At 66.8% G+C, this 115343-nt stretch carries 84 protein-coding genes and 2 pseudogenes (1 of these 86 running past the window's edge); 39 read left to right on the top strand and 47 right to left on the bottom strand.

Annotated elements, in window-relative coordinates; translation table 11 throughout:
• Positions 1-9365 carry the 3' portion of a non-ribosomal peptide synthetase gene (locus NA11_RS16200; RefSeq protein ID WP_069162717.1) on the top strand. 5827 nt of this gene lie to the left of the window's left edge, so only the last 9365 of its 15192 coding nucleotides appear in the window; the start codon falls outside the window, past its left edge; its stop codon occupies positions 9363-9365.
• Positions 9365-30175 (top strand): non-ribosomal peptide synthetase, encoded by a 20811-nt coding sequence (locus NA11_RS16195; protein ID WP_069162716.1) that lies wholly within the window; start codon positions 9365-9367, stop codon positions 30173-30175. The genes NA11_RS16200 and NA11_RS16195 overlap by 1 nt, the downstream gene beginning before the upstream one ends.
• Here the strand turns inward: NA11_RS16195 and NA11_RS16190 are convergent, their stop codons facing one another.
• Positions 30176-30736 (bottom strand): TIGR03086 family metal-binding protein, encoded by a 561-nt coding sequence (locus NA11_RS16190; protein WP_069162715.1) that lies wholly within the window; start codon positions 30734-30736, stop codon positions 30176-30178. It lies immediately after the preceding gene.
• A gap of 140 nt (positions 30737-30876) precedes the next feature.
• Between NA11_RS16190 and prcB the strand changes: the two genes are divergently transcribed.
• The gene (gene prcB / locus NA11_RS16185) at positions 30877-31683 is read left to right on the top strand and encodes a proteasome subunit beta (RefSeq protein WP_069162714.1); all 807 of its coding nucleotides are present in this window, start codon (positions 30877-30879) and stop codon (positions 31681-31683) included.
• Positions 31684-31690: 7 nt separating this feature from the next.
• On the opposite strand, the gene NA11_RS16180 is transcribed toward prcB, so the two are convergent.
• A complete protein-coding gene (locus NA11_RS16180; RefSeq protein ID WP_069162713.1) occupies positions 31691-31930 on the bottom strand; it encodes a helix-turn-helix domain-containing protein in 240 nt (79 codons plus the stop codon).
• A gap of 254 nt (positions 31931-32184) precedes the next feature.
• Here NA11_RS16180 and NA11_RS16175 point away from each other — a divergent pair, with 254 nt between their 5' ends.
• Entirely contained in the window at positions 32185-33444 is a 1260-nt protein-coding gene (locus NA11_RS16175; protein ID WP_141717610.1) for a sensor histidine kinase, read from the top strand.
• Positions 33422-34087 (top strand): response regulator, encoded by a 666-nt coding sequence (locus NA11_RS16170; protein WP_069162738.1) that lies wholly within the window; start codon positions 33422-33424, stop codon positions 34085-34087. The genes NA11_RS16175 and NA11_RS16170 overlap by 23 nt, the downstream gene beginning before the upstream one ends.
• Positions 34088-34203: 116 nt before the next feature.
• On the opposite strand, the gene NA11_RS16165 is transcribed toward NA11_RS16170, so the two are convergent.
• The 3 genes from NA11_RS16165 to NA11_RS16155 form a co-directional block, all read right to left on the bottom strand.
• Complete coding sequence (locus NA11_RS16165; protein ID WP_069162711.1) at positions 34204-34860, bottom strand: SRPBCC family protein; 657 nt, start codon at positions 34858-34860, stop codon at positions 34204-34206.
• A 225-nt stretch (positions 34861-35085) separates the two neighbouring features.
• Positions 35086-35736, bottom strand: a complete 651-nt coding sequence (locus NA11_RS16160) for a hypothetical protein (RefSeq protein WP_069162710.1) — start codon at positions 35734-35736, stop codon at positions 35086-35088.
• 91 nt (positions 35737-35827) lie between these two features.
• Positions 35828-36424, bottom strand: a complete 597-nt coding sequence (locus NA11_RS16155; RefSeq protein WP_069162709.1) for a TetR/AcrR family transcriptional regulator — start codon at positions 36422-36424, stop codon at positions 35828-35830.
• Positions 36425-36467: 43 nt separating this feature from the next.
• On the opposite strand from NA11_RS16155, the gene NA11_RS16150 reads away from it, so the two are divergent.
• Positions 36468-37055, top strand: a complete 588-nt coding sequence (locus tag NA11_RS16150) for a GNAT family N-acetyltransferase (RefSeq protein WP_218023320.1) — start codon at positions 36468-36470, stop codon at positions 37053-37055.
• A gap of 62 nt (positions 37056-37117) precedes the next feature.
• Here the strand turns inward: NA11_RS16150 and NA11_RS16145 are convergent, their stop codons facing one another.
• From NA11_RS16145 to NA11_RS16100, 11 genes are all read right to left on the bottom strand, one after another.
• Positions 37118-37855, bottom strand: a complete 738-nt coding sequence (locus NA11_RS16145; RefSeq protein ID WP_069162708.1) for an aspartate/glutamate racemase family protein — start codon at positions 37853-37855, stop codon at positions 37118-37120.
• Between the two features lie 6 nt (positions 37856-37861).
• Positions 37862-38788, bottom strand: a complete 927-nt coding sequence (locus NA11_RS16140; protein ID WP_218023319.1) for an NAD(P)/FAD-dependent oxidoreductase — start codon at positions 38786-38788, stop codon at positions 37862-37864.
• Between the two features lie 62 nt (positions 38789-38850).
• The gene (locus NA11_RS46315) at positions 38851-39141 is read right to left on the bottom strand and encodes an FAD-dependent oxidoreductase (protein WP_218023318.1); all 291 of its coding nucleotides are present in this window, start codon (positions 39139-39141) and stop codon (positions 38851-38853) included.
• A gap of 7 nt (positions 39142-39148) precedes the next feature.
• Positions 39149-40024, bottom strand: coding sequence for a family 3 encapsulin nanocompartment shell protein (locus tag NA11_RS16135; RefSeq protein WP_069162707.1), 876 nt, complete (start codon positions 40022-40024; stop codon positions 39149-39151).
• Between the two features lie 50 nt (positions 40025-40074).
• On the bottom strand, positions 40075-40890 hold the full coding sequence (locus tag NA11_RS16130) for an SDR family NAD(P)-dependent oxidoreductase (protein WP_069162706.1): 816 nt from the start codon (positions 40888-40890) through the stop codon (positions 40075-40077).
• Positions 40891-40894: 4 nt separating this feature from the next.
• Positions 40895-41902: a sulfotransferase gene (locus NA11_RS16125; RefSeq protein ID WP_084654660.1), complete on the bottom strand. Its 1008-nt coding sequence runs from the start codon at positions 41900-41902 to the stop codon at positions 40895-40897.
• Positions 41899-43068, bottom strand: a complete 1170-nt coding sequence (locus tag NA11_RS16120) for an MFS transporter (RefSeq protein ID WP_069162704.1) — start codon at positions 43066-43068, stop codon at positions 41899-41901. Before NA11_RS16120 ends, NA11_RS16125 begins: the two co-directional genes overlap by 4 nt.
• Positions 43065-44360 (bottom strand): DegT/DnrJ/EryC1/StrS family aminotransferase, encoded by a 1296-nt coding sequence (locus NA11_RS16115; protein WP_084654659.1) that lies wholly within the window; start codon positions 44358-44360, stop codon positions 43065-43067. Before NA11_RS16115 ends, NA11_RS16120 begins: the two co-directional genes overlap by 4 nt.
• Positions 44361-44600: 240 nt before the next feature.
• Positions 44601-45620: an SIS domain-containing protein gene (locus tag NA11_RS16110; RefSeq protein ID WP_218023322.1), complete on the bottom strand. Its 1020-nt coding sequence runs from the start codon at positions 45618-45620 to the stop codon at positions 44601-44603.
• Between the two features lie 75 nt (positions 45621-45695).
• A complete protein-coding gene (locus NA11_RS16105; RefSeq protein ID WP_069162702.1) occupies positions 45696-46598 on the bottom strand; it encodes an N-acetylglucosamine kinase in 903 nt (300 codons plus the stop codon).
• Positions 46595-48013, bottom strand: a complete 1419-nt coding sequence (locus NA11_RS16100; protein ID WP_069162701.1) for a sugar porter family MFS transporter — start codon at positions 48011-48013, stop codon at positions 46595-46597. The genes NA11_RS16105 and NA11_RS16100 overlap by 4 nt, the downstream gene beginning before the upstream one ends.
• 120 nt (positions 48014-48133) lie before the next feature.
• Here NA11_RS16100 and NA11_RS16095 point away from each other — a divergent pair, with 120 nt between their 5' ends.
• Positions 48134-48862, top strand: coding sequence for a GntR family transcriptional regulator (locus tag NA11_RS16095; protein WP_069162700.1), 729 nt, complete (start codon positions 48134-48136; stop codon positions 48860-48862).
• Positions 48863-48936: 74 nt separating this feature from the next.
• On the opposite strand, the gene NA11_RS16090 is transcribed toward NA11_RS16095, so the two are convergent.
• Positions 48937-49434 carry a DUF3237 domain-containing protein gene (locus NA11_RS16090; RefSeq protein ID WP_069162699.1) on the bottom strand — a complete coding sequence of 166 codons (498 nt, stop codon included), beginning with the start codon at positions 49432-49434 and terminating at the stop codon, positions 48937-48939.
• Positions 49431-49826, bottom strand: a complete 396-nt coding sequence (locus NA11_RS16085) for a nuclear transport factor 2 family protein (RefSeq protein ID WP_069162698.1) — start codon at positions 49824-49826, stop codon at positions 49431-49433. Before NA11_RS16085 ends, NA11_RS16090 begins: the two co-directional genes overlap by 4 nt.
• A 102-nt stretch (positions 49827-49928) precedes the next feature.
• Here NA11_RS16085 and NA11_RS16080 point away from each other — a divergent pair, with 102 nt between their 5' ends.
• Positions 49929-50510, top strand: coding sequence for a TetR/AcrR family transcriptional regulator (locus NA11_RS16080; protein WP_069162697.1), 582 nt, complete (start codon positions 49929-49931; stop codon positions 50508-50510).
• Here the strand turns inward: NA11_RS16080 and NA11_RS16075 are convergent.
• Together NA11_RS16075 and NA11_RS16070 are read right to left on the bottom strand one after the other, a co-directional pair.
• Entirely contained in the window at positions 50493-50774 is a 282-nt protein-coding gene (locus NA11_RS16075) for a hypothetical protein (protein WP_141717609.1), read from the bottom strand. The genes NA11_RS16080 and NA11_RS16075 overlap by 18 nt on opposite strands.
• A 35-nt stretch (positions 50775-50809) precedes the next feature.
• Positions 50810-51052, bottom strand: a complete 243-nt coding sequence (locus tag NA11_RS16070) for a hypothetical protein (RefSeq protein WP_141717608.1) — start codon at positions 51050-51052, stop codon at positions 50810-50812.
• 342 nt (positions 51053-51394) lie between these two features.
• On the opposite strand from NA11_RS16070, the gene NA11_RS16065 reads away from it, so the two are divergent.
• A complete protein-coding gene (locus NA11_RS16065) occupies positions 51395-52015 on the top strand; it encodes a DJ-1/PfpI family protein (protein WP_069162694.1) in 621 nt (206 codons plus the stop codon).
• A gap of 14 nt (positions 52016-52029) precedes the next feature.
• On the opposite strand, the gene NA11_RS16060 is transcribed toward NA11_RS16065, so the two are convergent.
• The gene (locus NA11_RS16060; protein WP_218023317.1) at positions 52030-52476 is read right to left on the bottom strand and encodes a hypothetical protein; all 447 of its coding nucleotides are present in this window, start codon (positions 52474-52476) and stop codon (positions 52030-52032) included.
• A gap of 312 nt (positions 52477-52788) precedes the next feature.
• On the opposite strand from NA11_RS16060, the gene NA11_RS16055 reads away from it, so the two are divergent.
• From NA11_RS16055 to NA11_RS16045, 3 genes are all read left to right on the top strand, one after another.
• Positions 52789-53673: an RNA polymerase sigma-70 factor gene (locus NA11_RS16055; protein WP_069162692.1), complete on the top strand. Its 885-nt coding sequence runs from the start codon at positions 52789-52791 to the stop codon at positions 53671-53673.
• A 121-nt stretch (positions 53674-53794) separates the two neighbouring features.
• Entirely contained in the window at positions 53795-54268 is a 474-nt protein-coding gene (locus NA11_RS16050; RefSeq protein WP_069162691.1) for a flavodoxin family protein, read from the top strand.
• A gap of 157 nt (positions 54269-54425) precedes the next feature.
• Positions 54426-55469, top strand: a complete 1044-nt coding sequence (locus NA11_RS16045) for a chitinase (RefSeq protein ID WP_069162690.1) — start codon at positions 54426-54428, stop codon at positions 55467-55469.
• Positions 55470-55495: 26 nt separating this feature from the next.
• Here NA11_RS16045 and NA11_RS16040 read toward each other — a convergent pair whose 3' ends face one another.
• Positions 55496-56077 (bottom strand): hypothetical protein, encoded by a 582-nt coding sequence (locus NA11_RS16040; protein ID WP_084654658.1) that lies wholly within the window; start codon positions 56075-56077, stop codon positions 55496-55498.
• Positions 56078-56242: 165 nt separating this feature from the next.
• On the opposite strand from NA11_RS16040, the gene NA11_RS16035 reads away from it, so the two are divergent.
• Both NA11_RS16035 and NA11_RS16030 read left to right on the top strand, forming a co-directional pair.
• The gene (locus NA11_RS16035; protein ID WP_069162734.1) at positions 56243-57472 is read left to right on the top strand and encodes a sensor histidine kinase; all 1230 of its coding nucleotides are present in this window, start codon (positions 56243-56245) and stop codon (positions 57470-57472) included.
• Positions 57465-58151: a response regulator gene (locus NA11_RS16030; RefSeq protein WP_069162689.1), complete on the top strand. Its 687-nt coding sequence runs from the start codon at positions 57465-57467 to the stop codon at positions 58149-58151. The genes NA11_RS16035 and NA11_RS16030 overlap by 8 nt, the downstream gene beginning before the upstream one ends.
• Before the next feature lie 3 nt (positions 58152-58154).
• Here the strand turns inward: NA11_RS16030 and NA11_RS16025 are convergent, their stop codons facing one another.
• From NA11_RS16025 to NA11_RS16005, 5 genes are all read right to left on the bottom strand, one after another.
• Positions 58155-59156 (bottom strand): M48 family metalloprotease, encoded by a 1002-nt coding sequence (locus NA11_RS16025; RefSeq protein WP_069162688.1) that lies wholly within the window; start codon positions 59154-59156, stop codon positions 58155-58157.
• 93 nt (positions 59157-59249) lie between these two features.
• Positions 59250-60215 (bottom strand): glycine betaine ABC transporter substrate-binding protein, encoded by a 966-nt coding sequence (locus NA11_RS16020; RefSeq protein WP_069162687.1) that lies wholly within the window; start codon positions 60213-60215, stop codon positions 59250-59252.
• Positions 60212-60949, bottom strand: coding sequence for an ABC transporter permease (locus NA11_RS16015; protein ID WP_141717607.1), 738 nt, complete (start codon positions 60947-60949; stop codon positions 60212-60214). The genes NA11_RS16020 and NA11_RS16015 overlap by 4 nt, the downstream gene beginning before the upstream one ends.
• The gene (locus NA11_RS16010) at positions 60946-62202 is read right to left on the bottom strand and encodes an ABC transporter ATP-binding protein (protein WP_069162686.1); all 1257 of its coding nucleotides are present in this window, start codon (positions 62200-62202) and stop codon (positions 60946-60948) included. Before NA11_RS16010 ends, NA11_RS16015 begins: the two co-directional genes overlap by 4 nt.
• Positions 62199-62843: an ABC transporter permease gene (locus NA11_RS16005; RefSeq protein ID WP_069162685.1), complete on the bottom strand. Its 645-nt coding sequence runs from the start codon at positions 62841-62843 to the stop codon at positions 62199-62201. The genes NA11_RS16010 and NA11_RS16005 overlap by 4 nt, the downstream gene beginning before the upstream one ends.
• A 225-nt stretch (positions 62844-63068) precedes the next feature.
• On the opposite strand from NA11_RS16005, the gene NA11_RS16000 reads away from it, so the two are divergent.
• Positions 63069-64331 carry a serine hydrolase domain-containing protein gene (locus NA11_RS16000; RefSeq protein ID WP_218023316.1) on the top strand — a complete coding sequence of 421 codons (1263 nt, stop codon included), beginning with the start codon at positions 63069-63071 and terminating at the stop codon, positions 64329-64331.
• 149 nt (positions 64332-64480) lie between these two features.
• Here NA11_RS16000 and NA11_RS15995 read toward each other — a convergent pair whose 3' ends face one another.
• The gene (locus tag NA11_RS15995; RefSeq protein ID WP_069162684.1) at positions 64481-64963 is read right to left on the bottom strand and encodes a CinA family protein; all 483 of its coding nucleotides are present in this window, start codon (positions 64961-64963) and stop codon (positions 64481-64483) included.
• Between the two features lie 51 nt (positions 64964-65014).
• Positions 65015-65902: an SDR family NAD(P)-dependent oxidoreductase gene (locus tag NA11_RS15990; protein WP_069162683.1), complete on the bottom strand. Its 888-nt coding sequence runs from the start codon at positions 65900-65902 to the stop codon at positions 65015-65017.
• A 154-nt stretch (positions 65903-66056) separates the two neighbouring features.
• Here NA11_RS15990 and NA11_RS15985 point away from each other — a divergent pair, with 154 nt between their 5' ends.
• Complete coding sequence (locus tag NA11_RS15985) at positions 66057-66683, top strand: TetR/AcrR family transcriptional regulator (protein ID WP_069162731.1); 627 nt, start codon at positions 66057-66059, stop codon at positions 66681-66683.
• An 80-nt stretch (positions 66684-66763) separates the two neighbouring features.
• On the opposite strand, the gene NA11_RS15980 is transcribed toward NA11_RS15985, so the two are convergent.
• Positions 66764-67996: an ROK family transcriptional regulator gene (locus tag NA11_RS15980; RefSeq protein WP_069162682.1), complete on the bottom strand. Its 1233-nt coding sequence runs from the start codon at positions 67994-67996 to the stop codon at positions 66764-66766.
• A 138-nt stretch (positions 67997-68134) separates the two neighbouring features.
• Between NA11_RS15980 and NA11_RS15975 the strand changes: the two genes are divergently transcribed.
• The 11 genes from NA11_RS15975 to NA11_RS15925 all read left to right on the top strand — a co-directional run bounded on the left by NA11_RS15975 (position 68135) and on the right by NA11_RS15925 (position 81983).
• Positions 68135-69184 (top strand): substrate-binding domain-containing protein, encoded by a 1050-nt coding sequence (locus NA11_RS15975; RefSeq protein WP_069162681.1) that lies wholly within the window; start codon positions 68135-68137, stop codon positions 69182-69184.
• Entirely contained in the window at positions 69175-70680 is a 1506-nt protein-coding gene (locus tag NA11_RS15970; protein WP_069162680.1) for a sugar ABC transporter ATP-binding protein, read from the top strand. Before NA11_RS15975 ends, NA11_RS15970 begins: the two co-directional genes overlap by 10 nt.
• A gap of 7 nt (positions 70681-70687) precedes the next feature.
• The gene (locus NA11_RS15965; protein ID WP_069162679.1) at positions 70688-71743 is read left to right on the top strand and encodes an ABC transporter permease; all 1056 of its coding nucleotides are present in this window, start codon (positions 70688-70690) and stop codon (positions 71741-71743) included.
• A 30-nt stretch (positions 71744-71773) separates the two neighbouring features.
• Positions 71774-72673: an SMP-30/gluconolactonase/LRE family protein gene (locus tag NA11_RS15960; protein WP_069162678.1), complete on the top strand. Its 900-nt coding sequence runs from the start codon at positions 71774-71776 to the stop codon at positions 72671-72673.
• Positions 72663-73268: a bifunctional 4-hydroxy-2-oxoglutarate aldolase/2-dehydro-3-deoxy-phosphogluconate aldolase gene (locus tag NA11_RS15955; protein WP_084654655.1), complete on the top strand. Its 606-nt coding sequence runs from the start codon at positions 72663-72665 to the stop codon at positions 73266-73268. Before NA11_RS15960 ends, NA11_RS15955 begins: the two co-directional genes overlap by 11 nt.
• Before the next feature lie 19 nt (positions 73269-73287).
• Positions 73288-74232: a sugar kinase gene (locus NA11_RS15950; RefSeq protein WP_069162677.1), complete on the top strand. Its 945-nt coding sequence runs from the start codon at positions 73288-73290 to the stop codon at positions 74230-74232.
• A gap of 17 nt (positions 74233-74249) precedes the next feature.
• Complete coding sequence (locus tag NA11_RS15945) at positions 74250-75005, top strand: SDR family NAD(P)-dependent oxidoreductase (RefSeq protein WP_218023314.1); 756 nt, start codon at positions 74250-74252, stop codon at positions 75003-75005.
• Positions 75002-76147, top strand: a complete 1146-nt coding sequence (gene dgoD / locus NA11_RS15940; protein WP_069162675.1) for a galactonate dehydratase — start codon at positions 75002-75004, stop codon at positions 76145-76147. The genes NA11_RS15945 and dgoD overlap by 4 nt, the downstream gene beginning before the upstream one ends.
• Positions 76148-76270: 123 nt before the next feature.
• The gene (gene car / locus NA11_RS15935) at positions 76271-79759 is read left to right on the top strand and encodes a carboxylic acid reductase (RefSeq protein ID WP_069162674.1); all 3489 of its coding nucleotides are present in this window, start codon (positions 76271-76273) and stop codon (positions 79757-79759) included.
• 137 nt (positions 79760-79896) lie between these two features.
• A complete protein-coding gene (locus tag NA11_RS15930) occupies positions 79897-80787 on the top strand; it encodes an alpha/beta fold hydrolase (RefSeq protein WP_069162729.1) in 891 nt (296 codons plus the stop codon).
• Between the two features lie 146 nt (positions 80788-80933).
• Complete coding sequence (locus NA11_RS15925; protein ID WP_069162728.1) at positions 80934-81983, top strand: fatty acid desaturase family protein; 1050 nt, start codon at positions 80934-80936, stop codon at positions 81981-81983.
• A gap of 230 nt (positions 81984-82213) precedes the next feature.
• On the opposite strand, the gene NA11_RS15920 is transcribed toward NA11_RS15925, so the two are convergent.
• A complete protein-coding gene (locus tag NA11_RS15920; RefSeq protein ID WP_069162673.1) occupies positions 82214-83758 on the bottom strand; it encodes a GMC oxidoreductase in 1545 nt (514 codons plus the stop codon).
• 8 nt (positions 83759-83766) lie between these two features.
• Positions 83767-84561 (bottom strand): acetoacetate decarboxylase family protein, encoded by a 795-nt coding sequence (locus tag NA11_RS15915; RefSeq protein ID WP_069162672.1) that lies wholly within the window; start codon positions 84559-84561, stop codon positions 83767-83769.
• Positions 84562-84918: 357 nt separating this feature from the next.
• On the opposite strand from NA11_RS15915, the gene NA11_RS15910 reads away from it, so the two are divergent.
• Positions 84919-86175: an alkane 1-monooxygenase gene (locus NA11_RS15910; protein ID WP_084654654.1), complete on the top strand. Its 1257-nt coding sequence runs from the start codon at positions 84919-84921 to the stop codon at positions 86173-86175.
• A gap of 48 nt (positions 86176-86223) precedes the next feature.
• Positions 86224-86665, top strand: a pseudogene (locus NA11_RS45645) (Clp protease N-terminal domain-containing protein); the annotation flags it as partial.
• Between the two features lie 577 nt (positions 86666-87242).
• On the opposite strand, the gene NA11_RS15900 reads toward NA11_RS45645, so the two are convergent.
• Both NA11_RS15900 and NA11_RS15895 read right to left on the bottom strand, forming a co-directional pair.
• Positions 87243-88277, bottom strand: a complete 1035-nt coding sequence (locus NA11_RS15900) for an alpha/beta fold hydrolase (protein WP_069162670.1) — start codon at positions 88275-88277, stop codon at positions 87243-87245.
• Between the two features lie 93 nt (positions 88278-88370).
• Complete coding sequence (locus tag NA11_RS15895) at positions 88371-88904, bottom strand: DUF4383 domain-containing protein (RefSeq protein WP_167837649.1); 534 nt, start codon at positions 88902-88904, stop codon at positions 88371-88373.
• A gap of 256 nt (positions 88905-89160) precedes the next feature.
• Between NA11_RS15895 and NA11_RS15890 the strand changes: the two genes are divergently transcribed.
• Positions 89161-89982, top strand: a complete 822-nt coding sequence (locus NA11_RS15890; RefSeq protein WP_069162668.1) for an adenylate/guanylate cyclase domain-containing protein — start codon at positions 89161-89163, stop codon at positions 89980-89982.
• Between the two features lie 40 nt (positions 89983-90022).
• Here the strand turns inward: NA11_RS15890 and NA11_RS15885 are convergent, their stop codons facing one another.
• Entirely contained in the window at positions 90023-90877 is an 855-nt protein-coding gene (locus NA11_RS15885) for a phytanoyl-CoA dioxygenase family protein (protein ID WP_069162667.1), read from the bottom strand.
• Positions 90878-90927: 50 nt separating this feature from the next.
• On the opposite strand from NA11_RS15885, the gene NA11_RS15880 reads away from it, so the two are divergent.
• Entirely contained in the window at positions 90928-91506 is a 579-nt protein-coding gene (locus NA11_RS15880; protein WP_069162666.1) for a TetR/AcrR family transcriptional regulator, read from the top strand.
• 45 nt (positions 91507-91551) lie between these two features.
• Here NA11_RS15880 and NA11_RS15875 read toward each other — a convergent pair whose 3' ends face one another.
• The 4 genes from NA11_RS15875 to lanKC all read right to left on the bottom strand — a co-directional run bounded on the left by NA11_RS15875 (position 91552) and on the right by lanKC (position 99576).
• A complete protein-coding gene (locus tag NA11_RS15875; RefSeq protein WP_069162665.1) occupies positions 91552-92631 on the bottom strand; it encodes a hypothetical protein in 1080 nt (359 codons plus the stop codon).
• An 87-nt stretch (positions 92632-92718) separates the two neighbouring features.
• Positions 92719-94737, bottom strand: coding sequence for a prolyl oligopeptidase family serine peptidase (locus NA11_RS15870; RefSeq protein WP_069162664.1), 2019 nt, complete (start codon positions 94735-94737; stop codon positions 92719-92721).
• Positions 94734-95996, bottom strand: a complete 1263-nt coding sequence (locus NA11_RS15865; protein WP_069162727.1) for an MFS transporter — start codon at positions 95994-95996, stop codon at positions 94734-94736. The genes NA11_RS15870 and NA11_RS15865 overlap by 4 nt, the downstream gene beginning before the upstream one ends.
• A 970-nt stretch (positions 95997-96966) precedes the next feature.
• Entirely contained in the window at positions 96967-99576 is a 2610-nt protein-coding gene (gene lanKC / locus NA11_RS15860; RefSeq protein WP_069162663.1) for a class III lanthionine synthetase LanKC, read from the bottom strand.
• Between the two features lie 175 nt (positions 99577-99751).
• On the opposite strand from lanKC, the gene NA11_RS15855 reads away from it, so the two are divergent.
• The 3 genes from NA11_RS15855 (at position 99752) to NA11_RS15845 (ending at position 102274) form a co-directional block, all read left to right on the top strand.
• Entirely contained in the window at positions 99752-100267 is a 516-nt protein-coding gene (locus NA11_RS15855) for a hypothetical protein (RefSeq protein WP_141717605.1), read from the top strand.
• Between the two features lie 94 nt (positions 100268-100361).
• Complete coding sequence (locus NA11_RS15850) at positions 100362-101627, top strand: sensor histidine kinase (protein ID WP_084654663.1); 1266 nt, start codon at positions 100362-100364, stop codon at positions 101625-101627.
• Positions 101624-102274 (top strand): response regulator, encoded by a 651-nt coding sequence (locus NA11_RS15845; protein ID WP_069162660.1) that lies wholly within the window; start codon positions 101624-101626, stop codon positions 102272-102274. Before NA11_RS15850 ends, NA11_RS15845 begins: the two co-directional genes overlap by 4 nt.
• On the opposite strand, the gene NA11_RS15840 is transcribed toward NA11_RS15845, so the two are convergent.
• Genes NA11_RS15840 through NA11_RS15830 form a run of 3 tightly spaced genes read right to left on the bottom strand, consistent with a single transcriptional unit; the run spans position 102275 to position 106043 of the window.
• On the bottom strand, positions 102275-103780 hold the full coding sequence (locus NA11_RS15840; RefSeq protein ID WP_069162659.1) for a flavin-containing monooxygenase: 1506 nt from the start codon (positions 103778-103780) through the stop codon (positions 102275-102277). It abuts the gene before it with no gap.
• A gap of 26 nt (positions 103781-103806) precedes the next feature.
• On the bottom strand, positions 103807-104607 hold the full coding sequence (locus NA11_RS15835) for an SDR family NAD(P)-dependent oxidoreductase (protein ID WP_069162658.1): 801 nt from the start codon (positions 104605-104607) through the stop codon (positions 103807-103809).
• Positions 104604-106043 (bottom strand): cytochrome P450, encoded by a 1440-nt coding sequence (locus NA11_RS15830; protein WP_069162726.1) that lies wholly within the window; start codon positions 106041-106043, stop codon positions 104604-104606. The genes NA11_RS15835 and NA11_RS15830 overlap by 4 nt, the downstream gene beginning before the upstream one ends.
• Positions 106044-106177: 134 nt before the next feature.
• Here NA11_RS15830 and NA11_RS15825 point away from each other — a divergent pair, with 134 nt between their 5' ends.
• From NA11_RS15825 to NA11_RS15815, 3 genes are all read left to right on the top strand, one after another.
• Complete coding sequence (locus NA11_RS15825) at positions 106178-106846, top strand: TetR/AcrR family transcriptional regulator (RefSeq protein ID WP_084654653.1); 669 nt, start codon at positions 106178-106180, stop codon at positions 106844-106846.
• Positions 106847-106971: 125 nt separating this feature from the next.
• Entirely contained in the window at positions 106972-107583 is a 612-nt protein-coding gene (locus NA11_RS15820; protein WP_069162657.1) for a TetR/AcrR family transcriptional regulator, read from the top strand.
• Between the two features lie 675 nt (positions 107584-108258).
• A complete protein-coding gene (locus tag NA11_RS15815; RefSeq protein ID WP_069162656.1) occupies positions 108259-108741 on the top strand; it encodes a hypothetical protein in 483 nt (160 codons plus the stop codon).
• 95 nt (positions 108742-108836) lie between these two features.
• On the opposite strand, the gene NA11_RS15810 is transcribed toward NA11_RS15815, so the two are convergent.
• The 3 genes from NA11_RS15810 to NA11_RS15800 form a co-directional block, all read right to left on the bottom strand.
• A complete protein-coding gene (locus NA11_RS15810) occupies positions 108837-109571 on the bottom strand; it encodes a class I SAM-dependent methyltransferase (RefSeq protein WP_069162655.1) in 735 nt (244 codons plus the stop codon).
• 46 nt (positions 109572-109617) lie between these two features.
• Entirely contained in the window at positions 109618-110037 is a 420-nt protein-coding gene (locus tag NA11_RS15805) for a hypothetical protein (protein ID WP_141717604.1), read from the bottom strand.
• Positions 110038-110280: 243 nt separating this feature from the next.
• Positions 110281-110562 carry a helix-turn-helix domain-containing protein gene (locus NA11_RS15800; RefSeq protein ID WP_069162724.1) on the bottom strand — a complete coding sequence of 94 codons (282 nt, stop codon included), beginning with the start codon at positions 110560-110562 and terminating at the stop codon, positions 110281-110283.
• A gap of 346 nt (positions 110563-110908) precedes the next feature.
• Here NA11_RS15800 and NA11_RS15795 point away from each other — a divergent pair, with 346 nt between their 5' ends.
• On the top strand, positions 110909-112513 hold the full coding sequence (locus NA11_RS15795) for an alkaline phosphatase D family protein (protein WP_069162653.1): 1605 nt from the start codon (positions 110909-110911) through the stop codon (positions 112511-112513).
• Between the two features lie 6 nt (positions 112514-112519).
• Here the strand turns inward: NA11_RS15795 and NA11_RS15790 are convergent, their stop codons facing one another.
• The gene (locus NA11_RS15790; protein ID WP_218023313.1) at positions 112520-113422 is read right to left on the bottom strand and encodes an SGNH/GDSL hydrolase family protein; all 903 of its coding nucleotides are present in this window, start codon (positions 113420-113422) and stop codon (positions 112520-112522) included.
• Between the two features lie 134 nt (positions 113423-113556).
• Here NA11_RS15790 and NA11_RS15785 point away from each other — a divergent pair, with 134 nt between their 5' ends.
• The gene (locus NA11_RS15785) at positions 113557-114237 is read left to right on the top strand and encodes a class II aldolase/adducin family protein (protein ID WP_218023312.1); all 681 of its coding nucleotides are present in this window, start codon (positions 113557-113559) and stop codon (positions 114235-114237) included.
• Positions 114238-114309: 72 nt separating this feature from the next.
• Here NA11_RS15785 and NA11_RS45640 read toward each other — a convergent pair.
• Positions 114310-115343: pseudogene (locus NA11_RS45640) on the bottom strand (ATPase); the annotation flags it as partial.

Raw genomic sequence — 115343 nt, 5'->3', positions numbered from 1 at the left:
CTTCGGTCGCCCAGTCGGTCGTGGTTGCGCGGGACACCGACGGCGGTAAGCAGCTGATCGGGTACGTGGTCGGCCATGATCTCGCTAGTGCGGACGTGCGCGCGTTCGCGGCCGAGCGGTTGCCGGAATTCATGGTGCCCGCGGCGATCACGGTGCTCGATGCCATGCCCATGACCGCGAACGGGAAGCTGGATCGCGGCGCGTTGCCCGATCCGGAGCTGGTGTCCTCGGTGCGCTACCGTGCGCCGAGCACCCGTCAGGAGCAGCAGCTTGCCGAGCTGTTCGGCGAGATCCTCGGACGCGATCAGGTCGGGGTGGACGACAGCTTCTTCGAGCTGGGCGGCCACTCATTGCTGGCCACTCGCTTGGCAAGTCGGATTCGGGTGGTGCTCGGCGTCGAAGTGCCGATTCGGTCGGTCTTCGACGCGCCGACGGTGGCGCAGCTGGCGACCAGACTGGATACCGGTGCCCAGGTCCGGCCCGCGTTGCTGGGTCGGCAACGGCCCGAGGTGGTTCCGTTGTCGTACGCGCAGCAGCGGCTGTGGTTCATCCATCGGCTGGAAGGGCCGTCGGCGACGTACAACATGGCGCTGGCGGTGCGGCTGCACGGGGTGGACGTGTCGGCGTTGCGTGCGGCGATCGTGGATGTCGTTGTCCGGCACGAAAGTTTGCGCACGATCTTCGTCGATGTCGACGGGGTGCCGTCGCAGCGGGTGCTCGATGCCGACGGGCTCGAGGTGCCGGTCACGGTGACCGAGGTCGCAGCGCCCGCAGCGCTGGACGCGGCGGTGACCGCAGCGGTGCGGTACGGGTTCGATCTCTCGTCGGAGATTCCGCTCCGCGCCAGCGTATTCCGCGGTGGCGGCGACGAATGCGTTGCCGTGCTGCTGATCCATCACATTGCCGGCGACGGCTGGTCGTTGACGCCGTTGCTGGCCGATCTGTCGACGGCGTACACGGCTCGGCTGGCGCACCGGGCGCCGGACTGGGCGCCGCTGCCGGTGCAATACGTGGACTACACATTGTGGCAGCGCGAACTGCTCGGCTCGTCCGACGACGCGGACAGTGTGCTGGCTCGGCAATTCGACTACTGGCGTAATGAACTCGACGGCCTGCCCGAGCAGTTGCGCCTGCCGATGGATCGGCCGCGGCCTCGGGTGGCCGGCTATCGCGGGGATGTGGTGCCGTTCGAGATCGATCCGGCGCTGCGTGCCGCAGTGGAACGGTTGGCCGCCCGCGAGGGCGCGACCGTTTCGATGGTGCTGCAGTCGGCGTTGGTCGTGCTGCTGTTCAAGCTCGGTGCGGGAGAAGACATTCCGATCGGTGCGCCGATCGCGGGCCGGACCGACGAGGCGCTCACCGATCTGGTCGGGTTCTTCGTCAACACCTGGGTGCTGCGCGCCGCCGTCGCTCCTGCGGCGCCGTTCACCGAGATCGTTGGCGGGGTCAGGGCGAAAGCGTTGGCCGCGTACGAGAATCAGGATGTTCCGTTCGAGTTGCTGGTGGAGTTGTTGAACCCGACTCGCTCGGCGGCGCATCATCCGCTGTTCCAGGTGACGCTGGCCTTCCAGAACAACACGTTGCCTGCGCTCGAGCTGTCGGGAGTGCGGATCGAGCCCTATCGCGCGGCTACCGCGACGGCACGGTTCGACTTGTTCTTCAACATCGCCGAGGCGGCCGCCGATGCGCCGTGGCCCGGGTTCGTCGAGTACGCGACCGAGTTGTTCGACCGGTCGACTGTCGAGGCGATGGCGCAGCGACTGGTTCGGCTGCTGCGGCGGGTGGTTGCGCGGCCGGACGCGCCGGTGGGGTCGATCGATGTGCTCGGCGACGACGAACGTGCGCTGGTGTTGCAGCGCTGGAACGACACCGCGAGCGTTGTCCTCGACAACACCGTGGTCGGGTTGTTCGCGGCGCAGGTTGCCACCGTGCCCGATGCGTTCGCGGTCGTCTGCGATGACGTCGAGTTGACCTATCGGGATCTCGACAGTCGGGCCGACCAGGTCGCCAAGATTCTGGCCGCCCAGGGTGTCGGTCCGGACAGCATTGTGGCGGTGGCGTTGCCGCGCTCGGCCGACTTGATCGTCGGGTTGCTCGGTGTGCTCAAGGCAGGCGGTGCGTATCTGCCGATCGATCCGGCGTACTCCTCGGACCGGTTGACGTTCGTCCTCGCCGATGCCGCTCCGGTGCTCGTTCTCACCGATCACCACACGGCACAGCGCCTGCCCCACAACGGAACACCCCACCTCTACATCGACACGATCGAGGAAACGCCCACCGTCGACGGGCCTGTCCGGTTCGGTGTGGACTGGGCGTCGGCGATCACGGCGCAGAATCTGGCCTACGTGATCTACACGTCCGGCTCGACAGGCGTGCCGAAAGGTGTTGGTATCACGCACCGTAACGTCGTCAACCTGGTGGCCCAGGCTTGGCGGGCCGGTGTCGAGGATCGGGTGTTGGTGCACTCTTCGATCGCGTTCGATGCCTCCACCTACGAGATCTGGCCTGCGCTGTGCGGTGGCGCCACTTTGGTGATCGCCGCCGCAGAGCGTTCGGATCTGGTCGAGATCACCCGGTTGGTCGCGACCAGGTCGGTGACGAAGATGTTCGCGACGCCACCGCTGCTGTCGGCGCTGGTCGATCTCGTCGCGTCGTTGCCTGGCAATGCGTTCCGGAGCCTGAACCAGGTGAGCACCGGTGCGGACACGCTGTCGCCAGGACTGGTTCAGGCGCTGCAGGCCACGTGCGGCGACGTCCGAATCGACAACCTCTACGGTCCGACCGAGGCGACCGTCGATGTGACGGCCTATCGCGTGCCCGACGACGCGAGGGACGCCGTGGTGCCGATCGGTGCGCCGGTGGCCAATACTCGGGTGTACGTGCTGGATTCGTGGTTGACGCCGGTGCCGGTCGGCGTCGCCGGTGAGTTGTACGTCGCCAGTGCGCAATTGGCGCGCGGCTATCACGGCAGGGCTGGGCTGACCGCGACGCGATTCGTTGCTGATCCGTTCGATGTGACGGGCGAGCGGTTGTATCGCACCGGCGATGTGGTGCGCTGGAACAGCTTCGGGCAGTTGGAGTTCGCGGGTCGCGCCGACGATCAGGTGAAGATCCGTGGCTTCCGTGTCGAACCAGGAGAGGTCGAAACGGTGCTGGCGCAGCATCCCTCGGTCGCCCAAGCGGTGGTGGTGGCTCGTGATACCGGGCTTGCCGGTGGGAAGCAGTTGGTCGGCTACGTGGTCGCCGACCCGTTGGGGCCGACAGTCGGCGAAGACGAGCTGGTCGGCCACTGGCGCCGGGTGTACGACGATCTGTACGCCGAGGCCGACGCTGCGCAACTCGTCACAGGCAGCGATTTCGGGTCCGACTTCGGTGGCTGGAACAGCAGCTATACCGGGGAACCGATTCCGCTGGCACAGATGCGGGAGTGGCGGTCGGCGACGGTCGATCGGATCCGTGCGTTGCGTCCGCGGCGGGTGCTCGAGATCGGTGTGGGGTCCGGCTTGCTGATGTCGCAGTTGGCGCCGCATTGCGCCGAGTACATGGCGACGGACTTCTCGGCGGAGACCATCGCGACACTGCGCGCGCAGTTGGCTGGGCTCGGCGCGGAGTGGGTCGATCGCGTCGCGTTGCGCGTCCGTGCCGCGGACGACGGGGCCGGATTGCCGGAAAGTCATTTCGACACAGTGGTATTGAACTCGGTGGCCCAGTACTTCCCCGGTGAACGGTATTTCCGTCGCGTCCTCGAGCAAGTGCTGCGGGTGCTGGCACCGGGCGGCGCGGTGTTCGTCGGCGATGTGCGCAATCTGGCTCTGCTGGAAGAGTTCACGACCGCGGTGCAGATCGCCCGCAACGGCGGCGACGACCCGGCCGCGGTCAGGGACCGGGTACGCCGAGACATCGCCGCCGAGCAGGAGCTGCTCTTGGCGCCGGAGTACTTCCTGGCCATGAGCCGCGTCCTCGACATCGATGCCGTCGACATCGAACTCAAACGCGGCTCCTCGGTGAACGAGCTGACGCGCTACCGATACGACGTGATCATGCGCAAAGCGCCGGTCACCCCGGTAGCGGTCGCCGACGTCCCGAAAGTCGAATTCCGCGACCATGATTGGCTGAGGTCACTGCTGCGGAATCGACACGGTGACGGCATCCGGGTCACCGGCATCCCGCATGCCGGGCTCACCGGCGAAATCGAAGCGGCACACCGGATCCGGACGGGCCACGCAGGCGCCGACGGACCGAACGTCGGCTACGAGGCGATGCTCGCCGAGGCCGCCGCGCGGACGGGCAGCGGCTTGCTGCCCGAGGACCTGCACGTGCTCGGCGGGCAACTGGGATACGCCACCGCGGTCACCTGGTCGGGCGAACCGGGTCGGATGGAAGCGGTCTTCCTCGACGCCGCGGCGACCGCAGGACGACCGCTGACAGGCGTGTACGTGCCGACGGCGGTGGGCGATCCGGCAGGCCATGCCAACAATCCGCAGGCGGGCCTGCTGGCCGCCGAGGTGCGGCGGTGGGCGGTCGACCGGTTGCCCGAGTTCATGGTGCCCGCGACGGTGCTGGTGATCGATTCGGTGCCGGTGACCGCGAGCGGCAAGCTCGATCGGGCGGCGTTGCCGGATCCGGAGTTCGCCGCCAGCGGCGAGTATCGGGCGCCGCACAACGAGCAGGAGCGCGCACTTGCCGAGTTGTTCGCCGAGATCCTCGGACTCGATCGCGTCGGCATCGACGACAGCTTCTTCGCGTTGGGCGGGCACTCCCTGTTGGCCACCCGCTTGGCGAGCCGGATTCGGGTGGTGCTCGGCGTCGAGGTGCCGATCCGGACGGTGTTCGACGCGCCGACGGTGGCGCAGTTGGCGACTCGGCTCGACGCCGATGTGCAGGTGCGTCCCATGCTGTACGCCCGGCAACGGCCGGACGTGATTCCGGTGTCGTTCGCGCAGCGACGGCTGTGGTTCATTCATCGGCTGGAGGGGCCGTCGGCCACCTACAACATGGCGTACGCGGTGCGGTTGCACGGGGCGGACGTCGCGGTGCTCGGTGCGGCGATCGGCGATGTGGCGGCCAGGCACGAGAGTCTGCGCACGGTCTTCGTCGACGCCGACGGCGTCCCGTCCCAGCGGGTGCTCGACGACATCCGTGTGCCGGTGCTCGACACCGAGGTCGCCCCCGCCGACCTGGCTGCGGCGGTGACCGCGGCGGTGCGGTACGGATTCGATCTGGCCACCGAAATTCCGCTGCGCACCAGTGTGTTTCGGTGTGGCCACGACGAGTGTGTCGCGGTGCTGTTGATCCATCACATCGCCGGTGACGGTTGGTCGATGACACCGTTGCTGCGGGATCTGTCGGAGGCGTACGCGGCGCGCAGGGAAGGGCGCGCGCCGCGGTGGACGTCGCTGCCGGTGCAGTACGTGGATTACACGCTGTGGCAACGAGAACTCCTCGGTGCGTCGACCGAGCCGGACAGCGTGCTGTCGCGCCAGTTCGAGTACTGGCGGCAGGAGCTCGATGGGCTCCCGGAACAGCTGCGCTTGCCGACGGATCGGCCGCGGCCGCGGGTGGCCAGCTATCGCGGGGACATGGTGCTGTTCGAGATCGACCCACTGCTCCGCGGTGCGGTGGAAAGGGTGGCCGCTCGCGAGGGTGTGACCGTATCGATGGTCTTGCAGTCGGCGTTGGCGGTGCTGCTGTGCAAACTCGGTGCGGGAGAAGATATTCCGATCGGATCGCCGATCGCGGGCCGGACCGATGACGCCTTGGCCGACCTGGTCGGCCTCTTCGTCAACACGTGGGTACTGCGGACCAGGGTTCCAGCGGCAGCCGCGTTCACCGAGATCCTCGGTCAGGTCAGGACAAAGGCGTTGGCCGCCTACGAGAATCAGGATGCGCCGTTCGAGCTGCTTGTCGAGTTGCTCAACCCGGCCCGTTCGGCCGCCCATCATCCGCTGTTCCAGGTGTCGCTGGCGTTCCAGAACAACACCATGGCGACGATGGAACTGCCTGGGGTGCGGCTCGAGCCGTACGTCGCCACCACCGCGACCTCGCGGTTCGACCTGTTCTTCAACATCACCGACGCTCCGGCCGGGCACCCGTGGAGTGGATTGGTCGAATACGCGACCGAGCTGTTCGACCGGTCGACGGTCGAGGCGATGGTGGACCGGCTCATGCGGGTACTGCGGCAGATCGTGGCGGATCCGGGTGCCGCGGTGGGCGCGATCGATGTGATCGGCGCCGAGGAACGCGAGTCGATCTTGCGCTCGTGGAACGGTGCGACCGCCGAGGTTCCTGATTGCACGCTGATCGGGTTGTTCGAGGCACAGGTGGCTCGGACGCCGGAGGCGATCGGGGTCGTGTGCGGTGATATCGAAGTCTCGTACGGCGAACTCGGTGCCCGTGCCGGCCAATTGGCGCGCTCCTTGATTTCGGCCGGGGTGGGTCCCGATGCCGTTGTCGCGGTCGCGTTGCCGAAGTCGGTGGACCTGATCGTGGCGTTGCTCGGTGTGCTGAAAGCGGGCGGAGCGTACTTGCCGATCGACCCGGCGTATCCCTCGGATCGGTTGGCATTCGTTCTCGGCGATGCGGATCCGGTTGTCGTGGTGACGGATTCGGCGACTGCGCGGCTGCTGCCCGACACCGCGGCACCGCGGCTGTGTGTCGACTCGTTTGACGAGGGGACGGGACAGTCCAGTGTGGATCGAGTTCCCGATCCACAGAATTTGGCGTATGTGATCTACACGTCTGGCTCGACGGGTGTACCGAAAGGTGTTGGTATCACGCACCGTAACGTCGTCAACCTGGTTGCGCAGGCGTGGTCTGTCGGTACTGAGGATCGGGTGTTGGTGCATTCCTCGATCGCGTTCGATGCCTCTACCTATGAAATCTGGCCTGCACTGTGTGGCGGTGCGACGTTGGTGGTTGCGGGGGAGCAGCGCTCGGATCTGGTAGAGATCACAAGCCTGATCGAGCGTCGGTCGGTGACGAAGATGTTCGCCACACCACCGTTGCTGTCAGCGTTGGTCGATCATGTGGAGTCCTTGCCCGGCCTTCCGTTGACGTCGTTGCGTCGGGTGATTGTTGGTGGTGCTGAGCTGACAGCCGGTGTGGTCGGCAGGCTGAATGCGAAGTACGCCGACGTTCAGGTGATGAATGGCTATGGGCCTACCGAGACGACGGCGTGTGTGACCGACTACGACGCCGAGAGCGGTGTCGAGGGTGCGGTGCCGATCGGGCGTCCGGTGGCCAATACCCGGGTGTTCGTGTTGGATTCATGGCTTCGGCCGGTCCCGGTCGGCGTTGCCGGCGAGTTGTATGTGGCGGGCGCACAGTTGGCCAGAGGCTATCGCGGGAGGCCGGGGTTGACGGCGGCGCGGTTCGTGGCCGATCCGTTCGATCCGGTCGGTGGGCGGCTGTATCGCACCGGAGACGTGGTGCGCTGGACAAGCGCCGGACAGTTGGAGTTCGCGGGGCGTGTCGATGATCAAGTCAAGATCCGTGGATTCCGTGTCGAGCCCGGTGAGGTCGAAACCGCACTCGCGCAGCATCCCTCGGTGTCGCAAGCGGTCGTGGTTGCGCGGGAAGCCGAGGCGGGCGGAAAGCAACTCGTCGGGTATGTGGTCGCCGATCGGACCGGGCCGACCGCTGGTGAAGACGAACTCGTCGGCCAGTGGCGCCGGGTGTACGACGACCTCTATTCCGGCGCGGCAAAGCTCGGCAACGGCAACGGCAACGGCAACGGCAACGGCAACGGCAACGGCGGTGCGGCCAAAACCGGTTTCGTCGCCGACTTCGGCGGCTGGAACAGCAGCTACACCAATGCGCCGATTCCGCTGGCGCAGATGCGGGAGTGGCGGTCGGCGACGGTCGATCGGATCCGCGGGCTGAACCCGGGCCGGATGCTCGAGATCGGTGTCGGGTCGGGATTGTTGTTGTCGCAGTTGGCTCCGGACAGCTCCGAGTACTGGGCAACGGATTTGTCGGCAGCGACAATCGACACGCTCCGAACGCGATTGGCAACATCCGACCCGTGGTGGGCCGATCGCGTCGTCCTGAGTGCGCAGGCGGCGGACGACATCGGTGGCTTGCCGGAGAACTACTTCGACACAGTGGTTTTGAACTCCGTCATCCAGTACTTCCCCGGTGAACGGTATCTCCGTCAAGTACTCGACCAAGTGCTGCGCCTGTTGGCGCCCGGCGGCGCGGTGTTCCTCGGTGATGTGCGCAATCTCGCTCTGCTGGCAGAGTTCACGACCGCGGTGCAGGTCACCCGCAACGGTGGCGACGACCCCACGGCGGTCCTGGATCGCGTGCACCGCGACGTCGCCGCCGAGCAGGAGCTGCTGCTGGCACCGGAGTACTTCCTGGCCATGGCGCGCGGTGCGAACGGGTTCGACGCGGTCGATATACAACTCAAACGCGGGATCTCGGTGAACGAGCTGACCAGGTATCGCTACGACGTCATCCTGCACAAGGCTCCTGCGCAATGCCTGTCGGTTGCTCAGGCACCGAAAGCGACGTTCCGCGACCGTGATTGGCTGCACACTCTGCTGCGGAGTCGACACGCCAACGGCATTCGGGTCACCGGTATTCCGCATGCCGGGTTGACCGGCCAGCTCGCCGCCACCACCCGGATACGGACCGGTCACCGGGTGCCCGATGTCGAGCGAACCGACCCGCTCGCACCAGGTTTCGAAGGAAAGCTGAACACGGCCGAGTATGGGGACGCAGGCTTGCTGCCCGAGGATCTGTACCTGCTCGGCAGGCAGCGCGGATACGCCGCCGCGGTCACCTGGTCGGCGGAACCGGGCCGGATGGACGCGGTCTTCCTCGACGCAAGGACGGCACAGGGACGACCACTGACCGACGTGTACCTGCCCTCGGATGCCCTCGGGGACCAAGCAACCTACGCCAATAACCCCCAGGACACCCTGCTGCCCGCCGCGGTGCGCGCTTTCGTGGCCGAGCGACTGCCCGATTTCATGGTGCCCACCGCGGTGCTGGTGATCGACTCGGTGCCGCTCACGACCAACGGCAAGCTCGATCGTGCGGCACTGCCCGACCCAGAGTTCGTGTCCGCCAACGAATATCGGGCGCCGCGTACCGAGCAGGAACGCACGCTCACCGAGCTGTTCACCGAAGTACTCGGCGTCGGACGGGTCGGCATCGATGACAGCTTCTTCGCACTGGGCGGTCACTCCCTCTTGGCGACCCGCCTGGCCAGCCGGATCCGGGCGGTGCTTGGTGTCGAGGTGCCGATCCGGGTGATGTTCGAGGCCGCCACCGTCGCCCAACTCACGGACCGATGGGATCAGCTGGCCCCCTCGCGCCGACCAGCACTGCGCAGGATGAATCGAGAGGTGGGTCTGTGATGATTCCGTTGTCGTATGCGCAGCGGCGGTTGTGGTTCATCCACCGCCTCGAAGGGCCCTCCGCCACCTACAACATGCCGTTGACGGTCCGGTTGACGGGCGTGTTCGATGCGCAGGCCTTCGCGGCGGCGGTCGGCGACGTGGTCGGCAGGCACGAGAGCCTGCGGACGATCTTTGTCGAGGTCGATGGCGTGCCCGGCCAACAGGTACTGGCGGTCGACGACGTCGAGGCGCCGGTGATCGTCACGGAGATCGATCCCGCCGATGTCGGTGCGGCGGTGACCGCTGCGATCGGGCACGAATTCGATCTGTCGTGCGAAATTCCGCTCCGCGCCACGGTGTTCCGGTGCGGCCCCGAGGACTGCGTTGTGGTGCTGCTGATCCATCACATCGCCGGTGACGGCTGGTCGATGACGCCGCTGCTGCGAGATTTGTCGGAGGCGTATGCCGCGCGGCGGCAGGGGACGGCGCCCGTGTGGGAGGCGCTGCCGGTGCAGTACGTGGATTACACGCTGTGGCAGCAGGAATTGCTCGGGTCGCCGACCGACCCGGGCAGTGTGCTGTCCCAGCAGTTCGCGTACTGGCGTGATGAACTCGACGGCCTGCCCGAGCAGGTGCCGTTGCCGACGGATCGGCCCCGGCCTCGGGTGGCGAGTCATCGCGGGGACGTGGTGGTCGTCGGGATCGATGCCGAGGTCCGTGCCCAGGTGGAACGGTTCACCGCGCGCGAGGGCGCGACGGTGTCCATGGTGTGGCAGTCGGCGCTTGCGGTGCTGCTCGGCAAACTCGGTGCCGGCGAGGATATTCCGATCGGTGCGCCGATCGCCGGTCGTACCGACGACGCGCTGACCGATCTGGTCGGGTTCTTCGTCAACACCTGGGTGCTGCGCGCCGCCGTTGCGCCTGCGGCGTCGTTCGCCGAGGTCCTGGGCCAGGTGAAGGCGAAAGCGTTGGCCGCCTACGAGAATCAGGATATTCCGTTCGAGTTGCTGGTCGAGTTGTTGAACCCGGCCCGCTCGGCAGCGCACCATCCGTTGTTCCAGGTCCTGCTGAGCGTGCAGAACAACACGGCGCCCACCCTGTCCTTGTCCGGGGTGGCGTTCGAACCGTATGCCTTGGCGGCGAACATATCTCGATTCGATCTGACCTACACCATCGCCGATGCCGCGGGCGCCGGGTGGGATCTGCACGTCGAATACGCCACCGATCTGTTCGATCGGACCACGGTCGAGACAATCGCGGACCGGTTGGTGCGGACACTGCGCGCGGCGGTGTCGGCCCCGAATGCCCCGGTGGGGTCGATCGATGTGCTCGAGGCCGAGGAACGCGACGTGGTGCTGCGTCGATGGAACGACACTCGAGTCGAAGTCCAGGACGCTACCGTCGTGCAGCTCTTCAGCGCGCAGGCCGCTCGCACACCGGACGCTGTCGCGGTGGTCTGTGGCGATACCCAGATCTCCTATCGAGACCTCGGGACTCGCGCCGATCAGCTTGCGGCCGTATTGCTTTCGCACGGCGTGGACCCGGACAGCATTGTCGCAGTGGCATTGCCGCGATCAGCTGAGCTGATAGTGGCGTTGCTGGCAGTCCTGAAGGCGGGCGGTGGGTATCTGCCGATCGATCCGGGATACCCCTCGGATCGGCTGGGGTTCGTCCTTGCCGACGCGTCTCCGGTTGTCGTGGTAACCGATTCGGTGACAGTAAACCTGTTGCCGCACACGGCCGTACCGTGCGTGCTTGTCGATACAGAAGACCTCACGGAGATCTCCGTCGCCTCGCCTGCACGGCTCCGTCCGGAGAACTTGGCGTACGTGATCTACACGTCCGGCTCGACCGGAGTGCCGAAAGGCGTTGGTATCACGCACCGCAACATCGTCAGCCTGGTTGCGCAGGCTTGGTCTGTCGACCCCGGTGATCGGGTGCTCGCGCATTCTTCCATCGCGTTCGACGCCTCGACCTACGAGATCTGGCCCGCGCTGTGCGGTGGCGCCGCGGTGGTGGTCGCCACCGAGCCACGCTCTGATCTGGCGGAGATCACGAGGTTGGTGGCGAGCCGGTCGGTGACGAAGATGTTCGCGACGCCGGTGTTGTTGTCGGCGTTGGCCGAGTATGTCGAGCCGTTGCCCGGCACGCCGTTGGCGAGCCTTGTTCAGGTGAATACCGGGGCGGACGTGGTCCCCTCGGGACTGGTTGCGGCGCTGCGCAGCCGCTGCGAGGGAGTTCGAGTCGACAACCTCTACGGTCCGACCGAGGCGACCGTCGACGTGACGTCCTATCGCGTGCCGGACGGTGCGGTGGACGCGGTGGTGCCGATCGGTAAGCCGGTGGCCAATGCCCTGGTATACGTGCTGGATTCGTGGTTGATGCCGGTGCCGGTCGGTGTCGCCGGTGAGTTGTATGTGGCCAGTCCACAGTTGGCGCGCGGCTATCACGGTCGGCCCGGATCGACGGCGGCGCGGTTCGTGGCCGATCCGATCGATGCGGCGGGCGGCCGGTTGTATCGCACCGGTGATGTGGTGCGCTGGAACGGCTCCGGGCAGCTGGAATTCGTCGGCCGTGCCGATGACCAGGTCAAGATCCGTGGGTTCCGTGTCGAACCGGGTGAGGTCGAAAGGGCGCTGGCGCAACATCCTTCGGTGTCGCAAGCGGCGGTGGTCGCGTTCGACACCGACACCGGTGGCAAGCAACTGGTCGGGTATGTGGTGGCCGACCGAACCCGTGCTGTCGGCGGCAACGGGGTTGCTGCCGATCTCGACGGTGCGGCGGTGCGCCGATTCGTCAGCGAACGGTTGCCGGACTTCCTGGTGCCGACCGCCGTGATGGTGATCGACGCGGTGCCACTGACCGCGAACGGGAAGCTGAATCGCCGGGCGTTGCCGGTCCCCGAGCTGAGGTCCGCGGTGCGGTACCGCGCACCGGGCACCGAGCGGGAACAGCGGCTGGCCGAGTTGTTCGCCGAGATCCTCGGACGTGACCGAGTAGGCATCGACGACAGCTTCTTCGAGCTCGGCGGCCACTCGCTGCTTGCCACCCGACTGGCCAGCCGGATCAGGGCAGTGCTGGGGATCGAGGTCGCGATCCGGGTGATCTTCGAGGCACAGACCGTGGCGCAGTTGGTGACTCGGCTCGATGAGGGGGCGCGCCTGCGTCCGGCGTTGCTGGTGCGGGAGCGCCCCGAGCTGGTTCCGCTGTCGTTCGCGCAGCGGCGGTTGTGGTTCGTCCACCGCCTGGAGGGACCGTCGGCCACCTTCAACATCCCGTTGGCGGTGCGGCTGCACGGGGTGGATGTCGCCGTATTGACTGCTGCGATCGGTGACGTGGTCGCCCGGCACGAGAGCCTGCGCACGGTGTTCGTCGAAGCCGACGGCGTGCCTGCCCAGCGTGTGATCGATGCGGACAGCGTCGAGGTGCCGGTAGTGGTCTCCGACGTGGATCCCGCCGCGTTGGATGCGGCGGTGACCGACGCGGTGCGGTACGGGTTTGATCTGTTGTCGGAAATACCGCTCCGCGCCACCGTTTTCCGGTGCGGCGCCGACGACTGTGTTGTGGTGTTGCTGCTGCATCACATCGCCGGTGACGGCTGGTCGATGACGCCGTTGCTGCGGGATCTGTCGACCGCGTATGCGGCCAGGGTGGAACATCGTGCGCCGGAATGGGAACCGCTGCCGGTGCAGTACGTGGACTACACGCTGTGGCAGCGGGAACTGCTGGGTTCGGCGACCGAGCCCGACAGTGTGCTTTCCCGGCAGCACGACTACTGGCGCCGTGAGCTCGAGGGACTTCCGGAACAGGTGCCGCTGCCGACGGATCGGCCGCGGCCGCGGGCCGCGAGCTACCGGGGTGATGTGGTGACGTTCGGCATCGATCCCGAGATCCGCACGGCGGTCGAACGATTGGCTGCCCGCGAAGGCGCAACGGTGTCGATGGTGTTGCAGTCGGCGCTGGCGGTGCTGCTTGGCAAACTCGGTGCGGGCGAAGACATTCCGATCGGGTCACCGATCGCGGGGCGTACCGATGACGCGCTGACCGATCTGGTCGGGTTCTTCGTCAACACCTGGGTGCTGCGCACCCGTATCTCGCAGGCGGCATCGTTCGCTGAGCTCTTGGGACAGGTCAGGGCGAAAGCCTTGGCCGCGTATGAGAATCAGGACGTTCCGTTCGAGCTGCTCGTCGAGTTGCTGAATCCGGTTCGCTCGGCCGCCCATCATCCGTTGTTCCAGGTGTCGATGGCCTTCCAGAACAACACCATGCCAACCTTGGCGCTGCCTGGCGCACGGTTCGAGCCGTACCCGGTGTCGCTTGCGGCCGCACGGTTCGACTTGTTCTTCACCATCGCCGACGCTCCGGCCGGTCAGGAGTGGCGTGGGCTGGTGGAGTACGCGACCGAGCTGTTCGACCGGTCGACGGTCGAGACGATGGTGGCGCGGCTGGTGCGGTTGCTGCGGCAGGTGGCGGCGCGACCGGAACTGCCGGTGGGCTCGATCGATGTCCTCGACTCCGGCGAACGCGACATGGTGGTGCATCGATGGAACGAAACGACCGCGGTGGAATCCGACTGCACGCTGGTCGGGTTGTTCGAGGCGCAGGTCGCTCGGACGCCGCACGCGGTCGCCGTCGTGTGCGCTGACGTGGCGCTGACTTACCGAGAGCTCGATGCCCGGGCGGACCGGCTCGCACAGATCCTGGTGGCGCGCGGGGTCGGCCCGGATGGTGTGGTGGCAGTGGCATTGCCGAGGTCAGCAGATCTGATCGTGGCCCTGCTCGGTGTGCTGAAGGCGGGCGGGGCGTACCTGCCGATCGATCCGGCGTACCCCTCGGATCGGCTGGCGTTCGTGCTCACCGACGCTGCTCCGGTGGTCGTTGTGACCGACTCTGAGACGGCGCCGTTGCTGCCGCGCCCGGCGGCGCCGCGCCTCTGCCTCGACGCACACGACACGGCAGAGGCCACCGGTGTGGGAGCCCACGATCTGCCACGTTCGCAGAATTTGGCGTATGTGATTTACACGTCTGGGTCTACAGGCGTGCCGAAAGGTGTTGGTATCACGCACCGTAACGTCGTCAACCTGGTTGCTCAGGCCTGGTCGGTGAGTGCTGAGGATCGGGTGTTGGTGCATTCCTCGATCGCTTTTGATGCCTCTACCTATGAGATTTGGCCTGCGTTGTGTGGTGGTGCGGCGTTGGTGGTCGCGGGGGAGCAGCGTTCGGATCTGGTGGAGATCACACAGCTGATAGAGCGCAGGTCGGTGACGAAGATGTTCGCCACACCACCGTTGTTGTCAGCGTTGGTCGATCATGTGGAGTCCTTGCCCGGCAGCCCTTTGCGGTCTCTCCGTCGCGTCATTGTCGGCGGGGCCGAGCTGACCGCGGGCGTTGTCCGCAAGTTGAATACGAGCTACGCCGCTGCTCAGGTGATGAACGGGTATGGGCCGACCGAGACGACGGCCTGTGTGACCGACTACGACGCCGAGGCCGGTATCGAGGGTGCGGTGCCGATCGGACGTCCGGTGACCAATACCCGGGTGTTCGTACTGGATTCATGGCTTCGCCCGGTCCCGATCGGCGTCCCCGGCGAGTTGTATGTGGCCGGAACGCAGTTGGCGCGCGGATATCAGGGGCGGGCGGGATTGACGGCGGCGCGGTTCGTCGCCGATCCGTTCGATCCGGTCGGTGGGCGGCTGTATCGCACCGGTGACGTGGTGCGCTGGACGTCGGCAGGCGTGCTGGAGTTCGCGGGCCGGGTCGACGACCAGGTCAAGATCCGCGGCTTCCGGATCGAACCCGGCGAGGTCGAAACCGCACTGGCACAGCATCCTTCGGTATCGCAGGCGGCTGTCGTGGCACGGGACACCGATGCGGGCAAACAGCTCGTCGCGTATGTCGTCGCCAATGGCTCGGACGTCGACGGCGGGGAAGTGCGCGGTTTCGTCGCCGAGCGGCTCCCGGAGTACATGGTGCCCGCGGTGGTTACGGTGCTCGAGTCGCTTCCGTTGACGACAAACGGAAAGCTCGATCGTGCTGCCCTGCCGGATCCCGAGTTCACCTCATCGGCACGATATCGGGCACCGCAGACCGTCGAGGAATGTGCCTTGACCACGGTGTTCGCTGAGGTGCTCGGGTTGGAGCGTGTAGGGGTCGATGACAGTTTCTTCGAGTTGGGTGGCGACAGTATCCGTTCGATTCAAGTCGTCTCTCGGGCGCGGGAATTGGGTGTGGAGATCAGTCCTAGGGAGGTTTTCGAGCATCGGACGGCGGCTGCGTTGGCGGCGGTGGCGCTGACTCGTGAGGTGGCCGATCCGGTGTTGGCGGAGTTGGCCGGTGGCGGTGTTGGTTGGCTGCCGTTGTTGCCGGTGGCGCGGTTCGTACGTGACCTTGGCGCGGGTTTCGATAGTTTCACGCAGTCGTTGCTGTTGGATCTGCCGGTGGGTATTGATCGGGCCGGGTTGGTGGCCACGTTGACTGCGGTGGTTGATCGGCATGATGTGTTGCGGTCGTGGCTGGTCGATGACGAGCGCGGGGCGGGCCTTCTGGTGGCACCGGTCGGTGCCGTGGATGCCGATGACCTGCTGCATCGCGTGAATGTGGCCGCGTACCAGCAACATTCCGCAGACACCAACGGCGCGCAGTCCGGCGCGCGGGCCGCGATGATCGCTGCCGAGGTCCGTGCTGCGGTCGCCCGGTTGGCGCCTGCGGACGGTGTGATGGTGCAGTTCGTGTGGTTCGATGCGGGTCCCGGGCGGCCTGGTTGGTTGTCGTTCGTGGCGCATCACCTGGTGGTCGACGGTGTGTCGTGGCGAATACTGTTGCCCGACTTGGCCTCGGCCTGGCAGGCGGTGTCGGCCGGGGTCACGCCGGCACTGGCGGAGACCGGCACCTCGATGCGGCGCTGGGCGCACGGATTGGCCGAGCAGTCCACTGCCGCGCGCCTGGTGGACCAGCTGCCTTGGTGGCGTTCGGTTCTCGAAGGCGAAGACCCGACACTGGGCACCCGGCCGCTGGATCCTGCCGTCGACGTCATGGCGACGGTGGATCGTGTGCACGTCGAGATTCCGGCAGCGCTCACCGAGACGCTGTTGACCACCCTGCCCGCGGCGTTCCATGGGAGCGTCGAGGACGGATTGCTGGCGGCATTGACGGTCGCGGTGCACCGTTGGCGTCACACCCGAGGGCGGTGCGCGGGCCACGCCGACGACTCGTGCCAGGATGACGTGCTGATCCGGTTGGAAGGCCATGGCCGCGAAGAGGACGCTGTTGCCGGTGCCGAGTTGTCGCGCACCGTCGGTTGGTTCACGAGCATGTTCCCGGTGCGGTTGTGCGCGAACGGCGTTGAGTGGGATCAGTTGTGTGCGGGTGGTCCGGCCGCTGGTGAGTTGTTCAAGTCGGTGAAGGAGCAGTTGCGCGCGGTGCCGGACAAGGGCATCGGCTACGGGATGCTTCGGTACCTCAATCCCGACACTGCCGCTGTGCTGCACCAGCATTCGACCGGCCAGATCGGCTTCAACTACCTGGGCCGCCTCACCTCGACGGACCTGCTGCCTCAGCGTCTGCGGGGGACCGGCTGGGCCCCAACCGAAGACGGTGCAGGCGCTATCGCGGCCCCGGATCCGGCGATGCCTGCGCTGTCGGTGCTCGATGTGACCACGATGGTCGTCGACACGCACGAAGGTCCGGTCGTGCAAGCCGTCTTCGCGGCACCCTCCGGCGTACTGGGGCACGCCGAGACGGCCGAGCTGGCCGACCTCTGGCGCAGCGCCGCTCTCGGCCTGGCTGCGCATGCCGAGGCAGTAGGCGTCGGCGGTTTGACACCGTCGGACTTGCCGTTGGTCGAGGTGAACCAGTCCGAGATCGAGGTGTTGGAGGCCGAGTATCCGGGGCTCGTCGACGTGTGGCCGCTGACGTCGATGCAGTCCGGGTTGTTGTTTCACCAGGTGATGGCCGGGTCCGGTTTCGACGCCTATCACATGCAGGTGGTGTTCGGGTTGGCCGGGCGCGTGGATCCGGCGCGGATGCGGGCGGCCGGTCAAGGCCTGCTGGACAGATATCCGAATCTGCGAGTGGGGTTCGCGACGGGCTCCCGCGGCGACTCGGTGCAGGTCGTCGTCGACGACGTCGAGTTGCCTTGGCGGATAGTGGATCTCCGTGAACTGAAGGAGAGTGTCCGGACCGCGACCTTGGCGCGGTTGCTCATCGAGGATCGCAACGCCCACTTCGATCTGGCCGTACCGCCTTTGCTGCGCCTGACGCTGGTGTTGATGACCGACGAACGCTCGGAGCTCCTGTTCACCACCCACCATGTGCTGATGGACGGTTGGTCGCTGCCGCTCCTGATCCGGGATCTGTTGCGGCTCTACGGTTCCGGCGACGCGGGTGCGGCATTGCCGCAGGCGCCTGCCTACCGGGATTTCTTGACGTGGCTGTCCCAGCAGGACTCCCAGCACGGCGTAAGGGCCTGGGTCGACGAATTGCACGGCCTGCGGGAACCCACGTTGCTCGCAGGACAGACCGGCGGTAACGGTGCTGTTGGAGTGGAACGGGTCGACGTCGCACTGGCCGCTGCGACGGCTTCGGCACTCAACCGGCGCGCAGGCGAGCTCGCGATCACGGTGAACACCGTCGTGCAGGCCGCGTGGGGGATTCTGCTGGCCAAAGCGACCGGGCGCGACGATGTGGTCGCGGGCGCGACCGTATCGGGTCGCCCACCGGCGATCGCCGAAGTCGATGCGATGGTCGGCCTGTTCATCAACACCGTCCCGGTGCGGGTGCGGTTCGGTCCCGGCGACACGCTCGCGGAGGTGCTGCGCAGCGTGCAGGCGCATCAAATCGCGCTGCTCGACCATCATCACGTCGGATTGATCGACATCCATCAGGCGATCGGCCTGAATGTCTTGTTCGACACGCTGATCGGCTTCGAGTCCTATCCCGTCGACTACACCGGCATCGGCGCGGCGGCCACCGCCAGCGGCATCACCATCGCCGATCTGCGCCCCGACGCGCCATCGCATTATCCGTTGACCCTGGTCGCGGGTGCGGCCCCGGCTCTGCAGCTCCGACTGGAGTATCGGACCGATGCGTTCGATCGATCCGCGGTCGAGGCGATGGCGGCGCGACTGGTGCGGATTCTGGAGCAGGTGGTGTCGGACGCGGACATTCCGGTGCGGTCGATGGATCTGCTCGGCGCCGAGGAACGCGAGGCGGTGCTGCATCGCTGGAACGAGACCGCCGTAGCGGTGCCGGACGGCACCATGGTCGAGCTGTTCGAGGCCCAAGTGGCGCGGACACCGGATGCGGTCGCCGTCATTTGCGGTGACCTCGAGGTGTCCTATCGGATGCTCGATGCGCGAGCCGAGCGGCTCGCCCGGGTCTTGATCTCGCGTGGCGTAGGCCCGGATGGTGTTGTCGCGGTGGCATTGCCGAGGTCGGCGGAGCTGGTCGTTGCGCTGCTCGGTGTGTGGAAGGCGGGCGGCGGGTATCTGCCGATCGATCCGGCGTACTCCTCGGACCGAGTGGAGTTCGTCCTTGCCGACGCCGCTCCGGTCGTTGTCGTGACGGATTCGGCGACTGCGCGCCTGCTGCCCAATGTCTCGACGTCGTCGCTGTATCTGGACTCACCCGACGTGATCGAGGCGCTCGGCAGCGCTGGCGGGCAGGACGATATCGGCCGGAAACGACTTGTCGCGCCGCAGCAGGTGGCCTACGTGATCTACACCTCCGGTTCGACCGGCGTGCCCAAAGGCGTTGCCATCACCCACCGCAACGTGGCGAACCTGGTCGCGCAGGCCTGGGTGGCCAGTCCCGAGGACCGGGTGCTCGTCCATTCCTCGATCGCCTTCGACGCCTCCACCTACGAGATCTGGCCCGCGTTGTGCGGCGGCGCGACCTTGGTGCTTGCGCGCGAACCACGGTCGGATCTGGCCGAGATCGCCGAGCTGGTGGAGAGCTGCTCGGTGACGAAGATGTTCGCCACCCCACCGTTGCTGTCGGCGCTGGTGGCGTACGTCGAGTCGTTGCCGGGGAAGCCTTTCCGGAGCCTGACGCAGGTGAACACCGGGGCGGACAGTCTCACCGCAGGGTTGGTACGCGCCTTGCAAGACAGCTGCGGCGGTGTCCGGGTCGATAACCTCTACGGGCCGACCGAAGCGACGGTCGATGTGACGTCCTTCGCGGTGCCGGGTGGGGCGACCGGCCCGGTGGTGCCGATCGGTGCACCGGTCGCCAATACTCGTGCCTACGTGTTGGATCCGTGGCTGACACCGGTGCCGGTGGGGCTGGCCGGCGAGTTGTATGTGGCCAGTAGGCAATTGGCGCGTGGCTATCGCGGAAGGCCTGGCTTGACCGCGGCCCGTTTCGTGGCCGATCCGTTCGACGCGGCCGGTGGCCGGTTGTATCGCACCGGTGACGTGGTGCGCTGGAACGGTTCTGGGCAGCTGGAATTCGTCGGACGCGTCGACGACCAGGTGAAGATCCGCGGCTTCCGGGTCGAGCCCGGTGAGGTCGAAACCGTCCTGGCACAGCATCCTTCGGTCGCACAGGCGGTCGTGGTGGCCCATGAGACCGGGAGTGCGGGCAAGCAGCTGGTCGGGTATGTGGTCATCGACGGCACTGACGTGCGGCAGGTCGACGGGGGAGACGTGCGCCGATTCGCGGCGGAGCGGTTGCCCGACTTCATGGTGCCCGCGGTGGTGATGGTGATCGACTCGGTGCCGCTGACCGCGAGCGGAAAGCTCGATCGTCGCGGGTTGCCGGAGCCGGAGTTGAGCTCGTCGATGGAATACCGGGCGCCGCGCACGGACCAAGAGCAGGTGTTGGCGGGGGTGTTCGCCGAGGTGCTTGGGTTGGACCGGGTAGGGGTCGACGACAGTTTCTTCGAGTTGGGTGGCGACAGTATCCGTTCGATTCAAGTCGTCTCGCGGGCACGGGAATTGGGTGTGGAGATCAGTCCTCGTGAGGTGTTCGAGTATCGGACGGCGGCTGCGTTGGCGGCGGTGGCGCTGACTCGTGAGGTAGCGGATCCGGTGTTGGCAGAGTTGCCCGGTGGCGGCGTCGGTTGGCTGCCGTTGCTGCCGGTGGCGCAGTTCGTACGTGACCTTGGCGCTGGTTTCGATAGTTTCACGCAGTCGTTGTTGTTGGATCTGCCGGTGGGTATCGATCGGGCCGGGTTGGTGGCCACGTTGACTGCGGTCGTTGATCGGCATGATGTGCTGCGATCGCGGCTCGTCGACGACGAGCGCGGGGCTGGGCTCGAGGTAGCGCCGCCGGGCGCGTTGGACGTGGACGCATTGCTGCACCGCGTCGACATCGCCGCCTTCGAGCCGCATCCAGCGGACCGTGCCGAGGTGATCGTTTCGCAGGTAGGTGCTGCGGTCGGCCGGATGGTCCCGGCCGCCGGCGTGATGGTGCAGTTCGTGTGGTTCGATGCCGGTCCCGGGCGGCCTGGTTGGTTGTCGTTCGTGGCGCATCATCTGGTGGTCGACGGTGTGTCGTGGCGAATCCTGTTGCCCGACTTGGCCTCCGCCTGGCAAGGCGTGGCTGCGGGTGTGTCACCGGTGTTCCCGGCGGCAGGCACCTCGATGCGGCGCTGGGCCCACGGATTGGTCGAACAAGCGGCGCGTCCGGAGCGGGCCGCGGAGTTGTCGTGGTGGCGATCGGTCCTCGACGGCCCCGATCCGATCCTCGGTGGCCGAGCGTTGGATCCGGCGGTCGACGTGATGGCCACCGTTGCCCATGTCCAAGTGCAGATTCCGGTGCAGCTCACCGAGGCGCTGCTGACCACGCTGCCCGCGGTGTTCCGCGGTGGTGTCGAAGACGGGTTGCTTGCCGCCTTGGCGGCCGCCGTGACCCGCCGTCGCCGCGACCATGGTCTGGCCGAGGACTCGGTGCTGATCCGGTTGGAAGGCCATGGCCGCGAGGAAGACACGGTGCCCGGTGCGGACTTGTCCAGTACGGTCGGCTGGTTCACGAGCATGTTCCCGGTGCGGTTGTGCGCGAACGGCGTTGAGTGGGACCAGTTGTGTGCGGGTGGTCCGGTCGCTGGTGTGCTGTTCAAGTCGGTGAAGGAGCAGTTGCGCGGGGTGCCGGACAAGGGCATCGGGTACGGGTTGCTCCGCTACCTCAATCCGGACACGTCCGCTGTGCTGGAACGGTTTTCGGCGGGGCAGATCGGCTTCAACTACCTCGGCAGGTTCACCTCGACCGACCTGCTGCCGCAACGGCTGCGTGGCGCAGGCTGGACGCCTGCGGTCGATGCCGAGCAGTTGATCACGCCGCTGGATCCGGCCATGGCGGAGCGGCCTGCGATCGCCGTGCTCGACGTGAACACGATGGTGATCGACACCGGCGCGGGTCCCGTGCTGCAGGCGGTGTTCGCCGCGCCTGCGGGAGTGTTGGCGGAGCACGAGATACAAGAGTTGGCCGACCTGTGGCGTGCCGCGGCGGTCGGCTTGGCCACGCATGCCGTGACAGCGGACGCCGGCGGTCTGACGCCGTCGGACTTGCCGTTGGTTGCGGTGGAACAGGCCGAGATCGAGGCGTTGGAGGCGAGATATCCGGGGCTGGCCGACGTGTGGCCGTTGACGTCGATGCAGTCCGGGTTGTTGTTCCATCAGGCGATGGCGGCCTCGGGTTTCGACGCCTATCACATGCAGGTCGTGTTCGGCTTGGCCGGAGACGTGGATCCGGTGCGCATGCGCGCGGCCGGTCAAGGCTTGCTCGATCGGTATGCGAATCTGCGGGCAGGCTTTGCGGTCAGCGCCCGAGGTGATTCCGTCCAGGTAGTTGTCGACAGCGTCGAATTGCCATGGCGGGTAGCGGATCTGCGTGGCTCGAGCGAGGTGGACCGTGACGTTGCCTTGGCGCGGTTGCTCGTCGAGGACAAGAGCACGCACTTCGACATGGCGGTTCCGCCATTGCTGCGGTTGACGCTGGTGCCGATGACCGAACACAGCGCCAAGTTGGTGCTGACCGCCCACCACATAGTGATGGACGGCTGGTCGCTGCCGTTGCTGATCCGGGACCTGTTCTCGCTCTACAGTTCTGGTGGTCGGCCTGCGGAGTTGCCGCAACCGCCTGCCTACCAGGATTTCCTGAAGTGGTGGTCCCGCCAGGATTCGCACGCCGCGATCCAGGCGTGGGCACGAGAGCTCGAAGGCATCGTCGAACCGACCCTGCTCGCCGGAAACACCGGCACTGCCGCCGCCGAGACGGCAGGGATCGAGCGCGTCACGGTGCCGCTGCCACCGGAAACCGCGTCGGCGCTGAGCGCACGAGCCGCGGCGCTCGGCATCACCACGAACACTGTGGTGCAAGGCAGTTGGGGAATCCTGCTCGCCGCATCGACCGGCCGTGGCGACGTGATCGCCGGCGCCACCGTGTCGGGGCGACCGCCTGGGATACCTGGCGTGGATGCGATGGTCGGCTTGTTCATCAACACCGTCCCGGTGCGGGTGCGGTTCGGGCCGAGCGACACCCTCGCCGATGTCTTGCGCGGCGTGCAAGCGCACCAGGTCGCGCTGCTGGACTACCACCACATCGGGTTGACCGATATCCATCAGGCGCTCGGCCTGAATGCGTTGTTCGACACCCTGATCGGGTTCGAGTCCTATCCCGTGGACCAGACGGGTATCGGCGCGGCCGCCACCACGAGCGGCCTCGCCATCACCGACCTGCATCCCGATACGCCCTCGCACTATCCCCTGACGGTGGTCGCCAATGCCACTCCCGCGTTGACGCTGCACCTCGAATACCGGACCGATGCCTTCGAACGGTCCGCGGTCGAGGCGATGGCGGCACGGCTGGTACGGATACTGCAGCAGGTGGTATCCGACGCGGATGTTCTGGTGCGGTCGTTCGATCTGCTCGGTGACGAACGCGAGACGGTGCTGCGCCGGTGGCAGGGCGCCACGGTGCAGGTGCCCGATGCCACCATCATTGAGCAGTTCCGAACCCGAGTCGTCGCGACTCCGGATGCGGTGGCGGTCGTCTGCGCGGACGCGGAGCTCACCTACCGGGATCTCGACGGGCGGGCCAATCATCTTGCGCACGTGCTGGTCTCGTATGGCGTCGGCCCGGACACGGTTGTCGCCGTTGCGTTGCCGAGGTCCGCCGAGCTCGTCACGGCTCTGCTTGCGGTGTTGCAGGCCGGTGGCGCGTATCTGCCGATCGATCCGACGTATCCCTCGGAGCGGTTGACGCTGATCCTGACCGATGCCGCGCCGGTCGTCATCGTGACCGAGCGGACCATCGTGGAGTCCTTGCCGCAGAACGCAATACGTCATCTCTACCTGGACGCGCTCGGCACCAGCGAAGGCCACGACGGGGTCGACGTCGATCGGCTCGCCACTGTGCGCCCGCAGAACTTGGCGTACGTGATCTACACGTCCGGCTCCACCGGCGTGCCCAAAGGTGTTGCGGTCAGCCATCGCAACGTGGTGGCGTTTGCCGCCCAGCCTGCGTGGCGCGATGGCGGGCACGGCGCGGTCTTGATGCATTCCTCGGTCGCCTTCGATGCCTCCACGTACGAGATCTGGGTTCCGCTGCTCGGCGGGGGGCGAGTAGTCGTTGCCCCGCAGGAGCGTGCCGACATCGCGGCGCTCGGCCGGTTGATGGCGCACGACGTCACCGCGGCATTCCTGACCACTCGGTTGTTCGAGCTGTTCATCGAGCAGTGCCCGGAAGCCATCGCCGGGCTTCGTCAGGTGTGGTTCGGCGGTGAGGAGTTGCCGCCGGAGGCACTCGATCGTGCCCGGCGCGCCTGCCCCGGCATCCGCATGGTGAACGTCTACGGGCCAACCGAGACAACAACGTTCGCGACCCGTCGCCCGTTCGAGGTGGGCGAAGCATTCGACGGCGACGTGGTGCCGATCGGGTCGGCGTTGGCGAATATGCGGGTGTTCGTGCTGGATGCATGGTTGCGTCCGGTGCCTGTCGGAGTGGCCGGTGAGCTGTATTTGGCAGGTCCGCAGTTGGCCCGCGGCTATCACGGTCGGGCCGGGTTGACCGCGGCGCGGTTCGTGGCCGATCCGTTCGATCCGGCCGGCGGTCGGCTGTATCGCACCGGTGATGTGGTGCGCTGGAACGGCTCCGGGGACGTGGAGTTCGTCGGCCGCGTCGATGATCAGGTGAAGATCCGTGGCTTCCGGATCGAGCTCGGTGAGGTGGAAGCGGTACTGGCCAAACATCCTTCGGTGACCCAGGCCGTCGTGGTGGCGCGGGCGACCGCGGTCGGCGGCAAGCAACTGATCGGGTATGTGGTCGCCGACCGCACCGGCGCTGCCGAGCTCGATGGCGCACAGGTCAGGGACTTCGCCGCTGAGCGCCTGCCCGAGTTCATGGTGCCGACGGTGGTGATGGTGATCCCAGGCGTGCCATTGACCACGAACGGCAAGCTCGACCGTGCCGCCCTTCCGGTACCGGAGCTGGTGTCGTCGGCGCGGTATCGGGCACCGGGCACGGCTCGGGAGCGGGTCATCGCCGAGCTGTTCGGGGAAGTCCTCGGCCACGAGCGGGTGGGTGTCGACGACAGCTTCTTCGAGTTGGGCGGCCATTCGTTGTTGGCGACGCGCCTGATCAGCCGGATCCGGGTCGAGCTCGGTGTCGAGGTGCCGATTCGCACGGTCTTCGACGCGCCGACGGTGGCGCAGTTGGTGACCCGCCTCGACGCCGACGTGCAGGTGCGGCCCGCGCTGCTGAATCGGCAACGGCCGGACGTGGTGCCGCTGTCGTACGCGCAGCGCCGGTTGTGGTTCATCCATCGCCTGGAAGGGCCTTCTGCCACCTACAACATCCCGTTGGCGGTGCGGCTGCACGGGGCCGACGTTGCGGCCTTGAGTGCGGCGATCGGCGATGTCGTTGCCAGGCACGAGAGTTTGCGCACCGTCTTCGTCGAAGTCGACGGCGTACCTGCACAGCAGGTCGTCGATGCCGCGAATGTCGAAGTGCCGGTGCATATCACCGACGTTGCGCCTGCGGCGGTGGACGCGGCGGTCACCGCGGCGGTGCGCTACAGCTTCGACCTGTCGACGCAGATCCCGATTCGGGTCACGATGGTGCGCAGCAGCGCGGACGACTGCGTGCTGGTCTTGCTGATGCACCACATTGCCGGGGACGGCTGGTCGATGACGCCGTTGCTGCGAGATCTGGCCATCGCCTACACAGCCCGCGTCGCACACCGCGAGCCTGCGTGGGCGCCGCTCCCGGTGCAGTACGTGGACTACACGCTGTGGCAGCAGGATCTGCTCGGCGCACAGAGCGACCCTGACAGCGCGTTGTCCCGCCAATTCGACTACTGGCGTGCCGAACTCGACGGCCTCCCCGAACAGCTGCGGCTGCCGACCGATCGGCAACGGCCGCGGGTGGCCAGCTATCGCGGGGACATGGTGCTGTTCGTCATCGATGCCGAGACCCGTGCTGCGGTGGAACAGCTGGCGGGCCGCGCGGGCGCGACGGTGTCGATGGTGCTGCAGTCGGCGCTGGCCGTGCTGCTCTGCAAACTCGGTGCGGGGGAGGATATTCCAATCGGAGCGCCGATCGCCGGCCGCACCGACGAGGCACTGACCGACCTGATCGGGTTCTTCGTCAACACCTGGGTGCTGCGCGCGGCGGTGTCGCCTGCGGCGTCGTTCGCGGACCTCGTCGGTCAGGTCAGGTCGAAAGCGTTGGCCGCGTACGAGAATCAGGACGCGCCGTTCGAGTTGCTGGTCGAGCTGCTCAACCCGGTCCGCTCGGCGGCACACCATCCGCTGTTCCAGGTGACGCTCGCCTTCCAGAACAATCCACTGCCGACGCTGGAGTTCTCGGGAGTCGGGTTCGAGCCGTACCACACGACGACCGCGACCGCGCGGTTCGACTTGTTCTTCAATGTCGCCGATACGCCCGTAGGTCATCCGTGGAGTGCGTTCATCGAATACGCGACCGATCTGTTCGATCGGTCCACCGTCGAGGCGATGGCCGACCGGTTGGTGCGCATACTGCGCCAGGTGGTGGCGCAGCCGGGTGCGCCGGTCGGATCGATCGATGTGCTCGGCAGCGACGAACGCGATGTGGTGTTGCAGCGGTGGAATGCGACCACGATCGCGGTCGAACCGGACGTCACGCTGGTCGGGCTGCTGAGCGACCGGGTCGACGCGACACCGGACGCGGTCGCCGTTGTCTGCGGTGATGCCGAGATGTCTTACGGGGAACTCGGCGCCCGCGCCGAACGGCTTGCGCGCGTACTGGTTTCGCGTGGGGTCGGCCCAGACAGCATAGTGGCGGTGGCGTTGCCGCGGTCGGCAGAGTTGATCGTGGCATTGCTGGCGGTTGTGCGGGCCGGTGGTGCGTATCTGCCGATCGATCCGAGCTATCCCTCGGATCGGTTGACCTTTGTCCTCAGCGATGCCGCTCCTGTGGTCCTCGTGACCGACTCCGCCACCGCGCACCTGCTGCCGGATTCGGCGACACCGCATCTCTACCTCGACGCGCTCGAGTCCGTAGACGTCGCCCGGACCGCAGGTCGCCTGCCACGGTCGGCGAATCTGGCGTACATGATCTACACGTCTGGTTCCACCGGTGTGCCCAAAGGTGTTGGTATCACGCATCGTAACGTGGTGAACCTGGTCGTGCAGGCATGGTCGACCAGTCCCGCGGATCGAGTGCTCGTGCATTCGTCGATCGCCTTCGATGCCTCCACCTACGAGGTCTGGCCCGCGCTGTGTGGCGGCGCCACCTTGGTCATGGCAGGGGAGCAGCGGTCGGATCCGGCCGAGATCACCCGGCTGGTCGAGAGTCGACAGGTCACAAAGATGTTCGCGACACCACCCTTGCTTGCGGCGTTGGTCGAGTACCTGGAGCCGTTGCCCGGCACTCCGTTCCAGAGTCTGACGCAGGTGAATACCGGCGCGGACTCGCTCTCCGCGGGACTGGCCGAGGCGGTGCGCGCCAGCTGTCGCGGCGTGCGGATCGACAACCTCTACGGGCCGACCGAGGCGACGGTCGATGTCACGGCGTTCGTCGTGCCCGACGAGATCGCGGGAACCGTGGTGCCGATCGGTGCGCCGGTCGCCAATACCCGTGCCTACGTGTTGGATTCGTGGCTGAAGCCGGTTCCGGTAGGGGCCGCCGGTGAGTTGTACGTGGCCGGTGCGCAGTTGGCCCGCGGTTATCACGGCCGGTCGGGTTTGACCGCGGCGCGGTTCGTCGCCGATCCGTTCGATCCCGCCTGCGGCAGGTTGTATCGCACGGGCGACGTGGTGCGCTGGACATCGGCAGGGGTACTGGAGTTCGCCGGTCGAGTCGATGATCAGGTGAAGATCCGCGGATTCCGGGTCGAGCCGGGTGAGGTCGAAACGGTTCTTGCACAGCATCCTTCGGTCGCGCAGGCGGTGGTGCTTGCCCGCGACACCGGCAGCGGTGGCAAGCAGCTCGTCGGATACGTCGTTGCCGACCGGTCCGGGCCTGCCGTCGGTGAGGACGAACTGGTCGGGCAGTGGCAGCGGATCTACGACGACTTGTATTCCGGGGCAGGGAAAGACGATAGCGGCGTGGACAGGGCGGCGGGCCCGGTCGAGCTGGTCAGTGATTTCGGTGGCTGGAACAGCAGCTACACCGGCGCGCCGATCCCGCTCGAGCAGATGCGCGAGTGGCGCTCGGCCACTGTCGATCGGATCCGCGGGTTGCGCCCGCAGCGGGTGCTCGAGATCGGCGTCGGGTCGGGCTTGCTGATGTCGCAGTTGGTCTCCGACTGCGCCGAGTACTGGGCGACGGACCTCTCGCCGGAGACCATAGCCAAACTCAGGCGGCAGGTCGCGGACCTCGATGCAAGCTGGGCCGACCGCGTGTTCTTGCGTGCCCAGTCGGCCGACGACGCTGACGGATTGCCCGAATGTCATTTCGACACAGTGGTGTTGAACTCGGTGATCCAGTACTTCCCCAGCCAGACCTATCTGCGCAAGGTCCTCGACAAGGTCCTGCGGGTGCTGGCCCCCGGCGGTGCGGTGTTCCTCGGCGATGTGCGCAATCTTGCTCTGCTGGAAGAGTTCACGACCGCAGTGCAAGTCACCCGCAACGGTGGCGACGATCCCGCGGCGGTGCGGGAGCGCGTGCGGCGCGACATGTCGGCGGAGCAGGAGCTGCTGCTTGCGCCGGAATACTTCGTCGCGGTGGCCGGGGAGTGTGGGTTCGATGCGGTGGACATCGAGCTCAAACGCGGGCGCTCGGTCGACGAGTTGACCCGGTACCGATACGACGTGGTCCTGTACAAGGCTCCGACGACGCCGCTGTCGGTCGCCGATACGCCGAAAGTCGACTTCCACAGCCGTGATTGGTTGCGCTTGCTCTTGCGGGACCGTCATCCCGACGGGGTGCGGGTCGCTGGCATCCCGCACGCCGGATTGACCGGCGAGATCGCTGCGGCACAGCGGATCAGCAGCGGTCAGCCTGCCGGGCTCGAAGGCGGCTTGCTGGCAGCGGGTTTCGAGGGAGTGCTCGACGCGGAGACCCCTGCGGGTATCGGTCTACTGCCGGAGGATCTGCACATGCTCGGCGCGGGACTGGGATACCGGACTGCGGTCACTTGGTCGTCGCAACCCGGACATATGGAGGCGGTCTTCCTCGATGCCGCAGCCAGCGACGGACGGCCACTGACCGACGTGTACGCCACCACCGCGGCCGACGAACCCGCGGCCTACGCCAACAACCCGCAAGCCGGCGTGCTGGCCGCCGAGGTGCGCCGGTGGGCGGCCGACCGGCTGCCCGAATTCATGGTGCCCGCGACGGTGCTCGTGATCGATGCGGTGCCGCTGACCGCGAACGGGAAACTCGATCGTGCCGCATTGCCGGATCCAGAGCTGGTGTCCACCAAGGAATACCGGGCCCCGCGGACGGACCGGGAAAAGGCCATGGCTGATCTGTTCGCCGAAATACTCGGGGTCGGCCGCGTCGGTATCGATGACGACTTCTTCGCCCTCGGCGGCCACTCTTTGCTGGCCACCCGCCTCACCAGCAGGATCCGGGCGACCCTCGGGGTCGAGGTCCCGGTCCGGCTGGTGTTCGACGCGCCGACAGTCGCCCAGTTGGTGCCGCGCCTCGACGAAGGCGCCACTGCCGGTACGGATTTCGACCCGGTGCTGGCACTGAAGAGTTCCGGCTCGAAGCAGCCACTGTGGTGCCTGCACCCCGGCGGCGGTCTCGGCTGGTTCTATCAGCAGCTCGGCCCGCACCTGCCCGACCGCCCGGTCTTCGCCATCCAGTCCCGCGGATTGGACGGCGGCCCGGTGGCCGAATCCTTCGACGAGATGGTGACGGACTACCTCGACCGCATCCGCACCGTCCAGGGCGATGGCCCGTACTTCCTGCTCGGCTGGTCCTACGGTGGCATTGTCGCGCACGCGATGGCCTGCGAACTCGCCAGGCAGGGAGAGGAAGTCGCCTTCCTCGGCATCATGGACAGCAAGCCACCGGTGGCGGCGGCCGACGAACCCGACATCTCCGAAGAGCAGGCGATGGCAGGCATCCGGGACTGGGCCGCAAGCAGATTCGGCGAGCAACTCGAGTCACCGGTCATCCAGAACCTGGTGCAGCAGGCGACGAAGGTGCTCATCAACAACAGCACGCTCCTCGACGGCTATACCTCCCCGTTTTACGACGGCGACGCGACCCTCTTCGCCGCCGCCGTGGACGAGGACGGCAACCGAACGCCCGACGCCAAGGACGATCTGGTGCAGGCCTGGCGCCCGCACATCACCGGACGCATCGACGTGCTCGAGGTCGACTGCTCCCACGGCGATTTCGACCGGCCGGAAATGATGCACCGGATAGGGCGGTTCCTGAGCAGTCTCCTGTGATCAGTTCGCTCGACCGAGATAGGCCAGCATCCTGGTCTGCTCGTCGGCGCCCTCCGGTGCGTCGAGTTCCGGCCCGCAGACGCCGGGCATGCGGAGCGAGTCGCCCAGCGAATGAGCGACTTGCACCGCCCACGTGAGCTCGTCCGCCGGAATATGGGTGTCGGTTCCCGTCGCGGCGGCCAGATCCCAGCCGTGCACGACGAGATCGAAGCAGTAGAAGCGGTCGATAGTCGCGGCCAGCGTCGTGCGACCGAAATGTCCGTCGTACTCGCGAGTGGCCAGGGCGTGGTCGTCCAGAATGCGCTGCATGGAGCTGCGGACTGCCGCCCATGCCGCGGCCGGATCGTCGTCGACCGACGGCCCCGGATCCAATTCGAGCCCGACCACCTCGACCATCTTGCGTTCGGTGTCGATGACATGGCGCACCACATCGCGCGCGGTCCACCCGGCACAGGGCGAGTCGGCGTCCCAGCGGCCCGCGGGCACCGCGCTGACCTTGCCGGTGAAGGTCGCCGACAGCGCACGGTAGCGGTCGGCGGGAGAGATAGTCGTTTCAGCCATGCGGCAAATTCTTCGCCACCGGTGGGCCGGTCGTCTTGGATATTCGCGCCACCCATGCCGGTGGCGGGCGGCGACACCCTGATCGAACGGGTACTGTCGACTACCAGTTTGGTGATCATGGGCGTGGAAGTAGGGCTGCGATGGTGGATGAATTCGATGAGGGATACTCGTCGTCCTCCTTCTCCGAATACCTGCGCAGGCACGCGCCCGAACTGTTGCCGCCGACCGATTTCGGTGTCGGGACCGCGCACGGGGACATCGCGCCGCACGGGACCACGATTGTCGCCCTCACGTATCGCGGCGGCGTCCTGCTCGTCGGCGACCGCCGCGGCACCATGGGCCATCTGGTCGCCAGCCGCGACATGGAGAAGGTCTTCATCACCGACTCCTATTCGGCGGCCGGTTTCGCGGGCACGGTGGGCATGGCGGTCGAGCTGCTCAACCTGTTCGCGGTCGAACTCGAGCATTACGAGAAGATCGAGGGCGTGACGCTGACCTTCGAGGGCAAGGCCAACAAGCTGTCGAAGATGGTGCGCGACAATCTCCCCGCCGCCATGCAGGACATGGCGGTCGTCCCACTGCTGGTCGGCTACGACGTCGACGCCATCGATCCGGACAAAGCGGGCCGGATTCTCTCCTATGATGTTGTCGGCGGTCGCAGCGAGGAACGATTCGGCTACGCCGCCGTCGGCTCCGGCTCCCTCTTCGCGAAATCATCGCTGAAGAAGACCCACACCCGCGGCATCGACGAGGACACGGCGCTGCGCATCGCCGTCGAGGCACTGTTCGACGCCGCCGACGACGACACCGCGACCGGCGGCCCCGACGTGCTGCGCGGCATCTACCCGACCGGCATCCTCATCAACGCCGAAGGCGCGCAGCAGGTTTCCGAGGATCGTTTCGTCGAGATCACCCGTGCCCTGCTCGCCGACCGTGCCGGGCACTGAGCACGGGTCATGAGGTGGCCGCTTCGTCGACGGCGGAGTTCTTGTCCCGCATCATGATCAGGGCGACGTGCAGGCGGGACGGGCAGTCGAGTTTCACCATCACCTGACGGAGATGGTTGACCACCGTCCATTCCGAGAGCTCGAGCTGCTTGGCGACCATGCGGTTCGTCAGTCCGGTCGCGACCAGCTCGGCGACCTGGCGCTGGCGTTCGGTGAGCGTGTCCAGTGGGTACAGCTGTGTGTGCACTGCGGCCTCTCATTCGGTGCTTGACTCGCCCGGCATCGAGTCGTCCTCGTGGGCAGCTCTCGGCGGTTGCCAGGGTGTTCGGCACCGCCGTACCCCTCTGAAATTACGAGGAAGGCTGATTCGGTACATCGGGTGAGAGTTGTCTTTCCTGGCGACCTGTACGGCGGTGCCGGTACTCGGGGTCAACCCTGGTAGTAGGCAAAGGTGTACCGCGAGTGGATGACTGCTCGTGCGTGCCGGAATATGGTGGGCGAGTGGGGACGGTGGTCGGGTTGGCGCAGCGCTGGAGTGTGGCGCTACCGCATATCCGGGACATCGGCGGGCCGTTCGTCATCACCGGTGCCGCGTTGCTCGCCGCGCACAGCAACTACGCCTCGGGGGTCAAGCAGCTCGACCTCTTCGGCGCCGCGTTGATCGTGCTGTCCAATCTGCCGGTGATATTCCGGAACCGCGCGCCCATCCCGGTTTTCGTGGTGTGCTGCACCGGGATGGCCGCCTTTGCCGCGGCCGGATATTGGGAAGCGTTGAACGGCGCAGGCGTGCTCCTTGCGTTGTATACGGTTGCCGCCCGCTGTCCGCCGAGCCGGTCGGTGCCTGCCGCGGTGACACACACGCTCGCGCAGATCTTCGCCGCGCAGGTGACCGGCGAGATGGCACTGTGGATGATCCTGGTGTTGGCGCCGCAGTTCAGTCTCACGGCATGGATGCTCGGCAACGTCCGGCGGTTGTTGGTGGCGCGCAACGAAAGACTGGCCGAGCTGACCGAGCAGCTCGATCGGGACCGGATCGCGCGAGCGCGGCGCGCGGTCGTCGAGGAGCGGGTCCGGTTGGCGCGCGAGTTGCATGATGTTGTCGCCCATCACATGTCGGCGATCTCGATTCAGGCAGGCCTGGCTCGCTATGTCTTCCATACCGATCCGACCACCGCATACTCGGCGGTGCAGGCCATCAGCGATGCCAGTGGTAAGGCGCTCGAAGACATGCGGCGGCTGCTGACCCTGCTCCGCGTTGATCCCGACCGCCCGCAGGCTGTGCCGCTCGTGGAGCCGGATCTGGGTGTCGATCGGCTCGACGAGCTGGTGGACAACGTCACCGCGGCGGGGGTGCCGGTCACCAAGAACGTCACCGGCACCGTCCGCCGGTTGGCGCCCGGTCCCGAGCTGTGCATCTATCGAATCGTCCAGGAATCGCTCACCAACGTGCTCAAACATGCTGGTAGCGCCCATGTTAGGGTGACCATCGCCTACCGGGTCGACGACGTGGTCGTCGAGGTGGTCGACAACGGGTCGGGTGCCGCACCTGGCGCCGGTTCGGCGGCCGGCGGACAAGGGTTGATCGGGATGCGTGAGCGGGCCAAACTGTACGGGGGTACGCTGACCGCAGGTGCCTTGCCGCAGAAGGGATTTCGGGTCATGCTGACATTGCCGATGTCGACTGCTGATGAACCGCCCGCGGATCGGCAGCCTCGACCAGTCGGCGATGGACGGCTCGATGATCAGCGTCCTGGTAGTTGACGATCAACCCCTCGTCCGCGGCGGCCTCGCCGCGCTGATCCGCAGCAGCCCGCAGCTCGACGTGGCGGGCGAGGCGGGCACCGGCGACGAAGCGGTCGCACTTGTTGCGCGCCAACGGCCGGACGTGGTCCTGATGGACATTCGCATGCCAGGCATGGACGGCATCACCGCCACCGAGCGCATCCTCGCCACCCACGCGCCGCACCCGCCGCGGGTGCTCATCCTGACCACCTACGACCTCGACGAGTACGTCTACACCGCACTCCGCCTCGGTGCCTCCGGCTTTCTCCTGAAAGACGCCTCGCCCGAACAGGTCTTGGCCGCCATCCACGCCGTCGCCACCGGCGACATGCTCATCGCACCCACCATCACCCGCCGCCTCATCGAGGAATACGCCGACCGGACCGTCGCGCGCGAGAAGCCGCACCCCGACCTCAGCACCCTCACCGCCCGCGAAGTCGAAGTACTCCGCCTGGTCGGCACCGGCATCTCCAACACCGAAATCGCCGCCCACCTCTGCCTGAGCAACGGCACCGTCAAGACCCACCTCTACCGCGTGATGCACAAACTCGACCTCACCAGTCGCGCCCAAGCAGTGGTGGTCGCCTACGAAACCGGCTTGGTGGTCCCCGGTCGCTCCTAGGGATGCCCCGCAGCGGGATTGCCGCGGCACGCGTTCCGGGATTGCGGCGGCACGCGTTCAACGACGCGCACCACGGGAGTCGGCGCCAATGCTGTTGGTGGGCTGGGGGATCGGCTTCAACGCTTGGCTTCGGCGGTGGCCTTCAGGTCCTTCAGCCAGGCTTCGAGGCCTGCGCCGAGGAAGGCGGTTGAGGTGGGGACGTCGGCTTCGACCTGGGTGCCGTTCCAGTTCTCTTCGGTGCGCACCAGGACGCCGCCGTCGACCTTGGTGAAGGTCCAGACGTGGATGCCGCCTTCGATGTGCAGGCCGTCGCCGACCGCTGGCCCGCTCCAACGGATGCACGAGTTGTGCGCCAGCTGTTGGACGGTGGAGGTGATCGTCAGGGTGGTGGCGGGGGTGGTGGCCGTTGCGGGGGCGGGGGTGGTCCACTGGAAGGGTGAACCTGCTTGCAGCGGACCGGAATCCAGGCGTTTGTTGGTGAGAACGGGCTGCTGCCAGGACGGCCAGCGTTCCACGTCGGTCTGCAGGTTCCAGATGGTGTCCAGGGGTGCGTTGATCACCGTTTCGGTGCGGTAGTGGATGGGGGCCTTGGCGTCGATGCCTTGCCCTCCGCAGGTGAGTCCGGCCGGGGATGTTTGCGCGGCGGGCATTGGGTGACTCGGCTCGGTCGCACTGGTGTCGCTGCCGCATGCGGTGACGGTGGTCAGCGCGGCCGTGGCGGCCAGCGTGATCAGGACCTGGGTGGTGCGGTGGCGGAGTGGCGAGTTCGGCATGGCTGCTCTCCTCATCGGAGTAGGTTTCGATTCGAGTTAGCGTCTCTCGACTTAGTTAGAACCTATAACTAGGGGATGTGAGTGTCAATAGCGCGAGTTAGGCCTTCTAACTCGCGTTGTGGCGCAGCTTGTTTGGGTCGGATCGAGTGGGAGGGTAGGTCGAATCCTCGATCGTTGCCGAGGGGCCGGCTCACTGCGGTGAACCAGCTGAGGTGTCGATCGACGTTACTTCGCCGGTGAGGTGGTGACGGTGGTCGGCGCCGGACTCGGCGACGTGGTCACCGTGGACGTCGGGGTCGGCGTCACCGTGACGGTGGGCCGGATCGGCTCGGGGCAGCTGCCGGTCTGCTCGCCGATGGTGTTGATCTCCGCGTTCGACCGTGGGTCGCCCGCATAGTTGATCTTATCGGTGCATTTCACGTAACCGTCTGTGGGACCGGGCTTTCCGCGGGACACCGGGCCGCACTGGTCCGTAGGTCCTTCGCCGCACTGGCCGGGGCCGCAGTTGTCGGTACCGCCGGGTGGGATGCCGCATTGTCCGGGGCCGCAGTTGTCGGTGCCGCCTGGAGTTATGCCGCACTGGTCACCGCAGTTGTCGGTACCGCCGGGTGCCGGCGGCGGCTGAGCGGCGGGCTGGGCAGGCTCGATCGGTTTCGGCCTGCCGACCTCCGCGGCTTGGGGAGTTCCTGGATTGCTTTGCGGTGCTTTCGAACTCGTCGGGCTGACGGTGGTCGGCACCGCACTCGGGATCGGCGTGCGTGTCGCCGCCGCGGTGGGACCGGACTCCTTGGTGCATGCCGTCAGCACAAGCATCAGTGCGACGACCCCGAGTAGTACGCCGAGCACCGCGCGTAGCGGGCGACCCTTGCCCATCATCCGCACTCTTCCTCCTCCAACGACCACAGCAGCGCACCACGGCCGAACTGAGCCTAAATGTCAGTGCCGCAGCGTGTGTCGACCAGTCCACCTACCGGTCCAGTGGGGCGTTCAATGCGTCGAGGTAGTCGTCGAGAAGTTCGACCAGGCGGTGGGGCGGAAACGCGGTGGGGGAGAACAGGGCCTGCACGATCAGGCCGGTCGTGAAGGCGATGGCGCCTGCGGCGACGCGCGCCGGATCGCGGTCAGGGAACTCGCCGAGCTCTTGTGCGGCGACGATCAGCTCACGCATGTTCTCGCGGGTCTGCGCGTACTTGGTCTCGTAATCGGCGCTGATGGCTGGATCGGCCAGGGCGGTGTCCCAGGAGGAGACCCAGATCCTGTTGATGTCCCTCGCCTCGTCGGTCAGCGGGAGCCGGTGCAGCAGGACGTTGCGCACCGCGGCCATGCCTGGACCGGTTTCGCGGCGCGGACGAGCGATGGTCCGTTCGGTGAGCAGGGCGAGCGCGTACGCGACCAAGTCACGTTTGCTGGGGAAATAGTGGGTGAGCAACCCGGTCGTCGCGCCGAGCTCGGCGGCGATGGCGCGCAGCGTCAAACCGCCGAATCCCCGTGTGGTCAACACTTTCCAGACCGCCTCGGAGACGTCGCGACGGCGAGCTTCGTGATCTCCCTTGGGGCGCGGCATGCTGCTAGGGTAATAGAAATAACAAGCGTTATGTGAATGAGAGGTGATCGTGTTCTCCCTCCCGCTAAGGGATTCCGCGCAGCTCCGCCCGCTGGAGACCTGGCACGCCGAGGAGTTCGCCGCGCATCTGGACCGGGCGCGCGAGCACATCCGCCCGTTCGTCGGACCCGCCTTCGTCACCGACGACCTCGACGGCGCCCGAGCCACGCTGCGGTGGTACGGCGAACGCCAAGCCGCGGACGGTCAACGCCTGTACGGCATTTGGCTCCACGACCTCCTGGTGGGCGGCGTGATGTTCGTCGACTTCACCCCCGCCACCGGAGTCTGCGAAATCGGCTGCTGGCTGGAGCCGGCCGCCGAAGGCCAGGGTCTGATCACCGCGTCTTGCCGCACCCTGTTGGACTGGGCCTTCGGCACTCGGGGAATGCACAGGGCCGAATGGCATTGCCGCGCAGACAACAACCGCAGCTCCGCGGTCGCCGAACGCTTGGGCATGACCCTCGAAGGAGTGCGGCGCGCGGCATGGCCCTACGACGGCACGCGCTACGACAAACAGGTCTGGGCGATCCTCGCCGCCGAATGGCAAACCGGTAAACGCGTGAAAACCCTTGCGAGCGCCGTGGATAGCTGAGGCTGCGCAGACAGACGTGGCCCTATTCGGAGGGGAACTAGGGCCGCCGAGAACCGCACCCCTCAGCCATCCCGGCGTTGATGGTGCCTGTGGCTGAAGGGGGTGTGGGACAAGGTTTTGTGCAGCATGGTGGTGAGGGTGACGATGTCGAAAATGGGGATGCCTAGGCGTTGTTGGATTGCGTGTCCGTAGGGGACCAGGTCGGTGCATTCGATGATGAGCGCGCCCATGTCGGGGTTGGCCGCGGCCAGCTGATCGATTTCGTCGAGCACCTCGGCGCCGAGACGGTCGGCGTCGAGCTCGGTGCGGCGACCTTCCAGGATGACCTCGCGGAATTCCTGGTGCGTTTCCATTCCGGCGACGCAGAGGGATATTGATTCGCCGCCGATCGCCCGGAGGTGACGCGCGGTGAGGGAGTTCTTGCTGGCCACCAGCAGACCTACGGTGCGGTCCGCAGCGAGCATGCGGTGCACCATCGGCAGCTGGATGAGGCTGGAGCTGTACAGCGGGATGCGCACAGCCTCGGCAAGCTGCTGTTGGAACAGGACGAGAAAACCGCATCCGCTGGTGATGGCCGCGACACCGCGGGCTTCGAGTTCCTTGGCGGCGATGATGAACGGCTCGAGCAGCGTCGGATCGGCCTCGGTCACCATGCGCTGCGGTGTCGCGCCATGGACCACCTGATAGACCACCGGGAAATCGAAGGTCGTCGGATTGCGAATGTGACCGGGGATCTTGGTGAATTGGGTATCGAGACAGAGCACACCGATGGTGATGTCGCCGGGGAAATCTTGTTGCACTTCTGGTTATCGCTTCAGGGGTGTGCGGCCGAAACGGTCCGGCCGCAAGGGGATCGGATCCAGCACCGGCTGTGTGCCGGCAAGGAGATGGGCGACAAGTTCGCCCGCGGCGGGGGCGAGGCCCATGCCGATGTGGCCGTAACCGGCCGCGACCAACAGATTTCGCGGTCCGGCTCGGCCGATCAGCGGTAGTCCGTCAGGTGTGGCAGGCCGAAGCCCGCTCCACGTCTCGTGGATCGGTGTTTCCGCCCAGTCGGGCAGGTAGTCGCGGACGGTGCGCAGCATGCCGTCCAGCCGGCGTGCGGAGACGGTGGTGTGCATGCCGGTCAGCTCGAGCGTGCCGCCGATGCGCAGCCGATCACCGAGCGGAACCAGCGCTATTCGCCCTTCGCTGAGCAACACCGGCCGGCCGGGGCCGCCGGGCGGCATGTCCACGGTGACGCTGTAGCCCTTGATCGGCTGGAGCAGCAGCTCGATCCCGGCCATCCGCGCGCACTCGGTGGACCACGCGCCCGCGGCGAGCACCACGTCTCGCCCGCGAAACTCCCCGCTGGTCGTGTGTAGCCTGCGGATCGTGCCCGCGCCGACCTCGAAGTCGGTGACGGCGGTGTGCTCGCGGATGTCGACGCCGAGAGCCCTTAGCATGCGGGCGAATTCGTGGATGAACTCCGGCACGCGTAGATAGGCGCCTTCCGCGTTGTACAACGCACCGGCGATGTCGAACCGAGTCTTCGGCTCCAGTTCGTCGAGTTCCCCGGCGTCGAGCACACGCAGCGGGACACCGCCCGCGACGGCGCGCGCCACGGATCGTCCCGCCTCCGCGAATCCGCGTGCGGTCTTGTACGTCAGGATGATGCCTGGCGACTCGAAGGTGGCCGCGATGTCTGCTGATTCGCAGAGTTCGACCAGTAGGTCGAGGCTGCGCTTCTTCATCCCGACCAGCGTCCGGAAGCCCGCGGCCGCGGCCGCAGGCGTGCAAGCCCGCCCGAAATGCCTCAGCCAGCGCAATATTCGCGGTCAGCGCGCAGGTGGACGTAGAAGGGCGCGTCCGGATGCAGCATGCCGAGCGCACGCATCGAGCCCATCCACGGCTCGGCCAGCGGTGCGGCGCCGTGCGTGCCGACGAAACCCGTGTTCCCGGTGGAACACGACTGCGGCCCGCCGAGCGCGCCGCGCTCGAGCACGGTGACCGTGGCACCGCTGCGCCGGAGGTGGTACGCGCAGAACAGACCGGCGACCCCGCCGCCGATGACCACCACATCGGGGTCGGCGTCCTTACTTGTCACATCCGGCCTACACGGTGACGAGGAAGAAGTTGGTCGGCAGATTGACGACGACGCGCTCGTAGATCTCTGCCATGATCGCCGGACCAGGCTCGGCGAACGTGCCTGGCGGCGGCTCGGCGAACTGGATCACCGACCGTCCCGCATCGAAAAGCTGTGCGCCGTGGCCGAAGTCGCCGACGATGGCACTGCCCGGTTCGACGAGACGGGTGCGGACGATGAACACGCCGTTCTGTTCGAGGTCGGTCATCAGCGTGCCGGAGCCCATGGCCCGGTAGTAGTCGACCGGGTTGAGGATCAGGCCGTCGGCGGTGCCGCCCATCTGCTCGACCTCGTTGCACGCGCGCAGGATGGTCGAGGCGAAGGGCCCCGGGTCGGTCATGCGGGCGATCCCGGGCATGTTCAGCAGGCCGCCCTCGCCGCTGAGGATCGTGTGGTTCTCGGCGGTGCACAGCCGGACGATCAGGCGATAGTTGATGAAGGACTCGAAGGTTTCGGGATCCTCCCACAGCCCGGGCGGCACCTGCACCCACGCCGTGGTGGTGAGCAGTTCGGGGATGGGCGACTTGTGGAATCGGCTGGCCAGTTCCCTGCGCACGTCGGCGCCGTCGATCGGAGCGTCGCCCGGCTCGGGCGGGCTTTCGTGCCAATAGAATTGGCGCGGATCACGAGACAGGTCGATGGCCTTGAAGATGTTTCGGGCGGGGTAACGGGATTTGCGCCGGGAGCTGGTCAGCGTATCGGTGATGGTGACCTCGTACTCGACGGAGGCGTCCAGTCCCTTGTTCGTGCAGCACTCGACGAACATCCGCCCCGGCGACAACTCCTGCTTGCGGTCCGAGACCACCTGCGCGAGCGTCTCTTTGATGCCATCTGTCTTCAGCATGTTCCCTCCTGGGAAGCGGTGTTGCGCGCTCGTTCGATACCGAGCGCTGTTCACTCCGATGGGGTGGCGCGATGCGACCACGTCGGGCCGAGCACGCTCGCCCCGCCGTCGACCAGCTGGACCGTGCCGGTGATGTAGGAGGCCCGGGTACTCACCAGAAAGGCGGCAACGGCGGCCAATTCGTCGGGGCGGGCGATCCGTCCCACGGCGGTGTGCGTGCCCATGGCCGTCAACTGGTCGTCGATCCGGCCGTCGGTAGCGCGTTGCGCCGCAACGCGTTCGAGCAGGGGAGTGTGCGTCGCACTCGGCGCGAGCACGTTGACGGTGACGCCGTCCTTGCCGACCTCCGCGGCGAGGGACTGGGCGAACCGGACGATGGCGGCGCGGGTCACGCCGGACAGCGCCAGCCCGCTGCTCGGGACGCTCGCTGTCTCCGACGCGACGAAGAGCAGCCGGCCCCAGCCCGCGCTCCGAAGATGTGGCAGCGCCGAAAGTGCCACGTCGACAGCGGGTATCAGTACGCCGTCGACAGCTGTCCGGTAGTCCGCTACTGCGAAATCCGCCGCGTTGCCGGTCGGCGGGGTGCCGCCGCTGACGACGACGACGTGCAACGCGCCGAACTCGGCGACGACCTCGTCGATCCACCGGCGGGTGGCCGTGCTGTCGGTGATGTCGACGCTGGTGGCGTGCACCCTGGCGCGCGCCACCTCTTTGATGGCACGCTCCGCCGTCGCGAGCCGACCGGGATCGCGTGCGCCGATGGCGACGTGTGCCCCTTCGGCGGCGAGCTCGCTGGCGATCGCCAAGCCGATGCCGCTCGACCCGCCTGCCACCAGGGCGACCTTGTTCTGGAGACCCAATTCCACTCGGCTAGCCCCTTTCCTTCGACTTCGTGGCATCGCGGGCGGGTACGCCCGCGGTGCCGTACCCGTACCGGCGCGCGAGCGGCCACGACAGTGCCGCAACGGTTCTCAGCGCCGACTTGGACAGCCCGGTGCGCCACCCGTCGTCGGTCGGACGAATGACGGTGGCGCCGGTGTGGAATCGGTCCGGATTCCCGGTGACCGTGTGATTGGTGTGCAACTGCACCGTCCGATCGGTCATCGGATTCGCTTCGATCGTGCTGTCGCACAACCGAAGCAGCCGGTCGATGGTGCCCGCCGGATCGGCGATGAAGTCCTCGTATCGCAGGAACATCGAGCGCTGTGGGTACCGCTTGGTGATCGCGCGCGCGGCGAGATTGAATCCGGTCCAGTAGCCGGTGCTCTTGCCCGGCCCCATCGCGTAGACGTATTCCTTTGGCTTGCTCCATGATTGGGCCACCGCCCGCGGATCGCGGACCAGGTGGACGTAGTACGGGACGATCCCGTCGAGATGCTCGAGCAGCGCCGATTCGCCGGGGATCTTCGTGGTGTCGACGATCACCCGTGCGCTTCGGCGCGCCGCGATGGCGTGGTAGACGTCGGTCATGAGTGTGGCGTGCGCACGAATCTGCTCGTTGTGCAGACCGCGTCCGAGCACCTGCCAGGTATGCCGGGTCCGCACACTGCCGAGTTGACGTCGGATGACTGCGTCGGCGTGCTCGACCAGCGTGCTTCCCTGTGGCTGTCCGATCGGCAGGATGGTCGACCACACCGGGCATTCGACCAGCTTCAGCCCGCAGCCGCACGCCTCGTTGACGCCGCGGCCCGCCGCGTTCTTCCAGAGGAAATGCAGCTCACCGACGTGGAAGAAGTCCGGAATCTCGTTGAGGATGTTGCCGATGATGGTGCTGCCGTTGCGGCACCAGCCGGTGATACACAGCACCTTGAGCGGTGTCCGGCCGCCCACCCCGTCGGCTCCCGTGCCTCTGCCGTTGCTCGATGGGGTATTCGTCATGCGTCGACCGCCTTCTCCGTGCGCACCGTTTGCGGGATCGTCATGGCCAGCAACGACGCCGCGAGGGCGCACCCCGCTGCGACCACGAAGACGGCCGGGTAACCGAACCCGGCCGCGATCGCGCCGGTGGCCGGGCCCCAGACGAACAGGCCGAGGTCCCAGAACGAGGTGTAGGCGCCGATCGCCGCACCCTGCTTCGCGCTTTCGGTGTTGTTCATGACCATCAACGCCAATGACGGGTGCAGCAGCGAGAATCCGACACCCATGACGACGGCGCCGAGCACCGCCACCGGTAGGTTCGGCGCCACCGCGATGATCAGGAGTCCCGCGGCTTCGCCTGCGCCGCACCAGGATGCGACCCGCCGCGGCCCGAGCTTGTCCGGCAGGTGTCCGATCACCAGGCGGGTGCCCGCGTAGACGGCGCTGAACGTGCTCAAAACGATGACGCCCGAGTCGATTCCGCGCAGCTCCAGGTCGCGGATGACGAACGCGGCCAGGCCGACATAGCCTGCGGCCCCGAGTGCCAGGCCGAGGCCGGGCAGCACCGCGGGGCGAAGGAGCAACCCGCGTCCGCCCTTGGACGGTTGGGCGTGTGGCTGCGGCGGGACGATGCTGATCAGGATCAGACCGACGAGCGGCGCGGCCGCGCAAAAGGCCCACACGGCTTCTATGCCGAGCGGCCGGATGGCAGCGCCGAGTGCGGTGCCCAGCGAGATACCGCCCCACATCGCGACCCCGTAGAGCCCGATCATCTGGCCGCGCCGGTGGTGCGGTGCGAGTGTGACGGTCCAGACCGCGCCGGCGGTGAACAGCGCGGCCTCGCCGATGCCCGCCAGCAGGCGCGCCGCGAGCAGGCCGACCAGGCCGAGCGGTAGGAAGTAGAGGAGCCCGCCCGCCGCGACGGCGACGGCGCCGAACCGCATGACCGAGCGATGTCCGTACCGGTCGGCCAGCCCGCCGAAGATCGGGCGGGTGAGCAGCGCGGTCAGCGCGGTGGACGTGACCGCGAGCCCCACCGCGAGATCGCCTGCGCCGAACTGGTCCCGAACGTGGGCGGGCAGTACCGGGATCGCCGCGGACAGGCCGAGGTATCCGCAGAACAGCCCGCCGAAGACGCCGGCCAGCGCCAGGCGGGGGATGGTTCCGGTTTCGGAGGGCGCCGTCATGGCTGACCGGCCGCAGCCTCGGCAACCTTGCGCACCGCCGCGATCAGATGGTCGCAATCCGCCTGGGTCAGCGTCGAGGACAGCGGAATATCCACGGCCTCTTGCAGATACCGGGTCGCGTTCGGCAGCAGGTCCTGCACGGCCGCGGTCGCCATCCCGGTGAACAGGAACCGCCAATTCCAGAACGCCCTGATGTTGGTGTCGGCGTCGGAACCAAGATTGCGTGCCTCGATACCCTCGTGGCACAGCGCTCGTGCGAACCACTGCGCGCGTCCAGGCACGCGAAAGATGAACGCCTCGCCCAAATAAGCGCCGGGCGCAACGGGCCTGCGAATCTGGATATTGCGCACGTCGGCCAGTGCCGAGGCGACGTAGTCGTAGTTGGTTCGGAAGGCGGCCAAGCGAATTGGGAGCCGTTCGAGTTCGGAACGCAGCAATGCCGCGCGGATCTCATCCATCCGGAAGCTGAGCAGCGGCAGGTCGAGATCGGTGGGGATCGGCGGTTCACCGTCCGGGAAGTGGCGGCGCAGGCGTCCTTCGTACGCGCCGGAAAGCACTGTGGCGCGGGCGAACAGCGCGCTGTCATCGGTGACGAGGAAGCCGCCCTCGCCGCTGTTGAGCGACTTGTCCGACTGTGTGCTGAACGCGCCTGCCAAACCGAACGTGCCGAGTTTGCGGCCGCCCAATTCCGCGCCGAGTGCGGGGACTGCGTCCTCGAAGACCGGCACGCCCATGTCGTCGGCGAAATCGAGCAGCGCGGCCATGTCCCCGGCGAAGCCGCGCATGTGCACGACCATGATTCCCTTGATCTCCGAGGTCCACCGCTTGCGCAGATCGGCGACATCCAGGTGCAGGTCCTCGTCCACATCGACCAGGAACGGAGTGCATCCGGCCAGCATGATGGCGCTCGGTGTCGCCGCGAAAGTGAAACCGGGGCAGGCGATCAGGCTCCCCGGTGCGATGCCCGCCGCCATGATGGCCAGTGCCAGCGCGGTGGTGCCGCTCGAGGTGGCCAGCGCGTGCTTGCAGCCGAAGTAGCGGCACAGCTCGGCCTCGAACCTGCCGCATTCGGTTTCGTGCGCGGGGCGGTAGTCATAGCGGAAGTAGAGGTGGCTGCGGATCGCGCGCAGTGCCGCTTCCTCGTCCTCCGGATAAACGCACACCGCGCCGCGATCGTAGGTCGGCCACGGTGATTGCCGGACGGGACTTCCGCCGTCGAGTGCCAGTCGCGAATCGATGGCTACCGGCACCGGCCGGATCGATGCCGAATTGTCGATCTCATTGTCCGCCATCGCATTTCCTACCCAACAATCGAACGCAGGCGAGCTGCCACTACCCGCCCCGCCGGCATCGGGTGTCATGGAAACTCGATGCGGCGTCGAGGCGAACGCTACACCGAGCTCTCATTCTGGGTATTCGAAATCGATTGTTCGGCAATGATATTGAATGTTAAGACTTCACTAAGATTGTTTTCCTGACGCCGTGTACTGGGCCGTGTCGCTGCTGCGCCACGGCGCGCGAACGGTCGTCGATCAGAGCGTCTCGGTGACCTTCATCAGTCCACGCGGCCGGTCGGGATCGCCGCCGCGCGCGATCGCCAGATGCAGCGCGAGCTGTTGCAGGGGAAGGATTTCCACCAGCGGCGACAGCGGCTCGGGAATGCCGGTCGGCAATGCGACGCCCGCCGACAGTCCCGCGATCGCGTCGGCGGCGCCGACGCCGAACACGTCGGCACGCAGCTCCGCGAGCCGCGCCAGCACCGGAGCCATCGCCCGCCCGCCCGCACCGTCGGGGACGATCGCCAGCACCGGGACCGAGGGGTCGACGGTGGCCAGCGGTCCGTGCAGCAGATCCGCGCCGGAGAACGCCTGCGCCGAAAGGTACGACGTCTCCATGAGTTTCAGCGCCGCCTCGCGCGCGGTCGGATACGAGTAGCCGCGCGCGGAGGTGATCAGGCGCTGCGCGAACCGGTACCGCTCGGCGGTGGCGGCCAGCGTTGCACCGGACTCGAGCACCTCAGCGCCGAGCGCGGGCAGTTCGGCCGTGCCCGCGCCGTCCCCGCCCCGTGCGTAGTCGAGCAGGAGATACAGCGCGAGCAGTTCTGCGGTGTACGACTTGGTCGCCGCGACCGCGCGCTCCGGACCGGCCAGGACGTCGACGTGGATCTCGGCGGCGGCCGCAAGCGCGGAGTCCGGGTTGTTGGTGAGCGCGACGGTCAACGCCCCCTGGCGGCGCGCCACCTCGACCGACTGCACCAGGTCGGGCGAGCCACCGGACTGACTCACCGCGATGAACAGCACGTCGCGCAGATCCGGTGCGCTGTTGTAGATCGTCATGGTCGACGGCGAGACCAGCCCTGCGGGCAGCGCATGGTGGATCTCCACGAGATACTTGCCGTACAGCGCCGCGTGGTCGCTGGTGCCGCGCGCGACGAACAGCACGAATCGCGGTTGGTACGCGGCGATTCGCGCGGCGGCGGCGCGGATCGCGTCGGTGCCCTCGGTGAGCAGTCGCTGCCAGGCCGCGGGTTGTTCGGCGATCTCGCTCGCCATGAGCACGCCGGGGTTGTCTTGCTCCGTCATTCCACTCCTCGATGTCAAAGTCTTATCCAGCCCCGCGAAGGCGGCCTATCCGGACAGTGCGACCGCGTCACGGTCCAGGAGTTGCGCCGCCAACCGCAGCGCGCCATGGACCGGGTCGGCATCAAGCACTCGCATATCGTCGATACCGCGCGCGGCGAGCGTCCTGCGCAGCTCGTTGTGCACCAGCGGCTGGTTCACCGCCATCCCACCTGCGACGATCACCGGTCCGCGGCACGACAGCCGGTCGGCGACCGTACCGACGAGGTCGGCCAGATCGGCGACGGCTTCCTCGACGATCGCGCGGCCGGCCGAATCGCCCGCCTCGGCCAATTCGACGACAACGCTGGCGCGGCGCGCCCAATACCTGCGGTCGGTGTGGTTGTAGAAATGGTCGAGCAGTTGTTCCGTGGAGCGTAGCCCGCACTCGGCGGCCATCGCCCGACCGAGCCGGTCCGCGGGTTCGCCGCGGTCGACGGCGGCCAGCGCACGGCACACGGCCGCGCGGGCCATCGCGTAACCGCTGCCTTGGTCACCGAGCAGATATCCCCAGCCACCGGCCCGCGCGGTCCGGCCGTCGTGCCTGCCCCAGGCGACCGAACCGGTGCCCGAGATGAGCGCGACACCGTCATCGACGCCTGCCGCCGCGAGCACGAGTTCGCTGTCGTGCACCACGCGAATCATCGCATCGGGCAGCCGTTCCGCGAGCAGATCCCGCAGTCGGGCACAGCCTTCCGGAGTATCGGCGCCCGCCGCGCCCGCGCACACGGCCTTGACGCCGTAGGCGCCGACTCGTTCGAGAATGGCATCGAGTTGGCGGCCTGCCTCGTGCACGCCGACCGAGGCCACGTTGGCGCTGCCTGCCCGCGCCTCGGCGACGGCGACGCCGCCCTCGGCGCGCACCGCCATCGTCTTGGACCCGCCGATGTCCAGGCCGAGCGTGGTGGTCACGAGCGCACCTCCTGGGTGGCCGCTGCGGTGCTCGGCGCTTCCGGCCAGCGTCCACCGTTGCCCCAGTAGTGCTGGATCTCCTCGAGCTGACGCCCCTTGGTCTCCGGCGCCAATTTGTAGACGAACGCGAATCCCGCCACCGCGAGCACGCCGAAGACCATGAATGTGCCTGCACCGCCGAGGGATTCGAGCATCGTCAAGAACGCGCCCGCCACAATGGCATTCGCGACGAGGTCCGAGGTGAGCATCGCGCTCGAGCCCGTCGAACGCAGCCGCGCCGGGAAGCTCTCGCCTGCGTAAACCCAGACCAGCGCACCGAATCCGAAGGTGAAGCCGACGGTGAACAGCAGCACCCCGAGGAACCCGAGCACGGTCAGCACACCACCGAAATCGGAGCCGGCCAGGAATACCGCGATGAGCAGCACGTTGGCCGCGATCATCATGCCGATGCCGGACAACAGAATCGGTCTGCGCCCGACCCGGTCGACCAGCACCAGCGCAACCAGCACCGCAGCCAACGCCGCGACCTGAACCAGCGCGGGCAGCACGAGGAGCGCGAAATGGCCACGGAAGCCCATCGCCTCGAATAGTCGCGGGCTGTAGTAGACGATCGCGTTGATGCCGGTGATCTGGATGAAGAAGCCGAGTCCGACGACGAACACGGTTGCCCGCAGGTACGGCTTGCGCAGCATCTCCCGCAGCGCGGCGCCGCCGGATTCCTCGCGCAGGCCGCGTTGGATTTCCGCGAGTTGGACGTCGGTGTCGAGCTCGGGTTCCACGCGGCGCAGCACGCGGCGCGCCTCGTCGATGCGGCCCTTCATCACATACCAGCGCGCACTGTCGGGCAGGCGCAACAACAGCACGGTCGTGAGCACGGCGGGGACGGCGGCCAGCCCGAGCATCCACCGCCAGCTCTGCGAACCGGCGAGCAGGTACGCGGCGAGATAGCCGATGATGATGCCGATCACCGTCGCCATCTGATACGCAACCAGCAACGCGCCGCGGACCCTGGTCGGCGCGGACTCCGCGACGAACACCGGCACAACGACCACCGAGATGCCGATCGTGATGCCGAGCGCGAAGCGGGCAGCCACCAGCATCGGCAGCGCCGTCGACAACGCACCGAGCAGTGCGAACGCACCGTAGGTCGCCGCGACGAGCACCATCGACTTCTTGCGGCCGATCCGGTTCGCGAGCACACCGCCGCCGATCGCGCCCGCGATCTCGCCGATCACCACCGCGGTGGTGAGCAGCTCCTGCTGCCGGGTGGTCAGGCCGAATTCTTCGGTGATGAACAGCAGCGCGCCTGCGATGTTGGACAGGTCGTAGCCGTAGATCACCCCGACGCTGGCGGCCGCGACACCGACCAGCACCCCCAACCGGGACGACGCCCGTAGCTCGGCCACGAACTGCATGTTTCTTCGCCTCTCACCGTTGATCAGGGAAGTAATTGGTGTACACCAATTTGCCGGTGACGAGATTGGCATACGCCAATTCCGGCGTCAACTCGGAGGCGGAGCGGTAGGTTCTGCGGCATGGTTAACGCCGCCGGGATCGCTCCGGAAGTCATGCAGCCGCATCCGCGGTATTACGACACCAAACTGGCCTTGCGCAGGCTCATCGGCACGATGGAATCGTCCGCCGCGCTGCCGCCGGAGCGCGTGCTCGCCGACCAGCTCGCGACCTCGCGCACCACGCTGCGCAAAGCGCTCGCCGAACTCGCCGCCGAGGGTCTGCTGCGGCGTGTCCAGGGCAGCGGCACCTTCGTCGCGCCGCCGAAAGTCGTGCACCTGCAGCAGTTGACGTCGCTCACCGACGATCTCAATGATCAAGGGCTGCAGGTGAGTTCACGCATCCTCGCGCTGACCAAGGTGCCCGCGGACGAGATCGTCGCCGAGCAGCTCGCCATCATGCCGGGCCACCGGATCCACCGCCTCGAGCGACTCCGCTCGGTCGACGGCGAACCGTTGGCCATCGAGATCGCCCACCTCGCCGATCGGCTGCCGAACCTCGCCCGCCGCCTCGCGGAACACGGCTCGCTGTACGCGACCCTGCGCGACTGCTACGGCATCGAAGTCGCGGCCGTCGAGGACACTGTCGAAACCGCCCTCACCACCCCCGACGAAGCGAACCTGCTCGGCGTCGCGGTCGGATCCCCGACCCTGCTCATCCAGCGTCGCGCCGCCGACCCCACCGGCCGTGCCATCGAATGGACCCGATCCGTCTATCGCGGCGATCGCTTCCGGTTCGTCGCGCGCACGTGAGAAATCCGATCCCTTGATCGGGCGAGACCGACCGCGGTGCCGGACGCGCTCGCGACGGCACCGCGGTCGAGTGTTCAGTAGACCCGGTACATGCGGTGATCGAAGTGGCCCTTGGAGAGTTCCGCGTATCCGAGGATGACAAGCCCGTTGACCCAGGTGTAGTTGGGGTCGGCCGTCTCGAACTTCGGCGTCATGCGAATGTAGCTTTCCTCGAACGGAATTCGTTCGCCGTCGGCCAGCCGTTTGCGGCCGTCGGGCGGGAAGACGGCAACGCCGCGCGATTCGTAGTGGATGAAAGCGCCGTCGTCCGTGCGGAGGGTCGCGTGCACGTCCAGGCGGCCGATGCCGTCGCTGCCGACGGTCGCCCAATCGCCGCCGCCGGGGAGCAGGCTCCCCTGTAAGCGGGGACCGGTGAATCGGCCACCCTTCACGATGTAGGTGAAGCGCGTACCCACCGGCGTGCCGATGATCTGCGTCGGCTCCAGATCGATGCTGAGATCGCAGAGGTGATCGACGGGCGCCGCGTCGATGAGCGCGCGTTCGAACAACGGTGCGCCGACGTCGGTGGTCATGCCTGGCCGCCGAATGCTGCTCGCGCCTGGGCGAAGTCGAAGTAGGTGTCCTTGCGGGAGACGAGGCCCTCGGACACCTCCACCACGTCCAGGCATTGGAAGCCGCGGCGCTGCCCATCGGCGGCGTCGAAAGTCAGCGTCCAGTCGAGTACCCAGTGCGCCGGTCCGAACAGCAGCCGGTGCGTGTCGCAGCCCAAGTTCGGATAGAGGTCCAGAATCCCGGCGAAGGTCTGCCGCAAGGCATCTCGTCCGGTGATGACGTCGGTGCGTCCGTGCGTCTGAAAGCGTGCGTCGGCGGTGTGCATGGCAACGATGGCATCGACGTCGTGCGACGTCCAGGCTTCGAGGTACTGCGCAGCGAGCGCGGTGAGGTCGAGAGTTCTTGCTGTCATGGCGAATCCTTCGGTGCTGATGCGGTGCTACGCATACGACCGTATTAGATACGGTCGTATGCGTCAATACGGTCGGTCGTATGTTCCGATACGATCGGACGTATGTCTCGATCAGGTGATGCCCGTCGTTCGTTGGTCCTGGACCGTGCCGTGCACGTCGCGTCCAGCACTGGGCTGGAGGGCCTCTCGCTCGGTGGTTTGGCCGAGGCGCTGCAGACCAGCAAGAGCGGAATCCAAACGCTGTTCGGCACCAAGCAGGACCTTCAGCTCGCGATCGTCGAGGCGGCGGTGGGAGTCTTCGATCGGCACGTCCGGCAACCTGCACAGTCGGCGACCGACGGGCTGCCACGGCTGCGTGCGCTGCTCTCGGGCTGGTTCGACTACCTCGAAATCTTCGAGGGCGGTTGCCTTTTCGTTGCGGCCGCCAGCGAGCTGGACGGACGGACCGGGCCGGTGCGCGATGCCATCGCCCGTGCCGTCGAGAACGGCTACGCGCTGCTGCGGCGAGAGGCCGAACTCGCAAGACGGTTGGGTGAACTACCGCCCGACACCGATATCGAGCAGCTTGTTTTCGAGTTGCACGCGCTGCTGTTGCAGGCCAACCACGATCGCCAATTGTTCGGCCGCGGCGACGCGATCACTCGCGGATGTCGCGCCGCCGAACGTCTACTCGATCGGCAGTGATCGTCCGTTGCCGTGCTTGACTGCCGCCGCGTAGCCGGGAGCGGGTGCGGCGAAGGCTGCGGCACCGGCCAAGAGCAGCAACGGGATTCGCCCGTCGTGGCTGGTGCCTTGCCTCGGCTCGATGCCGCCGGTGTTTGGTGCGACCGGGGCCAACGGTGCGCTGCACGGCCAGCCGGGGTGCAGCTGCTGCCATTCCGCGCAGGGGTCGGCGGCGGCGGTCGGTGTGGCGAGGGCGGCGAAGCCGAGGCCGACGCCCGCAGTCACGGTCGCCAGGATGGCTACGACTGACCGGGTGACGCTCATCGGCCGGGGCGGCCGGTCTTCATGCGCGCGTAGAGGATATCGACGCCCCACCAGGTCAGGCGGCCGGCGAGGGACATGTAGAGGAAGAAGGCCAGGTAGACCAGAATCGCGCCGTAGTCGTCGGCCCATCCTGGCACCCGATCCAGGTGCGCGAAGGCCGCGAGCAGCATGAAGAAGCCGACGGCGCAGGCAACCGGTGCGAGTGCGACGTCGCCGGACGCGGTCTCGGTTCTGGCCATCTGGTTCATCCTCGTCGTGTCGAGTCGGTATGGAACTCGGCTCTTGTGATGTCTCGTGCTCTAAGGAGAACCGTACAGCTAACTTTTGGCAAACGGTAGGTTGTCTGCGGGCCGGTCGCGGTCGTTCGTGCACCGCCCTGACACCGAATACCTGCAGTTCGGAGGCGGTATTCGAGGATTCGGGGGCGCATCTGTGGTGTGCGTCACTCGGGATTCATTGCCCGGCGCGATCGGTTTCCGCAGTCAATGGAACGCGTCGTCGTCGACTACTTGCCGCACTCTCTCGAGTGCCTGGCGGGTGATGGTCTTAGGCTGCGTCTATCAGGCTGAAAGGACACCGCCATGCACATCGCGATCCTGACCTTCGAGGGATACAACGAGCTCGATTCGCTGATCGCCCTCGGCGTTCTCAACCGAGTGCGGCTGCCCGGCTGGCAAGTATCGATCGCCAGCCCGACGCGCACTGTCCGGTCCATGAACGGTGTGGTGATCGAGTCCATGGTCGACCTCGAAACAGCCTGTGCCGCAGATGCTGTCATCGTCGGTAGTGGCGCCAAGACCCGCGAGGTCGTCGAGACCCCCGCCATCATGGACGTGCTGGGAAACCTGGATCCTGCCCGCCAGTTGATCGCCGCCCAATGCTCCGGTGCGCTCGTCCTCGCCAAGCTCGGCCTGCTCGACGGCATCCCCGCCTGTACTGACCTCACGACCAAGCCATGGGTGGTCGCGGCCGGAGTCGAGGTCCTCAACCAGCCCTTCTACGCAGAGAACACCATCGCCACCGCAGGCGGCTGCCTCGCCTCGCACTACCTGGCCGCCTGGATCATCGCCCGCTTGGTCGGCCGCGAAGCCGCCGAAGACGCGATCCGCTACGTCGCGCCGGTCGGCGAAAAAGAAGACTACGTCGCCCGGGCGATGAACAACGTAACTCCCTATCTTCAAACCACTTTCACCACCGTTTAGCGGCGAGACACCGCCTAGCTGCAATCGGTGGCAAGGGCCCACTTGCGGTGTCCGGCGACCTCGTCTCCGGAGAGTTTGAAGCCGGTCTTGGTGAATTCCCAAGTGAGCAAAGCGCCTTCGAAGTTGCCCGCCGGCCCCCGCAGGTTGATCCGGCGGCCGCGGCTGGCGAACACGACCGTCGTGCCGTCGGTGGCGACGCCGTCGATCTGCGGTCCGTCCCCGGTCCAGCCGCATCGAGTCAGGATGAAGGTGTTGCCTGCGCCGTCCACATTGCTGACGGCCATGCCATGGTCCGACAGCAGGATCGGATTCGCGGCGGCTTCCGTCGTCGGCGCCGGGTTCACGGCGGCAATCGGCACCGCTGTCGTTCCGGACGGAGTGGACGGCGTGGTGGAATCACAACCTGAACAGCCAACCAGCACCAGCGAAACGGTGGCCGCGGCGGCGGCGTTCTTCATCACGAGCTCTTCTCCGTCCGGCGACCAGGGCGCGAGCTCGCAATGACAACTCCGTCGAGGGCCGAGCCGAACCGGTGACAGCGGCAGCCTACCGCTCCGTACCCGTCGATGTGCGAATCACGTTGATCTGCTCGCTATTTCGCGGATTGCCGAAGTCTGGCGAGGTTGGGCCCGCCAGGTCGAGCCTGGTGGAGCGTTCGGTGCACTGCATGCAGGTGCGGGTGCCGACGATACGTTGGTAGGCGTGGTCAGAGAACAGATGCTCCGCTGTGTCGTCGCCGCTGTCCGGTCCGGCTCGGGGACGGCGGCGGGCCGATGAGTGAGTCTGAGGCGTTCGACCGGCTGCGGCCGCTGCTGTTCACGATCGCGTACGAGATCCTCGGTAGTGCGGCTGACGCCGAGGATGTGTTGCAGGACAGCTATCTTCGGTGGCGTGATGTGCACCCGGACGAGGTAGCGCACCCGCGGGCATACCTGGTGCGGGTTGTTACGCGGCAGGCGCTGAATCAGTTGCGGTCGGTGCGGCGCCGTCGCGAAGATTATGTCGGCACCTGGTTGCCGGAGCCGATCCGGACCGAACATGACGCCAGTCACGATGTGGTGCTTGCCGAATCGGTGTCGATGGCGATGCTGCTCGTGCTGGAAACGCTCGGTCCGACCGAGCGGGCCGTGTTCGTGCTGTCGGAGGTGTTCGGCCACAGTCTTGTCGAGATTGCCGACATGATCGGCAAGACGGACAGCACGGTGCGCCAGATTGCGCACCGTGCCAGACAACACGTGCAGGCCAGGCGTAAGCGCTACGAGCCGGACGCGGAAACCAGCCGGGCGGTGATCGACCAGTTCCTGCGGGCGGCCCGCAACGGTGATGTGCAAACCCTGATGGATGTGCTCGCGCCCGACGTGGTGCAGCTCTCCGATGGTGGCGGCAAGGCCACCGTGGCAGGCCGTCCGGTTGTCGGTGCCGAGCGCGTCGCCAAGTACCTCATCGCGCTCGCCCAGAACGGCATGGCGGGCATGGATGTCGAGTTCGGCAGTTTCAACGCGCTACCCGCCCTGTTGGTCCGTTCCGGCGGACAGCTCGATTCCGTCCTGCTGATCGAACTGTCGGGAGATCGGATCACCCGGCTGTACGCGGTGCGCAATCCGGACAAGCTTGGTGGTGCGGAGGTGCTGCGCACCCTCGACCGAAGCGATACCTGAGGGCACACAACGCCTTACGCGTGGCGGGACACGTGATGGAGACCACACGACCGGATGTCACGGTCTCGGAGGGAGCGGTGTCTCAGAGGACGTCCGCATCAACACCCGAAGGAGCATCGTCATGAACGCCTTAATCGTGTGCACCTCTGTGTCGCATGGCAACACGAAGCGAGTCGCCGACATCATGGGCGAGATTCTGCACGCCCGCGTCGTCGAGCCGGAGCGCGTCGACCCCGCCGAGCTTGCCGACTACGACCTGGTGGGATTCGGCTCGGGGATCTTCAACATGTCCTTCCACCCGCGGCTGCGCCAGTTCGTTCAGTCGCTGCCGCCGGGTACGCGCGGCAAGGCGTTCGTGTACGCCACCAGCGGCCTTCCGCAGCCGCCGGTCAAGCCGTACCTGCGTCAAATGGCCGGGTTGCTCGAGCGGAAGGGCTTCGAGGTGGTCGACACGTTCTCGTGCCGCGGGCTCGACACCTGGCTGCCGTTCAAGATTGTCGGCGGGGTCAGCAAGGGGCATCCCGATGTCGCCGATTTCGCGGCGGCACGCGCGTTCGCGGTCGGGTTGCGAGCACGCATCAGCGCGGTTTCCTGAGTTTCTGAAATATAAATCCCTGCACGAACATTGAGTGTCGTGAAATGCCGGGCGCGCCGCCCGGCAGCAAGGGTCGGCAAATGCCGAAATCGCGATCCGCATCGAATGTTCAAGTGGGAAAATAGACTTCGATCTTCACCGTTGCTTCAATCCTGATATGTCGCGTCTGCTCGGAACAGCACTGGCCATCGCGCTCATCGGGCTGATCGGTCCGGCGCCGGTCGCATCGGCGAATGCGCCCGCCGAAACCTGCGCGGTGCAATCGAAACCGTCCGGCAAAGTGCTGCAAGGATATTGGGAGAACTGGGACGGCGCGTCGAACGGCGTCCATCCGCCGTTCGGCTGGACGCCGATCACCGACCCGCGCATGGCCCAGCACGGCTACAACGTGATCAACGCGGCGTTCCCGGTCATTCGTTCCGACGGTACCGCGCTGTGGGAGGACGGGATGGACCGGACCGTGAAGGTCGCGACCCCGGCCGAGATGTGCCGGGCCAAGGCGGCGGGCGCGACCATCCTGATGTCGATCGGCGGCGCGACGGCGGGCATCGACCTCAGCTCGCGCGTGGTCGCCGACCGGTTCATCGCGACCATCGTGCCGATTCTGCAGACCTACAATTTCGACGGCATCGATATCGATCTCGAAACCGGGCTCACCAGCGACGGAAACATCAACAAATTGTCGACCTCGCAGGCCAACCTCATTCACATCATCGACGGGATCCTGGCCCGAATGCCCGCGAATTTCGGCCTGACGATGGCGCCCGAAACCGCCTATGTCACCGGTGGCAGCGTGGCATACGGTTCGATCTGGGGCGCCTATCTGCCGATCATCAAGAAATATGCCGACAACGGCCGCCTGTGGTGGCTGAACATGCAGTACTACAACGGCAGCATGTACGGCTGCTCCGGCGATTCCTACTCTGCGGGCACGGTCGCAGGCTTCAAGGCGCAAACGACTTGCCTCGACAAGGGTTTGGTCATCCAGGGCACGACGATCAAAGTCCCCCTGGCCAAACAGGTTCCAGGCCTGCCCGCCCAACCAGGCGCGGGCGGCGGCTACATGGCGCCGGCGCTGGTCGCCGAGTCGTGGAACGCCTTCGGCGGCGCGTTGAAGGGCCTGATGACCTGGTCGATCAACTGGGACGGTTCGAAGAACTGGACCTTCGGCAACAACGTCAAGGCATTGCAGGGCCGCTGATCACCGAAAGGCGCGGTGCGCCAATACTATCGGCGCGTCCCGTGCGCGGCGGGCAGCAGCAGTTTGTTCAAGAGTGCGGCCGCGGCGGCCATCAGTAGCACGGCATCCAGGTAGTGGCAGGCCATCGCGCCCAGATAGGTCGGCCCACCCCAGGCGTTGACGGTGAAGTTCGGGTCGAGCCCGCCGAGTATCTGCACGCCGACCCGGAACGGGCCGAACACCAGCATGGCCAGGGGGAGCACCCCGAGCAGCAGGCGAAGCAGGGCAGTCGGGTGCCGCAGGATCGACGCGACGGTGTTGGCCAGTCGCCGCGCTGCCGTGGGGCCGAGGGGAGCGAGCAGCATGAGTAGCACGGCATCGGCGCCGCGCCGACGCACCATGACGGTGACACCGACGGCGGTGAGCAGGAGCAACGCGATATGCGGGGCCCACGCGGCGGTTCCGCCGACATACGGCGCGCGCTGCGGCGACCGGTCGAGGTAGGCCAGCCCGCCGACCACGATGCCCGCGCTGAGCGAGGTCGCGGCAATGGTGACCAGCGGCCAGGAAAGGAGGGAGTCGGATTGTGCGCCAAGCGATCTCGGCTTGGTTCGCGCAGCTGTGTTCATGTCCACCACTGTGGTCCGCCGACCAGGGCGCTGTCGTCATCCCGAGGCCGCGAGATCGCCGACCGCCACGGACGGACACGGCCGGCGCCGTCCGACTTGCGGATGACGTGAACCAGCGACCTCAGCGCGATGTTTCCGCAGGCCCGGTTGGTTACCGTCGGCATCATGGCGATCACTACCAAGCCGGAGACCACCCGAACGACACCGTGGTATCAGCGACGCATCGCACGTCTGCACGGGGAAGGCCTCGGGCCGGACGGCGTAGATATCGGCATCGCCGCCGCTTGCTTCGTGGCGTTCACGGTGCCCGAGTTGTTCAGCGGGACGACCGGACACGGATCGCTGCCCGCGATGGCGTTGTTCGGCGCCGCCGCGGTCCTGCCGCTGCTGGTCCGGCGCCGCTGGCCGGTCGCGGCCGTGGTCGCGGTGACAGTCGTGTTGGGCCTGGCGACGATCGCCGGGGTTCGCTTCACCCCGTGGGTGAGCAACACCGGGCCGGCCTTGGGTGTCGCGATCCTCACGCTGGCCAACCAGCGATCCCGGCGGGACTCCTTGCTGGTCACCGGTGCAGCGCTCATCGCCCTTTACGTCTGCGGTCTGCTCGGCACGCCTCTGCACCCGAATCAGGACCAGGACTTCGTGCAACTGCCGATCGCCGCCGTGGGCTGGCTTGCGGGCGATATGCTCCGAACCCGCCGCGACTACCGGGAAAGCCTTGCCGCGCAACAGCTTCGCCGAGCCGCGGCGGAGGAGCAGCGGATCAGGGCCGAAGAGCGGTTACGTGTCTCGCGAGACGTGCACGACCTGATCTCGCACACGCTGAGCATGGTCGCCGTCCGTTCCGGGGTGGCGCGCCTGCTGATCGACGAGCAACCGGGTGAGGCGCGGGAAGCGCTGAGCACGATCGAAACGGCCAGCCGCTCGGCGCTGCGGGAACTGCGGCAGGTCCTTGCCCAGATCAGGGAGCCCGGTCAGCCGGATGAATCCGATGAACCCGGTCTCGCCGAGATCGATGCCCTTGTCGCAGGCCTGCGCCACGACGGTCTGTCCGTGGAGTATCGCGTCGTCGGTGCGCCCGCCGACTACCCGGCGCTGTTGCAGACCACGGCCTACCGCATCGTGCAGGAGGCGCTGACCAACGTCGTCAAGCATGCGAACACCGATCGGGCGCAGGTCGAGATCCGGCATGCCGCGCACGAGCTGACGGTGTTCATCGCCGATGATGGACCGGTGCGGCACCACGACGGACCCGAGAGCAGCGGCTCCGGCCTCGGACTTGTCGGGATGCGGGAACGCGCGTCGCTGTTCGGCGGGCGGCTCGATGCCGGACCGCGACCCGAGGGCGGCTTCGCCGTCACCGCGTACTTTCCGCTCGATGAGGATCACCATGACTGACAGCCCCGACGAGAACCGGATCCGGGTTCTGATCGCCGACGACGAAGCCCTCGTGCGCGCCGGGTTCCGCGTGCTCGTCGATTCCGCGGCGGATCTCACCGTGCTCGGAGAGGCAGGCAACGGCGGCGAAGCGGTCCGGCTCACCCGCCAACTGCGACCCGATGTCGTCCTGATGGACATCAGGATGCCGATCATGGACGGCCTCGAGGCGATGCGGCACATCGCGGCCGGAGGAGCCGACGGCCCGAATGTCCTGATAGTCACAACCTTCGACCAGGACGAGCACGTCTTCCAGGCGCTGCGCAGCGGTGCGAGCGGCTTCATCCTGAAAGACTCACCGCCGGAAGAACTTCTGCACGCGATCCGGGTCGTCGCCAAGGGTGACGCTCTGCTCACCCCGAGCATCACCCGTCGGATGATCAGCGCGTTCGCCCGCCAGCCGACCGCACCCGCCACGCCGCCGGACCTGCTTGCCGCGCTGACCGATCGCGAGCGGGAAGTCCTGGAACATGTTGCGGCAGGCCGATCCAACGCGGAGATCGCGGAAACGCTCCATCTGAGCGTCGCCACGGTCAAGACACACGTCGGACGGCTGCTCACCAAGCTCGCGGTCCGCGACCGCGCCCAACTCGTCGTCCTCGCCTACGAAACCGGGATCGTGATTCCCGGCGCCAACTGAGCGTTACCGCATCGGCGAGTTCCAGCGCCGCGCCAGCTCGTCGAGGCGATCGCGGATTCGTCGAATCCGGTTGTCGGGCGTGGCTTTCGAGGAGAACAGGGAGACCGAGAGCAGGCTCAGTGGTGTTTGGGTCGGTGGGACCGGGGCGTGGCGGAGTACGCCCCCGAGCTCTGCGCCGTATCCCAAATCGACTGCCATGCGGTCGGATCGGTATTCGAAGCGGTCGGCGATCGGTCGCAGCGCGAGCGCCACGACTTCGGGCACCAGCCGGAGTAGCACCGCGGGCGCCAGGCCGATGGTCACCGTGGCCGCCGCGACCGCAGGGAACGCGACGAGGATCCGGCTGAACACGGCCCAGCCGAGGATGAAGACGCGAGATCCCCGCTGGGGCAATCTGCGCGCGACCGCCTCGCCGACGGCGACCAGTCCGAGACCGGACATCAACGCGTGCTCGACCCAGACCACGGGGAGGTTGTAGTGCCGAAAGAGCAACTGCCAGAACACTGCTCGCCCCTGCACCCGTTGCGCTAGCTGATGGACGAGCACGGCTTCCAGCTCCCGAGGGCTGAGCCGCAATGATTCGGGAAATACGGTGAGCATTCGATCCGGCACGACGAATCGCCGGTCCGCTTCTTGCATCCACAGCGTGTAGTCCGCGGCGGGCACGTCCGCCTTGCGTGCGACGTTCTGCCACGCCACCCCTAGGGTGAGTGCTTCCTCGTCGGTCGGCCGCCGTAGCCGAAAGACGCGCGGCAGGCGCTGCGCGCCCCGGAAACACACCACGCTCCACACCGCGCACACCAGAAACCAGATGACCGGCAGCGCGACGGGAGCTTCGCCGCCGATGGTGCGTCCGAGTCCATAGAGCAGCACCGTGATCAAGCCCGCGGACGGTAGCGCACACATCAGCAACACGATCCACGCCCGCACCCGGTCGGTGCCCGACCTTCGGGTAACGGCAGTTCCGCCTGGGTAGGTCGCCTTGGCGATCACTTCGGAGGTCATGCCCGACGGTACAGCGAATTTCGGTCATCCCGCGAAACCGGCGGTGCGCCTTCAGCGGCCGCGAGTGTCGGATTAAGTTGCGCTGAACATGGCCTACTCGACCAGCTTCTCGCTCTTCAACCAGTCGTAGGCGACGTCGGCCGGATCCTCGCCGTCGATGTCGACGCGACCGTTGAGTTCTTGCATCAATTCGTCGTTGAGGTGCTCGGATACGGTCCCGAGCAGCGGTCGCAGTTCCGGATATCGATCGATGACGGCGCCGCGCACGACCGCGGTGCCGCTGTAGGGCAGGAAGAACTTCTTGTCGTCGTCGAGGACGACCAGATCGAGGTTCTTGACCCGGCCGTCTGTGGTGTAGACCATACCGAAGTGGCAGGGTGCGCCCTTGGCCGTTGCGGTGTAGACGACGCCGGCGTCCATCCGAGTGACGTTGCCGGACGGCACACCGTTGGGATCGTTGTAGGGGATCCCGTACTGCTGCAGCATCGGAATGAAACCGTCTGAGCGGCTGAAGAATTCGTCGTCGACACAAAAGGTCCGGTCGGGCACCGGGAGTGCTGCCACATCGGACAGCGACTTCACTTGCAGCCGTTGCGCATTCGGCGTCGACGTGCCGAATGCGTAGGTGTCGTTGAAGTTCGCGGGCGGCAGCCATTCGAGGTCGTGATCGCGCCGCTCGACGTCGTGCACGCGCTGCCACAGCTGCGTCGGGTCGGCGATGATCTCGGTCTGGTTGTGATAGTTGACCCATCCGGTGCCGGTGTACTCCCAGAGGATGTCGGCGTCGCCGTTGAGCTGGGCCTGGCGTGACGAGGCCGAACCAGGCGCTCCGGTCAGGTCTTTGACGTCGGCGCCCGCCGCGGCGAGGTAGGTCGCGGTGATCTTGCCGAGCAGCACACCCTCGGTGAAGCTCTTCGAGGTGACGACCAGCTTCGCGCCAGCCAACGGGCGTTCGCCACCGGGCAGCCGCGCGTCGTGGAATGTTCCGGACGAGCTCACCAGGCCGCAGCCGGTGAGCATCGACGCCGTCACCAGGAGGGCGGCAACCGCGCGTTTCATGCGACACCTCGCGGGGTCGCGGCCAGCTCGACGAGCCTGCCGAGCCAGTCGATGATCAGCGCGAGCAGCCCGACCAGGATCGCGCCGGAGATGAGCAACTTGGGCAAGAAGAGCGTGACACCGGTCGTGATCAGCGTGCCGAGGCTGGTCGCGCCGATGAACGTGCTCAGCGTCGCCGTGCCGACCAGAATGACGAGCGCGGTGCGTACCCCGTTCAGGATCACCGGCACCGCGAGCGGCAGCTCGACCTGGAACAGTGTGCGGGCGCCGGAGAAACCGATGCCGCGCGACGCCTCGATGGTGCGTTGATCCACCTGCCGCAGCCCGACGATCGTGTTCTGCAGGATCGGCAGGATCGCGTACACCACGAGACCGACGATCGCCGTGCGGAATCCGGTGCCGAGCCAGAAGGTGAACAGGACGAGCAGGCCGACCGCGGGCGCGGCCTGGCCGATGTTGGCGACGTTCACCGCGAACGGTTCCAGCCGCCGCAGCGCGGGGCGGGTCAGCGCGATGCCGAGTGGTATCGCGAGGACGACGACGATGAGCGTGGCCACCACGGTCAATTTGATGTGCGCGAGGATCGTGGTCTGCAGGTTGTCCCAGCCAAGTGCCGCTTTCTCCGTCGGCGTGAAGGTCGTCGATCGATACCAGAGGGCGTAGCCGATCCCGAGGATGCCGATGATGATCGGCTCGAACCAGACGTCGAGCGGAACGCGACGGAACCGGTTCATGACTGCTCGTCCGATCCGGGTTCCCCCTCGGCGGCCACCACCGGCGTCGGCGCCGGATCGGTGCCGTCGACGTACGTCTCGTAGGACAGGTCCGCCTCCGCGGAGCGCACGTCGGCGAGCTTGGCCTGGATCGTTTCGGTCACCGTGCCGATGCTGAGCGAGCCGACCACCGCACCGCGACCATCGGTGACCAGCGCGGCGCCCTGGCTGGCGGCCAGCATGGCGTCGAGCGCGTCGTTGAGGGTCGAGGAGCGTGCGACGACGGGCAGCCGCCGATCGAGGAAGTCGGAGACCTCCGGTTTGGTCGCCAGTTCCGCGAGCGACGGCCACGAGCGTGGGCGTCCGTGCTCGTCGACGACAACGACCCAGGTGTGCCCGGCGGCCATCGCGCGGTCCATCACGGCCTGCGCAGGCTCGCCGACGCGGGCGGTGATCACCGTGGCATAGTCGACGTCGCGCACCCGGGACACGGTGAGATAGGCCAGCTTCGCGCCGGACCCGACGAACTCCTCGACGAACGGCGTTGCCGGGTCGGTGAGGATTTCCTCCGGCCGCGCGTACTGCTCGACGTGTCCGCCTTCGGACAGGATGAGCACCTTGTCGCCGAGCTTGGTGGCCTCCTCGAAGTCGTGCGTGACGATCACGATCGTCTTGCCCAGCTCGTGCTGGATCGCGATCAGACTGTCCTGCAAGCGAACCCGGGTGATCGGGTCGACCGCACCGAACGGCTCGTCCATCAGGAGCACCGGCGGGTCGGCGGCGAGCGCGCGGGCAACGCCGACGCGCTGCTGCTGACCACCGGACATGTCCTTGGGCAGCCGGTCGGCGAACGTGCCAGGGTCGAGGCCGACCAGATCGAGCAGGTACTCGGTGCGTTCGGCGATCCGCTTCTTGTCCCAGCCGAGCACGCGGGGGATGGCGCCGACATTCTTGGCGACCGACCAGTGCGGAAACAGGCCGCCGGACTGGATGACATAGCCGATCGACTGCCGAAGCTTGTCCGGGTCTTCGCGGGTGACGTCACGGCCGCCGATGAAGATGCGCCCCTCGGTCGGCTCGATCAGCCGGTTGATCATCTTGAGCGTCGTGGTCTTGCCGCACCCGGACGGGCCGACGAATGCGACGATCGTGCCTGCCTCGATCTCGAGATCGAGGCGCTCGACCGCCGGCTTGTCTTGGCCCCGATAGTGTTTGACGACCGAGTCCAGATTGATGGACGCACCGGTCACCTTGCGGATTGCCGTATCGGTCATTCGAGTCCTTTCGCGATCGTGAGGCGTCCGAGCAGGACGAGCAGCGCGTCGAACGTCAACGCGATGAGCACGATGAGAACGGTGCCGGTCAGCGCCATTTCGAGCGCGTTCGCGCCGCCCAGCCTTGACAGGCCGTTGAAGATCAGCGAGCCGAGACCGGGTCCGAGGACATAGGCGACGATCGCGGCGACGCCGACGATCATCTGGGTGGACACCCTGATGCCGGTGAGGATCACCGGCCAGGCGATCGGCAATTCGACGGTCAACAGGATGCGCCAGCGCGAAAAGCCGATGCCGCGGGCGGATTCGATGACCGAGGCGGGCACCGCGCGCAGGCCGACGATCGCGTTGCCGATCACCGGGAGCGCGGCGAAGAACGCGAGCATGACGAAGGACGGCACGACACCGAGGCCGAACGGCACCAGCAGGAGCGCGAGCAATGCCAGCGAAGGAATGGTCAGCGCGACACGGCTGGAGGTCAGCGAGAGCGCGGCCAACAGCGGGAGCCGATACACCGCAACGGCGATCAGGACCGCGACCACCGTGCCGACCAGGACCGTCTGAAACGCCAGGGAGGCATGCTGGTACGTCAGGAACGCCAGGAAATCTCCCCGGCCTCGGAGGTAGCTCCACAAATTCACGCGGTTCCTCTCGTCGGCGAAGACCAGTCGGTTTGTGCCGGGCGTGAGCCGTCAAAGAGTAATCGACAGCGCACGGTCGATCGGGGAGGGCACGCGGCGGGCGAATCGTCGGATTTGCCCGCTACCAGGCGCGATCGCCATTTCGGTCACGCTGATCCGAACGACACCGATGACTTCGCGGTCGCCGCCCCGTCAGAGGAAGTAGTCGATCGAAGGAGATTTCTGGTGACCGTGTTGTCGAAGCCGCTCGACCGCCGCGATGCGTTCCGGATCCTGGGCGCCGCCGCGCTCGTCGCCGCGGCGGGGTGTAGCGATCGTGGCTCGCCCGCACCGGCATTGGCGGAGCGAGGGCTGCGGGAATTCCGCGACGTGGCAGCGCGCGGCGTCGGGCCGACCACCGTGCCAGGACTCGTCGCGCTGGTCGCCCGCGGCGATGAGGCCCACGTGGCGTCCGCAGGCACGCTGGCCGTCGAATGTCGTCCGGTGCACCGCGACTCGGTATTCCGGATCGCGTCGATGACGAAGCCGATCACCGCGGTGGCGACCCTCGCCGCCGCCGAAGCCGGGCTCTTCCGGCTCGATGAGCCCGTCGATCGATTGCTGCCGGAACTGGCCGACCGCCGAGTGCTCCGCAGGCCCGACGGTCCACTCGACGACACGGTGCCCGCCGACCGGCAGCCGACCATCCGCGACCTGCTTGCCTTCACCTGCGGATACGGAATGTCCGCCGAATTGCTCACCGCCACAACGCCATGGCCGGTGATCGCGGCGGCCGATGCCGCGCGTCTCGGCACGTTCGGTCCACCGGCGCCGCAGGAACAGCCCGATCCCGACGCCTGGATCGCCGCGCTCGGCCGCCTCCCGCTGCTTGCCCAGCCCGGCGCCCGCTGGCTCTACAACACCGGCTCGTCGATCCTCGGCGTCCTCTTGTCTCGCGCGCACCACGAACCCTTCGCCGACGTCCTGCGCCACCGGATCTTCGAACCACTCGGCATGCGCGACACCGCCTTCTGGGCATCCGACACCAGCAGGCTCGCCACCGCGTACCTGCCGACACCGAACGGACTGACCGTGATGGACACCCCGGACGGCGCCTGGTCGAAACCGCCCGCCTTCGGTGACGGTGCGGCCGGACTGGTTTCGACCGTCGACGACATGTTCGCGTTCTCCCGCATGCTCTTACGCGGCGGCGCTCCCATCCTGTCCGCGGCATCGGTGCGCGCCATGACCACCGGCCAGCTCACCCCCGAGCAGCGCGCCGCAGGCGGCCTGGACCCGGACTTCTTCACCGAAAACTCCTGGGGCTATGGTGTTTCGGTCAACCGAGACGGCGCCTACGGCTGGTTCGGCGGCTTCGGCACCTCCTGGCTCGCCGACCCACGCCACGACCTCACCGTCCTCGTTCTCACCCAGCGGGCCCTCGACGGTCCGGGAACGCCCCAACTGCACAAGGACTTTCAGGCGGCAGCCTATGCGGCAGTGCAGTAAGCGTCGGTCCGCAGCCGGTGCGGCAGTGCAGTCTGTGCCAGAAATCCCGGTGTGGAGCCGCGAGCGGGTTGGATCGGCGGTCACTCGAACCACCGCCTCGTTTCGGCAATGACAGCACCGGCCGGTCGGCGCGGCCTGCACCGTGGCCGCTATGGCCCGGCTAGCCGCACCAGGCCTTCGAAGGCGACACGCACGGTCTGCCGACGGACCTCGTCGCGGTCGCCGGGGAACTGTCGTTGCTCGGTCACCACCTCATCGCCTGCACACCAGGCAAACCACACCGTGCCCACCGGCTTTTCCGGAGACCCGCCGTCCGGACCGGCGATGCCGCTGACCGCAACGGTGAACTGGGCGTCTGTCGCGGCCTTGGCGCCGCGGGCCATCGCCTCGACGACCTCGCGGCTGACCGCGCCGACCTGATCGAACAGTGCGGCGGGCACGCCGAGCTGCCGGGTCTTCTGCCGATTGGAGTAGGTGACGAAGCCTGCTTCGAACCACCGCGAGCTGCCGGGGATCCTGGTTATCGCCTCGGCGATGCCGCCTCCGGTGCACGACTCGGCGGTGGCGACCTGTGCGCGCAGTGGCCGCAGTCGGGCACCGAGTTCGGCGGCCAGTGCGGTGATCTCATCCATCCGCAACGATGGTACTCATCGGGTCGCCGGAGCTGAGCACAACAGTGGGTATCAGAGGCCGACGAGTTCGGCGGAGCGATCCCAGACTTGTTGCTGGAGGGCCGTATTCGTACGGGCGCGCACGGTGGGCAGGAAGCGGAGGCCGGGGGTCGAGGTGAAGAAGCGGCCGGTGGTGTCGGCCAGGTCGGCATCGAGGACCAGGCGAATGCCCATGCGGGCACCTTGGTCGGGTCGCCGGATCAAGGGGCTGGCGGATGCGGTGCGCGCGGCGGCGGTGAGCAGGCGACTGTCGCGCACCAGACCGCTGGATACCGCGCCGGGACAGAAGGCGTTCACCGTGACCTGTGTTCCGGCAAGACGTTTCGCCAATTCCTGGGTGAACAGGATGTTCATCAGCTTCGACCGTGCGTAGACCGGAACGGAGCCGACGGTGCCGTGCGTCAGCGGGTCGGACAGGCGGTCGACATCGACGCCGAGCGCGCCGCGGTGCGCCTCGGAGGCGGTGACGACGATGCGGGACGGCGCAGCCGAGTGCATCTGGGCGAGCAGCAGATTGGTGAGCAGGAACGGGCCGAGATGATTGGTGCCCATCATCAGCTCATAGCCGTCGGCGGTGCGGTCGGCGGCGAAGGCGTGAATGCCCGCGTTGTTGATCAGGGTGTCGATCTTCGGGTGGCACGCCGAGATCTCGGCGGCGGCTGCGCGTACCGAGGTGAGGTCGGCCAGGTCGCCGCGAACGTAGGCCAGCGTGCCGGTGGCGCCGTCCTGGTCGGACAGCTCGCGAATCACCTGCGCCGCCTTGGTTTCGTTGCGGGCCAGGATGGTGATATCCGCGCCGCGGCGGGCCAGCGCTCTGGCGATCTCCTTGCCGATGCCGTTGGTGGCTCCGGTGATGACGATCTGCTTTCCTGCGATCGAGCGTTCCGGATAGCTGGACATGTGCCCTCCTCGCGACGAAAGACGAAGTTCCCCAGGCGAATACCGGTCTGGACCCCGACTCGTTCGCATCGATCAAATGTCAGCGGCATCCAAATGTCAATGGCATCTGGATGCCGCTGGCGCGCCGCTCGGCGTGTCCCGCTATGGTCGAGCGATGCGGAAGCGGTTGAGCCGTGCCGAATCTCAAGCTCGGACGCGGGCCGACCTGATCGCGTCCGCCACCGGGCTGTTCTTGGCGAACGGATACGTCGCAACCTCGAACAACCAGGTCGCCGAGGCCGCCGGATACAGCCGAGGGGCGGTGTACTCGAACTTCGCCAGCAAAGAAGAACTGGCATTGGCTGTGCTGGACCGGCACACGGCCGAGGAGTTCGACGCCGTCCGGGCGGCGCTCGGCAGCGGATCGATCGAGGACCGATTCGACGCCTTCGAGAGTTGGCTGGTCACCGCAGCCGGTGATCCGCGTTGGGCCCTGCTCAAATCGGAGATGGCGCTCGCCGCCCGCACCAGCCCGACACTGCGGGCCCAGCTGGCCGCGCACGATGCCGCCGCCCGCGACACGGTCAGCGGACTGATCACGCAGCTGATCGATGACAGCGGCCTTGCCGTCCCGATCGAGCCGCACACGCTCGCCAGACTCGTCCTCGCTCTCGGCAAAGGCGTTGCGATCGAAGGGATTATCGAACCGGACCAGCCGATGCAATGGTTGCGCGACCTGCTCGCGACGCTGCGTCCATGGGTGCGCATTCTGGTCGAGTTTCCGCCGGACACCCGCGCGTGAACTCGGCTTGCCACCGCGCGGCGTAGCGTTCCGTGTGCCGAACGGCCTCGTCATCCAGATTTCGGAATGGCTCTGATCGATCAGGTGGCGGAGGTCCGCATGGCGCGGCGGGCGGCGACCGAACCGAAGGTTTCCCGGTCGGCGAGAAAGCCTTCCAGCGCGAAGGTGGCGGCGCCGAGGCTGGCCGGGTTGTGCGGCAACGTCGAAAGTTGCAGTGCCACTGCGTCGAACGGGTCGGTCATGGCGTGGCGGGCCGCGACCCGGCGGGTTACCTCCAGCAGTGGCTCGCCGAGCTGGTCTGCGATCAGGTCGCCGAACACCATGGTTCTCGGGTTGAACAGGTTGACCAGGTTGGCGACGGCGACGCCGAGGTAGTGCCCGGTCTTGTCGATCACCTGCAGCGCGGTGCTGTTGCCCTGCGCGGCGGCCTCGGCGATCGCCACGATGGTGGCCGCGTCGTCGGCGCCGAGCAACGGGCTGGACGGCGCGAGCTCGCGCAACGTGCGCACGATGCCGGGTGCGCCGACGTACGCCTCGACGCAACCCATTCGCCCGCAACGGCATTCGCGGCCATCGAGGACCAGGTTGGTGTGGCCCCACTCGCCTGCGCTGTTGGTGACACCGCGATAGAGCGTTCCTTCGACCACCACGCCGATGCCGACGCCGGCCCGGAGCGTGACGACGATCAGATCGTCTACGTCACGCCCCGCGCCGAACCACAGATGCGCCGCGGTACTGGCTTTCAGCGGATTGTCGAGATAGAGCGGGTGGGGGAGGTGCTGTTCGAGCAACGCCCGCAGCGGCACGTCGTGCCAGTGCCAATACGGCGAGAACACCGAAACGCCGCCCTCGGGTTCGACGAGACCAGGCACGCTCAAGCCGACGCCGAGCACCTTGTCGGCATCGCCCGCGGTGACCTCGCGGATCCCGCGGATGATCAGCGCCGCGACATCGTCGGGCTCGGTGGCCGCCGCATCGACGGGGATCTCGACTGAACGCAGCACCGTCATCGCCAGGTCGAAAAGGTCGAAATGGATGGCGGTTTCGGCGATGTCGACACCGACCAGCATGCCGCGCTCGGGATTGATGGCCAGCTGCGCGCGCGGTCTGCCGATGCCCGGCGCGTCGTACCCGAGTTCGGCGAGCACGCCGACGTCGAGCAGTTCGGCGATCATGTTGCCGACCGTGGCGAACGACAGCCCGGTCGCCCGCGCGATCTCTTGCCTGCTGATGTGCCCGTCGGCGGCGTACACCGCCTGCAGTACGCCGAACCTGTTGCGCCGTCGGATGTCGCGCGCGGTCAGCTGATACACGGTCGGGCTCCTCCCTGAGTGGTCGCCACCATACCGAACGATTTCGGCCAACAGTATTTACAACAGTTAGCGGAAGTCTTACTGTAACCCACATCACTTTGCGACGCGAGTATGCGTCAGATCACCTAGGAGTGCCCCATGTCCTGGACCCATCGACGACGTTGGACCAGTGCCGTTTTGTGCGGAGTGTCGCTCGCGCTGGTCGCGACCGCCTGCTCGTCGGGCAAGGAAAGCGACTCGGCGGCCACCGGCCCGCAGCACCAGACGGGTCCGATCAGCCTGGTCTACGCCCAGAAACAGGGTGACCAGGAGTACTTCATCGGCGAGGCCGACGGCGCCAAGGCCAAGGCCAAGGAACTCGGGATCGATCTGAAGGTCGTCAACCTGGGCAACGACGCGAACAAGGCGGTCACCGAGGTCAACAACGCGATCAACCAGAAGGCCAGCGGCGTCATCGTGGTGGTGCCGGATCCGTCGGTCGGCCCGCAGGTCGCCCAGCTCACCAAGACCGGTGGCGTTGCCCTGCTCACCTCCGACGACCAGGTCTGCACGACCGGACCAGATCCGGCGAAATGCGCCAAGGACCAACTGGTTCCGCGCGTCGGGTTCAGCGGAACGCAGATGGGCACCGAGGTCGGCCGCCGCGCGGGCGAGGACTTCAAGAAGGCGGGCTGGAAGCCGGAGGAGACCGCGATCGTCGATGCGTGGAAGCAGGACGTGACGGTCTGCACCGACCGCGTCGAGGCGAACAAGAAAGCCTTCCGCGCGGCCGCGGGCGTCGACGTGCGGGTGATCGACGTCGGCACCGACAACACACCGTCGGACGCGCAGAACAAGATCTCCGCGACCGTCGCGGGCAATCGGTCGGTGAAGAACTGGATTGTCATGGGCTGCAACGACGAGAACGTCAGCGGTGGCGTCGCGGCCATCCAGAACTCCGGATACGCCGCGGAGAACGTGCTCGGCGTCGGCCTCGGCGCCTACCTGGCCTGCAAGGAATGGCGCGGCGGCAAGCCGACCGGATTCAAAGCGGCACTGTTCATCAACGGCAAGGACGTCGGCGCGCTGGCGGTGCAGACGATCTACGACTACTTGAAGAACGGGAAGGCCATGCCGCCGGAGGCTTTCGCGCCGACGACGATGGTCGACGCGAGCACGTGGCAGCAGGTCGGCGTCCCATGCAGCTGACCGGCTTGCGTGCCACCGGCCTCAGCAAGAATTTCGCAGGCGTGCCCGCGCTGCGCGAGGTGAGCCTCGACTTTCCCGCGGGCGCGGTGACCGCGCTGATGGGCGAGAACGGTGCGGGGAAGTCGACGCTGATCCGGATCCTCGGCGGCGATCACCGACCGGACGGCGGCCGCCTCGAACTCGACGGTGTGCTGCTCGATCAGGCCACCCCGGCCGCCGCACGGGCGGCCGGGATCCGGGTGATCGGCCAGGAACCGGAGATCGTGCCGCACGTGTCGGTCGCCGAGAACGTCTATCTCGGCGCGCTGCCGCGGCGGGCGGGCCGGATGCTCGACCGCGCGGCACTGCACGAGCGGATGCGCACCGACCTGGCCAGGCTCGGCTTCGACCGGGATCTCGATCCGACCACCATGGGTTCGAAACTCACTGCGGCGCAACGGCAGCTGGTCGAGATCATGCGGGCCTTGACCACCGACGCGAAGGTGATCGCCTTCGACGAGCCGACCTCGTCGCTGTCGGATCACGAGACCGAATCGCTGTTCGCGTTGATCGGGCGGTTGCGCGAGCGCGGGCTCGCGGTGATCTATGTGTCGCACCGGATGCGGGAGATCTTCCGGCTCGCCGATCGGGTCGCGGTGCTGCGGGACGGTGCGCTGGTCGGCGTCAAGGCGATCGCGGAGACCGACGACCAGGAGATCGTCCGGATGATGGTCGGACGCGACCTGTCCACCTTGTTCACCCGCAGGGCGAGCACGCCGGGCCGGGTCGTGCTCGAGGTGGACGCGGTGACCACCGACGACGTGCACGAGGTGAGCCTGCAGGTGCGCGCGGGTGAGGTGGTCGCGCTGGCCGGGTTGGTCGGCGCCGGCCGCTCCGAACTGGCGGGCGCGTTGGCTGGTGATCTACCGATTCGCTCCGGCGCCGTGCGGATCGACGGTAAGGAGTTGCGGCTGCGGCAGCCGAGGGACGCGGTGCGGGCCGGCGTCGGATACGCACCGGAGGAGCGCAAGGCGCAGGCCTTGCTCTTGCATCGTGGTGTGCGCGACAACATTTCGCTCGCCGTGCTCGACCGGTTGCGGCGGCTGCGGTTCATCCGGGTGGGGGAGGAGCGTCGGCTGGCCGAGCGCTATGTCGAATCCTTGCGGGTGCGTACGCCTTCGATCGAGCAGGAGGTGCGCAAGCTCTCCGGCGGCAACCAGCAGAAGGTGGTGCTGGCCCGCTGGCTGGCCCGCAAGCCGAAGGTGCTGATCCTGGACGAGCCGACCCGCGGTGTCGACGTCGGCGCGAAGGTCGAGATCTACCGCGTCATCGAGGAATTGGCCGAGGCCGGGGTCGCGGTGCTGGTGATCTCCTCGGAACTGCCCGAAGTGCTCGGCCTTGCCGATCGGATCGTCGTCATGCAGCAGGGCCGGGTCACCGGCGAACTCGACCGCAGCGCCGCCGACGAGGAGTCCATTCTCGCGCTGGCGATGGCCGCGGATCTCTCACATCTCTAGGAAACCAATGACCGAGCAGCAACTCGAAGTACAGCCTGCGGCAGTCACTGTCGCGCCATCGCCCCCGCCGAACCGCTTCGCGGCACTGACCCCGCGACGGGTGCTCCACGCGATCGGACCCGGAAATCTCAGCCTGATCGGCGCACTCGCGGTCATCGTCGCGATCTTCGGCTCGCTCAACGACGGCTATCTCGATCCCAAGAACCTGGCCGGAATCGGCGACGCGGTCACGGTATTCGGCCTGCTCGCCGTGGTGCAGACGGTGGTGATCATCTGCGGGGCGCTCGATATCTCGGTCGGTTCGCAGGCCGGGGTCGCCTCGGTGATCAGCGCGATGGCGTTCACCGCGACCTCGGGCAACGCGGTGCTCGGCGTCCTCGCCGCGATCGGCGTCGGCGTGCTGCTCGGCGCGGTGAACGGGCTGATCATCGTGTACGGCCGGGTGAATCCGGTGATCGCGACGTTGGCCACGCTGGCCGCGTACAAGGGTCTGGCCCAACTGATCTCGGGCGGCAAGGCGCAGGGTTTCGTGCTGGACAACGATGTGTTCATCTTCCTGGCGCGCGGCAAGATCGCCGGACTTCCGGTGCCGGTGCTGATCCTCGCGATCGTCGCATTGAGCGTGCACGTGCTGCTGAAGTACACCGATATCGGGCGCAACATCTACGCCATCGGCGGGAACGACACTGCCGCACGGCTTTCCGGCATCAACATCAACAAGTATCTGATCGCGGTGTTCGTGCTCGCCGGTGTGGTCGCCGCGATCGCGGGGATCATCCTGACCGCGCGGACCGGATCGGGACAGCCGGTGTCGGGTAGTGAGGGTCTGGAGTTGAAGGCGATCACCGCGGCGGCGCTCGGCGGGTGTGCGCTCAAGGGCGGCAAGGGGACGGTCGGCGGCACGTTGCTTGCCGTCGTGCTGCTCGGTGCGCTGGACAACGGGCTGAATGTGGTTGGTGTGAACACGTTCTGGCAGAACGTGGCACAGGGTGCGTTGCTGGTGGCCGCGGTGGTGATTCAGCAGCGACGCAGTGGTGAGCGGGCGGTCGGGTTGCCGACCTAGCCCCGTCTGGCCGATATCTCAGGAGGAACGATGATCACAATGCGGGCGCGGCCGTGTGCGCCGCCGCCGGGGCAACTGTGCGAGAGCCCGGTGTGGGACGGCAATGAACTGCGGTGGGTGGATATCCGGCGCGGGCATATTCATCGTGCAGCGCTCGATCGGGCGGGCCTCGACCTCGTTCATCGCGCGACGATCAGCTTGGCGCCGCCGGTCAGTGCGGTGGTGTCGTGCGAGTCCGGCGCGCTGGTTGCGACATTGGGCGACGAGGTCGTGCGGCTCGACGAGGATGGCGAGGTCACCACGGTCGCGGCAATACCGTTGCCGGACGACGGGATTCGGCGTCGGATGAACGACGCGAAGGTCGATCCTCGCGGCCGTCTGCTGGCGGGAACGATGTCCGAGGACGGCGTCCAGGGCAGCGCCGCCCTCTACCGGATCGATGGTGACGGCGCACTGGCCATGGTGCGAGCCGGTGTCACCATTTCCAACGGTCTCGGCTGGAGTCCGGACGGCGCCACCCTCTACTACGCGGACAGTCCGACGAAACGGATCGACGCCTTCGAATACGACCTTGCCACCGGCACTTTGGGCGCGGGACGGCCGTTCGTGCGGTTCGAAACGGGCGAGCCGGACGGCTTGACCGTGGATGCCCAGGGTTGGGTGTGGGTGGCGATCTGGGGTGCGGGACAGGTGCACGCCTTTGACCCGGCCGGGCAGCGCCGCGCGGTGATCGACGTCGGCCCGTCCCAGGTTTCCAGTTGCGTGTTCGCCGGGCCGGACTTGGACGTCTTGGTGATCACCACCGCCAAGGAGGGCGTGGCGGCCGACGAGCCCGACGCCGGGCGGTTGTTCGCCTGCATCCCCGGTGTTGTCGGCGTGCCCGGCATGCGTTACGCCGACGCGGGGTTGGTGGGTAGCGATGGCCGATGATCTGTTGCAGCTGAAGACGCCGGTCATCGCGATCTTGCGGGCGCCGACGGCGAATCGGTTCGCCGAAGTGGCCGCGGTACTGCACGAATGCGGCATCACCGCAGTGGAATTCACGCTCACCAGTGCCGGTGCGTTGGATGCGCTCCGGGACTACCCGGGGCATTCGATCGGCGTCGGTACGGTGCTGACCGCCGCCGATGCGGGCCGTGCGGTCGCTGCCGGTGCCGCATATTTGATCACGCCGATCGTCAGCGAGGAAGTGATCGCGGAGGGCAGGCGACTGGGTGTCCCGGTGATCTCAGGTGCGTTGACCCCCACCGAGATTCATCGGGCCTGGACCGCAGGCAGCACCATGGTGAAGGTCTTCCCTGCCTCGGTAGGCGGACCCGAGTACGTGAAAGCCATCCGTGCCCCGCTGCCGGATATTCCCTTGGTGCCCACCGGCGGAGTGGCCCTGGACGAGGCCATGGCCTACCTCGACGCGGGCGCGACAGCACTCGGCATCGGCTCGCCACTGTTAGGCGACGCCTGCACCGGTGGCGATCTCGACGCACTCCGCGACCGTGCGTCCGTCCTGCGCGAGCAGCTGTGCTGAGCGATCGGAGCGGAATGTCATGAGGGGCAGTCTGATCACGCTCGGCGAGGCCGTCGGTGTTGTCGCGGCGACCGCGCCGGGACCTTTGGCACCCGGCGCCGCGATGCGGATGGATTTCGCGGGCGCCGAAGCGACCGTCGCCATCGGCGTCCGTCGGTTGGGGCACGAGAGCGCGTGGATCGGCAGCGTCGGCGACGACGCGGTCGGCACCATGGTGCTGGACCGGCTGCGGGCCGAACGCGTCGACGTGTCCCGCTGCCGGATCGACCCGGAGCTGCCGAGCGGTTTGATGTTGCGGGAACGCCGCACCGCGGACCGGATCCGGGTCACCTATTACCGGCGTGGTTTGGCGGGCTCCCGGCTGTCGGCGGCCGAGATCGATCCGGAACAGGTTGCCGCGGCAGGCATCTTGCACCTGACCGGCATCACACCGGCATTGAGTGCGTCTGCTCGCGACGCGGTGCACACCGCGCTCGACGCGGCGCTCGGCGCGGGCGTTCCGGTGTCGCTGGACGTCAACTACCGCAGTGCGCTGTGGTCCAGATCGGCGGCGGCCGCCGAGCTTTCGGTGCTGGTGTCGCGCGCCGACATCGTCTTCGCCGGGCTCGACGAGGCCGCGCTCCTTGTGCCAACCGCGAGTCCGGCCGCGATGGCCGAAGCCCTTGCCGCATTTGGCCCGTCGGAGGTTGTGCTCAAGCTCGGCGCGGCGGGTGCGCTCGCCCTGCACGGCGGCAGGCAGTTCCGGCAGCCCGCGGTCCCGGTGACGATGGTCGATCCGGTCGGGGCCGGTGACGCGTTCGTGGCCGGGTATCTCGCAGGGTTCCTCGACGACGTCTCGGTCCGGCAGCGCCTGCGGTTGGCCGCCACCTGCGGCGCGTTCGCGGTGTCCGTGCAGGGCGACTGGGCGGGTTTGCCGCTGCGCCGCGAGCTCGACCTGCTCGCAGGCGCCGACATTCAACGATGACCACGAAGGGAAAACCATTGAGTCGTCTGGCAGATCGGGTCGCGGTCGTCACCGGCGCGGCATCGGGTATCGGCGCCGCCACCGCGCAGCGGCTCGCGGCCGAGGGTGCTTCGGTCGTCGTCGCCGATATCGCCGAAGCCGCTGGCGAGGAGGTCGCGGCAAAGATTCGCGCGGCAGGCCAGCGTGCCGAGTTCGTCTGGTGCGATGTGTCGGACGAAGAGTCGTGGGCGCGGCTGCGCGACCGGGTCAACGAGCTGTTCGGCCCGCTGGATGCGTTGTGCAGCAACGCATCCATGCAGCAGACCATCCCCGCGCACGAGCTGACCAGGCGCCAATGGGACGAGGGATTGGCGATCAATCTGACGCCGCTGTTCCTCGGCGTGCGCGCCTTCATCGACGACCTGCGCACGCGCACCGGCAACGTGGTCGCGATCTCGAGCGTGCACGCGCAGTTCGGGCTGCCCGGCTATCCGGTGTATGCCGCGGCGAAAGGCGGTCTGACCGCGCTGGTTCGGCAGCTCGCCGTCGAATACGGCTCCGCCCGAGTGCGATTCAACGCCATCCTGCCCGGCCCGGTGCTCACGCCCGTGTGGGATGACGTCGACGAAGAGGGGCGAAGGCTGTCCGCGCGCGCCACCGTGCTCGACCGTCTCGGGGCGCCGGAGGAGGTCGCCGCCGCGGTGGCCTTCCTCGCCTCCGACGACGCGTCCTTCATCACCGGAGCCAACCTGGTCGTCGACGGCGGCTGGAGCGTACGAAAGGAGTCTCGGTGAAGATCACCGCACTGACCACGTATCTGGTCGCGCCGCGCTGGTGCTTCCTGCGCATCGATACCGACGAGGGCATCACCGGCTGGGGCGAACCGGTGATCGAGGGCCGCGCGCACACCGTCGCCGCCGCCGTCGACGAGCTCGCCGACTACCTCGTCGGCAAGGATCCGATGAGCATCGAAGCGCACTGGCAGGTGCTCACCAAAGGCGGCTTCTATCGGGGCGGTCCGATCCTGTCGAGTGCGGTGGCAGGCATCGACCAGGCCCTGTGGGACATCACCGGCAAGGCGCTCGGTGTCCCGGTCTGGCAGCTGCTCGGCGGCGCGGTCCGCGATCGGATCCGGGTGTACAGCTGGATCGGCGGCGACCGGCCCGACGATGTCGCGCAGGCCGCGCTCGAACGACAAGAGCAGGGCTTCACCGCGATCAAGATGAACGCTTCCGCCGAACTGGACCCGATCGACACCCCGCGCGCGACCACCGGCATCGTCGACCGGGTCGCCGCCGTCCGGGCGGCCACCGGCGACGACTTCGATATCGCGGTCGACTTCCACGGCAGGCTGTCCGTCGCGATGGCGCGGCGGGTGCTGCCGCTGCTCGAGCCGTATCTGCCGTTCTTCGTCGAAGAGCCGCTGGTGCCCGAGGTCAGCGATCGGATCGGCGAAATCACCAGCGCGACAAGCATTCCCATCGCCACCGGGGAGAGGTTGTTCTCCCGCTGGGACTTCCGCACCGTGCTCGATCGCGGCGTGGCCGTTGTGCAACCGGATCTGTCGCACGCGGGCGGCATCTCCGAGGTCCGCCGCATCGCCGCGCTCGCCGAGAGCCGCGACGTTGCGCTCGCGCCGCATTGCCCGCTCGGCCCGATCGCGCTGGCGGCCAGCCTGCAGGTCGGCTTCGCCACGCCGAATCTGCTGATCCAGGAGCAGAGCCTCGGCATCCACTACAACACCGGATCGGACCTGCTCGACTACCTGGTCGATCGCACCGTGTTCGCGTACCGCGACGGTTATGTCGACCTGCTCCGCAGGCCGGGGCTCGGCATCGACATCGACGAGAACGCGGTCGCCCGTGCCGCCGAGCGAGGTCACCGGTGGCGCAACCCGATCTGGCAGCGCAAGGACGGTTCGTTCGCTGAATGGTAGCCAGTACGCGATAGTGGGCAAGGTCTTTCAAGGCCATCGAGTGGGGAGTACGCTTCGCTCTTAGATAGTTAGCAGAACTAAGAGCATGGCTGTTCCAACCCGCTGGTCAGGAAGAGACACGTGATGACAGATGTAGAGGTAGCTCGACGAATCAATGACCTGTCCGTCTCGGACAAGGAGTTCGCGGAGGCGCAACCCGACCCCGTGATCACCGCCCGGATTCAGAATCCCGCCGGAAGCCTGGCGGATCTGCTCCGGATCGTCTTCGCCGAGTACGGGGACCGCCCGGCCGTCGCCGCGCGCGCCACACATGCGTTCACCGATCCGGCCTCCGGCCGAACATCGCTGCATACGCTGCCGGCATACGAGCAGACCACTTATGCCGAACTCGGCAAGCGAGTCGCGGCCGTCGCGGCCGGACTGTCCGGTGCCGGATCCGGGCGCCGCTGGGTTCGACCTGGCGATCCGGTGGCGACGCTCGGCTTCACCAGCGTCGAGTACACCGTGCTCGACCTGGCGATCACGCTGCTCGGCGCGATCGCCGTCCCGTTGCAGTCCAGTTCGCCCGCGGAGCGCCTGCTGCCCATCGTTGCCGAGTCGCGGCCGCGGGTGCTCGCCGCGAGCATCGACCACCTCGCGGCGGCCGTGGAACTCGCGGCTGCCGAGCATCGGCCGGAGCTGATCGTGGTCTTCGACTATCGGCCAGACATCGACGCACAGCGCGAGGCATACGAGGCCGCGGCCGAGCGGCTCGCCAGCTCCGATGTCGCGCTGGAAAGCCTTGCGGGACTGGCCGAACAAGGCGCCACAGGCGCGGTTCCCACGGACGATGCGCCGGACGACGAGCGGCTCGCGCTGCTGATCTACACCTCGGGAAGCACAGGAACGCCCAAGGGCGCGATGTACTCGGAGCGCCTGGTCGGGAATCTGTGGCGCTCCGGATTCGGCTTCGGGGAGACCGAACACGCGCCAGGCCCATGGATCACGCTGAACTTCATGCCGATGAGCCATCTCATGGGCCGGGTCACCCTCTACGGCACCCTGTCCCGCGGCGGCGTCGCCTATTTCACTGCCAGCAGCGATCTTTCGACCTTCCTGGAGGATCTGACGCTGGCTCGGCCGACCCAGCTGCAGTTCGTGCCGCGCGTGTGGGATCTGCTGTATCAGGAATATCAGCGGGCACTCGACGGCATCGACCCGGCCGAGCGGACCGCGCGCACCCCTGGCCTGCTGGCGGAGCTGCGCCGAGATCTGCTCGGCGGCCGGGTACTCGGCGCGGTGAGCGGCTCGGCGCCGATCTCCGGCGAGGTGCGCGAGTTCACCGACGCACTGCTCGGCTTCCACCTGCCGGACGGTTACGGCTCCACCGAGGCGGGCGGCATCTTCGTCGACGGCCGGGTGATGCGCCCGCCGGTGCTGGACTACAAGCTCGTCGATGTGCCGGAACTGGGCTACTTCCGCACCGACCGGCCGCACCCGCGCGGCGAGCTATTGGTGAAGACCCAGAACATCTTTCCTGGCTACTATCGGCGACCCGAAGTCACCGCGGCGGTGTTCGACGCGGACGGTTACTACCGGACCGGTGACGTGGTCGCCGAACTCGGGCCCGACGAGCTCCGCTACGTGGATCGCCGCAACAATGTGCTCAAGCTGTCGCAGGGTGAGTTCGTGACGGTGTCGAAGCTGGAAGCCGCCTACTCGGCGAGTCCGGTGATTCACCAGATCTACGTCTACGGAAACAGCTCCCGCTCCTATCTGTTGGCGGTGGTTGTCCCCGAAGCGGATGTGCTGGAACGGGATTCCGGTGATATCGGTCCGCTCATCACCGAGTCGCTGCGCGCGGTCGCCGCCGATGCCGGATTGCAGTCCTACGAGGTCCCGCGCGACTTCCTCGTCGAGACAACGCCGTTCACCGTCGAGAACGGTCTGCTCACCGGCATCCGCAAACTGGCACGACCGGCGCTGCGGCAGCGCTACAGCGACCAGCTCGAGGACCTCTACCAGCGGCTGGCCGCCGGACAGGCGGCGGAATTGCGCGCGCTGCGTGCCGGGGCCGCCGACCGGCCGGTGCTGGAAACCGTGTGCAGGGCGGCGGCCGCGCTGCTCGACATCGGCGTCGACGAGGTGCGCCCTGACGCACGTTTCACCGACCTCGGCGGTGATTCGCTGTCCGCGTTGACCTTCGGCAGCACGCTGCACGAGATCCTCGGCGTCGAGGTGCCCGTCGGCGTGATCGTCAGTCCGGCAACGGATCTGCGCGCCCTCGCCGCCTACTTGGCGCGGGAATCCGGCGAGCGGCCGACCTTCGCCGGCGTGCACGGCGCCGGTGCGACCGAGATCCGCGCCGAGGACCTGACACTGGCGAAATTCCTCGACCGCGCGACCCTCGACGCCGCGACAGCGCTTCCCGCACCGAACTTTTCGGTGCGCACCGTGCTGCTCACCGGCGCCACCGGATTCCTCGGCCGCTTCCTCGCGCTGTCCTTGCTCGAGCGGCTCGACACGGTCGACGGCACGCTGATCTGCCTGGTCCGCGCGACCGACGACGTCGCGGCCCGCGCCAGGCTCGACGAGGTGTTCGACAGCGGGGACCCGCGGCTACTCGAGCACTACCGGCGATTGGCCGATCGGCATCTGCAGGTGGTGGCTGGCGACAAAGGCGAGGCCGACCTCGGTCTCGACGCGGCGACCTGGCAGCGCCTGGCCGACAGCGTCGACCTCATCGTCGACTGCGCCGCATTGGTCAACCACGTGCTGCCGTACAGCCAGCTGTTCGGGCCCAACGTGGTCGGCACAGCCGAGCTCATCCGGCTGGCACTGACTGGACGGCGCAAGATCTTCGACTACATCTCGACCGTCGGCGTCGGCGACCAAATCGAGCAGGGCCGGTTCGTCGAGGACGCCGACATCCGGACGATCAGCGCGACCCGTGCGATCAACGACAGTTACGCCAACGGCTACGGCAACAGCAAGTGGGCGGGGGAGGTGCTGTTGCGGGAGGCGAACGAGCGGTACGACCTGCCGGTCAGCGTCTTTCGCTGCGACATGATCCTCGTCGACGGCGCCTACGTCGGCCAGCTGAATGTCCCCGACATGTTCACCAGGCTGCTACTCAGTTTGGCCGCCACCGGCATAGCACCTTTCTCGTTCTACCAAACCGATGCGGCAAGCCTGCGCCAACCCGCGCACTTCGACGGGCTGCCCGTCGACTTCATCGCCGAAGCGGTCGCGGAACTCGGTCTGCGCGACGGATTCTCCACCTACCACGTCATGAACCCGCACCACGACGACATCGGTCTCGACACGTTCGTCGACTGGCTCATCGAGGCGGGCAGCCCGATCACTCGTATCGCCGAGTACGACGTGTGGTTGAACCAGTTCGGTACGAAACTTCGGGCCCTCCCCGAACGGCAACGCAAACACTCCCTCCTTCCCCTCCTGCACAACTACGCCAACCCGCAACCCCCGACCGTCGGCAGTTTCGCCCCGGCCGATGTTTTCCGTGCCGCCGTTCAGGAGGCGAACATCGGCCCTGACAAGGACATCCCGCACATCACCGAACCGTCGATCCGGAAATACCTCACCAATCTGGCGCACCTCGGCCTGCTTTGAGTGACAGCCGCCTGCGCCGCACGCCGGCGCAGGCGGCGGTTCCCGCCACCGTGGCGTTCGCGACAGATGGGAAAACTTCGGGAATGATGTCAACTATGGGGAACAACATAGTGCGTGATTCGGGCTCGAACTCGCTCGTGGATCCGGGCCTGCGGGACTGGTACTCGCGCGGACGTTTCCTCACGTTCGCCGGACACGAGGTGTTCTACGTCGACGAGGGCAGTGGCCCCGCACTGCTGCTGATCCACGGATACCCGTTCAGCTCATGGGACTGGATACAGATCTGGGACCACCTCACCGCGCGCTTCCGTGTCATCGCGCCGGACATGCTCGGCATGGGCTTCTCGGCGAAGCCGGTCGACTATGCGTATCGCGTTGCCGCACATGCCGATATGCACACCGCGCTGCTTGCCGAGCTCGGCGTCGGCAGCTGCCACGTGATGGCGCACGACATCGGAGTGAGCGTCGCGCAGGAATTGCTCACGCGACAATCCGAGGGCACGACGACCACCGACATCGCCTCGATCGCCTTCCTCAACGGCGGCCTCTTTCACGAGGTCTATCGGCCTCGACTCGTGCAGACACTGCTCTCGGACACCATCGCAGGCTCGATCGTCGGCCGGTTCCCGTTCCTCATGACCGACCGGCTCACCGACCTCGCCCTCGACGAGATGTTCGGTCCCGAGACCAAGCCGTCGAAAGAACTGCTACGCCAATGGCACGAGATCATGGCGTACCACCACGGCAAACGCGTGACCCACCTGGTCGGGAGATTCATCCACGATCGCAAGCAGGAACGCGATCGCTGGGTGACGGCGATGCAGCGCACGCCCGTGCCGATGCGGTTCATCGACGGACCCTGCGACCCGAATTCGGGCGCACACATGGCCGCTCGCTATCGCGAGATCATCCCGAATCCCGACGTCGTCAGCCTCGGCGACGACATCGGCCACTGGCCGCAGCTCGAGGATCCGGCAGGGGTGATCCGGCATTTCGACGAGTTCATCGATCGGCTCCCGCCCGGCTGACGAAATGGCGGATGAACAATGCGCGGCGCGCTGGCGCCCGGGTTCGCGAATCTCGTTGAAAACTGCGAAGCTTGCGAGGTGGAGGTCAATCCAAGTACGGCGCTGCGCCGCCCCGCCGGTTTGCCAGTTCGCGTGCGGTGGAACGGGTGACCTACCTCGAGCTAGACAACGTCGCAAGCGGCGACACAGCCAAGCGATCGCAGCGCGGTAGCGAATACTCGGAGCTGATTCGCCAGGTACGGCAAGCGGGCCTGCTGGACCGGGGGCTGCGGTATTACGCGGTGCGCATCGTGATCACCTTGGGTGCACTCGTGGGTGGCTGGGCGGCGTTCGTGCTCATCGGCGACTCGTGGTGGCAGCTGGGCACCGCGGTGTTCCTCGGCGCGGTCTTCGCGCAACTCGCCTTCCTCGGACACGATGCCGGGCACCAGCAGGTGTTCCGCACCAAGCAGGCCAATCACCTGCTCGGCATGATCTGCGGGAACCTCGGGATCGGGGTGAGCATCGGCTGGTGGACCGGCAACCACAACCGCCACCACGCCAACCCCAACACCGAAGGCGCGGACCCCGATGCCATGGGCGTGCTGGCGTTTTCCGGCGAACGGGCCACGACTGGCCGCGGTCTCCGACGTTTCATCTTCCGCTACCAGGCGTGGTTGTTCTTCCCGCTGCTGTTGCTGGAAGGCGGCAGCCTGCACAACAAGAGCGTGCGGGCAGTCGGGCAGCGGGCGACGCCGCACTGGGGTCGGGAAGCGGTGCTGCTCGCCGTGCACGTGATCGGGTACCTGGCGCTGGTCTTCCTCGTCCTCTCGCCGGGTAAAGCTTTGGCGTTCATCGCGGTTCAGCAGGGACTGTTCGGGTTCTACATGGGCTGCACCTTCGCGCCCAACCACAAGGGCATGGAAGTCCTGCACACCCCAGGGGCTCTCGACTTCCTGCGCAGGCAAGTACTGACCTCGCGCAATGTTCGCGGCGGCTGGTTCGTCGATGTCGCCCTGGGCGGCTTGAACTACCAGATCGAACACCACCTCTTCCCCTCCATGCCGCGCCCGAACCTGCGCCACGCCCGGCCGATCGTGATCGCCTATTGCGCCAAAATCGGCGTTCCCTATTGCGAGACAGGCCTTTTCGAGTCCTACGCCCAGGCGCTCCGCCACCTGAACACCGTCGGCAAATCCCTCGCCGCCCCCAGCTAGCGCGCTCCGACCCAGGTGATGGTGCTGCTTCGCTCAGGGGGTGACGCCGACCGGGAAGACGTAGGCGCCGGGGTGGGTGGCGCCGCCGTCGTAGCTGAGATCGGCGTAGGGCTAGCGGATGGTCGCCGACGTGGTCTCGTCGGGCGGGTGACCTGGAACCGACGGTCGAAACTCGTTGCCAGCGTACGGGACAGGGATCGGGGTTCCTGGGACGCCCGTGACGGGGACACCTAACGGACGATGTCTCCGAGCACACGATCCAACACGCGTTCCGCGATCCCGGCGATGGTGAGCGAGGGATTTGCGCCCGCGCAGTTTCCCGGGACGAGTGCGCCGTCGACGACGTACAGATTCGGGTAGCCGATCACGCGTCCGTCGATATCGGTCGCGCTACCGATCGGGACACCGCCGAGCGGATGCGCGGTGAACGAGATGCCCGGCGCGAAAGGGAATCCGCCTGCCTGGGAGAGTGCGTCTGCTGATCGGCCGACACGTTCGTGAATTCGGAGCGCGGCCTTCAGCGAATCCTGCCAGGTCGCCGGGTTGAACTCGAGTACCGGCTCCGAACCGTCGATTGTCCAGGAAGTCCGGTTCTCCCAGTCCGCCGTGGTTGTCAAATTCGCGAGAATGGGTGGCTGGCCTGAGGGGCCGGGCAGGCTCACCGACTCGACCCGGACCGGGGGAACGTCGGATTCGTCGTCGACGATGGCCGAGGAGACGATCGCGCTGGCCTGCGGGCCGGAGAATTCCGGCGAATCGGCGAAGCGCCAGGTCATTTGGTCGCCGTTGTCGCCGACCATGGTGCCGACATGCTCGTTCAGATCGGGGAGACCGTGCCGTGCCCTCGACTGCAGGAGGAGACGGGTGGTGCCGACGGCGCCTGCCGCGAGAAACAGATGGTCGCAGGTGTAGGTTTCGGTGCCGCCTGCCTCGGTCTGCACCGCGACATCGATGACGTACTTACCGTTTTCGTGGGCGATGTGCCGCACATCCCGCAGCGGCTGCAGGTCCCAGTTGGGGAATTCGGTGGCCCAGCGGAGATAGCTGCGGGTCACAGATTTCTTGGCGGAGTTCCTGTTCCACGGCAACGCAGTGCTTACCGCAGCCCGCGATCCGCCGGCGTGGTCGAATACCCTTCGCACGATGTCCCAGTCGAAGGTGGATTGCACCGGCGTGGTTGCCATTCCCGCACGCGCCATTTGGGCGTCTGACCACCGTACGTGTGCGAAAGGTGCACTGGCGAAAAGGTCTTCGGGGACCGGCGCGGCAGCCAGCCTTGCGGTGACGCGCGGCCAATACACCGATTCCAGCTCGTCGTAACTCAGATCCTTGGGGAAGATCTTGTCGAAGTACCGACGCACCGGCGGCACCGTCGCGCCCGCATAGACGATGGACCCGCCACCGATACACGCCGCGGTGGCGATATTGACCGAGCCGGCAATGTACGGCTGCACCAGCCCGGCCGTGTGGGACACCGTCGGCTCCCAAACCCATTGCGGGTCACGGTAGTCCAGGGCGGAGTCGAAGACGATCGCGTCGTCGCTCTGGGTCCATGCGCGGCCACGCTCGAGGGTGAGGACGTCGACGCCCGCCGCCGCCAGCCGATACGACGCGATCGCCCCACCGAACCCGGTGCCGATGACGATCGCTTGCCGGTGTGTCCGCGTCTCCGCCCGCGCCCGCGCCGGGAGCAGCAGTGGTGCACTGAATGCGCCCGCGGCAATCGCCGCGCCATGCGCCAACAGGGCGCGTCGGTTCAATGACGATTGCCGCATCGGACGATCTAGTTCATACCCGGCATGTCGAAGCCGAGATTGTCGAAGGTGGCGTACTGCCCGGGGTAAATGCCGTTCGGCATCATCGCGCGAAGTTCTTCGCTGCCTTCGGATTTCACCGTGACCAGCGCAGGCTTCATCTTGGCCGACAATCCGCCGAGACGGAGACTGTGCATCTTCTTCGTGCCGCAGGCAGGTGAGGGCTGTTCGAACGACAGCTGGTCCGGCGTCTGGATGTAGCCGAGGAAGTTAGGCAGGGTGATCGGCACGTCGAAGAGCAGCGGCTGGGACGACACCGACACCTTCCAGCCGGGGCCGCTCGCGGTGAGCGTTTCGCCGATGCGGGGCGTTCCAGTGAAGTCGGCCAGCGACTTCGGGTATCCCCAGTTGTTCCGTCCATTCTTGGCGGTCTCCGGACTGTCCACCACCATGAATGGCGAGTGCGCGTACATCCCGGGGTTCTGCGCCCTTGCATACGTGAGCATGCCGGTGATCTCGTTGTACTGACCGACCGGAGTGTTGGTGTACCGGGTTGCGAAGCCGTAATTCGCGAATGGCAGCACGGATCCGGAGAGCTCCTTCGGAAGGAGCGAAGGGCCGCCGAGCCTCGGTGGCATCACCCAGAGCAGGAAGCCGTCCGCCGAGGTCAGATCCCACGGCGACGGGACATCCGGGCCCTTGCGAATCTTCTGCCGCATCGAATCGGTCAGCCTGGCTTCGGGGATGGTCGAGCTGATCGACTCCCAGGCATTGGTGTCGCACTGATGCGGTGCGGCGACCGCAGCCGGAACGGCTGTGGTCATTGTTACTCCGGCAAGCGCCACTGCCGCCAGAATATGTCCGATCCCACGATTACGCCGCGATAGACGCCGACGACCCCACGAATTCACTGGCCGGTAACCGAACACCGAATCTCCTTTTCCTTGGCGAACGGACCGTACCAGGTCGGAAAGGGTTGTGCAGTGCAGAGTTACAATTTTTCGAGCGCTCGGGTAGCGGCGCTTATTTCGAGTTAAGCTCGGGTTTATGAAATGCGATCAGTGCAATTGATTTTACCAGGTATTAAGGCCGACTAAACCGTCCTGGCGAGCATTACGGACAGTCTCACCCTATGCTTCGCGCATTCAAATCGAAGCTTCGAGAGGCATCTGAGGGCAAACATGCGCATGCTGGGCAAACGTGTGGGATCACCTGATCTCAAGCGTCACCTGTGGCTTTTAGGTTTCGTCGCGCCTGGGACCGCGTTGCTCCCCTCCCAGGTGGTGCTGCGAACGGGCTCACCGGTGTTCTGGTGGAGCGGACCGATCATCGTGTTCGTCGTTATCCCGGTACTGGATTGGCTGGTGGGGGAGGACGGCAACAATCTGCGGGACGAGGAATACGAGGAGCTGTCGAACGACCGGTACTACCGGTGGTGCACGTTCCTGTTCCTGCCGGTTCAGCTGATCGGCCTGCTCGTCGCCTGCGCGATGTGGTCCGGGCACGAGTTGACGGTGGTCGACAAACTGGGTCTGGCGGTGACGGTGGGCTTTGTGACGTTCATCGGTATCAACGCCGCCCACGAGTTGGGCCATCGGGTCGAGAAGCTGGAGCGGTGGCTGTCGAAAATCGCACTGGCACAGTCGGGTTACGGCCACTTCACCGTCGAGCACAATCGCGGACATCACGTCTGGGTAGCCACGCCCCGCGATCACTCGAGCGCGCGGTACGGCGAATCGCTCTGGGAGTTCCTGCCGCGCTATCTGGTCACCGGCTTCCGCTCTGCGATCAAACTGGAGGGGGCGCGGCTACGCCGAAAAGGTCTGGGCTGGTGGAGTATGCACAACCAGATCGTGCAGTCGTGGGCGATGACCGTGCTGCTGTTCGGTGGACTGCTCGCCGTATTCGGCTGGGGCATTTTGCCGTACCTGCTATTGCAGGCGGTGCTCGGCATGGCGCTGCTCAAGACGATCGGCTACATCGAGCACTACGGACTGCTCCGTGAGCGGAAGCCCAACGGCAAATGGGCCCGCTTCTCGCCCCAGGACAGCTGGGACTGCGACTGGCTGGTCACCAATGTCTTCATCTTCAATGTGCAGCGGCACAGCGACCATCACATCAACACCGGACGTCGGTACCAGACTCTGCGCTGCTCCGATGAGGCGCCACGGCTTCCGGCCGGATACATCACGATGGTCATGTGCGCGATGATTCCGCCGCTGTGGCGGCACGTGATGGACCCGCGGGTGCTCGCGCACTACGGCGGCGACATCACCAAAGCCAACATCCAGCCCCGTAAACGCGCCAAAATCCTGGCGGCCCATGGACGCAACGAACTGGACGGCGAAAAATTGCCAGGGAGCCAGGTGTTGGCGCCTGCCAGGATTGTCGATCGCATTTCGTCGAAGCTGTCCGCCGGGTATGGCATCGTTGAGTAGGGCTTCGGCCGCGAGGTGGGAGGCCTACGCACACTGGAGGGGAGAGCAATGTTCGAGAGGTTCACCGACCGTGCCCGTCGTGCCGTGGTCCTGGCCCAAGAAGAGGCCAGGACGCTCAACCACGGCTACATCGGCACCGAGCACATCCTGCTCGGTCTGATCCATGAGGGCGAGGGTGTAGCGGCGATATCGCTGGCGGCGTTGGGGGTGCGTCTCGACCAGGTGCGCAGCCAGATCGAGGCGATCATCGGCACGGGCGGGCAGGAGCCTGCCGGTCACATTCCGTTCACTCCGCGCGCCAAGAAGGTGTTGGAGTTGAGCCTGCGCGAGGCATTGCACCTGGGCCACAACTACATCGGCACCGAGCATGTTCTGCTCGGTCTCCTCCGTGAGGGTGAGGGTGTCGCGGCACAGGTGCTGGTGAAGCTCGGCGCCGACCTGAACCGGGTTCGTGTCGAGGTACTGCGGCAGTTGTCCGGCGTCGCGGGCGAGCAGACCTCGGGGAGTGAGCAGGCGGCGGAACGGATTTCGACGCTGACCGCCATGATCACCGCCATCGATCGGCGCGGTGCTCTGGTCGAGCTGGTCGCTGCCGCATCCTCCGTCGACGAGGTCATCGCGAGCCTGGTTGCCGAGTTCGGCTTCACCGACGTGCAGGCGCGAGCGGTCCTCGGCATGGGCATAGGGAGCCTCACCGTCGACGCCCGCAAGGAACTGCACCGTGAGGAAAAGCAACTACGGGACCGCATCGAGGGACGAATCTCGGTGCTGACGGCCATGATCGACGCCATCGGACGCCGCAGCGAGCTGGTCGAACTCGTCGCCGCCGCAGCCTCCAGCCGCGACGCCATCACCAGCCTGACCGCCCAGTTCGGCTTCACCGAAGCCCAGTCCCGAGCAGTCTTCGCCATGGGAGTGCACCATTTCACCGCCGAAGCCCGGCAGTCCCTAGACGCCGAACTCCGCCAGCTCGAAGAATTCCCGCACCGATCAACGGCCTGACAGGATGACTGCCGACCGACCAGACTCGCTGCGTGCGCATGACATTCGGCGGGCTGGTGGCGGAACTACGGGTTGGAGTCTGGTGTATCTCGTAGGGCGGCGGGCTTGGCCTGAGCGGCGCTGGTCCCGCGGACGGCGTTGGTCGCAAGGACCTCGGCGAGTGCCGTGTTGAACTCCTCGTGGGCCTCGAGGGTGCCCGTGTGTCCGGTCGGAAGGACTACCAACTTCTGGAAGGTCCCTGCCTCCCTCAGCATTTCGGCGAGCCGCTCGGCCTGAGTGACGGGAATCAAGTGGTCGTAGGCTCCGGCTGTCAGCGTCGTCGGCACCGTCAGATCGACAGCGGAGCGGCCCAATTCGAGGTCGGTCAGCAGCAGGCCCGTCTTCGACCGCGCCGCACCAGGGCAAGACTTCGTGATGGCCATCACGAAGTCGACGGCATCCGCGCTGGCAGCCGGACTCAGGATGCGATGGCGGAACAGCCATTTCGTGACTGCGTTCCGTCTGATCGGCGCCGACGAGCCGGACACCGCTCGGGCGAGCCAGCGCGGCAGCTTCAGCCAGCCGCGGTTGAACGGCGGAAGCACGGTCGTCTCGGTGACAAGATCACCGGCGGCCGTGTTGGCCAACAGCACCGCGGACGCGCACCGGGGAACCTGCTCCGGATAACTCCCGGCCCAGGCTTGCACCAGCATTCCGCCCAGACTGTGCCCGACCAGTACCGCTCGCCTGCCCGGCCGCAGCGTCGCGGCCAGCACAGCGACCAGATCGTCGACCAGCAGGTCGACGGTCAGCGCAGCGTCACCGAGTTCGCTCTCGCCGTGTCCACGCAGGTCGTAGGCGATCACGCGGTAGGTGCCTGCAGAGGCGTTGATCTGCGGATTCCAGTACTCGATACAGCACGACCAGCCGTGAATGAGCACCAGCACGTCGCCGTCGGCGGGCCCATAAGCATGCACCCGCAATCGAATACCGTCGGATGTGGTGACCGGCACGACGTCGCACGCAACGGTCGGCGGGTTGAATGCGGCAGTCGCGTAGATCCTGGTGCGCAGTCGCCGGGAAGTCTCGCCAGATCCTGAGGCAGGCAACGCAGCGCGCACGGCATCTCCCTTCCGACGATCACCAGTTTCGTAACTGAATGGTAGCTACATGGAGATCGCCTAAAACGTCAGCCACGCGATGAACAACCCGACTCAGGATCCGTGTGTCGTCATCCTCGGCGGCGGAGCGCCGTCTTGGAAGAGTGTGACGACCGGACTCGGGTCGCCCTGAGTATTCGGGTGTGCGGCGTGCCTACGTGAAAACCGGTCACCGGCCCACAGGAGGACCAGGACCGTTCCCTCGACGATGTGGACCCAGCTTCCGAATGCATCGACGCCCATGTAGTAGCGGATATCCGCGCCGCCGACCAACCCGAGGATTCCCCATGCGATGTAGTAGGCCGCACCGATCAGTGCATAGGTGATCGCCGAGGACCGGCGCAGTACCGCCACCAGGCCGATGATTCCGGTATTGAGATGGCACAGCGTATGGAGCAGGTTGACGGTGACGGGAATGAAGCCCAGCACCTGAGTGGTACACGGCTGGACCGGGTTGAACAGCATGGATGTGCAGGTCAGATAAGCTGCAGGGCCGTTGCTGGTGAACCAGGCCGCCATGATGAACACCCCGAACTGGACCGGCGAATCGGTCAGGGCGTGAATGTAGGCCACCAGGATGCGGCGCACTGAAATGAGCATTCGTCTTTCCCTCTCCTGCCATCCACGACACCGCGGGGTTGTCGGGGGTGGGTCCGGGCGGCCCGCCGATCTATGCCGATCGACATAGAGTGGTGTGAGTATCGACTAAGTCGATCGACATAGTCAAGTGATGTGGCAAGGAGCTATCGAGGTAGCGGCCGAGGAGTGCGACGGTCGGCGCTATGGCCTGTCGGGCAGGTATGGTCGGACTCGCACGCGCCGACCACTACTCGCGACGGAATCCATGATGATCGAGCTCGTCCTTGCGGCGGTTGCCGCGGTGGAGGCCGTTGGTTTGGTCGTCTTGATCGTGCTGCTCGCGCGCAGTCGCCGCGCCTTCGACGAACTCCGCCGTGCGTTCGACGATTTGCAGCGCAGGTTCGACACTCGTCAGCTGCTCGTCAATGGTGGTCGCGAGGCGGTGAAGACGGTGTGGGATACCGCTAACCTTCTGCGTAAGAAGGGGTTTCGTGGGGCGGTACTCACGTCGATCGAGAATCTGGCCGGTTGGGCTCAGGTCGAACGACCGGATCTGGCGGGCCTGACGCCGGACGGTCATGTCGTGATCATGTTCTCGGATATCGAAGGATCCACCGCGCTCAACGAGCGGCTCGGCGACCAGGCGTGGGTGAAACTCCTCGGCCGCCATGATCGGCTGGTTCGTGCACGCGTGACGAAGCACGGCGGGCACATCGTGAAGAGTCAGGGCGACGGCTTCATGATTGCGTTCGCGGAGCCCGAGGAGGCAGTGCGCTGCGGCCTGGATGTGCAGGGTGCGCTGAGCAACGGCGCGAAATCCGTTGGCCGCGAGAGTGTTCGCGTTCGGATCGGTATCCACATGGGCAGGTCCGTTCGGCGCGGTGACGACCTGTTCGGCCGAAACGTGGCCATGGCGGCCCGGGTCGCCGGGCACGCGAACGGTGGCGAGATCCTGATCAGCGAAGCCGTGCGTGACTCGATCGTCGACGCGCCGGATATCGCGGTCACCGGCGACCGCGAAGTCGAATTGAAGGGTCTGCACGGCACCCACCACCTCTACACGGTCGAGCGTGCCGAGTCGCCCTAGCGCCGTCGAAGCTGTTGACGCCGAGTGGATTTCGACGTGTTCACAGCGGTGGCGCGTCGGGCTCGAGCAGTCGCTTCGGATGCATGCCGTCGACCTGTCCGATGAACGGCGGGTGGATGCTGTAGCCGAGCATCCGCCGGATGTCCTCGGACACCGCGCGCACGGTGTCGCGGGTCATCGACAACGTGAACGCCTCTTGCGGGCGCAGCCACGGTTCGCAGTATTGGGCGGTGAGGGCCAGCCGCTGGTTGGTCGAGCGGTTGGCGCCGCCGCCGTGCCAGAGGGTGCCGACGAAGAACACGCAGGAACCGGCCTGCATCACCACCGGTTCGCGTTCTTCGTCCGTTGGCATCCGGTGCGCCCATTGATGACTTCCTGGAATGATGTCGGTGGCGCCGTTGTCGGCGGTGAAGTCGTCGATCGCCCAGATGGTCGCTGCGCCAAGGGCTTCCCGCGGTCGCGGGATCGGGTAGAAGCCGTCGTCGGTGTGCAGCATCTGTGCCTGCTCGCCGGGCAGGATGTTGATCACCTGCAGCATCGACAGCAGATAGTTCGGCAGAAACAACCGATCGAGCAAGGCCAATATCCGTGGGTGGTCCGCGATTCGGTCGCAGGTTCGGGTCTTGTTGAGCACGCTGTACACCCGCTGGGTGGTGTGTCCTTCGAAGAGGTTGCGTCCGTGCCGATCCAGCAGCGGCTCGACCGCGGTGCGGATGTCGGCGAGCTCGTCGGGGGAGAGTAGATCGGGCAGGATCACATAGCCGTCCCGCCGCACGGCCGCAAGATCCGCCTCGACGATCGCCGGATCGATGCTCGCGCCGCTGCTCGTGGTCCTTGGATACTTTCCGGCCAGATCACCGCCCAGATCGACCAGTGAGGACACTTCTGTCTGCATAGGATCACCTCGCGATTCATAACATAACTGAATTCTGTTATGGTTCGACTATGGCACGAGCTCCGATTGGTCGTCAACAACTTCTCGACGCCGCCCGCGCGGAACTCGTCCGCGGCAACGGCGTGATCGAACTCGGCGCGCTCACCCGCAGCGCCGGCTTGAGCACCGGCGCGCTCTACCACCACTTCGGCTCCAAAAGTGGTCTGCTGGTTGCGATCTACGACGCCTTCTACGACGGCCTCGCGCACGCCGTCGGCGACGCCCATCTGCCCGCTGACGCCGATTGGCCGACCAGGGAACGCGAACGTACTGGCCGCTTCGTCGCCTACCACTTCGCTGACCCGCTGGCCCCGATCCTGCTCAACCGCACCGCCCCTGACTCCCAACTGACCGAGCTCGAGGCCGCCTACATCCACGCCATGAGCGACAACGCCGCCGAGAACATCCGCGGCGGGCAGCGCAGTGGTCAACTCCCCAGCCATGTCGATCCCGACAGTGCGGGCGCCTACCTCATCGGGGGCCTGCGCCACGGGATCGCCCAACAACTCCGTGCCACCCCGACCCCCACCCCTGACGAGGCCACCGAACGCCTCTGGCGCTTGATCGCCGCCACCCTCGGCATCGAATGACCGTGCGAGCGGGCATTGAATCGCGATGGCCCGCAGCGGCGTTCGCTAGTGGTTCGGCCGCGCAACCCAGCGCAGCGTGGCGGGCCGCAGCACGGTGATCACCGCGACGAGCAGTGCCGCCAACGCTGCCCACGCCACCGTGCCGTGCACTTCCCGTAGCCACGGTGGATCGACCTCGACCCACCAACCGCTCGGCACGACACCGCCTTTGGGGGTCATCAGCAGGAACATCGTCACCAGCACGGACCCGGCGACCAGCCCGAGCCCCGACAGCGTGAGCATCGCCGCGGCCGCACCGCGACCATGCCGCCACAGCCATGCATGCCACAGTGTGCCCGCCGCGAACACGGCCGCGAGCCCCGCCACCATGAAGACGACCGCCCGCTCGTCGGTAGGCAACGGCACGAATCCACTTCTGTAGGTGTGCTTCCGAGCGGTTGCCGCGATCAATATCAGGGTCAACGACAGTGCCGCTGCGCAGACGCCGAGCACTGTCATGGCCATACCCACCACGCTGACGGTGGACGGGGGCCGGTCCGTCGATGTTGCCAACGCACGAACGCGGCGGGTGGTGGCCGACGACGATGCGGCAACGACCGCACCCACCAGGCACACAGCCAAGAGCGCTAACAGAATTGACCGCACTGCTCGATACCCCGGCGGCCCCGGCGCGGCGTCATAGGTAATCGCGTCGCAGATCGAACACGTGGTGTCGAGCATCAGTGGATACAGCCCCGTGTGGAGCAGGGCCAGCATCCCGACGAGAGGAACGGTGGCCGCCCCGAGCGCAACGAGCGCAGGGCCGCGAGTCCGCGCAAGCCACGGCACCAACGCAGCGATCACTGCGGCGAAGACGACTGGCGCCACCAGCGCCGGCACCGTTACGCCCCAGAGGAATTCGACGTCACCTCGATAGCGCGTGTCACCAGGAAAGGCCACCGCCGCCCCGCCGAAATGCACCAGCGCCACCACGACGACATCGAGGGCAACCGTGACCCCGGCCAGTGCCACCGCGACAAGCAGGACCGCTCCTGGCGTCACCCTGCGCAGTCGGCTGGCCGCAGACTCTCGACCGGGCGCCTCGTGGCTGGACAGCTGCGAATCCCCGCTCTGTTTCGAATTCACCTGGCCCCCGAGTCTTGTCGGTACGTGAAGATGTCGTACCCGAGTCTCGATCGCGGCGGGGGCGCGAGCAAGAGTAGAAACACTCGATCAGTCGAGCCGCAAGCCGGTGTGGTGAGCGACGAAGGCGAGCAAGGAGATCAGGGCGTCGTCGGATGCCGGGCCACCACCGGCGTGGCCCTTGCCGACGATGACGTCGAGGAGTACGGGCCCGCCGCTGTCGCGTTGTAGTGCGGCAGCCATCTTGCAGGAGTGCACGGGGGAGACGCGGGTGTCGCTGTCTCCGGCGGTGAACAGTGCAGGGGGCCAACGGCGTTCGCCGGCCGAGGCGGTGACGTTGTAGTACGGCGAGTACCGCAGCAGGACCGACAGTGCGGTCGGATCGTCGGCGGAGCCGTATTCTTCGCGCCAGGCACGGCCGAGGCCCCAGCGTTCGTAGCGGACCATGTCGAGCGGGGCGCCCGCGCTCACGATCGCGGCGTACGCCCCTGGTCGCTGCACCATCGCACCGACCGCCATCAGTCCGCCGTTGCTGCCGCCGAGCAGTGCCAGACCGTCTCGGCGGGTCCAGCCGGTCTCGACCAGCCAGTCGCCAGCGGCGTGCAGGTCGGCGAACGCGTTGAGCTTGTGCGCGCCGGCACCGTCGCGGTGCCAGCGGCGTCCGCGTTCGCCGCCGCCGCGCACGCCCGCGATGACCATGATGCCCCCGGCCCGCACCCAGGTGAGCGTGTCCGGCTGGTAGCCGGGCCGGAAGGTGATGCCGAAGCCGCCGTAGCAACTGAGGATGGTCGGCCGCGGCACCCGAGGTCCGGTCGGCGACAGGACCGTGACCGGCACCTCGGTGTCGGGCCCGGAGCGGTAGGTCGTTCGGGTGACGGTGATGCCGGACAGGACCGGCGGCGCAGACTCGGTCGCGCAGACCTGACCCGATCGCAGATCGAGCCGCCAGCGACCCATCGGCCGGATCCAGTCGGTATAGCTGAGCTCGAGCACCCCCGGCTCGTCGGTGGATTTGACCGCCGCTACCGTTCCCGCGCCGGGCAATTGGACATCGCGCAGCCGGGTGCCGTGCTCCGCGTCGTGCACCGACAGTTCCGCGCAGCCGTCCCTGGTGCGCAGAATCAACAGCCGGTCTTCGCCGTCGGCAGCGGCCAGGGCGAACGCGGCGAGCACCGCGGGTTCGTCGGACGGTACGAGCAACCGCCACGGCCCCCAGCCGCCCGACGGCACCGGATCCGCGACGAGCACTTGCCCGAATTCGCAGGCGGCGGTGGAGATCGCCAGGATCCGGCCCGCTGCGTCGAGCACGACACCGGCCGAGGAAAGCCCGCCGAGATCGAGCTGCATCGGCGAACCACCCTGGGCGACATCGGTGATCGAGACGCGAGTGGTTCGGCTGGTTCCGGTCCTAGCCGTGACGACGAGCCAGCGGTCGTGCCAGAAGGTGAGGTGGTACCGGCCGACCGGGTTGTCGTCGCCGATGATCAGTTCATCGGTCGCTGATCCGACCCGGTATCGGTAAACCCCGCTGCCGCAACGGTTGTCGTGGCGTCGCACGTAGAAGAACCCGCTGTTGTCGGCGAGCCACTCCACCGGCGCATACCGGGTCAGCGCGCACGTCCGCAGGACATCGCCGGTCGCGGTGTCGAGTAACGAGAGTGGGGTCGCGTCCTCGGCGCCGCCGACACTTGCCTGCACAGCCACGAACCTGCCGTCGGGCGACGGCGTCCAGCGGCGCAGGAGCGCCCCTGCGCCAAGGACTTTCGCGTCGAGCAGGGTGCGCCAGTCCGCCGTCGGTCCGTCGGCGACCTGAAGTTGCCACGGGCCGACCAGATGTGCGCGGCTCACCCGGAAGCGCATCGTGCCTGCGGATTTCACCGGCGAGTCGGCAGGGCCGGGAACAACGGTGTCGCGCAGCGCCTCTTGTAACCGCTGTCGGCCGGGGAGCGCGGTGAGATAGTTGTCGGCCAGTTGTCGCTGGGCGGTGATCCAGGTGCGGCTGTCCGGGTCGTCCAGGTCTTCCAGCCGCCGGAACGGGTCCGGAATCCGGATGCCGTGCAGCACATCCCACGCATCGGACGCGGGGGCGTGGGGATACTCGGGATTCATTGCGCCACCTGCACTATCGGTTTGTCGTTGTGGGAAGCGGGGGTGCGGCCGACGGCGAGGAGGAAGGCGACGGCGGCGACCAGGTCGACGGCGACGAACGTCCAGATCCCGGTGCGTGCGCCGAAGTGTTCGCCGAGCACGCCGCCGAGTACCGCGCCGAGCAGATTGGCTGCCGTGGTCCCGGTGGACAGCAATGCACCGACCCGCGCGAAGTAGCCGTCACCGACGCCGTCGCCCATCACCGTCACCAGTGCGATGTTCAGCAGCGCACCGAAGAACATCGGCACCGCCGCACCGAGGCAGGCGGCGATCAGCACGGTTGCCGTCGACCCTGCCGCCAGCGGCAGCGCAACGGTGCCGACGGCACAGCCGAGCACCGCGATCGACAACACCCGCCGTGCGGGCACCGCCCTGGCGTGCACCCGCGGCGCCACCAATGCTCCTGCGGCGGCGCACAGAGTCGCGAGGACGGCCGGAATCCCGTACACCGCAACAGGTAACGCCACCTCGTCGAGCAAGAACACCGCGCGCAACGCCGTGACACCGCCGGAGGCCGCCCCGCCGACCAAGAGATACATCGCCAATGCGGCAAGCAGGGAGTGACCGCGCAATGCCCGTACGCCGTCGAGGAATTCGCGCCCGAAACCGTGTCGCTGCTCGGTCGGTCGCCGGTCGGGTGCCGCCAGCCGGGTGAGGCAATAGGCGCTGAACAGATACGTGAGGGCGTCACAGGCGAACATCGCCGCCGCGCCGACCGCGGCAACGAGCGGTCCCGCTACGGCGGCCGCGACCGAGCGCGACACCATCGTGGTGGACTGCAGCCCGGCGCGCGCCCGACCGAGATTGGTGACGCCGAGCGTCATGAGATGGCTGAAGTAGAGGCCCTCGATCGCTACGCGGGCCAGGCCGAGGACGAAGGACAGCGCGGCCAGTCCCGCCACGGTCAGCATGCCGGTGAACATCGCTGCCGCACAGCACAACACCGCTGTCGCAGCGACCAGGTCGGCCGCGAGCAACACCCTGCGCGGCCTGCTCACCCGGTCGAGGAGCACGCCTGCGGCGGGACCGAGCAGCAACGGCGGAATCATCGCGCTGGCCACGATGAGCGAAACCTCGTGCGGCCCAGCGCCGAGCCCGACGACCGCGACCACGGAGACCGCGGTGCCGGTGAGGGTGCTGCCGAAGGTCGAGGCCGCCTGCGCGACCCGGTAGGTCCGCAGGTCGGCCTCGGTCGTGGTGGCGTGGACTGATGCGCTCATCACGTCACCCGAAATACGCGTCGTCGCAGTGGACGACCGAGAGCACGCTGATCGGTGCGTCGTCGAGAAGTTCTTCGTCGGTATCCATGGTCGCCAACGCGACCAGGTTCTGGATTTCCATGGTTCTTTCCTGAATTGTTCGGTCTAGGAACGGACTTCGCCGGGCGCGGGTCACCCTGCGCCCGGCGATTCGTCGGATTACACCGCCACCTCTTCCTCGATGCAGTGGTGGTTGCTGATCGAGCTGTCCGGCGCGTCAGTGCCGAGTTCGGGGTCGGACTGCAGCTGGAGCTTCAGTACGTTTGTCATGGTCTTTCACCTCCTTTCGTGGTCTCGGTGTTGTCGGATCACAGGTCCACCTCTGCTTCGAGGCAGTGATGGTCGCTGATGGAGCTCACCGGTGCGTCGTCGCCGAGCTCGGCGTCGGCCTGCAGTTGCAGGATCTTGGTCATGCTGTTTCACCTCCGCTGCTGTCTTGTCGTGGCAGGGTGCTCGGCTCACATCACCTCTTCCTCGGCGACGCAGTGATGGTCACTGTTGGAGCTGATCGGTGCGTCGTCGCCGAGTTCGGCGTCGGACTGCAGCTGGAGCTTCAGGATCTTGGTCACGTAATTCACCTCCCTTGGTTGTCTCGTTGTGGCAGGGGCGCTTTGGTCACATCACCTCTTCCTCGGCGACGCAGTGATGGTCGCTGTGGGAGCTGTGCGGTGCGTCGTTGTCGAGCTCGGTGTCGGACTGCAGCTGGAGCTTCAGGATCTTGGACATGTGGTTCACCTCCTTTCGTTGTCTCGTGTGGCGTAGGTGGTCTGGTCACCGCACCTACTCCTCCTCGCCGTCAGCGCAGTGATGGATGCTCGTTGCGCTGAACGGCGTGTCGTTGTCGAGCTCGGTGTCGGACTGTGACTGCAGCTTCAGAACGTCGGTCATGGGTTCACCTCCGTTCCTGATGTAGTTGTGGTGGTCGGGGCGGTCAGATGGTTTGCGGGGCAACGGATCTACCGGGCAGGCCAGCGGCCGATTCGAGGCAGTGGTCCAGGGTGAACAGCGGATCCGCGACGCCGGCGACGGCGTGCTGGAGGGCGAGCAGGATGCCCGCGGAACCGCTGGCGAGGTCCGCGCTGAGGCGCTGGCCGAGACCACCGAGCCAGCGGACCCCGGTGTCACCCGGGATCGCATGCATGAACAAGGCGGCCGGTCGCATCGGTGCGTCGGCAAGGAACTTCTCGTCGGGGAAGCGGGCCGCGACGTCGGCGTGCACGAGCATCAGCCCGGCCTGGCCCTGCAACAGGCCGGGGCCGACCGTGAACCGAATGCCAACGGTGCGAACGCAGGTGCGCAGCAGCTCGGCGAGTTCCGGATCGGGCCTGCGGCCGAGGTAGCGGGCGAGTACGTGGACGTAACCCGCGCTACCGGAGCCCAGGTACGGCATGTTGCGCCGGTCGGCGTCCGAGACTCGGAAACCCAAGGCGGCCACCGGCATCGGCTCGGCGTGCCCGAGTTCGTCGCGGAGCAGCCGGAGTCCGCGTTCGAACGGTTCGTCCATGCCGGTGAACATCGACAGGTAGTACAGGGCGAGTGCGATACCGGGGCGTCCGTGCACGAGCCCGGACTGATGGTCCCGGCCGAGCGCGGGGATCAGCGCATCGCCGTCGGGCAGCGCATCGAGCAGCCGTGCGGCCTGGTCGAGATGGTGCTGGTCGCCGGTGCGATGGAAGAAGGACAGATGGGTCATCGCGACGCCCGCGGCGCCGCCGCCCCACCCGGCCGACTCGGTCGTGAGCCGGTGCCGGTCGGCCTCGGCCAGCAGCGTCACGGCAGCGTCGCGCTCACCGAGATCGTCCAGGACCCAGGCGATTCCGGCATTGCCGAACAGCAGACCCGGTCCGGTCGTTGCCGCGTCGCGCAGCGCGAGGGTGCGCAGGCGTTCGACGACCAGGGGGTCGATCTCGCGGCCTGCGGCGCGCAGTGCGTGCAGGACGCCTGCGGTGCCGTAGGCGACGCATCGAGTGTTGGACCGATGTCCGGCAGGCGCCGTCGGATACGTCCAGCGCGGATTGTCGAGATCGACCATGCGTTCCAGCGCTTCGGCCGTGCGGTCGCGCAGCCAGCGCGTCGCATCACGTGGTGCGGAGCGCACCTCGGCGGGCGAGGGCATGCGCTGCTCGTCGAGCGCGGGCCGGGACCGCAGCGCGACCGTCCAGAGCTCCTGCGGCGGCGGGCACCGTTCGGCCAGCTCGGCATACAGGTGATCGAGCGTCTCCGGGCTGCGCCGGACCGTCTCGTGCATGGGGAAGACCAGCAACTGCGCGATCGCGGTGAGCGCGTACTCGTCGACGCGCAGTGGATCGACCGATGACCGGGTGCCCGGCGAGCGCGATTCGGGTGGTTCGTACCCGGGTGTGCCGAGCATGCCGAGCGGATGGTCGATGGGCTGGGTGGCTTCGAAGTCGATGAGCCGCACCGTGTCGTCGTCATCGACGAGGATGTTGCCGGGGGAGAGGTCCACGAACGCGTAGCCGAGGTCGTGCAGGACGGCCAGCTGTGCGGCGAGTTGATCGAGAATATGCGTGCAGCGCCGGTAGTGGGCGGCGAGCACCTCGGGGTCCTGCTCGGCCTGGATCAGCGGCGAGTTCGCGACCACCCACTTGATGAGCGTGCGGCCGGGCAGGAACTCGGTGACGAGGAAGGTGTGCTCCCACTCGGTGAACAGCTCGAGTGGTTCCGGAGCCAAGGTCGGCGCGGCGGCGTGCAGGGCGCGCAGTGTCAGATACTCGCGCCGGAGGCGGCTGTGTGCGTCCTCGTTGCCTGCGTAACCATTGTGCGCCCGAGCCTCTTTCACGAACACGGTGGTGCCGTCGGCGCGGCGGGCGCGGTATGCGCCGCCGGCATTGCTCGGCTGCAGCACGGTCTCGAAGGTGTACCCGTGGAAGTTGACCTCGTCGTCACCGTCGGCCTCGGCAACCGGGCCGAACGGATCGACGACGCCTGCGGGCAGCAGGAATTCGGGGCGGCGCTCGTCGGGGACCTCGGTCCCGTCCAACGCGCGCATCGTCGATTCCCTGGTGCCGTCGGGCTGCAGACGGTAGCGCGCTCGGAACGAGCCGTAGCGGTAGGAGACACACTGCGAGGCGCCGAACCGGCGATCGGTGAGCACGTATGGCCCTGCGATACCGGACAATTCGCGTTCCAGCCGTTCGAGCAGAGCGTAGGCGAGCTGTGGGGTCGGGGGATAGATGGCACAGAACTTGCCGCTCTGGACGCGGTTGCCGTGCTTGCCGTGCAGCCACAGGAAGTACTGCCTGCCGGTGAGATGCTTGAACGAGACACCGAGATCGGCGCACGCGGCGCTCACCACATCGAGCACCTGCTGTGCGGAAGCGAGCGCACTCGACACGTGCACCTTCCAACCCTGGGCCGGTACTACGGAATTCGGCGGTGTCCACTGGGTCCACACTTCGAACTCGTGCCGCGTCCAGCCTTCGGGCGGCCGGGTCGGGTTGTAGCGCCTGCCCGGATCGGTGCGATCGAAGGGTTCGTAGAAGTCGGGGTGGGCGAACGTGAACGCCGTATCCTGAGCCATTTCGGTGCTGCCCTTCCGGGATTCGGCCTGGTCGCCGGGGAATCGAACGACTCAAGAATGGCCGGGGACCCCGCATCGGCGAATCGGCCTGCTGCGGTGTTCCGCGCCTACCGCAGCGCGATGAGAAAGCTCATCGTGCCGTGGTAGCCCCATGTTTCGTGCGACACTGCTGCGCATGACGAAGCAGACCTTGGTCGTCGTGTACGCGGTCGACGGTGCGGGTGCCACCGGGGAGCGCCTCGGTGCGGGCACCTTGATCGAGTCGGATTTCGTGCTGGTCCATCCGCTGTTGAATCAGGCGCTGGCCGCGCAGCAGCGACCGGTGCGCGTCGGCGTCTTCGCCGCCGAACACGACATCACCGAGGTCATCGATGTGGCGCAGGTCAGGGTGGTGCCCGACGCACCGGAACTCGTGTTTCTCGAACTCGCGGTCGCTTCGAGGGCGCCGGAGCACGGTCTACCGCTCACGCTTGTCGACGAGGAATTCGGCATCGAGCGGTTCCATATGCCGACCAACGACGAGATCGTCGCCGCCGTGCGCCAGGTGCTCGCCGACGTGCCGCCGCCACCCCCGGCACCGCATGACCCGTTCGCGGAGTTGATCGCCGAAGCGGGGTTGCCGCCAGGGGCGGGTGGCGAGCCCGTGGAGGATCCGATCCGGTGGATCCGGCGCCTGTTCGGCGGCGGGTGATCCCACCAATTCGGTAGCCGGGGAGGCTGTCTCGGCAGGTGAGAGCGGGTTGAACAGCCAACCCGCCGCAGCGATTCGTGGGAAACTGCTGCTCATGACGCGACGGACAGTGCTGGGGCGACGCGGCAGTTCGCGTCGGGCTGCGGCGGTTCCCGCGTCCGATGGGCGCACCGCGCCTGCGGAAGCTGTTGGGGTGGCGTTGGCTCCGCTCCTGCGTCGTCGGGTCGCCGACGTGGCACTGGTCATGGTCGCCGGTGCGGTGGACCTGGCCTTCTGGAGTGGGGACCAGAAGATGGCGGGCGGCGCGACGCTGCCGCTGTGGGTGGTGCCTGCCGCCGCCATCGCCCTGTGCGCCACGTTGCTGCTGCGACATCGGTTTCCGCTGGGCGTGTGGGTGGTGGTGTGGCTCTACACCACCGTCAATCTGGTTGTCCCCGGTTACTTTCCGGTCGCGTACTTGCTTGTGGCGGTGTACACGGCGGCGAGCAGCGTGCCCGCCTCGACCGCACGGCTGATATTCGTCGCCTCTGCCTTGCCGCTCGGCTTCTTCAGCTACCGGACCACACAGTCGACCCCGTCCCAAGCCCGAGTTGTCGACTTCATCGCCGTCGCGGCGACCTGGGCGATCATCCTGTCCATCGCCTGGGGGCTCGGCAGGCTGGCCAACCTCCGCGAACAGCATGCGCGCGCCGAGCGCGAGCGCATCGCCGCCGAAGCCGAAAAGGCGCTTGCCGCACAGCGATTGCGGCTCGCGCACGAGCTGCACGACAGTGTCACGGGCGCGGTGGCGGGCATGATCCTGCACGCGGGGGCCGCCCGCGCACTCGCAGGCGGTGGCGACCAACGGGTGCGGCAGGCGCTGGAGGTCATCGAACAGGCAGGCGCGCAGGCGATGACCGAATTGCACTCGATGCTCGGACTGCTGCGCTCTACCGACCCCGATGGCACCGTGCCCGCCCGGCTCGCCGATGTCGAGCGGCTGCTCGAATCCGCCCGTAGCGCAGGCCTCGACGTGCGGGTCGACGTAACCGGCACCGCGCGACCGTTGCCACCTGAGGCCGACCTCGCGGCCTACCGGATCGTCCAGGAGTCGCTGACCAACGTCACCAAACACGCGGGCCGAGGCGCGACGGTCGAGCTCGGCATCGCCTGGGACAAACGCGTTCTCGACCTCACCGTGCGCAGCTTCGGCGGATGCGCGCCGCCCGCAGCGGCCGCCGCGCTGTCGACCGGGAACGGGCTGCGCGGACTGCGGGAACGTCTCGACGCGCTCGGCGGCGAGCTGATCTCCAGGCCGGACAACGACGGCTGGTACCTGCACGCCACGCTGCCCGCTGCTGCGTCGATCGAGGTGTCGTGACGATTACCGTGCTTGTCGCCGAGGACGAGGCGCTGGTTCGCGCGGGCTGTGTGCTGTTGCTCGGCACCGCACCCGACATCGAGGTGGTCGGCGAGGTCGGCGACGGCGCGGCCGCGATCGACGCGGTGAAAACGCTTGCACCCCAGGTGGTCCTGATGGATCTGCGGATGCCGATCCTGGGCGGCGTCGGCGCGACCAAGGCGATCACCGCCACTGCGGACGCACCGGCGGTGCTGGTGCTCACCACCTTCCAGGAAGACTCCGCTGTCCAGGAGGCGCTGGCCGCAGGCGCGAGCGGTTTCCTGCTCAAACATGCCGCACCCGCCGACCTCGTGCAGGCGGTCCGCTGCTGCGCGGCGGGTGAGGGCTGGCTCGATCCGGCCATCGTCGGCGGCGTCCTCGGTGCGCTGCGTCGGGCTGGGCCCCGGGTGGTCACCGCACCCGCCACGCTCTCGGCGTTGACCGCGCGCGAGCGAGAAGTGTTGGTGCTCATGGCACGCGGGCGCTCCAATGCCGAGATCAGTGCCGAACTGTTCATCAGTGAGGCGACCACGCGCACCCATGTCGCGCACGTGATCGCCAAGACGGGTTCTCGTGATCGAACCCAGGCGGTCGTGCTGGCCTATCAGAGCGGCATGATGAGTTGATCAGCTCGCATCGATGCGCTGGAACTGGTAGTCGTCCAGCGGGAAATGGGTACTGCGCCAGGCGGATTCCACCGTCGTGGTCGGGCGCAGCGGCACATCACCGTGGATATCGAAGTAGTAGCTGTTCGCCGTCGCACAGCTGTCCTGCCAGAAGATCTGGTGCCTGCGGCGGGCCAGCATCTCGGCGAAGAATCGTTCGTTCGCCTCGGCCGTGACCTCGATGTGGTTGGCGCGCACCGCACGTGCCTGTTTCAGGCAGCGCAGGATGTGCGCGGTCTGGGCCTCGATGAGGGCGAAGTATGAGGAGCCGTTGTAGCCGTATGGGCCGAAGATGGCGAAGTGGTTCGGGAAACCGGGGACGCTGACGCCCTCGTAGGCGTGCAGGCGGTGTTCGTGCCACCAGCGTTCGAGATCGCGGCCGCCAGCGCCGAGGAGCCGGTAGGTCGGCATGTTGCCCGGGTCCATCACCTTGAAACCTGTTGCGAGGATGAGGACATCGATGCCGTGGCGGGCGCCGTCGGCGGTGTGCACGGCGCTGTCGTCGATGTGGGTGATGGAGCTGGTCTCCAGGTGGACGTTGGGGCGGTTGAACGTCCGGAGGTAGCTGTTGTGAAAGCTCGGCCGCTTGCAGCCGAGTCCGTAACGCGGCGTGAGCTTGTCGCGCACGACCGGATCGTCCACCTGGCGGCGCAGGTAGGCGCGGCCGAAGCGTTCGCCGAGCGGGCCTGCGGGGAGGATGCCGTGGAAGTGCGCGGCGATCGGGAAGGTCACCTCAACGAAGGCCTGGCTCGCGGCTCGGACCACCCGCTGGGCGCCTGGGACACGACGCAGCGTCCAGCGAAACGAGCCGGCAAGGGGGACGTCGGGTTTCGGCAGACACCAGATCGGTGTGCGCTGGAACACCGTCAGATGCTCGGCGCGCGAGGCGATCTCGGGGATCACCTGGACGGCGGACGCGCCGGTTCCGATGATGCCGATGCGCTTGCCGTCCAGCTCCTGGTCGTGATCCCACCGGGACGTATGCATGACCGCGCCGGCGAAATCGTCGATTCCGGCGATGTCGGGCAAATTGGGCCGGGTCAGCACACCGGCCGCGTTGATCACGAACCGCGCGGTCGACACCTCGCCCGCCGCGGTGGTGAGCCGCCACAGGTTGCGGTCCTCGTCGTACTCGGCCGAGCTGATCGAGGTGCCGAGCCGCAGGTAGGGGCGCAAACCGTACTTGTCGACGCAGTGTTCGGCATACCGTTTCAGCTCGCGCCCCGGTGCGTAGGTGCGGGTCCACGTCGGTCGGGGCTCGAAGGAGTACTGGTAGCTGAACGACGGGATATCGACCGCGATGCCCGGGTAGGTATTCCAGTGCCAGGTGCCGCCGACGCCGTCGGCCTCGTCGAGGATGACGAAGTCCGCGAACCCGGCGTCGAGCAGCTTGATGCCGAACCCGATGCCGGCGAAACCCGCACCGATGACGACGATTTCATGGTCGGGCGGTGCGCTGATCTGCATAGCGTTCTTCCCATTCGACGGGGGCTTCATGCCCGAGCCAACACGTCTTGAACCGCGCCGGGTAACAGCCGGAGGCTGTGATAAGCGAGTTGCGCCTCGATGCCCACCGAGACCTGCGCACGATTGTGGGCGACCGCGCCGACGATCGCCTTCGCGACGCTGTCCGGCGCATGGCTGTAGCTGAATGCCTTTGCCATCCAAGCTCGTTCGCTGATCGCGCTGCCCCGCAGGCGCGTTCGGTCGAGGATTCCGGTGTTGATGACGCCGGGACACACCGCGCTGACCCCGACATGGTTGGCGGCCCAGTCCGCGCGCAGGCATCGGGACAGCATGACGACGGCGGCCTTCGACGCGCAGTACGTCGCCATCCGTTTGTTGGGGATGTACGCCGCGCCCGAGGCGACATTGACGATATGTCCGCTGCCGCGCTCGACCATCGCCGCGCCGAACAGGTGGCAGCCGTGCACCACCGCGTCGAGGTTGATCGAACGCAGCCACTGCCAGTCGTCGAGGGAGGTGTCGAGGAAGGGGCCGCCGACCCCGACGCCCGCATTGTTCACCAAGACATCGACCGGTCCCACTGTCGTGGCGACGGTGTCCGCAAGTGCCCGCAGCGCGCCGACATCGGCGACGTCGCAAGGGAATACGTGTGCCTGGCCGCCCGCCGCGCGACACGCCGCCGCGCTGGCGTGCGCGGCTGATTCGTCGATGTCGACCACGCACACCTGCGCGCCGAGCCCGGCATATCGCTTCGCGGTGGCGGCGCCGATGCCGTTGCCTGCTCCGGTCACCACCACGACCGCGCCGCGTGGGTCGATGCGGCTCATCGGGCGGTCTCGCGGCGACGCGCGGTCATCCGGATGCCGTGACGAGGCCGCAAGGTCAGCGTGGCTTCCGGCTCGACAGGGTGTCCCGGCACGAGATCGAACACGTACTTCTGGCTGAACATGGCGGCGATGAGGACGGATTCCATAGTCGCGAAGCTGGATCCGATGCAGATGCGCTTGCCGCCGCCGAAGGGCAGATAGGCCGAGCGCGGGCGGCCCTTGCTCGCGCCGGGCAGGAACCGCGACGGGTCGAATTCGTCGGGGTTCGGCCACAGCTTCTCGTCGTGGTGAATGTGATGCACCGGGATGATCACCGCGGTGCCCTTGCGCACGTGATGGCCGTCGATCACGTCGTCGTCGACGGCGACGCGGGGGATCGCCCACGCGGGGGAGTAGTAACGCATCGCCTCCAGGAAACACGCTGTGGTCCAAGGCAATTGCGCAATGTCTTCGGCGGTGGGCGTTCTGCCTTGCAGGACCGTGTCCACCTCGTCGAGCAATCTGGCTCTGGCGTCCGGGTTGAGCGCGAGCAGATACCACATCCAGGACAGCGCGTTCGCGGTGGTTTCGTGTCCGGCGAGCATGAAGGTCAACGACTCGTCGCGCACCCGCTTCAATGGCAGTCGACCGTCGTCGTCCGCGGCGTTGAGCAGATGGTTGAGGAGGTCAGGCGAGTCGGTCGGGTGCTCGACGCGGTCGTTGACGAGATCCCAGACGGCGCCGTCGAGGATCCTGACGATCTTCTGGATGCGATGCAACGGCGGCGGCAGCGGCACCGGGGTGAACGCGGTCCGTGCCGCGGCCCGCCACAGCAGCTTCGGCGGTGCGGCGACGAGGAAGACGCGCTCCAGTCGTTCGGCGAAACGCAGTCCGCCCGTGACGTATCCGGACATGCTGTGCGCGATGCGGCCGAATTGCTGGCCGAACAGGGCGTTTCCGACGACATTGAGGGTCAGCTCGACCATCTCGCCGACCATGTCGATCTCGACCCGGCCGGAGTGCGCGTCCAGCGCATCGATGCTCGCCTGGATCGGTTCGATCATCAGGTCGACGAGCCCGTTGAGATGCCGCCTGCCGAACATCGGGGACAGCAGCGTGCGATGGCGTTGCCAGGATTCGTCCTCGTCGGTGAACAGGCTGACCCCGAGCAGCGCGCGGAGCAGCTCGTATTCGAACGATTTGTGATAGTTCAGCCGCCCGGCGTGCAGGACGTGATCGACGTGCTCGGGGTTGGTGAGTGCGAGAAAGCGGCGGGTGCCTGCTCGGAAGCGGAGCATTTCGGTGCCGCGCATGCGCGCTATCAGGCCGCCCTGCTCCTCCAGCCCGATGGTCAGCGCTTCCACGGTGGCGACGAGCGCGTTGGCGTGTTTGGCGGGTCGTCCCGGCAGCAGCACCTGTCGAGTGCGGGTCTGTCGGTCCTCGGTGACTGTCGACATTGCCGAATTCCTTTCTCGGCCAACCAGGTCGGGGCGAGTTGCGGTCTCGCCGCGGAGAGTGGGGCCGATGTGCACCATTGGTGCCGCATGGCATCAGTTTGTGTTCGACGGGTCCTGGTTGTCAAGATGTAGGTGTGCGAGGAGGAACGTGGGGCGGCCGGACCGCCGCTGAACGCCGCGCCGAACGTCGCAGCCGTTTCATCGATGCGACCATCGGTATCTGGCGCGAAGACGGCTGGGCGGCGGTGTCGAAACGGCGGGTCTGCGCACTGACCGGAATCAACGATCGGTACTTCTACGAGGAGTTCACCGACCTCGACGGCCTGCTTGTCGCGGCATGGGAGAGCGTGCGCGACGACATGCTCAGCGTGATCGCCGACATCTATCGGCAGAGTCAAGGAGAGCGACCGGATGTGATCGCGCATCGCGCCGCGGCGGAAATCGTCGACAAGTTGGCTGCCGACCCCGCCTACGGTCGAATCCTGCTGATGCACCACGGCGGTAGCCCCAGGCTCGAGGTCTGCCGCAGCACCGCGGTTCAGATGACCAGTGATCTGGTGGTCATTGCGGCACAACGGTTTCTGCCGCCCGACGCGGACCAGAAACAGATTCGCATGGCCGCGATCTTCGGCGTCGGCGGCTTCGTCGAGCTGGTCAGTGCCTGGCAGTCCGGCGTCTTCGACGGCACCGCGAAAGACATCGTCGACCATGTCGACACCCTGGTGCAGGCCTTCGCACAGACCTACTTCAAGCCGGGGTCGATCGGTGAGTTCTCCATGGCAGATGCCGCGAACAAGCCCTGAGCAGCTGCGGTAGGTAGCCGTCTCCGCTTGGTCGGAGACGTGCGTCACATTGCGTTGACCTGGATCTCGGGGCCACCAATTATGAACGAAGTTCATATTGAACCTTGTTCAGAATAGGTGGACTTATGCCGACGCAATGGGGCGATCGGGAGGCGCGACGCCGCGATATTCTCGAAGCAGGACGAATGCTGTTGCGCGAGAATGGCATCGGTGAATTGCAGATGCGTGGAGTCGCGCAGCGCGCCGGTGTCGGGTTGGGCACCGTGTACACCTACTTCGCGACGAAAGAGGCGTTGTACGCCGCCATGTACGCCGAACGTCTCGACCGGATGCTGGCCGAGATCGAACCGGAACTCGCCGCCGCGGACGACTTGGGTGAGCTGTTCGTGCTGATCGCCACCGCCTACCGCGATGTGTACGCGGAGTTCGGCAAGGAACTCGACGTGCTGTCGCTGGTCGGACGCAAAGACGACCTCGATCCGGCGACCGCCGATCAGCTGGTCATGGCGGCGGGACGCCTACTCGCCGCACTGCAGTCGTTCGGCAGCCGACTCGGCCTCGAAGAACCCGAGCTGGCGCTGGTCGTGCTGTGGTCCACCGTCGTGGGACTGGCCGATCACTTCACCAGTCTCCGTCGCCACATGCACAGCTATACCTGGGATCAGGCGGTCGGCATGGCGGCGCGGACCTTTGTCTGTGGTCTCCTCCCGAAGGACGTTCGGTATGAATCTCGTTGATCGACTGGTCGCCTTCGTGTTGCCGCGCGCCGTCGCGACCCTGCGGCGGCAGAGAAACGGGACTTCCTCCGTAGTCGGGTGTCGCGCTTCGAACAACCGCGCGACATCTATCTCAGCACCGAGATACCGCGCACCTCGACCGGGAAAATCGACCGAAAAGTATTGCGCCACAACAGTGCAGCTGCGGATTGAAAGATAACGGCGATTGTGTCGGCGCTTTGTGCGTCGACGCCCGTACATCAAATAGATCCATTCGCTATAACGCAGGTTTACGAAGACTTTGCCGACACGGGTGGTATCACGCGATATGAACGTTGATCTTATCCGATGAACGGTCGCTGAACGCGTTGCTGCTCAAACGTTTTCGTTGTCATTCGGCACGGCGAAACCGGGCCGACTATGTGATATCTATCAGCTGTTGCGCGGCCATTGACAACCAGTGGACGAATGCTGAATTGTGGCGGGGACGGGAATGGGCCGAACCGGCCCGATCCGAGCACACCGCCGGGCGCGCACCGGCAGATCGGGATTGTTGTGAGCGAGAACAGGCGTCCGGTGTTGGTGCCGAACGCGCTGACTCGAGACCGAACAAGACTCACCGTCGGCGACTCGACCCGATCAGTCGTGCCAAGACCAGCCACCCGCGCGTGGAACCCGCCCCTGTTAGGAGATTCGATGACCCTGCCCAAGCGGCCGGACCATGACATCACCCAGCTACGCGAGGTCGCGGACCGAATCGCGACCCTCATCCAGCGGAATGTGGAAGGCACTGGGGGACTGCCTCGGCTGGTCGATGCGCTGAAGCAGAGTGGGCAGATCGCGGACCTGCTGATCGAGTACTCGGTGCGGTGGTTCAACGACAACCACGGTGAGTCGATCCTGCTCGGGCCCGAGCTCTACTGGCTGCTGACCGAGACCGTCCCGCACGAAGAGGACGGCGGAGGTTCGGAGGTGGACTGCCACCCGGTCACCCGCACCAGGCAAATGCTGCTGATCTGCGTGCTGGAAAAGCTGTCGACCAGGCCGTGGCGCCCGGAAACGGCCGAGGACGCCGCCGCGCTCGTCAAACACCGCTACAGCAACAACGCGATGCCGGTGCTGCCCACTCGTCAGCCCGCCGAGGTCGAAGGCGTAATCACCACATCGCAATTCACCTGACATCCCTGCGCAGGTGTCGCTGGGAGTTGCGTGTCTTATTCCGGTGTTCCTGACTGTGGGAATTCATCCCGCGGAGATGGCCGATATCGTAAGTATCACGCCTGGTTCGCGTCGCGACCTGTGCGGTGGGTTGCTCGCGAATCGCTGGCGATCACGAGCGTGCCGCGTTTGGTAACCACCAGCGGCGCAGGCAGTTCGTGTGCTTTTGCCACGGCCTGATCCGGCGGCACGAATCTGACGATCAGATAGTCGGCGATCGCCGCCGCGTCGGGAAGCGTGAGCAGGGGAGCGTCCCAGTTGTCCACGGTCACGTGAGCGAAGACCGATCCGACGATCCCGGGAGCCTCTTCGGCATCGAACGGCGTCGGCGCTGGCCGCCACACGGCGGCCAGTTCCGGTGAGTCCCGGCGGCTGATCGCGCCGGCGATCAGTGCGCCGCCCGGCCGCAGCACTCGATGCGCGGCGCGCACTGCGACGGCAGGATCCGGCAGATGGTCGAAAACGTTCACCGCGACCACCGCATCGAAGACCTTGTCCGCGAACGGAATTGCCGTGACATCCGCCAGGACCACCGGGCCGGGCACGGTCGACAGCAGCGCCGCGGCCGCATCCAGGCCCACCACCCACGGCGGATCGGGCAGCATGCACACGGCGGCGCCGAACGCGCCGTCCCCGCAACCGAGATCAAGCACGCGAGCAGCGCGCCGCTCGGCAATCACGCGAGCGATCTTCTCGTACAAGGTCGGACCGGGACGCAGGTAAGCCGCGGTGATCCGGCTACCGGCACGGAACCGTTCCGGATTCGCGTCGTAGTCTCGCTCGGTCACCACCAGCCTAGTATTCCTGAGCTGGCGGTTTCAGCTGGTGTGCTGCGGTTCAGCCTGCGGTGGAATCGGTGGCGCTCGGGCAGCCGCGGGACAGGCTGGCGGCGATGTCTGTCGCGGTGAGGGCCGCCGAGGTTTTGGTGGCGAGGTACTCGGCCCAGTGCGTTTCCTGTTCCAGTACTTGTTCGGAGCCTGTTGTCGCGCAATGGAATTGCGCTGCCGCCTGGAACTCGTCGAGGACGAAGACGACGTCGACGGCGACCTTGCGGTGGGCGGCGACGGTGATCGCCGCGATCGGGCGCCCTTCGACGAGATGTTTGACGTGCACCGTGGCCAGCGCCAGGTCGCGGACGCGCGGCGTGCTGATGCCGACGACGTTGCCGTAGCGCCATCGGCGCGCCGACGGTCCGCCCGATTGGCCTGCTGCCTCGTGTACTGCGAGGATGAGCTCGCCGAGAGCCGAGGCTGACACAGTCACCTCGTAGGTGTGCCGACGGTTCATGACAGGTGCCCACCACTTCCGACTGCGGTCGCTGGTCCGGCGACCGTTTCCCGGGTTATCAACGCTAGAAGATCGTGGGCGCAACTGATCTGCACGACGGCGCGGCCTTCGCCGGATGCCCAGTCCTGTTTCGTCCGCGAACTCTGACGATGTCACGGCTTCGCATCGTTTGTCTGTAGGTCAAATGTCCGACACCGTTGCCGGGGGCACCGGCTAGAGATCGTCGAGGACGATCAGGCCGTCCTGCAGTGCGCGCGCCACCAGGGCCGCCTTGGTCTCGGCTGCCCGCCCGACCGCGGCGTACTTGTCGCGGATGCGGGCGAGGTGCGCGTCGATCGTCCCGACGGACAGGGACAATTGTGTTCCCACTGCGGTTTTCGAGCCGGACCGCACCCACGCGACGAGTACTTCCTGTTCGCGCGTCAAGAGGCGCGGGTTGCGCCATCTCGTCGGCCGGTCGGGTCGTGCTCTGTGGTCGAGAATGATGGAGGTCATTCGCCGCCACACCTCCTCCAAGGCTGCGGACCAGATTCCCCTCGAATATATGATCCGTTGCCGCCGTTTGGAATTCGCCACGTCTCAGCCCGCAGTTCTGGGGTCTTGTTTCATTGCGCGAACCATTTGTGTGCAGGGGGTTCGCGTCGGGAATCCGCGGCCGTGCTCGGGGTAAGTGACGTGGCTCTCATCCGCCGGATCGCGGTTGCGCAGCTGTAGCTACGGAGGCGAACTTACGTTACAGTCCCCGGCGGTGGCAGCCGCGTCGCGAAAGATGAGACCGACCGGCCTGTACGATTTGTCCCGCGTGACCTGATGATTCGACGATGATCCACAGGAGAGCGTTATGACCAGCAGTGTGCCTCGCCGTTCGTTCTTCGCCGGTCTGGCGGTCGCTGGCGGAATGCTGGCACTGCCCGCTTCCGGGTTCGCTGCGCCGATTTTGCGGCAGGCGCCCGACGGTGCCGCCGATTTGATCGGGAATCCGCTGTTCGGCACCGGGGTGATGGCCGGTGTGCCGCGGACCGACGGGGCGACGCTGTGGACCAGGGTCAGCGGTGGCAGCGCGGGGTCGGCGGGGAAGCTGGCGGTCGTCGTGTCCCGCCGCGACGATCTGTCCAGTCCGGAGCTGACCGAGACCGCCACCACCGGCGCCGACGGCACCGTCCATTTCGAGGCCGCCGGGCTACGGCCGGGGGAGCAGTACTTCTACCAATTCCGGGGCAGGGGAACGGAATCGGCGGTCGGCCGGTTCAAGACACTCCGTCCGGCCGACTCCAACGAGCCGGTGAAGATCGGCTGGTTCGCCTGTCAAGCGTTCGAGGAAGGCTACTACGCCGCGCATCGCCACCTCGCCGCCGAAGACCTCGATCTGGTGATCTGCCTCGGCGACTACATCTACGAGTTCACCAAGCCTGGTGTCCGCGGCGTCGAAGTCAACGCCTATCCGCAGCTGCTGGAACAGATGCGGGAGAAGTACCGAAAGTATCGCTCGGACACCGATCTTCAGTTGATGCACAGCCGCCATGCCTTCGTGCCCATGTGGGATGACCACGAATACCGCAACAACTACTGGAAGGAAGGCTGGACCGGATTCGGCGCCGACAAGGTCGAGGGCGCAGTCGGTTTCGAGCAGAAGAAGCAGTGGGCCTGGCAGGCGTGGTTCGAGCACATGCCGGTCCCGCGCTTTCCCGGTGCGCCGAACCGCACGCATCGATCGCTGCGGCTGGGGAAGACCGTCGAGCTGTGGGTACAGGACGATCGGCAGTATCGGGACGCACAACCGTGCGGTGACGCGTCAGGGGTGTGTTCGGCCGCGGATGCGGGCGGCCGAAGCATGCTCGGCGACAACCAAACTCGGTGGCTGCTCGACGGCATGAGCGGCTCGGACGCGACCTGGAAGGTGATGGGCAACGCGGTGATGATGATGGGCATGGTGACCGGCGACGACGGCCGCCGCGCCTTCATGGACAGCTGGGACGGCTACGGCGCCGAGCGGACCCACATCCTGTCCACCGCGGCCGCACAGATCAAGAACATGGTCCTGGTCACCGGCGACGATCACAACGGATACGCAGGCGAACTGTGGGACACCGGCTTTGCGCCTGGCACCGTCACCGGCACGCAGGTCAATCCGCCCGGCACCACACGCGCGGCCGTGGAATACCTTGTCCCGTCGGTCACCTCGACCAACGCAGGCGACGGCGGCTATCTCCCCACGGACGCAGGCGATCCCGTCGTTGCCGCGCACAACGAGGAGGCAGCCAGGCACGCCCGCAACCCGCACGCGAAGTACATCAACATGGTCGACCACGGCTATGGCGTGCTGGAAGTGGCATCGAACGAGGCGCGGTTCCACTTCCGCTCGGTGGACAAACTCGATCCGAACGCGGGCGTCACCACCAGGTCCTTCCGCACCCCGTCCGGCCAATCGATCATCGAAGCGCTCTGAGCGTCGCTAGTGGCCGAGGGCTGCCAGTATCTGGCGGGCAGTGTTCTCGTATCCGGCGGCGTTCGGATGGATCGGAAACAACGACGTTCCCCCGGTCGGTGGCGACGGAATGATGCCCTCGGCCCAGCGGTCGCCGACCGGAGCGCACGCATCGTGGCCGATCGTCGACGGCTCGAGATCGATGTAGGTGGCGTTGTGCGCGGCGGCTTGCTCGGCAATCATGGCATTGAGGCGGGAGAGCTTCTGCTGGAGGTAGTCGCTGTCGCGGGGCGAAATCGGGTGTGTCGCAGGACATCCGCCGGGGCGGAAGAAGTACTGGTAGCCGACGACGAGCACCCGTGCGCGTGGCGCGCGTGCGTGGATTTGTTCGATGACGTCGCCGTAGGTCGCCGCGAGCGCGTCGGTTCGTTCGGCGAACATGTCGCGACCGCCTGCGGTGAAGTCGGCGGCGCACGAGCGATCGGCTGCCTCGGGAAAGAAGCTGATGCACCCGTAGGTGTCGTCGGCGATCCCGATGTCATTGCCGCCCATCGACATCGTGACCAGCGTGGTGTCGGCGCTGAGCGCGTCGAACTGCGGTGGCGCGACGCCTGCGACGTTGCCGGGCTGCGGCTGGGTGAGATGCCTGGTGGTGGCACTGGCGCAGGTGACATCACGGAAGGTGGGCACCTGCAATGCTTTCGCCACCAACGAGGGGTAGTTGACTGTCGACCGCGCGCAGGTGAGCAGATCTGATTGCGGGAAGACCACCGACCCGGCGGCATCCGAATCGCCCAATGCCACGTAGACACCGCCGGTGCTCGGTTCCGCTGTTGCCGACCCGAGCGAGACGGCGGTCATTGCACAGCCGAGGGCCGCGACCATGACCGCGGCCCGTGGGCGGTGGGACATGCTTGTCGTGCTGTTCATGCTCACTCCTCGCGGATCGATGGACATGGTCGGCGCGTCGTTGGACGCCGAAGGCGTCAGACGTGTCGGTAATGCTCTGACCAGCTTTGAACCGAACCTGAACTTGCTTCAGTTATACGGGTACCGTGCGCGATGTGACCCCCCGAAACGCTGATTTCACCCTGCCACGTGCGGCGGTCGCCGCCGCGGCACGCCGACTTGCCGCCGACGGTCTGGTCATCGGCACTGCAGGCAATGTGAGTTGCCGACAGGGCGATCTTGTCGCGGTGACCGCGACCGGCCTGGCCCTCGCAGCGGCGGAACCGGAGCACGTCACGGTCATCGACCTGAACGGCACGATCATCGACGGCGACTGGCAGCCGACCTCCGAGGTGGAACTGCACCTCGGCGTCTATCAGGACTCCGAAGCGGCCGCGGTCGTGCACACCCACTCGCCGAACGCCATCGCGCTGTCGCTGGTGCGCGACGAACTGCCGTGCATCCACTATCAGCAGCTCCTGCTCGGCGGCGCGATCAGGGTCGCTCCGTTCGCCGCGTTCGGCACGACCGAGCTCGCCAGCAGCGTTCGAGAAGCTTTGCGCGACAAGAGCGCTGCGATCATGGCCAACCACGGTGCGGTCGCCGTCGGCCCGACGCTGGACGCGGCGATCGCCAATGTCCACCTGGTGGAGTGGATCAGCGGAATTTACCTGACCGCCGCAGCGGCGGGCTCCCCGCGCGCGCTCGAGGCTGAGCAGCAGCAATCCGTGCTTGCTGCCACGCTGAGCCGGGGATACGGCAGCACCGTTGCGCTCGAGGCGGACCGGAATCGCTGAACCTGCTGGCGGTGGTCCTGTTCCAGACAACGGCGCATGTCCGAGGCGAGTCTCGAACGGTTCCGGGGTTGATCAGCGAGTCGTGGCGGGCTTGCCGTCAGCGAGCGTGAGGCTTCTCGCCTGCTGGTAGGGGCAGGACGCGGCTTCGAACGCGGCTGCGGTGGCGCGCACGCGCGCCGGGTCGTCGTCGAGAAGCGCCGTTGCCCTTTCGACGATGGCGTCGGCGATCGGGTTGCCCGCCACTGCTTTTCGAGCGGTGGCGAGGTGGGCGCGGGCGTCTGGATGGTCGGCGAGCACCGCGGCCTCGGCGCGGAGCGCGGTGTACCAGTGCCGCCACACCCAGATGACCTGCCCGTCGAGCTCGTCGGGTTCGGCGGTCAGGCCTGCCATGGCTTGGTCGGCGCGGCCGTGGTGCAGTAGCACGATGGCGTCGAAAACCGCACTGTAGACAGTCTTTTGCTCAGGAGCGACGCAGAGCTCGTCGACGATCGCCAGCCACTCGGCGCGCGCCGCGTCGTCGCCGCGCAGGCCGTGCGCCAGCGCCACCGCGGCCGCCGCCATCGCGAGGTGCGGCGCAGGCAGGCGTCCGGACAGTTCCCATGCGTCCAGGAAACGCCTACTGCCGGTAAGTACCTCATCGAGGTTGCCTGCCAACACCTCCGCGACCATCAGCCGGGAGGTGGCGAAATCGCCCTGTTCGGCGAGCAGCGGGAGGTCGCGGAGCTGCCGGCCCCAGCGGCGCGCGCCGGTCAGATCGCCGACACCGATACAGGTTTCGGCTGCCTCGGCGAGCGCGTTGCCGCGTTCGAGCTCGGTGGCCGGTGAAACCGGCACGGTGGCAAGCAGTTCGACGCGTCGACGGGTTGTTTCGGCGGTGGCGAAGGTGTCTCCTGTCCAACACTGTGCCGCGGCGAGCGCGTCCAGTGCCGCGCTCTCTGCCACCGGATCGCCCGCCTGATAGGCCAGTTCGACCGCGCGCTCGGCGAGCGAGAGCGCCTCGGACATCCCGGTTTCCAGCTCGGCACGGTCCGCGTAGACGGTCTCGGTGTGCACCCCACACTCGGCAAGGGCGACCGCGGCCAGCGCGGCGGGGTCGTCGCCGGCCA

Origin of the sequence: Nocardia altamirensis NBRC 108246, assembly GCF_001612685.1 — a bacterium.
Taxonomy (GTDB): Bacteria; Actinomycetota; Actinomycetes; order Mycobacteriales; family Mycobacteriaceae; genus Nocardia; species Nocardia altamirensis.
This window is presented reverse-complemented; position numbering and strand designations above follow the sequence as displayed.

What these genes read in the sequence shown, in the direction of transcription:
- NA11_RS16140 (WP_218023319.1), bottom strand. Translation starts at nt 38,788, where the DNA reads ATGAAGAAGCGCAGCCTCGACCTACTGGTCGAACTCTGCGAATCAGCA.
- NA11_RS15820 (WP_069162657.1), top strand. Translation starts at nt 106,972, where the DNA reads ATGCCGACGCAATGGGGCGATCGGGAGGCGCGACGCCGCGATATTCTC.
- NA11_RS16090 (WP_069162699.1), bottom strand. Translation starts at nt 49,434, where the DNA reads ATGACCACCGACGTCGGCGCACCGTTGTTCGAACGCGCGCTCATCGAC.
- NA11_RS15910 (WP_084654654.1), top strand. Translation starts at nt 84,919, where the DNA reads ATGCGCATGCTGGGCAAACGTGTGGGATCACCTGATCTCAAGCGTCAC.
- car (WP_069162674.1), top strand. Translation starts at nt 76,271, where the DNA reads ATGACAGATGTAGAGGTAGCTCGACGAATCAATGACCTGTCCGTCTCG.
- prcB (WP_069162714.1), top strand. Translation starts at nt 30,877, where the DNA reads ATGGTGGATGAATTCGATGAGGGATACTCGTCGTCCTCCTTCTCCGAA.
- NA11_RS16195 (WP_069162716.1), top strand. Translation starts at nt 9,365, where the DNA reads ATGATTCCGTTGTCGTATGCGCAGCGGCGGTTGTGGTTCATCCACCGC.
- lanKC (WP_069162663.1), bottom strand. Translation starts at nt 99,576, where the DNA reads ATGGCTCAGGATACGGCGTTCACGTTCGCCCACCCCGACTTCTACGAA.
- NA11_RS16190 (WP_069162715.1), bottom strand. Translation starts at nt 30,736, where the DNA reads ATGGCTGAAACGACTATCTCTCCCGCCGACCGCTACCGTGCGCTGTCG.
- NA11_RS15830 (WP_069162726.1), bottom strand. Translation starts at nt 106,043, where the DNA reads ATGTCGACAGTCACCGAGGACCGACAGACCCGCACTCGACAGGTGCTG.
- NA11_RS16055 (WP_069162692.1), top strand. Translation starts at nt 52,789, where the DNA reads ATGAGTGAGTCTGAGGCGTTCGACCGGCTGCGGCCGCTGCTGTTCACG.
- NA11_RS16085 (WP_069162698.1), bottom strand. Translation starts at nt 49,826, where the DNA reads ATGACAGCAAGAACTCTCGACCTCACCGCGCTCGCTGCGCAGTACCTC.
- NA11_RS16020 (WP_069162687.1), bottom strand. Translation starts at nt 60,215, where the DNA reads ATGAAACGCGCGGTTGCCGCCCTCCTGGTGACGGCGTCGATGCTCACC.
- NA11_RS15975 (WP_069162681.1), top strand. Translation starts at nt 68,135, where the DNA reads ATGTCCTGGACCCATCGACGACGTTGGACCAGTGCCGTTTTGTGCGGA.
- NA11_RS16155 (WP_069162709.1), bottom strand. Translation starts at nt 36,424, where the DNA reads ATGCCGCGCCCCAAGGGAGATCACGAAGCTCGCCGTCGCGACGTCTCC.
- NA11_RS15960 (WP_069162678.1), top strand. Translation starts at nt 71,774, where the DNA reads ATGATCACAATGCGGGCGCGGCCGTGTGCGCCGCCGCCGGGGCAACTG.
- NA11_RS16015 (WP_141717607.1), bottom strand. Translation starts at nt 60,949, where the DNA reads ATGAACCGGTTCCGTCGCGTTCCGCTCGACGTCTGGTTCGAGCCGATC.
- NA11_RS16095 (WP_069162700.1), top strand. Translation starts at nt 48,134, where the DNA reads ATGGTTAACGCCGCCGGGATCGCTCCGGAAGTCATGCAGCCGCATCCG.
- NA11_RS15835 (WP_069162658.1), bottom strand. Translation starts at nt 104,607, where the DNA reads ATGAGCCGCATCGACCCACGCGGCGCGGTCGTGGTGGTGACCGGAGCA.
- NA11_RS15990 (WP_069162683.1), bottom strand. Translation starts at nt 65,902, where the DNA reads ATGTCCAGCTATCCGGAACGCTCGATCGCAGGAAAGCAGATCGTCATC.
- NA11_RS16035 (WP_069162734.1), top strand. Translation starts at nt 56,243, where the DNA reads ATGGCGATCACTACCAAGCCGGAGACCACCCGAACGACACCGTGGTAT.
- NA11_RS16070 (WP_141717608.1), bottom strand. Translation starts at nt 51,052, where the DNA reads ATGGCCAGAACCGAGACCGCGTCCGGCGACGTCGCACTCGCACCGGTT.
- NA11_RS16110 (WP_218023322.1), bottom strand. Translation starts at nt 45,620, where the DNA reads ATGGCGAGCGAGATCGCCGAACAACCCGCGGCCTGGCAGCGACTGCTC.
- NA11_RS16080 (WP_069162697.1), top strand. Translation starts at nt 49,929, where the DNA reads ATGTCTCGATCAGGTGATGCCCGTCGTTCGTTGGTCCTGGACCGTGCC.
- NA11_RS15795 (WP_069162653.1), top strand. Translation starts at nt 110,909, where the DNA reads ATGACCAGCAGTGTGCCTCGCCGTTCGTTCTTCGCCGGTCTGGCGGTC.
- NA11_RS15870 (WP_069162664.1), bottom strand. Translation starts at nt 94,737, where the DNA reads ATGAATCCCGAGTATCCCCACGCCCCCGCGTCCGATGCGTGGGATGTG.
- NA11_RS15920 (WP_069162673.1), bottom strand. Translation starts at nt 83,758, where the DNA reads ATGCGGCAATCGTCATTGAACCGACGCGCCCTGTTGGCGCATGGCGCG.
- NA11_RS16025 (WP_069162688.1), bottom strand. Translation starts at nt 59,156, where the DNA reads ATGACCTCCGAAGTGATCGCCAAGGCGACCTACCCAGGCGGAACTGCC.
- NA11_RS15970 (WP_069162680.1), top strand. Translation starts at nt 69,175, where the DNA reads ATGCAGCTGACCGGCTTGCGTGCCACCGGCCTCAGCAAGAATTTCGCA.
- NA11_RS15880 (WP_069162666.1), top strand. Translation starts at nt 90,928, where the DNA reads ATGGCACGAGCTCCGATTGGTCGTCAACAACTTCTCGACGCCGCCCGC.
- NA11_RS15850 (WP_084654663.1), top strand. Translation starts at nt 100,362, where the DNA reads ATGACGCGACGGACAGTGCTGGGGCGACGCGGCAGTTCGCGTCGGGCT.
- NA11_RS15955 (WP_084654655.1), top strand. Translation starts at nt 72,663, where the DNA reads ATGGCCGATGATCTGTTGCAGCTGAAGACGCCGGTCATCGCGATCTTG.
- NA11_RS15985 (WP_069162731.1), top strand. Translation starts at nt 66,057, where the DNA reads ATGCGGAAGCGGTTGAGCCGTGCCGAATCTCAAGCTCGGACGCGGGCC.
- NA11_RS16045 (WP_069162690.1), top strand. Translation starts at nt 54,426, where the DNA reads ATGTCGCGTCTGCTCGGAACAGCACTGGCCATCGCGCTCATCGGGCTG.
- NA11_RS16170 (WP_069162738.1), top strand. Translation starts at nt 33,422, where the DNA reads ATGATCAGCGTCCTGGTAGTTGACGATCAACCCCTCGTCCGCGGCGGC.
- NA11_RS15890 (WP_069162668.1), top strand. Translation starts at nt 89,161, where the DNA reads ATGATGATCGAGCTCGTCCTTGCGGCGGTTGCCGCGGTGGAGGCCGTT.
- NA11_RS15950 (WP_069162677.1), top strand. Translation starts at nt 73,288, where the DNA reads ATGAGGGGCAGTCTGATCACGCTCGGCGAGGCCGTCGGTGTTGTCGCG.
- NA11_RS16135 (WP_069162707.1), bottom strand. Translation starts at nt 40,024, where the DNA reads ATGCTGAAGACAGATGGCATCAAAGAGACGCTCGCGCAGGTGGTCTCG.
- NA11_RS16030 (WP_069162689.1), top strand. Translation starts at nt 57,465, where the DNA reads ATGACTGACAGCCCCGACGAGAACCGGATCCGGGTTCTGATCGCCGAC.
- NA11_RS16040 (WP_084654658.1), bottom strand. Translation starts at nt 56,077, where the DNA reads ATGAACACAGCTGCGCGAACCAAGCCGAGATCGCTTGGCGCACAATCC.
- NA11_RS15790 (WP_218023313.1), bottom strand. Translation starts at nt 113,422, where the DNA reads ATGAACAGCACGACAAGCATGTCCCACCGCCCACGGGCCGCGGTCATG.
- NA11_RS16120 (WP_069162704.1), bottom strand. Translation starts at nt 43,068, where the DNA reads ATGACGGCGCCCTCCGAAACCGGAACCATCCCCCGCCTGGCGCTGGCC.
- NA11_RS16010 (WP_069162686.1), bottom strand. Translation starts at nt 62,202, where the DNA reads ATGACCGATACGGCAATCCGCAAGGTGACCGGTGCGTCCATCAATCTG.
- NA11_RS16065 (WP_069162694.1), top strand. Translation starts at nt 51,395, where the DNA reads ATGCACATCGCGATCCTGACCTTCGAGGGATACAACGAGCTCGATTCG.
- NA11_RS15885 (WP_069162667.1), bottom strand. Translation starts at nt 90,877, where the DNA reads ATGCAGACAGAAGTGTCCTCACTGGTCGATCTGGGCGGTGATCTGGCC.
- NA11_RS15800 (WP_069162724.1), bottom strand. Translation starts at nt 110,562, where the DNA reads ATGACCTCCATCATTCTCGACCACAGAGCACGACCCGACCGGCCGACG.
- NA11_RS16165 (WP_069162711.1), bottom strand. Translation starts at nt 34,860, where the DNA reads ATGCCGAACTCGCCACTCCGCCACCGCACCACCCAGGTCCTGATCACG.
- NA11_RS16160 (WP_069162710.1), bottom strand. Translation starts at nt 35,736, where the DNA reads ATGATGGGCAAGGGTCGCCCGCTACGCGCGGTGCTCGGCGTACTACTC.
- NA11_RS16100 (WP_069162701.1), bottom strand. Translation starts at nt 48,013, where the DNA reads ATGCAGTTCGTGGCCGAGCTACGGGCGTCGTCCCGGTTGGGGGTGCTG.
- NA11_RS15915 (WP_069162672.1), bottom strand. Translation starts at nt 84,561, where the DNA reads ATGACCACAGCCGTTCCGGCTGCGGTCGCCGCACCGCATCAGTGCGAC.
- NA11_RS15995 (WP_069162684.1), bottom strand. Translation starts at nt 64,963, where the DNA reads ATGGATGAGATCACCGCACTGGCCGCCGAACTCGGTGCCCGACTGCGG.
- NA11_RS16115 (WP_084654659.1), bottom strand. Translation starts at nt 44,360, where the DNA reads ATGGCGGACAATGAGATCGACAATTCGGCATCGATCCGGCCGGTGCCG.
- NA11_RS16050 (WP_069162691.1), top strand. Translation starts at nt 53,795, where the DNA reads ATGAACGCCTTAATCGTGTGCACCTCTGTGTCGCATGGCAACACGAAG.
- NA11_RS15965 (WP_069162679.1), top strand. Translation starts at nt 70,688, where the DNA reads ATGACCGAGCAGCAACTCGAAGTACAGCCTGCGGCAGTCACTGTCGCG.
- NA11_RS16125 (WP_084654660.1), bottom strand. Translation starts at nt 41,902, where the DNA reads ATGACGAATACCCCATCGAGCAACGGCAGAGGCACGGGAGCCGACGGG.
- NA11_RS15840 (WP_069162659.1), bottom strand. Translation starts at nt 103,780, where the DNA reads ATGCAGATCAGCGCACCGCCCGACCATGAAATCGTCGTCATCGGTGCG.
- NA11_RS15865 (WP_069162727.1), bottom strand. Translation starts at nt 95,996, where the DNA reads ATGAGCGCATCAGTCCACGCCACCACGACCGAGGCCGACCTGCGGACC.
- NA11_RS15855 (WP_141717605.1), top strand. Translation starts at nt 99,752, where the DNA reads ATGACGAAGCAGACCTTGGTCGTCGTGTACGCGGTCGACGGTGCGGGT.
- NA11_RS15815 (WP_069162656.1), top strand. Translation starts at nt 108,259, where the DNA reads ATGACCCTGCCCAAGCGGCCGGACCATGACATCACCCAGCTACGCGAG.